Source organism: Mesorhizobium sp. P3_B5 (genome assembly GCF_056402815.1).
Genome location: NZ_JBFUGR010000002.1, coordinates 846,061 through 961,403, shown reverse-complemented (window position 1 = coordinate 961,403; position 115,343 = coordinate 846,061). Strand labels below are relative to the sequence as shown.

General features: G+C 61.5%; 95 protein-coding genes and 1 tRNA gene (2 of these 96 only partly in view). 28 read left to right on the top strand and 68 right to left on the bottom strand.

Annotated elements, in window-relative coordinates:
- The 20 genes from AC1DVW_RS09440 to hpaR form a co-directional block, all read right to left on the bottom strand.
- A protein-coding gene (locus tag AC1DVW_RS09440; protein WP_457152985.1) for a S26 family signal peptidase crosses the window boundary here: on the bottom strand, positions 1–475 show its 5' portion. 71 nt of this gene lie to the left of the window's left edge; the window shows 475 of its 546 coding nt (coding positions 1–475); it begins with the start codon at positions 473–475; its stop codon lies beyond the left edge, outside the window.
- On the bottom strand, positions 472–960 hold the full coding sequence (locus AC1DVW_RS09435; RefSeq protein ID WP_457152986.1) for a DUF2840 domain-containing protein: 489 nt from the start codon (positions 958–960) through the stop codon (positions 472–474). Before AC1DVW_RS09435 ends, AC1DVW_RS09440 begins: the two co-directional genes overlap by 4 nt.
- Positions 957–2,117 (bottom strand): replication initiator protein A, encoded by a 1,161-nt coding sequence (locus AC1DVW_RS09430; protein ID WP_477322564.1) that lies wholly within the window; start codon positions 2,115–2,117, stop codon positions 957–959. Before AC1DVW_RS09430 ends, AC1DVW_RS09435 begins: the two co-directional genes overlap by 4 nt.
- 18 nt (positions 2,118–2,135) lie before the next feature.
- On the bottom strand, positions 2,136–2,417 hold the full coding sequence (locus AC1DVW_RS09425; protein ID WP_023690466.1) for a helix-turn-helix transcriptional regulator: 282 nt from the start codon (positions 2,415–2,417) through the stop codon (positions 2,136–2,138).
- A 141-nt stretch (positions 2,418–2,558) separates the two neighbouring features.
- On the bottom strand, positions 2,559–3,104 hold the full coding sequence (locus AC1DVW_RS09420; RefSeq protein WP_477322562.1) for a DUF2285 domain-containing protein: 546 nt from the start codon (positions 3,102–3,104) through the stop codon (positions 2,559–2,561).
- Entirely contained in the window at positions 3,076–3,324 is a 249-nt protein-coding gene (locus AC1DVW_RS09415) for a transcriptional regulator domain-containing protein (RefSeq protein ID WP_477322560.1), read from the bottom strand. The genes AC1DVW_RS09420 and AC1DVW_RS09415 overlap by 29 nt, the downstream gene beginning before the upstream one ends.
- Positions 3,325–3,458: 134 nt before the next feature.
- A complete protein-coding gene (locus AC1DVW_RS09410; protein ID WP_477322558.1) occupies positions 3,459–3,719 on the bottom strand; it encodes a DNA -binding domain-containing protein in 261 nt (86 codons plus the stop codon).
- A 178-nt stretch (positions 3,720–3,897) separates the two neighbouring features.
- Entirely contained in the window at positions 3,898–4,224 is a 327-nt protein-coding gene (locus AC1DVW_RS09405; RefSeq protein WP_352547069.1) for a DUF736 domain-containing protein, read from the bottom strand.
- 609 nt (positions 4,225–4,833) lie between these two features.
- Complete coding sequence (locus AC1DVW_RS09400; protein ID WP_477322556.1) at positions 4,834–5,274, bottom strand: hypothetical protein; 441 nt, start codon at positions 5,272–5,274, stop codon at positions 4,834–4,836.
- Between the two features lie 133 nt (positions 5,275–5,407).
- Positions 5,408–5,575, bottom strand: a complete 168-nt coding sequence (locus tag AC1DVW_RS09395; RefSeq protein ID WP_352795338.1) for a hypothetical protein — start codon at positions 5,573–5,575, stop codon at positions 5,408–5,410.
- Positions 5,576–5,779: 204 nt separating this feature from the next.
- Positions 5,780–6,235, bottom strand: a complete 456-nt coding sequence (locus AC1DVW_RS09390) for a hypothetical protein (protein ID WP_477322554.1) — start codon at positions 6,233–6,235, stop codon at positions 5,780–5,782.
- A 59-nt stretch (positions 6,236–6,294) separates the two neighbouring features.
- A complete protein-coding gene (locus tag AC1DVW_RS09385; protein WP_477322552.1) occupies positions 6,295–7,221 on the bottom strand; it encodes a DUF2493 domain-containing protein in 927 nt (308 codons plus the stop codon).
- 341 nt (positions 7,222–7,562) lie between these two features.
- On the bottom strand, positions 7,563–8,600 hold the full coding sequence (locus AC1DVW_RS09380; RefSeq protein WP_477322550.1) for a DUF7146 domain-containing protein: 1,038 nt from the start codon (positions 8,598–8,600) through the stop codon (positions 7,563–7,565).
- Positions 8,597–12,925: a strawberry notch-like NTP hydrolase domain-containing protein gene (locus AC1DVW_RS09375; protein ID WP_477322549.1), complete on the bottom strand. Its 4,329-nt coding sequence runs from the start codon at positions 12,923–12,925 to the stop codon at positions 8,597–8,599. Before AC1DVW_RS09375 ends, AC1DVW_RS09380 begins: the two co-directional genes overlap by 4 nt.
- 204 nt (positions 12,926–13,129) lie before the next feature.
- Complete coding sequence (locus AC1DVW_RS09370) at positions 13,130–13,606, bottom strand: hypothetical protein (protein WP_477322547.1); 477 nt, start codon at positions 13,604–13,606, stop codon at positions 13,130–13,132.
- Positions 13,607–13,700: 94 nt separating this feature from the next.
- On the bottom strand, positions 13,701–15,833 hold the full coding sequence (locus AC1DVW_RS09365; protein WP_477322545.1) for a ParB/RepB/Spo0J family partition protein: 2,133 nt from the start codon (positions 15,831–15,833) through the stop codon (positions 13,701–13,703).
- 125 nt (positions 15,834–15,958) lie between these two features.
- Positions 15,959–16,930 carry an ArdC family protein gene (locus AC1DVW_RS09360; RefSeq protein ID WP_477322543.1) on the bottom strand — a complete coding sequence of 324 codons (972 nt, stop codon included), beginning with the start codon at positions 16,928–16,930 and terminating at the stop codon, positions 15,959–15,961.
- 174 nt (positions 16,931–17,104) lie between these two features.
- Entirely contained in the window at positions 17,105–19,102 is a 1,998-nt protein-coding gene (gene ligD / locus AC1DVW_RS09355; protein WP_477322541.1) for a DNA ligase D, read from the bottom strand.
- A gap of 372 nt (positions 19,103–19,474) precedes the next feature.
- Positions 19,475–19,936, bottom strand: coding sequence for a hypothetical protein (locus AC1DVW_RS09350; RefSeq protein WP_457152778.1), 462 nt, complete (start codon positions 19,934–19,936; stop codon positions 19,475–19,477).
- 217 nt (positions 19,937–20,153) lie between these two features.
- Complete coding sequence (gene hpaR / locus AC1DVW_RS09345) at positions 20,154–20,609, bottom strand: homoprotocatechuate degradation operon regulator HpaR (protein ID WP_126070414.1); 456 nt, start codon at positions 20,607–20,609, stop codon at positions 20,154–20,156.
- Positions 20,610–20,747: 138 nt separating this feature from the next.
- On the opposite strand from hpaR, the gene AC1DVW_RS09340 reads away from it, so the two are divergent.
- The 5 genes from AC1DVW_RS09340 to hpaH are packed head-to-tail and all read left to right on the top strand — an operon-like array spanning position 20,748 to position 25,408.
- On the top strand, positions 20,748–21,155 hold the full coding sequence (locus AC1DVW_RS09340; RefSeq protein WP_407067897.1) for a 5-carboxymethyl-2-hydroxymuconate Delta-isomerase: 408 nt from the start codon (positions 20,748–20,750) through the stop codon (positions 21,153–21,155).
- A 30-nt stretch (positions 21,156–21,185) separates the two neighbouring features.
- Entirely contained in the window at positions 21,186–22,700 is a 1,515-nt protein-coding gene (gene hpaE, locus AC1DVW_RS09335; protein ID WP_477322539.1) for a 5-carboxymethyl-2-hydroxymuconate semialdehyde dehydrogenase, read from the top strand.
- A 14-nt stretch (positions 22,701–22,714) separates the two neighbouring features.
- The gene (gene hpaD / locus AC1DVW_RS09330; RefSeq protein ID WP_135867209.1) at positions 22,715–23,695 is read left to right on the top strand and encodes a 3,4-dihydroxyphenylacetate 2,3-dioxygenase; all 981 of its coding nucleotides are present in this window, start codon (positions 22,715–22,717) and stop codon (positions 23,693–23,695) included.
- Positions 23,696–23,729: 34 nt separating this feature from the next.
- Positions 23,730–24,608 (top strand): fumarylacetoacetate hydrolase family protein, encoded by an 879-nt coding sequence (locus AC1DVW_RS09325; RefSeq protein ID WP_477322537.1) that lies wholly within the window; start codon positions 23,730–23,732, stop codon positions 24,606–24,608.
- Complete coding sequence (gene hpaH / locus AC1DVW_RS09320; RefSeq protein ID WP_477322535.1) at positions 24,605–25,408, top strand: 2-oxo-hept-4-ene-1,7-dioate hydratase; 804 nt, start codon at positions 24,605–24,607, stop codon at positions 25,406–25,408. The genes AC1DVW_RS09325 and hpaH overlap by 4 nt, the downstream gene beginning before the upstream one ends.
- Positions 25,409–26,074: 666 nt before the next feature.
- On the opposite strand, the gene AC1DVW_RS09315 is transcribed toward hpaH, so the two are convergent.
- Genes AC1DVW_RS09315 through AC1DVW_RS09275 form a run of 9 tightly spaced genes read right to left on the bottom strand, consistent with a single transcriptional unit; the run spans position 26,075 to position 38,142 of the window.
- Positions 26,075–27,193: an ABC transporter ATP-binding protein gene (locus tag AC1DVW_RS09315; protein ID WP_477322664.1), complete on the bottom strand. Its 1,119-nt coding sequence runs from the start codon at positions 27,191–27,193 to the stop codon at positions 26,075–26,077.
- Positions 27,193–28,659 carry an NAD-dependent succinate-semialdehyde dehydrogenase gene (locus tag AC1DVW_RS09310; RefSeq protein WP_477307776.1) on the bottom strand — a complete coding sequence of 489 codons (1,467 nt, stop codon included), beginning with the start codon at positions 28,657–28,659 and terminating at the stop codon, positions 27,193–27,195. The genes AC1DVW_RS09315 and AC1DVW_RS09310 overlap by 1 nt, the downstream gene beginning before the upstream one ends.
- Entirely contained in the window at positions 28,656–30,320 is a 1,665-nt protein-coding gene (locus tag AC1DVW_RS09305; RefSeq protein ID WP_457154753.1) for an FAD-dependent oxidoreductase, read from the bottom strand. The genes AC1DVW_RS09310 and AC1DVW_RS09305 overlap by 4 nt, the downstream gene beginning before the upstream one ends.
- Before the next feature lie 30 nt (positions 30,321–30,350).
- Positions 30,351–31,178: an ABC transporter permease gene (locus AC1DVW_RS09300; RefSeq protein WP_477322533.1), complete on the bottom strand. Its 828-nt coding sequence runs from the start codon at positions 31,176–31,178 to the stop codon at positions 30,351–30,353.
- Between the two features lie 2 nt (positions 31,179–31,180).
- Positions 31,181–32,392 (bottom strand): ABC transporter permease, encoded by a 1,212-nt coding sequence (locus tag AC1DVW_RS09295; protein WP_477322531.1) that lies wholly within the window; start codon positions 32,390–32,392, stop codon positions 31,181–31,183.
- Positions 32,393–32,452: 60 nt separating this feature from the next.
- Positions 32,453–33,502 (bottom strand): ABC transporter substrate-binding protein, encoded by a 1,050-nt coding sequence (locus tag AC1DVW_RS09290; protein ID WP_126070422.1) that lies wholly within the window; start codon positions 33,500–33,502, stop codon positions 32,453–32,455.
- 43 nt (positions 33,503–33,545) lie between these two features.
- On the bottom strand, positions 33,546–35,231 hold the full coding sequence (locus AC1DVW_RS09285; RefSeq protein WP_457154291.1) for a thiamine pyrophosphate-requiring protein: 1,686 nt from the start codon (positions 35,229–35,231) through the stop codon (positions 33,546–33,548).
- Positions 35,228–36,757, bottom strand: a complete 1,530-nt coding sequence (locus AC1DVW_RS09280; protein ID WP_477322529.1) for an aldehyde dehydrogenase family protein — start codon at positions 36,755–36,757, stop codon at positions 35,228–35,230. Before AC1DVW_RS09280 ends, AC1DVW_RS09285 begins: the two co-directional genes overlap by 4 nt.
- Entirely contained in the window at positions 36,757–38,142 is a 1,386-nt protein-coding gene (locus tag AC1DVW_RS09275) for an aminotransferase class III-fold pyridoxal phosphate-dependent enzyme (RefSeq protein ID WP_457154909.1), read from the bottom strand. The genes AC1DVW_RS09280 and AC1DVW_RS09275 overlap by 1 nt, the downstream gene beginning before the upstream one ends.
- A 424-nt stretch (positions 38,143–38,566) precedes the next feature.
- Between AC1DVW_RS09275 and AC1DVW_RS09270 the strand changes: the two genes are divergently transcribed.
- Positions 38,567–39,358 (top strand): SDR family NAD(P)-dependent oxidoreductase, encoded by a 792-nt coding sequence (locus AC1DVW_RS09270; protein WP_477322527.1) that lies wholly within the window; start codon positions 38,567–38,569, stop codon positions 39,356–39,358.
- A 10-nt stretch (positions 39,359–39,368) separates the two neighbouring features.
- Here the strand turns inward: AC1DVW_RS09270 and AC1DVW_RS09265 are convergent, their stop codons facing one another.
- The 5 genes from AC1DVW_RS09265 to AC1DVW_RS09245 all read right to left on the bottom strand — a co-directional run bounded on the left by AC1DVW_RS09265 (position 39,369) and on the right by AC1DVW_RS09245 (position 46,142).
- A complete protein-coding gene (locus AC1DVW_RS09265) occupies positions 39,369–40,148 on the bottom strand; it encodes an IclR family transcriptional regulator (protein ID WP_477322525.1) in 780 nt (259 codons plus the stop codon).
- 178 nt (positions 40,149–40,326) lie between these two features.
- Entirely contained in the window at positions 40,327–41,346 is a 1,020-nt protein-coding gene (locus AC1DVW_RS09260) for a phosphotransferase enzyme family protein (protein ID WP_477322523.1), read from the bottom strand.
- A complete protein-coding gene (locus AC1DVW_RS09255) occupies positions 41,346–42,632 on the bottom strand; it encodes an aminotransferase class III-fold pyridoxal phosphate-dependent enzyme (RefSeq protein WP_477322521.1) in 1,287 nt (428 codons plus the stop codon). Before AC1DVW_RS09255 ends, AC1DVW_RS09260 begins: the two co-directional genes overlap by 1 nt.
- 4 nt (positions 42,633–42,636) lie before the next feature.
- Positions 42,637–43,698, bottom strand: a complete 1,062-nt coding sequence (locus AC1DVW_RS09250; RefSeq protein ID WP_457154830.1) for an NAD(P)-dependent oxidoreductase — start codon at positions 43,696–43,698, stop codon at positions 42,637–42,639.
- Positions 43,695–46,142 (bottom strand): FAD-dependent oxidoreductase, encoded by a 2,448-nt coding sequence (locus AC1DVW_RS09245; RefSeq protein ID WP_477322519.1) that lies wholly within the window; start codon positions 46,140–46,142, stop codon positions 43,695–43,697. Before AC1DVW_RS09245 ends, AC1DVW_RS09250 begins: the two co-directional genes overlap by 4 nt.
- On the opposite strand from AC1DVW_RS09245, the gene AC1DVW_RS09240 reads away from it, so the two are divergent.
- Entirely contained in the window at positions 46,135–46,407 is a 273-nt protein-coding gene (locus AC1DVW_RS09240) for a hypothetical protein (RefSeq protein ID WP_477322517.1), read from the top strand. The two genes, AC1DVW_RS09245 and AC1DVW_RS09240, sit on opposite strands and share 8 nt — an antisense overlap.
- A 349-nt stretch (positions 46,408–46,756) precedes the next feature.
- Here AC1DVW_RS09240 and maiA read toward each other — a convergent pair whose 3' ends face one another.
- The 7 genes from maiA to AC1DVW_RS09205 all read right to left on the bottom strand — a co-directional run bounded on the left by maiA (position 46,757) and on the right by AC1DVW_RS09205 (position 54,274).
- A complete protein-coding gene (gene maiA / locus AC1DVW_RS09235; RefSeq protein ID WP_477322515.1) occupies positions 46,757–47,392 on the bottom strand; it encodes a maleylacetoacetate isomerase in 636 nt (211 codons plus the stop codon).
- Complete coding sequence (locus AC1DVW_RS09230) at positions 47,389–47,592, bottom strand: DUF2783 domain-containing protein (RefSeq protein WP_126070434.1); 204 nt, start codon at positions 47,590–47,592, stop codon at positions 47,389–47,391. Before AC1DVW_RS09230 ends, maiA begins: the two co-directional genes overlap by 4 nt.
- Positions 47,589–49,208, bottom strand: coding sequence for an FAD-dependent oxidoreductase (locus tag AC1DVW_RS09225; RefSeq protein ID WP_457154282.1), 1,620 nt, complete (start codon positions 49,206–49,208; stop codon positions 47,589–47,591). The genes AC1DVW_RS09230 and AC1DVW_RS09225 overlap by 4 nt, the downstream gene beginning before the upstream one ends.
- A 32-nt stretch (positions 49,209–49,240) precedes the next feature.
- Complete coding sequence (locus AC1DVW_RS09220) at positions 49,241–50,191, bottom strand: MBL fold metallo-hydrolase (RefSeq protein ID WP_126070435.1); 951 nt, start codon at positions 50,189–50,191, stop codon at positions 49,241–49,243.
- Between the two features lie 59 nt (positions 50,192–50,250).
- On the bottom strand, positions 50,251–51,267 hold the full coding sequence (locus AC1DVW_RS09215; protein ID WP_477307805.1) for a fumarylacetoacetate hydrolase family protein: 1,017 nt from the start codon (positions 51,265–51,267) through the stop codon (positions 50,251–50,253).
- 65 nt (positions 51,268–51,332) lie between these two features.
- Positions 51,333–52,673 (bottom strand): homogentisate 1,2-dioxygenase, encoded by a 1,341-nt coding sequence (gene hmgA, locus AC1DVW_RS09210; RefSeq protein WP_477322513.1) that lies wholly within the window; start codon positions 52,671–52,673, stop codon positions 51,333–51,335.
- Positions 52,674–52,834: 161 nt separating this feature from the next.
- The gene (locus AC1DVW_RS09205) at positions 52,835–54,274 is read right to left on the bottom strand and encodes an APC family permease (RefSeq protein ID WP_126070438.1); all 1,440 of its coding nucleotides are present in this window, start codon (positions 54,272–54,274) and stop codon (positions 52,835–52,837) included.
- Between the two features lie 212 nt (positions 54,275–54,486).
- Between AC1DVW_RS09205 and AC1DVW_RS09200 the strand changes: the two genes are divergently transcribed.
- From AC1DVW_RS09200 to AC1DVW_RS09190, 3 genes are read left to right on the top strand one after another with little or no spacing between them, the layout of a single operon-like run.
- Positions 54,487–55,770 carry an aspartate aminotransferase family protein gene (locus AC1DVW_RS09200; RefSeq protein WP_477322663.1) on the top strand — a complete coding sequence of 428 codons (1,284 nt, stop codon included), beginning with the start codon at positions 54,487–54,489 and terminating at the stop codon, positions 55,768–55,770.
- An 11-nt stretch (positions 55,771–55,781) separates the two neighbouring features.
- Positions 55,782–56,789: a phosphotransferase enzyme family protein gene (locus tag AC1DVW_RS09195; RefSeq protein ID WP_477322511.1), complete on the top strand. Its 1,008-nt coding sequence runs from the start codon at positions 55,782–55,784 to the stop codon at positions 56,787–56,789.
- 53 nt (positions 56,790–56,842) lie between these two features.
- The gene (locus tag AC1DVW_RS09190) at positions 56,843–57,634 is read left to right on the top strand and encodes an SDR family NAD(P)-dependent oxidoreductase (RefSeq protein WP_477322510.1); all 792 of its coding nucleotides are present in this window, start codon (positions 56,843–56,845) and stop codon (positions 57,632–57,634) included.
- A gap of 30 nt (positions 57,635–57,664) precedes the next feature.
- On the opposite strand, the gene folD (AC1DVW_RS09185) is transcribed toward AC1DVW_RS09190, so the two are convergent.
- The 7 genes from folD (AC1DVW_RS09185) to AC1DVW_RS09155 all read right to left on the bottom strand — a co-directional run bounded on the left by folD (AC1DVW_RS09185) (position 57,665) and on the right by AC1DVW_RS09155 (position 64,010).
- Complete coding sequence (gene folD / locus AC1DVW_RS09185) at positions 57,665–58,546, bottom strand: bifunctional methylenetetrahydrofolate dehydrogenase/methenyltetrahydrofolate cyclohydrolase FolD (RefSeq protein ID WP_477307813.1); 882 nt, start codon at positions 58,544–58,546, stop codon at positions 57,665–57,667.
- Positions 58,547–58,556: 10 nt separating this feature from the next.
- Positions 58,557–59,408 carry a formyltetrahydrofolate deformylase gene (gene purU / locus AC1DVW_RS09180; protein WP_135867232.1) on the bottom strand — a complete coding sequence of 284 codons (852 nt, stop codon included), beginning with the start codon at positions 59,406–59,408 and terminating at the stop codon, positions 58,557–58,559.
- A gap of 18 nt (positions 59,409–59,426) precedes the next feature.
- On the bottom strand, positions 59,427–60,353 hold the full coding sequence (locus AC1DVW_RS09175; RefSeq protein WP_457154366.1) for an electron transfer flavoprotein subunit alpha/FixB family protein: 927 nt from the start codon (positions 60,351–60,353) through the stop codon (positions 59,427–59,429).
- Positions 60,354–60,373: 20 nt separating this feature from the next.
- A complete protein-coding gene (locus tag AC1DVW_RS09170; RefSeq protein ID WP_457154367.1) occupies positions 60,374–61,123 on the bottom strand; it encodes an electron transfer flavoprotein subunit beta/FixA family protein in 750 nt (249 codons plus the stop codon).
- Positions 61,124–61,201: 78 nt separating this feature from the next.
- A complete protein-coding gene (locus AC1DVW_RS09165) occupies positions 61,202–62,557 on the bottom strand; it encodes an aspartate aminotransferase family protein (protein WP_126070445.1) in 1,356 nt (451 codons plus the stop codon).
- A 12-nt stretch (positions 62,558–62,569) separates the two neighbouring features.
- The gene (locus tag AC1DVW_RS09160) at positions 62,570–63,223 is read right to left on the bottom strand and encodes an HAD-IA family hydrolase (protein WP_477322509.1); all 654 of its coding nucleotides are present in this window, start codon (positions 63,221–63,223) and stop codon (positions 62,570–62,572) included.
- On the bottom strand, positions 63,216–64,010 hold the full coding sequence (locus AC1DVW_RS09155) for an IclR family transcriptional regulator (RefSeq protein ID WP_245512137.1): 795 nt from the start codon (positions 64,008–64,010) through the stop codon (positions 63,216–63,218). The genes AC1DVW_RS09160 and AC1DVW_RS09155 overlap by 8 nt, the downstream gene beginning before the upstream one ends.
- A gap of 275 nt (positions 64,011–64,285) precedes the next feature.
- On the opposite strand from AC1DVW_RS09155, the gene AC1DVW_RS09150 reads away from it, so the two are divergent.
- The 6 genes from AC1DVW_RS09150 (at position 64,286) to AC1DVW_RS09125 (ending at position 74,459) form a co-directional block, all read left to right on the top strand.
- Positions 64,286–65,770: an aldehyde dehydrogenase gene (locus tag AC1DVW_RS09150; protein WP_477322507.1), complete on the top strand. Its 1,485-nt coding sequence runs from the start codon at positions 64,286–64,288 to the stop codon at positions 65,768–65,770.
- A complete protein-coding gene (locus AC1DVW_RS09145; RefSeq protein WP_477322506.1) occupies positions 65,770–68,244 on the top strand; it encodes an FAD-dependent oxidoreductase in 2,475 nt (824 codons plus the stop codon). The genes AC1DVW_RS09150 and AC1DVW_RS09145 overlap by 1 nt, the downstream gene beginning before the upstream one ends.
- 37 nt (positions 68,245–68,281) lie before the next feature.
- The gene (locus tag AC1DVW_RS09140) at positions 68,282–69,532 is read left to right on the top strand and encodes a Tm-1-like ATP-binding domain-containing protein (protein WP_477322504.1); all 1,251 of its coding nucleotides are present in this window, start codon (positions 68,282–68,284) and stop codon (positions 69,530–69,532) included.
- Positions 69,529–71,586: an oxidoreductase gene (locus tag AC1DVW_RS09135; RefSeq protein WP_477322502.1), complete on the top strand. Its 2,058-nt coding sequence runs from the start codon at positions 69,529–69,531 to the stop codon at positions 71,584–71,586. Before AC1DVW_RS09140 ends, AC1DVW_RS09135 begins: the two co-directional genes overlap by 4 nt.
- A 165-nt stretch (positions 71,587–71,751) precedes the next feature.
- Positions 71,752–73,707: an acetoacetate--CoA ligase gene (locus tag AC1DVW_RS09130; RefSeq protein WP_477322501.1), complete on the top strand. Its 1,956-nt coding sequence runs from the start codon at positions 71,752–71,754 to the stop codon at positions 73,705–73,707.
- Positions 73,708–74,159: 452 nt separating this feature from the next.
- Positions 74,160–74,459, top strand: coding sequence for a hypothetical protein (locus tag AC1DVW_RS09125; protein ID WP_477322499.1), 300 nt, complete (start codon positions 74,160–74,162; stop codon positions 74,457–74,459).
- A gap of 371 nt (positions 74,460–74,830) precedes the next feature.
- Here the strand turns inward: AC1DVW_RS09125 and AC1DVW_RS09120 are convergent, their stop codons facing one another.
- From AC1DVW_RS09120 to AC1DVW_RS09110, 3 genes are all read right to left on the bottom strand, one after another.
- Positions 74,831–76,192 carry an integrase gene (locus AC1DVW_RS09120; RefSeq protein ID WP_477322497.1) on the bottom strand — a complete coding sequence of 454 codons (1,362 nt, stop codon included), beginning with the start codon at positions 76,190–76,192 and terminating at the stop codon, positions 74,831–74,833.
- 130 nt (positions 76,193–76,322) lie between these two features.
- Positions 76,323–76,399: transfer RNA gene (locus tag AC1DVW_RS09115), tRNA-His, on the bottom strand.
- 347 nt (positions 76,400–76,746) lie between these two features.
- Positions 76,747–77,202, bottom strand: coding sequence for a phasin (locus AC1DVW_RS09110; protein WP_477248862.1), 456 nt, complete (start codon positions 77,200–77,202; stop codon positions 76,747–76,749).
- Positions 77,203–77,445: 243 nt separating this feature from the next.
- On the opposite strand from AC1DVW_RS09110, the gene AC1DVW_RS09105 reads away from it, so the two are divergent.
- Both AC1DVW_RS09105 and AC1DVW_RS09100 read left to right on the top strand, forming a co-directional pair.
- Positions 77,446–81,297 carry a PAS domain S-box protein gene (locus AC1DVW_RS09105; protein ID WP_477322495.1) on the top strand — a complete coding sequence of 1,284 codons (3,852 nt, stop codon included), beginning with the start codon at positions 77,446–77,448 and terminating at the stop codon, positions 81,295–81,297.
- Positions 81,298–81,640: 343 nt separating this feature from the next.
- Positions 81,641–82,456: an SDR family NAD(P)-dependent oxidoreductase gene (locus AC1DVW_RS09100; RefSeq protein ID WP_477322493.1), complete on the top strand. Its 816-nt coding sequence runs from the start codon at positions 81,641–81,643 to the stop codon at positions 82,454–82,456.
- Between the two features lie 21 nt (positions 82,457–82,477).
- Here AC1DVW_RS09100 and AC1DVW_RS09095 read toward each other — a convergent pair whose 3' ends face one another.
- On the bottom strand, positions 82,478–84,436 hold the full coding sequence (locus AC1DVW_RS09095; RefSeq protein WP_477322491.1) for an acetoacetate--CoA ligase: 1,959 nt from the start codon (positions 84,434–84,436) through the stop codon (positions 82,478–82,480).
- A 308-nt stretch (positions 84,437–84,744) separates the two neighbouring features.
- Between AC1DVW_RS09095 and AC1DVW_RS09090 the strand changes: the two genes are divergently transcribed.
- Entirely contained in the window at positions 84,745–86,595 is a 1,851-nt protein-coding gene (locus tag AC1DVW_RS09090; RefSeq protein WP_477322489.1) for an AsmA family protein, read from the top strand.
- Between the two features lie 19 nt (positions 86,596–86,614).
- Here AC1DVW_RS09090 and AC1DVW_RS09085 read toward each other — a convergent pair whose 3' ends face one another.
- The 10 genes from AC1DVW_RS09085 to AC1DVW_RS09040 form a co-directional block, all read right to left on the bottom strand.
- A complete protein-coding gene (locus AC1DVW_RS09085) occupies positions 86,615–87,433 on the bottom strand; it encodes an ABC transporter permease (protein ID WP_477248928.1) in 819 nt (272 codons plus the stop codon).
- Between the two features lie 4 nt (positions 87,434–87,437).
- Positions 87,438–88,409 (bottom strand): ABC transporter permease subunit, encoded by a 972-nt coding sequence (locus tag AC1DVW_RS09080; protein ID WP_477322487.1) that lies wholly within the window; start codon positions 88,407–88,409, stop codon positions 87,438–87,440.
- A gap of 9 nt (positions 88,410–88,418) precedes the next feature.
- Complete coding sequence (locus tag AC1DVW_RS09075) at positions 88,419–89,558, bottom strand: ABC transporter ATP-binding protein (RefSeq protein WP_477274662.1); 1,140 nt, start codon at positions 89,556–89,558, stop codon at positions 88,419–88,421.
- A gap of 76 nt (positions 89,559–89,634) precedes the next feature.
- Complete coding sequence (locus tag AC1DVW_RS09070) at positions 89,635–90,732, bottom strand: polyamine ABC transporter substrate-binding protein (RefSeq protein ID WP_477248869.1); 1,098 nt, start codon at positions 90,730–90,732, stop codon at positions 89,635–89,637.
- 349 nt (positions 90,733–91,081) lie between these two features.
- A complete protein-coding gene (locus AC1DVW_RS09065) occupies positions 91,082–92,020 on the bottom strand; it encodes a DMT family transporter (RefSeq protein ID WP_477274664.1) in 939 nt (312 codons plus the stop codon).
- Positions 92,021–92,203: 183 nt separating this feature from the next.
- Positions 92,204–92,401 (bottom strand): hypothetical protein, encoded by a 198-nt coding sequence (locus AC1DVW_RS09060; RefSeq protein WP_477274666.1) that lies wholly within the window; start codon positions 92,399–92,401, stop codon positions 92,204–92,206.
- A 72-nt stretch (positions 92,402–92,473) separates the two neighbouring features.
- On the bottom strand, positions 92,474–92,761 hold the full coding sequence (locus AC1DVW_RS09055; RefSeq protein ID WP_477248872.1) for a DUF1360 domain-containing protein: 288 nt from the start codon (positions 92,759–92,761) through the stop codon (positions 92,474–92,476).
- A 60-nt stretch (positions 92,762–92,821) separates the two neighbouring features.
- Complete coding sequence (locus AC1DVW_RS09050) at positions 92,822–94,861, bottom strand: hypothetical protein (protein WP_477322486.1); 2,040 nt, start codon at positions 94,859–94,861, stop codon at positions 92,822–92,824.
- A gap of 374 nt (positions 94,862–95,235) precedes the next feature.
- Positions 95,236–96,135: a DUF2167 domain-containing protein gene (locus AC1DVW_RS09045; RefSeq protein ID WP_477322485.1), complete on the bottom strand. Its 900-nt coding sequence runs from the start codon at positions 96,133–96,135 to the stop codon at positions 95,236–95,238.
- Positions 96,136–96,287: 152 nt separating this feature from the next.
- On the bottom strand, positions 96,288–97,727 hold the full coding sequence (locus AC1DVW_RS09040; protein ID WP_477322484.1) for a helix-turn-helix domain-containing protein: 1,440 nt from the start codon (positions 97,725–97,727) through the stop codon (positions 96,288–96,290).
- Positions 97,728–97,974: 247 nt separating this feature from the next.
- Between AC1DVW_RS09040 and aceA the strand changes: the two genes are divergently transcribed.
- The 3 genes from aceA (at position 97,975) to AC1DVW_RS09025 (ending at position 100,300) form a co-directional block, all read left to right on the top strand.
- Entirely contained in the window at positions 97,975–99,264 is a 1,290-nt protein-coding gene (gene aceA, locus AC1DVW_RS09035; protein WP_477274674.1) for an isocitrate lyase, read from the top strand.
- A 63-nt stretch (positions 99,265–99,327) separates the two neighbouring features.
- Positions 99,328–99,570, top strand: a complete 243-nt coding sequence (locus AC1DVW_RS09030) for an SMc00767 family acetate metabolism repressor (protein ID WP_006202762.1) — start codon at positions 99,328–99,330, stop codon at positions 99,568–99,570.
- Positions 99,571–99,910: 340 nt separating this feature from the next.
- Complete coding sequence (locus tag AC1DVW_RS09025) at positions 99,911–100,300, top strand: response regulator (RefSeq protein WP_477322482.1); 390 nt, start codon at positions 99,911–99,913, stop codon at positions 100,298–100,300.
- Between the two features lie 50 nt (positions 100,301–100,350).
- Here the strand turns inward: AC1DVW_RS09025 and AC1DVW_RS09020 are convergent, their stop codons facing one another.
- A complete protein-coding gene (locus tag AC1DVW_RS09020) occupies positions 100,351–101,067 on the bottom strand; it encodes an HAD family hydrolase (protein WP_477248877.1) in 717 nt (238 codons plus the stop codon).
- A gap of 153 nt (positions 101,068–101,220) precedes the next feature.
- On the opposite strand from AC1DVW_RS09020, the gene AC1DVW_RS09015 reads away from it, so the two are divergent.
- The 3 genes from AC1DVW_RS09015 to AC1DVW_RS09005 all read left to right on the top strand — a co-directional run bounded on the left by AC1DVW_RS09015 (position 101,221) and on the right by AC1DVW_RS09005 (position 105,169).
- A complete protein-coding gene (locus tag AC1DVW_RS09015; RefSeq protein ID WP_477322480.1) occupies positions 101,221–102,657 on the top strand; it encodes a glutamine synthetase family protein in 1,437 nt (478 codons plus the stop codon).
- Positions 102,658–102,794: 137 nt separating this feature from the next.
- The gene (locus tag AC1DVW_RS09010; RefSeq protein WP_477322478.1) at positions 102,795–104,081 is read left to right on the top strand and encodes an NAD(P)/FAD-dependent oxidoreductase; all 1,287 of its coding nucleotides are present in this window, start codon (positions 102,795–102,797) and stop codon (positions 104,079–104,081) included.
- A gap of 248 nt (positions 104,082–104,329) precedes the next feature.
- A complete protein-coding gene (locus AC1DVW_RS09005; protein ID WP_477322476.1) occupies positions 104,330–105,169 on the top strand; it encodes an SH3 domain-containing protein in 840 nt (279 codons plus the stop codon).
- Positions 105,170–105,243: 74 nt separating this feature from the next.
- On the opposite strand, the gene AC1DVW_RS09000 is transcribed toward AC1DVW_RS09005, so the two are convergent.
- The gene (locus AC1DVW_RS09000) at positions 105,244–105,990 is read right to left on the bottom strand and encodes an SDR family oxidoreductase (protein WP_477248930.1); all 747 of its coding nucleotides are present in this window, start codon (positions 105,988–105,990) and stop codon (positions 105,244–105,246) included.
- 297 nt (positions 105,991–106,287) lie between these two features.
- On the opposite strand from AC1DVW_RS09000, the gene zwf reads away from it, so the two are divergent.
- The 3 genes from zwf to edd all read left to right on the top strand — a co-directional run bounded on the left by zwf (position 106,288) and on the right by edd (position 110,351).
- Positions 106,288–107,757, top strand: coding sequence for a glucose-6-phosphate dehydrogenase (gene zwf, locus AC1DVW_RS08995; protein ID WP_477322474.1), 1,470 nt, complete (start codon positions 106,288–106,290; stop codon positions 107,755–107,757).
- Positions 107,739–108,455, top strand: a complete 717-nt coding sequence (gene pgl / locus AC1DVW_RS08990) for a 6-phosphogluconolactonase (protein ID WP_477322472.1) — start codon at positions 107,739–107,741, stop codon at positions 108,453–108,455. The genes zwf and pgl overlap by 19 nt, the downstream gene beginning before the upstream one ends.
- A 72-nt stretch (positions 108,456–108,527) precedes the next feature.
- A complete protein-coding gene (gene edd / locus AC1DVW_RS08985) occupies positions 108,528–110,351 on the top strand; it encodes a phosphogluconate dehydratase (protein ID WP_477322470.1) in 1,824 nt (607 codons plus the stop codon).
- Positions 110,352–110,419: 68 nt separating this feature from the next.
- Here edd and AC1DVW_RS08980 read toward each other — a convergent pair whose 3' ends face one another.
- From AC1DVW_RS08980 to AC1DVW_RS08965, 4 genes are all read right to left on the bottom strand, one after another.
- Positions 110,420–112,084, bottom strand: coding sequence for a vWA domain-containing protein (locus tag AC1DVW_RS08980; protein WP_477322468.1), 1,665 nt, complete (start codon positions 112,082–112,084; stop codon positions 110,420–110,422).
- A gap of 122 nt (positions 112,085–112,206) precedes the next feature.
- Complete coding sequence (locus AC1DVW_RS08975) at positions 112,207–113,172, bottom strand: GlxA family transcriptional regulator (protein WP_477248885.1); 966 nt, start codon at positions 113,170–113,172, stop codon at positions 112,207–112,209.
- 53 nt (positions 113,173–113,225) lie between these two features.
- Positions 113,226–114,125 carry a bifunctional methylenetetrahydrofolate dehydrogenase/methenyltetrahydrofolate cyclohydrolase FolD gene (folD, locus tag AC1DVW_RS08970; protein ID WP_477248886.1) on the bottom strand — a complete coding sequence of 300 codons (900 nt, stop codon included), beginning with the start codon at positions 114,123–114,125 and terminating at the stop codon, positions 113,226–113,228.
- Positions 114,126–114,282: 157 nt separating this feature from the next.
- Positions 114,283–115,343, bottom strand: partial view of a GumC family protein gene (locus tag AC1DVW_RS08965; RefSeq protein WP_477322466.1) — the 3' end only. The gene runs 1,369 nt beyond the window's last position; only the last 1,061 of its 2,430 coding nucleotides appear in the window; the start codon falls outside the window, past its right edge; the stop codon is at positions 114,283–114,285.

The window sequence follows — 115,343 nt, the reverse complement described above, 5'->3', positions numbered from 1 at the left end:
CGATGATCTGGCTGGTGGAGAGGAGGCCGAAGTAACGGCCGTCGAGGCTGTCGCGGACCTGCCGGTTCATCAGGAAGACTTCGCCGGCGGGGATGCGGCGGCAGCCCTGCCAGACAGGCAGGTCACGGCCTGTCCGATCACGCTTGAGCGCCATGCCCGCCTCGACGCCATCGACGGTGATGGTGAGGTTCGAGCGACAGACATGTTGCCCGGCAACGCCAAGGATGCGCTTCATGAGTGGCACGCCCCTCGGCAGATAGCCGCGATCAGCGAGGAACGCGGCAAGTGGCTCGGGCGCGTCGACGGCCACAAGATCGGTGACCTCGAAAGGTCCGTCGACGTCGATCGCGTAGAAGCCGATCGGTGCGCTGGCTGACGCATTCCAGATGAGCTTCGTGGGCATCGAAGTGAGGCCGGGATAGCCGACGCCCATGGTTGCGAGAACGCTAGCGAGGATGATCCCGGCGCGCGTCACGGCTCGGTCCTCTTGCGCAGCAGGAAGGCGCGATGTTGGTCGAGTGTGTAGCTGCGCGGCGCGTGGCCGGCGGTTATCCGGTTGTGGATGTGCCGCCAATGATCGGGCGACACCAACTCAGGCTCGATGTCGAGGCGCTGGATGGCGTCGATCGCCTGCAGCACGCGTTCCACCTTGGGCCAGCTCTCGACCTTCAGAAGGATGTCGCCGCCGGGGCGCACGAAGGGCAGTGTCTGATAGGCTTCGCCACGCGCGACCGCACGCACGATATCGATGCGTGAGATGATCGTTCCGAAGTCGTTCGCCGCCCAGCGCACAAAGGCGAAGACCGCGCCGGGGCGATAGGACAGAATGCGCCGGCGACGATCAACGATCTGTTCCTGGGCGTGGGTGCCGAAGCGTATCCAGTTCTCTTGCCTCTTCTCAACCCAGGTCAGTTCGACATGGACGAGTTCGTCGCGAGCGTGGTGCGTGGCGGCGCTCATCGGGTGGCTCCCGAGCGCGGATCAAGAGGCGGATTCGGGACTTCGGAGACGCTGGTTGCCGTGCTGCTGCCGTCAGAGACCGATGGCGCATTCGAGGTCTTGTCTGTGTCTATGCTGAGTGCATCGCTGGTTCGCCGGATGAGCCTTTGCACATCACGAGCGCGCTCTTCAAAGTTAGACTCTGGGTTAGACTCTAAGTTAAGGGCGCGATTTCGGCTTTGCTTTCTGGAGGTTAGAGCCTGCTCGGGTTCCTGATAGCACGACCCCGCGGTTCCCGATGGCACGACAGGTCCGGTTCCAGATAGCACGATGCCGTCCACAGGCTTTCCACAGGAGGCGATCCGCTCGAAGGCCAGTAGCGTCCGGCCGCCCATCTCCACTTCGAGGAAGAGCGTGTAGCCGGGTAGCGGTTGGCGGCGGATGATGTCGCGCAGTTCGAAGGCAAAGCGCTTGTAGGGCGACAGGCTGCCGGATTTCTGGTGAAGGTGACGGAAGTCGAAGCGCCAGCCGTCGCGCTGGCGTCCGCCATGCTTGCGCACCAGCCGATAGAGCCAGCGCTCCAGCCCGCCAGTCAGGTCGAAATAGGCGCGATCGATCGTCAGCACGAGCGCGTCATCGAGGACTGCCTGGTAGAACCAGTCGGGGACGATCAACTCGATCCCCGCGGGTTTGCCATGGCGATCGATGCGCTCCTGCCACTCATTGATCCATGAGAAGCGGTGACGCCGGCCTTCGGCGGGCTGACGGATCGTCGTCGAGACGGTGGTCGACTGCAGCCGGTCAAGCCCCGCCTTCAGGCGCTGATAGTCGCGCAGGCTCTTGCCGCGGCCGACGAAGGTCAGAATCTCATAGGGCGTGGCGGCCATCAGGCGCGAAGTGCGAAGGCCGGTGTCGCGCGCCTGGACGATCTGGCTCGCGGCCCAGATCAGGATGTCGGCGTCCCAGATGGTCGCCATGCCATGATCGGGTACGGCTTCGACCCGGATCGTGACGTTACCCGCGGCAAAATCGATCGGGGTGATGCGATGGGTCTTGGAAAGGGAGAAGAACGGATAGGCCATGAGATCCTGCGCGTCTCGTGGGGCGAAGTCGCCAGGCAGCGCCCGGAACAGGTCGAGCTGCCCGCGCTCCGAAAGGGATTGGCTTCGCGCCACCATTTGGAAATCCGCGCGCGGTCAGCGTGCGTATCGTCCGCCGTGCGTCGGCGGCGTTGGCGTGTGACGCTTGGCCGGCAGGACCGACCCACGCGGATCGGATGTAGAGGTGACAGCGCCGCGTTCGGCCCAAGCCTGAAGATCGTCGACGGCATAGACGACACGGCCGCCGAGCTTGCGGTAGGAAGGACCAGTGCCATAGGTACGGTGCTTTTCGAGCGTGCGGGCGGACAGGCTGAGGAAATCCGCGGCTTCCTTGGTGCGCAGGAAGCGCGGCGGCAAAACGGCGATATCGGGTCGCATGGGTCGAACCTCCGTGGGGTTTTGGGCAGCCGCTGGCGTTCAGCGGTGGACGGAGACCACGGTGGCGGAGAGTAAGCTTCGTCAGGGATGGGGAAGTTGAGGGGGGGCGAAAACTCCACCCCTTTTGCGCGGCCAGACCCGCTAGGATCGACGGCGATGACGCAGGATTTGCAAATAGCCGCCGCCGATCATGGCGGTGGCGCCTTCGACGAGACCGATCACCGCATCGCGCAGTGCGGAGGTTTTCCAAGGATCGGCGGCGACGCGCTTAAACCCGTAAAGGGCGATCGCAATGTCGCGGTAGCTCGCGCCATTCGAGTGGCCGTCAGCGGCCTGTATCATCAGACGAAAGCGGCGTCGCTGCTGTGGTGTCATCCGCGTGTCCGAAGCTGTTGGGCGCTTTTGCCAGGAACGCCAGAAACGGGTGAGTGCTTCGATCCGTCCCAACGTTTCTGCATCCAAGGGGATCAGCGCCGCCAGAGGACCGTGCGGCTCACTACCGGGCAGAAGCAGAAGTTGAGTGGCGACACCTGCACTATGGACAGTGTGGCGCCCTTCCACGCTGTCGCGGCTTACACCCATGCCGGTCAACGGCGCCGATCGCAAGGACGACAGGAATTCCGGCGCCGGCACGAGAGAAACCACAGCTGGATCGACGTCAGGCGACCAGAAAACGTCTTGCGCCAAGGCGGACAAATCCGGCGTGGCCGGGAAATCGCAACCCCCACTGCCGCTGTGCCTCAGGGTGGAAGGGTGCTTTTTCGGATCTTGTGGTCAGGAGCGCTTGGTAGTGCCGTTGATAGGGTTCGTGACGCCGCAGACACTCCCAGGCGAGCCCTTCGATTGGTAATGTATCGAAATAGTCGTAGCTGTCATTGTCTCGCCAATGCGACGTATCCGGCCTCATCCAAGAGCTCCTCGCAAACAACCCGTAGACCCCGCCTCCAAACGATTCCGGGTTGTGGCGATTGGCGGAAGACCCTTGCCGGGCATCGGGTGATGCCACTTCGGCATCACCCGGGAACGACAGGAGCGGTGGTGCTAGCTGCCGGGTTGACGCAAGAGATGGCGGTAGCCAGCACGCGCCATCCAGCGCGCTCGCGCCAGATGGCTGTCGTGGATGCGCCGGGCGCGTTGTGGCTCCTTCGTCAGATCAATCCCGAAGAGAATTTCGACCACCTCGCGCCAGTCCGCGCCGTCGTCGGCGGCGTCGAGCAGGCGTACATAGAGCTTGATGTGCTCCCGATCGTATTCGGTGAGTTCGTCACCCGTCGGCGCGGTGTCGTCAAACGGCTCGATCATCGCTTGCCCTCCTCTTCACCAGACTGAAGCCTGCATTTTATAGAAACAACAGCGCCGACGGAGGACGGTTGATCAGCATCAGGCGATGCGGTTTCGGCATCGCTCTCGGCTTGAGTGAACCGAACCGGACGTCCCCGGAAGAAGGCCCCGGCCTTCCGGCCGGGGCCTGTGCGGGTCCTCAGTCACCCCGCCGCGCGTTCGGTCGGGACCAGATGAGCGAGAAACCCTCACCTTCCTCGTCGTCGAAGAGGTTGGCGTAGATCGGGGCGTTGAAGCTCGGATCGTCCAGCTTGAGACCCAGGTAGTCGCGGCCCTCGTTGGAGGTCTTCGACCATGCGGCGCCGATCTCGGCGCGGCCGACCAGCACCCGGTGGCTGGGAGCGTTCTCGCCAGTGGCGCGTGTGTCTGGAACGATGCGCACGTTCTTGGCCTGGACACTGAGGGTGACGATTTCTCCGGTGAACTCGTTCGCGGTGGTCTTCTTGAAGGTGCCGATGGTGGCCATTGTAAGTCTCCGTTTTCTGTTCCCGAGCCCGCACCATGCGGCCTCGATGGCGATCACTTGGCCGGAGGCGACCGACGACGCATCGCTTGCGACCGGAGCAACGCGGAGGACGGCGCAGGAACGACTTTCTTGTCTCGCGAGGAATGGCGGCGCTCGGGGTCCCCATGCGCTTGCGGCATGGGGTGGGAGCCGGCAGGGGAAGAAAGTGGAGACGCGCCGTTGCGGCCTAGGCGGTCGAGGCTTCAGCCGTCCTTCGGCCAGATCAGCCCATTGAAGAGGCCGTTTGGAGCGCTCTTGGGACAGATTGGCAACGGAGACGTTGGCGCTCAACGCGCCTCCAGCAGATCGCTACGAGCTTCACTGGTATCGCCCACACATCCAGGCACCAGATCCCGCACACCTCCAACGCCGCGGCCACCGGGCCGCGCTGCCGTCCTGCTACCGACTGGTCGGCCTGCCATGGGCATCGACCGAAGAAAGTCCAAGTCCACAGACGGGGCCGCGCCGGCACGTGGCCGTTGCTCGATCCTTGGCATGTAGCCCGATTGCTCCGATAAGGAGGAGGCTAGGCCTTCGTCGGTCTGGTCCATCCGCCTCGCCCGCGCGGGTCTAGGCTCGAACCACGTCCCTGCCGGATTGGTCGGCGGCTGTCATGCCCGCGACCCGGAGATATGCCGTGACGCCGACGGCGGTCGCGCCAATGACGGAAAAGACGATCTGCCAGGTTTCCGAAGGCATCATGTGCTTCGCGATGCCATGAGTGGCATGGTAGCCGGCAACGATCGCGGGAGCGACGAAGACCATCGCGATCACCAGCTTCGCCCACATAGGGCTGATAACGCCGAGGAGGATTTGGCCGACGCCAAGCGTCAACCCGGCTGCGAGGATGCCGGCAAGGATCGCGCCGAGCCAGCCGGCACCGGTGTTGAATGCCCACGTGCCTGCGCTGACCCCGACGAACAACGGAAGGGCGAAGATAGCAAACGTGAAGAGCAACCAGCACAGGATGCCGATGGCCGCGATACAAAGGAACATGCCGAGAATGATCATGGTGGTGTCTCCGAGAGAATAGCTCTGCGATTGCGCCTTCCACCACCACCTCGGCGCAGCGCAGAGCATAGCAACGAAAACCACGGGCGAAAACTGCCAAAGCTCTCTTTCGCCAGCGGCAATGTTCGCCCCGTCATGGGGCGAACGGGTCGATTTCGCCGATGATGGCGGTGTCGTCGCCGTCATACTCGTTCGCGGGCACGACCGAGAGAGTGCCGTCGCCGGCACGAAAGATGACGATGGCTACCATGAGGGTGGCGGCGAGGCTGAAGGCGAAGGCATGCGCGTCGGCGAGGGACATCGATCCGGCTCCTGTTTGAAGCGGAGGACCCTCCTCCGCTGACAGGCGCCCGATGTGTTCGACCGATGGCCGCAATCACCGCGAAGGCGAAGCCGCAGCGGCGGCACGCTTCGCGTAGTCCGACCCCTTGCGGGTTGATGGCGTCAGGCCGTCGGCTGGACCAAGGATCAGCGCAATGGATCGCGGGGTGCGGTCATCTTCAAGTCAGGAGCAGCGGGCGTCGTTGGCGCGACGCTCATGCTCCATGAGAGTCTGAGCAAGCCGCCGCGCGATGTGGCGGGCGTCGAGCGAGAAACCGGACGGCCATGAACGCGCTGGGTCCCGTTGGAAGCCGCCACGCTGAAAATGAGGATGAAGTTGGGCGATGACGCTGTGCAGTTCCGGTGGCAGGCCTAATCCAGCTCTCTCGGCGTAACGAGCCGCCTTGTCGAGATCGTGCCCGATATGGCGGCGGTTCCAGGGATCGCCGGTCGCGACTCTGAGAAGATGCGACTTCAGGAGCAGTTCAATGGCGATGGCAATGGCGTGAAGGGCCGCATTGTGCCTGCCTAGATCCGCCGCTCGGTCAGCGCCATCGAGGTGGGCGGCGGCATTGCGCAAGAAGGTGTCGGCAAGCGCGATGTCCGGCGTGAAGCTTTCGGGAAAGGATGCGAGCGACATGGCTTGAAGGATGCAGTACCTCCCGGGCATTTATAGGGGCGCTTAGGTTCCGGCGGCGCTTAGGCGCCGCCGTTGCCGAGCCGATAGACCGGGATGCCGAGCTTGCGGGCCTTGTCCACCAGGTTCTCCTGAATGCCGGTGCCCGGAAAGATGATGACGCCGATTGGCATGACCGCCAACATCTGGTCGTTGCGCTTGAAGGGAGCGGCCTTGGCATGTTTGCTCCAGTCGGGCTTGAAGGCGACCTGCGGCACCTTGCGATGATCGGCCCAGCGGGCGGCAATTTTTTCGGCGCCTTTCGGTGATCCGCCGTGCATCAGCACCATGTCGGGGTGCTTGGCGCGGATTTGATCGAGCTTTGCCCAGATCAGCTCGTGATCGGCGGTATCGCCGCCGGAGAAGGCGATCTTGGGACCGGCGGGTAACATGACCTCGGTTTCCGCGCGCCGCCTGGCCGCGAGGAAGTCGCGGCTATCGATCATTGCGGCGGTGAGATGGTGGTGGTTGACCATCGACCCCGTGCGCGGTCGCCAGGCCGAGGCGGTGTGCTGCTCGTAGCGGTCGGCGGCCTGGTCACGCATGAGCTCGAAGGCGTCGCGCCGTTCGATCATGGTCTGCCCCTGGGCGGTGAGTGTCTCGAGTTCGACCGCCTTGATCTCGCTGCCGTCCTGTTCGCGCTGCAGGCGGCGCTGGGCCTGCTCGTTGTCGTCCAGTTGCCGCTCGATCCGTTGTACAGCTCGGTGGAAGACATTGGTGACGGACCAGAGGAGGTCATCGAGGTCGGGTTCGAGGCGCGTGTCGGCCAGGGTGGCGATGAGGGCGTCAAAGATGTCGGCCACGGCTCCGGCCACGTGGTCGCCACCGGGGAGCGGTCGCGGATCTGGCTCGTCGGCATAGGGGCGCCAGCCATAGAGCTGGAGTTCGGTGAGGATGTGATCGGTCGTCGAAGCGGCGTGGTGGGGTTCGGTGTCGTCGTGCTCGCTCATGGGATGCTCCCGTCGGTTTGACCGCGACCCTCGCGGCCTTCATGGCGACGAGAGCGCACGGGCGGGACGGTTCGACACCCGCAGCGAAGCGGAGGGCCGGAGCGTAGCGGAGGATGGCGTCGGCCGGCTATTTTGCCTCGCGATGGAAAGGCGTCGCGCCCAATCGCTGCCATTCGCGAGTAGTCGCGCGCCGCCGGAAAATAGTCGGCCGCCGCCATTGCCTGACCGGCACGACTGTGGGCCCGATCGCCCTCTCGAAGGCCGGGTCGCGGTTCTCTGCCGGCGGGTCACGCATCCATGCGGCGCACCGTCACCGTGCGCCGCGCGCTTCCCCTCACGGCTCATGCCGCCTGTGTCAGATAGCGGATGCGGTCATTGCGCATGAGCTGGTCCGCAATCGAGGCCCGGAAGGCGGCAAGTCCGAAATGGCGGAGATCGTTGTTGAAGTCCTCCATCACCGGTGATAGCGCGATCACGTCGATCCCGACCTCCGTTGCTCGCCCGACCAATGCGTCGCGTGCACCGTCACCGGCCGGATCGTTGTCGCGGATGACATAGAGCCGCCGCAGGTTCGGAGGGAACAGGATGGCGGCAAGGTGGGCTGCCGAGAGTGCAGCAGCCATCGCCATGTCCGGCAAGGCGCATCTGAGCGATAGCGTCGTCTCGATGCCTTCGCCTGCCGCCATGACGCTCCCGGGTACTCCGAAGCGGACGGCGTGACCGAGAAGGTCACCCATTGCCCGACGCGGTGTGTCGACGAGTGCCTTGCCGGCGCCGTCCGGTGCGAGCCAGGTTCGGTGCGCGCCGGTCAGATGTCCATCCAGATCGGTAACGGCGGCAATCATCGCCGGCAAGGTCTCGGTCGGTCCATGATCGTCTGGCCGGTAGTAGCAGTGTGGATGGAACTGCAAGGCTGCGGTTCCGTGCAAAGTCGTAATGCCACGTCCACGCAAATACGTTTCCACGAGGGTGCCGATAATGGGCTTCGACATGGCGACCAGTCGGCGAGCCGCTTCCGGAGATCCAATGGGGACCTGCGTGATCGGCTCGACCGGTCGGGGCGGCATGGCATCTGGCATAGCGAGAAACACGCGCGCCTCGTCGGCGACGTCCCGGAAGTTGACCAGTCCGAGGGATTCGCGGATGACATCGAGCAGGTCGCCATGCTCGCCGGTAGCGGCGTCGGTCCATTTGCCTGGCGGTCCCTTCAGGGATGGCTGCAGACGCACGAACATCGAGCGGCCTGGCGCATTGCGGACGTCGCCGACGGTCCAATAGTTGCCCTGGCGACGGCCATTGGAGAGGTAGTGGCGGCACACCGCCTCGGCATGTTCGCCGAGGCGGTGTGCGAGATCGGATGCAGCGTGACGCGGAATCATGCAGCCTCCCGGTCACTGACCCGCTCGATTGGGAACCGGTCGAGCACGCGCTCCAGGACGGCGAGCCCATTGGCGTCGATCGGCACGAACATCCTGAGCTTCCACGAAATGATCTCGTGGAAGAGACCGTAGGCGGTGAGGCGCTCGCGCATCGTGTCGGTGAAGCCGGACAATTCGATACGCCATGCGCCCATGACGCGGCTGCGGCGAAGCTGGAGATCCTCGGCAAGATCGAGGATGGTCTGGCCGTCCATCAGAGCCGCAAACGCCTGCTCCGGCGACAGCGCAACCACGTTCGTCGCAGAGGCCTTGGCGGCCCATGCCGGCGAGACGCGGCGGCCGATTAGGCGCTCGCCCTCATCGGTCTGAAGTCGATAGACGCGGGTCGACTCGTTGGGCAGGCGCTTCCAGATCGGCAGCAGCAGGCCGGTGACCATGTGCAAGACCGAGTCCGAAAACTCCGGCACCCCGGCGATTTCGGCGGTCCAGGCAGTTGCGAACGCCTCGCGGTCGGCCTCGACCCAGCGTGTTTCTCCCATGGCCTTGAGCGGCATGTTCTGGCCTTCCATCGGCCGGATCAGGCGGACACGTCGCTCGACCTCGCCATCGTCGAGCATGACGCTGGGGGTCGGGATCTGTACGGCGGCGCGGCCCGATTGCTCGTTGATGAGCAGTAAGGCACGCGGATCGCGGAGATGATCGAGCGCCGCATTGAGCGTGACGGGCCGATTTCGCTTGCGTTCGGTGATCGTGAGCATGCGGCTTTCGGCGCCGGTTCGAGGATGGGTGTAGATCACCTGCCGATCGGTGACGACGAAGTTTTCGGCCTGCAGCGTCTCCAGCCCGGCGTCGTAGGTGCCTGACGCGACCGCGCCCTCGATGCGCGCCGCCAGCAGTTGCTCGAAGGCACCGAACAGCACGCCCTGCAGCGCAATGGTGAGTGCGAGCAGGCGATTGAGGAAGGTGGTGATCGGCGGCAACTCGTCCTTGATGCCATTGGCATCCATCAGCTTGAGACCCGTCGCCGCCTCGAAACGCTCGAGCGAACAGCCGTCGACCTTGCCGCGTACGATCAGCAGATAGAGTTGCCGTAGCGCATCGCGGGCATAGTGGCTTTCCAGATTGTCCTCTGGCCGGAACAGGCCCTGGCCGCCGGTCTGGCGCTGGCCGCGCGTGATTGCGCCCAGCGTGTCGAGCCTCCGCGCGATCGTCGAGAGGAAGCGCTTTTCCGCCTTCACATTGGTCGAGATCGGCCGGAAGAGCGGCGGCTGCGCCTGATTGGTGCGATGCGTGCGGCCCAGGCCCTGAATGGCGGTGTCGGCCTTCCAGCCGGCTTCGAGCAGGTAATGCACACGCAGCCGCGTGTTCCGGGCCGAAAGCTCGGCGTGGTAGCTCCTCCCCGTTCCGCCCGCATCCGAAAAAACCAGAACGCGCTTCTGGTCATCCATGAAGGCCTGCGTCTCGGCGAGGTTGGCCGAGCCCGCGCGATTTTCGACAACCAGGCGGTCGCCCTTGCGCACGATGCGGCGCGAGCGACCGGTGACCTCGGCCACGATGTCCGTGCCGAAATGCTGGACGATCTGATCGAGTGCGCCGGGCACGGGCGGCAGGCTGGCGAGCATAGCGATCAGGTCGTCGCGCCGGGCGACCGCCTCCCGGCTCTCGACCGGCTGGCCGTCGCGGTAGACCGGCCGCGACGACAGATTGCCGTCGCTGTCGGTAAACGGCTCGTAGAGCTGCACCGTGAAGGAATGGGCCAGGTAGTCAAGGACATATTCGCGCGGCGTGATGTCGACGCGAACGTCGTTCCATTCCTCGGTCGGCAGTTCGGCCAGCCGCCGTTCCATTAGCGCCTCGCCGGTCGAGACGATCTGGATGACAGCTGCATGGCCCTCCTCCAGATCGCGGGCGATCGAGCGGATCAGCGTCGGCGTCTTCATGCTGGTGAGGAGATGCCCGAAGAACCTCTGCTTGGCGCTTTCGAATGCGCTTCGAGCGGCCGACTTGGCTTGGGCATTGAGCGTGCCGGTAGTGCCGGTGATGTTGGCCGCCTGCATGGCCGCATCGAGATTGTTATGAATGATGCCGAAGGCGCCGGCATAGGCATCGTAGATGCGGACCTGTTCCGGCGTCAGCTCATGCTCGATCAGCTCGTATTCGACGCCGTTGAACGAGAGCGAGCGAGCCGTGTAGAGGCCGAGCGCCCTGAGGTCGCGGGCCAGCACCTCCATCGCCGCGACGCCGCCCGCCTCAATCGCCTCGACAAACTCGGCGCGGGTGGAGAACGGGAAATGCTCGCCACCCCAGAGGCCGAGCCGCTGGGCATAGGCGAGATTGTGGACGGTGGTGGCGCCAGTCGCCGACACATAGACAATGCGGGCATTCGGCAGGGCGTGCTGGAGTCGCAGGCCGGCACGGCCCTGCTGCGAGGGAGAGGCGTCGCCCCGCTCGCCCTTGGCGCTGACGGCATTCTGCATGGCATGCGCTTCGTCGAAGATGATGGCTCCATCAAAATCCGGACCCAACCATTCGACGATCTGCTTGACCCGCGAAACCTTCTCGCCACGGTCGTCGCTGCGCAGCGTGGCATAGGTGGTGAATAGGATGCCTTTCGGCAGCGTGATCGGCTTGCCCTGCGGAAAACGCGACAGCGGCGTGATCAGCAGGCGCTCCATTCCGAGCGCCGACCAATCGCGTTGCGCATCCTCGATCAGTTTGTCGGACTTCGAAATCCACACCGCCTTGCGACGGCCCTGCATCCAGTTGTCGAGGATCACGGCCGAGGATTCCCGCCCCTTGCCGACGCCGGTGCCGTCACCGATCATGAAGCCTTGGCGGAAGCGAACGGCGCCGGCGGCGTCATCGGCCGCGGCGCTGACGACGTCGAAGGTGTTGTCGAGGGTCCAGGCGCCGGCGAGATATTCGGCATGGGCCTCGCCGGCATAGATGACGGTCTCGATCTGCGCATCCGACAGCAGGTCGAGAACGTTCCGTGGCAGGCGCGGTCGATAGCTCGGCTTGGGCGGAGCGACCGAGGCCATCGCCGCCGACTGCACAAGTTGGGTCGGGTGCGCCTGCGCGCCGGGAATACGGATCGCCTGAAGCCCGTAATCTTCATAGATCGCATCGCTGATGTGGCCGCCCTCGGCGGCCTGCCAGTCGATCACTTCATAGGCGAGTTCGACGGCCTCGGGATCGGCGATCGAGGGGCGCGGTGTCGCCCTCGTCGTGCGCGCAAGATAGCCGCGTACGGTGCGAGGTACGGCCGAAGACGGTGTGCCAGTGACGCCCCTGGGCATAATGACCGGCAACCGTGCCGGCAGATGCTCGCTGACCCATTCGAGGAGCGTGGCGGCATCGCGGGCGACGCCGGGAGCGGCCGGGAAGACGCCCAGATCGTCGGCGGGCGCACGGTCGAACACGGTGAGACGCGTCGAAAAGGTCGTGCCATGCTTGGCATAGGCGGCGCCGTCGATGGCGGCGGAGAAGACGACACGACTACGCTCCTGCAGGCGGGTGAAGGCGGCGGTCCAAGCCGGATTGTCGGGTGCGAAACTCGCGCCGGTGATGGTCACCAGCCGCCCGCCGGGGGCCAGGCGCGCCAGCGCCGAGGCGATGTGACGCCAGGCTGCGTCAGCGACCCGGCCCTCGACATTGGCCATGACCGAGAATGGCGGGTTCATCAGCACCACGCTCGGAACGGCGCTGGCGTCGAGATGGTCATCGATCTGGGCGGCATCGAAGTGGGTGACGAGGACAGCCGGAAAGAGGGAGGAGAGGAGTGCCGCGCGCGTCTCGGCAAGCTCGTTGAGGACGAGCGAGGCGCCGGCGATTTCGGCCAGGATGGCGAGCAGCCCGGTGCCGGCCGAAGGCTCCAGCACACGGTCGGCCGGCGTAATGGCGGCGGCGGTGGCCGCGACGAGGCCGAGCGGGATCGGCGTCGAGAACTGCTGGAAGGCCTGCGCCTCTTCGGATCGGCGGGTATGCGTCGGCATGAGCCCGGCGATCTTCGACAGTGCGGAAAGCCGGAGAGCCGGAGAGCCGGCTTTGCGGAACAACGCCTTTCCGTACTTGCGGAGGAAAAGGACCGTCGCGGCCTCGCAGGCATCGTAGGCCTGCTTCCAGTCCCAGGCGCCGGTGGCGTCGGAGGCGCCGAATGCGGCTTCCATCGCAGAGCGCAGCTTTGGCGCGTCGATGCTCTCACCGCGTTCGAGATGGGGAAGCAGCAGGCCGGCGGCGGCGAAGATCGCGCCGGCTGCACCGGCTTGGGCGAGCGGGAGCGACGTGGCAGCGGGAACCGCCACAGAGGGCGAGATCATGTACATGGTGTGAACCTCGGGAGAGCGGGGACAGGATCGAGCCGCGCGGCGCTCTCTCTGGACCGCGCGGATTCAAACCCATCCCGGCCCGCCTCTCCCTCTCAGGGCTCCGCCGAAGCCAAAATGAAACAAGCGCCCCGCCATGAGGTGGAGCGCTTGCCGGTATCAACCGATCTCGATCATATTCCGCCGTCAGCTGACGCCGCGCGGTCAGGCCGCCGCCCGTCCTTCGACGACATCGGCGCCGACCTCGTCGGCGGTGATGTCTTCAAGACGCGCATTGCGGTATCCGGTCTTGGCCGTCCAGAGTTCGGCCGCATCGCGGCTCTCGGCGAGGTGCAGCAGCTCGTCGTGGTCGCCGATCTGCTGCAGGACCCGGACCATGCCGATCGCGGGTCGCTCGACGATCTCGAAGCTGAGCGAGCTGTCGACCGAGTGGGTGCGCATAACGGTCACCAGGATGATGCCGCCGGAGGAAAAATTCCCTTCGTTGAGCGTGATCGAGGCCGGGGCGCTGTAGGTCGGACGGTCGCGCGGGGGTGACTTGCGAACCAGCCGGCCGAGACCGTTGCGGCGCTCCCAGTCCGCGAGCTTGCGGGTGAAGCACGCGGGCGGTTTCGGCGTGCCGTCCGAGTAGCGGATCAGCGAGCCAAGCGGGGCGTTGTCGTAGACGATGTGGGCTGACATGGACCTATCTCCTGAAACGAAAATGGCCCGGCGGGGAGCCGGGCCGTGAGGTGAAGGCGGAACGTGGCGACGAGAGCCGCGCTGTCGATGGGTGCTATTCGGCGGCGACCGCGTGTCGGGTGACGTCGTTGGCCGCAGGCGAGTCCTCCTCATCGCCACCGGCGAGGAATTCGGGCAGGTCAGCTTCCTCGCCCTCATCCGGCTGCGTGGCTGGCGCGTCATCGCCGCTGAGGCGGAGCGGTTCCGGCAGCCACCCACTATCGGCAAGGAGGCGCTCCGCCTCCTTGGCCATGTCGCCCTTCTTGAGGTGGTCGATGAGCTGGGCGGCCTGCTCGCCGGCACCTTCGCGCACGGCTTCGAGAATGCGGGACTTGGTGACGCGGCCGAGATAGTTATCGACCGTCGGGCGCCAGCCAGCATCCACCATGTCGAGGCCGGTGGCACGGGACAGCCGATCGGCTTCGCGCAGGCGCTGATCCAGCCCGTGCTGGGAAACGCCGCTGCCGTGGGGATTGGGTCGTTCGAACAGGGCGTTGATCCCATAGCTGACGCAATGCGCCAGCAGCGCCTGCCGGCTGGCGTCGTCGAGACCGTCAAGCCAGCCCCATAGAGTCTGGTCGTCACCGAGCGGGATGTCTCCCTTCCATGTCGCATGGCGCTCATCAACCGCCCTGGCCGCTGGGCTGTCTTTGAGGTCGGCGTCCTGCGCCGGCAGGTGGACATGCCGGACGAACGCCTCAACGCAGCCGGTCGCGGAACGCTGACCGAATGTGTCAAGAACGAGCCTATGCAAGAGCGCCGTGATGGCAACATGCTGGTTCTCGGCCACGGCATTGCGCAACGCCAGCGTACGATGGGCGGTGAGTTCGATCACCAGGCGCTCGGGCAGCGGCTTGATGATGTCGCCCTCATCCTCCTCGGGCTCGGACGCCTGCACGCCGATGGTGATGGTGGCGCGGCGAACGGAAAGATCGTCGCTGCCATCCCCGCTCCCGGTCGCACCGTCGGGCTCCGCGGAGTCGCCGCCGACCGTCTGTGTCGCTTCATCCTCGGGGCGCACATGGCCCCGATCGATGACGAGATCGCCATCACGATCGATGCTGATGAACACTCCGGCGCGAGCGATCTCGGCCGCATCGTAGTTCATCGGCCGGCTCTCGAAGGCATCGAGCGCAGACTCGATCTCGCCGAGGTGCTGATCGACCTCGTCGGGGAGTTCGTCGACTTCGCCATACTCGGCTTCCAGCCGATCGTATTCCTTGCGCAGCGCTTCACGTTGTGCCCGCTCCGCGTTGGTCAGATCGGTGGGGGTGCCGGCGAGCGCTCTCAGGCCGTGAGTGTGGCCATAGGGCAGATCGACATCGACCACGATCCACTTCCAGCCCTCTGCGGCGATATCGTCGGCGATCGACTTCAGCTTGTCGCAGACCAGGCGGTCGAGCAGCACAGGGTCCTGCAGCCAGCCGCCATTGTCGGCCTCGAACAGGTCACGCAGAACAATGCCGCCGGCTGCGAGATAGGCCTCGACGCCGACGAATAGCGTTCGGCGATCGCTTGCCAGAACCGTGGTTTCGGTCAGCATGCGCCGGATTTGATGCGGCTCCTTCGACCACGAATGTTCGAGCGCCTCCCAGACCTGTTCCTGACGGGCGTGATCGTCGGTCACGGTGAAGGCCATGAGTTGATCGAGCTTCATGCCGTCCTGCTCGTAGATATCGTGCAGCTTGGGCGACACCTTCGCGAGCCGCAGGCGTTGCTGGACAAAGGTCGCGGACACGAAGAAGCGTGCCGCAATCTCCTCGTGGCTCGCGCCCTGATCGTGCAGGGTCTGGAAGGCACGGAACATGTCGAGAGGATGCAGGTCCTCGCGCTGGAAGTTCTCGGCCAGCGAATCTTCCTCGATCGGCACCTCGCTATGTGCGTCGGTGACGACGCAAGGCACAGGCTCGGTTTTGACCATGCGCTTCTGCTTGATCAGCAGCTCAAGGGCGCGATAGCGGCGGCCACCAGCCGGCACCTCAAACATGCCGGTCTCGTTGCCCTCACCATCCAGCACTGGCCGGACGTTGAGACTCTGGAGCAGGCCGCGCCGTCCAATCGAGGCGGCGAGGTCCTCGATCGTTTCCCCGCGCTTGATGCGCCGGACGTTGGACTGGCTCAGCATCAGCTTGTTGAACGGGATGTCGCGCGAAGCGTTGAGGGTGATCTTCTGCTTGACCGTAGCCATCTTGATTATCTCCGCGACGGGCGGCCGAGACTCTCTCGACCTCCAAACCCGTCACAAAGACCGGCGCAGCCCTCTCACTCTACGTACCGCGCCGCACACGGAAGATCCGAGGTACGTGAGGAGGATCATGCCGCCCTCCTGTCGATGTCGGTCTCATCGACCTCGCCTGTGCCCGTCCTGGAAGCGCCGTCAGGTTGCGGTAGGAAGGCAAGCAGCCAGTCGGCCGCCTTGCTGGCCCGGGAGGCGGCACGCACGATGGCGCGGTTGTCTTCGCGCAGAACCTCAAGCCAGGAGGCCAGGTAGTCGGCGTGGCGCACGGTCGGCACGATGCCAAGCGAGGCGCAGCAGAAGGCTGCGTTCATCTCGGCGACCAGTTCCTCGAACGCATATTTCTTGGTGCCGAAGGCGCCGCCGAGGTCACGGCCGACGCGGGAGGGATGGCCGGTCGCATGGCCAAGTTCGTGCAGGGCGGTGCGGTGCCAGTCGATGGTCTCGAAATAGGCCTGCGGGGGCGGCACCCGCACGTAGTCGTGCGCCGGCACATAATAGGCGTTGTTGCCACCGATGCGGAAATCGATCCCGGTCGCCTTGATCATCGCCTCGACCGTAGGCTCGATCAGTCCGGGTTCTGGTGCAGGCGGAGCCGCGGCCAGATCGTCGGGCAGATTTTCGCATTGCGCCACGTTGAACACGATGAAGCGCTTCAGGAACGGTATCACCTGTGCTGCCTCGCCGGTTTCCCGCGCGCGATTCTTCTCGTCGTCAGGGATGAAGCGGTCAGCATAGACGACGGTGGTCCCGTGTTCGCCCTTGCGGACATGACCGCCCAGCGATAGCGCCTGGCGGAAAGTCAGCCATCCCTGGACGGGAAAGCCATGCTCGACGACCGCACCCCACAGGATCAGTACGTTGATCCCGGAATAGGCGCGGCCTGTCGCGGCATTGGCCGGCATGGCGAGAGGAGCTTTCGTCGCCGTCGTGCCCCAGGGCTGCACCCAGGGAAAGCGCCCAGCCTCCATCTCGGCGATAATCTTGTTGGTGATATCGTCATAGAGGCTTGCCCGGTCGGTGCTGGCGCGAGCGTAATGTCTGGACATCGCGGTTCTCCGCGACGGGCGCCGGAGGCCTCTCCTCCAGCTCTCAACCCGTCACGGCAAACCGGTCCGTACTCTCACTCTAGACGGCGTTGCGGGGGAGGACGCTCTCGAATTTGGGCAAAGGCGGTCCGCGCCAAATCGGCAAATGTCGCTGACCATCTAGTATGGTTATTGCTACCGGACTGCGTGGCGGATGCGGTCGGTAAGCGTTTGTTCGACGTCGAAATAACCCTCCCAGGCTTCGGGTAGCTGAGCCCGCGCGGCGGCGGCGAAAACATCGAAACCGTTGGCGCTTTCGCAGGTGGGCAACTCCTCCCAACTGACGGGCACCGCGCACGACGCTCCCGCGCGTGCCCGCGTCGACCAGGGACAGATTGCAGTGGAGCCCTGGCCGTTGCGCAGGTAATCGAGAAACATTCGGCCCTTGCGCTTCGCCTTGCTCATGTTGGCGACGAAGCGCGACGGATCTGTACGGGCCAGCAGTTCGGCGAAGTCTTGGCAGAAGCTCTTGACCTCGTCCCAGTCTGCCTCCGGGACGAGCGGCACGACCACATGAACGCCCTTGCCGCCGGACAGCAACGGCCACGACTGCAGTCCAAGCGCTTCCAGAAGGCCCCGAACGTCGAGGGCTGCCTGCTTGACGGCAGTGAAGCCGAGGCCCTCGTCGGGGTCGATGTCGAAGATCATGCGGTGCGGCAGATCCGGCTGCTGGCGCAGGCTCCCCCAGATGTGGAATTCGAGCACGTTCATCTGGACACCTGCGATCAGCCCTGCCAGGTCATCGACCCACAAGATGCGGCTTTCCTTACCGGACATCTTCTCCAACTGGCCGTCATGGATGGCCTTGGGCATGCCTGGCAGTCTGTGCTTCTGAAAAAAGGTCTGTTGCAGGTCGCCGTCGGTATCGCGCACCAGCGACAGCGGCCGATCCTGTATGTGCGGCAGCATCTTCTCGGCGACCACGGCGTAGTAGGCGGCAAGCGTGGCCTTGGTCACCTTGGTCCCGGGATACATGACCTTGTCCGGATGCGTCAGCTTGACGCCGACAGCAACTGCGATCTCCTTGCCGATTCCCGGATCGAGATTGGCGGAGCCAAGAGTTGCCGGCGCCTTCGGCATTTCCATCACTACCTGGTCGGCTCGCTTGTCTTCGCGCATGCCCTGAAAGCTTGGATGTCGCAAGCTGCCGTCCGGTGTGACTTCGGCATAGGTGACTTCGGCGACAAGCTCGGGCTTCACCCACCGGGCACGACGGGCAATGTCTCTCGGAACAGAAGCGAACGCCGGTTTCTCAATACGGCGTTTCTCGAGCTTCGCCAGGATGTCCTTGCGCATCGCTGCGGTGAACCCAGTGCCGACGCGACCGCGATAGATGAGCTTGCCATTGTCGTAAGTGCCGAGGATCAGCGAGGCCATGCCATGTCCTGTGTCACTTGGGCGATAGCCGCCGACAACGAATTCCTGTCGCTTCGTGCACTTGATCTTGAGCCAACTCCCGGTGCGGTCGCCGACGTAGGAGCTGTCGGCGCGCTTGGCGATAACGCCTTCGTGGCCGCCCGCGCACATGGCGTCAAACACCCTTTTGCCCTGGTCGAGGATGTGGCTGGAGAATTGCAGGCTGTCTTCAGGGCGGCGCGAGCCTAGCAGGGACTCAAGTCGCTCCTTGCGCTCAAGGAGCGGCTGGTTCGACAGATCTTCGCCATCGAATTCAAGCAGATCAAAGGCATAGAATTTGAGCGGCATACCCGCGGCAATGCCGGTTTTCAGCATGGAGAAGTTCGTGCGGCCCTGGCTGTCGATGGCGACGATCTCACCGTCGATCAGCACCGCGCCCTTGGTCAGTCTCCGAAGCGGCGGCAGGATGACCTTGAACTGTCGGGTCCAGTCGTGGCCATTGCGGGTATAGACGACGACGTTCGAGCCGGAGATGGCGACTTGGGCACGATAGCCGTCGAACTTCATCTCGAAGAGCCAATCCCCGCCGACCGGTATGTGGTCTGTCAATGTGCAGAGCTGGAAGGACCGAAATCCCGGCAGCGGATATCTAGGGATAGATTCCAAGTCTCGGCGCCGTGTGCGCCTTTTGCTGATGCCGAGGGTGCCATCTACAGCCGACATGCGGAACTCGGATACACAGTCCGATTCAATACCCTGCCTGGGATTCGGTTCCATGTCCAAGCATCTCCGCGCCGGCGACCGTCGGCGCTCTAAGGAAGAACGGCGTATAAGCCGCAGTCCTGCGCGCGTCCGCAACCGCGGATCATTGTCGCGCGTAGGACGGAGGAAATTCGCCCCCGCCGCGGGCGGTGAACGGGACAGCCGTAGGAGCGTCAGCATAGCGCCGGCCGCAGGACGGGATGCGGGACCGACTGTCCCCGTCCGCGGTGGTCCGCATGTTTTGCGTCGAAGCCGACCGGCGGAGATCGCTCGCATTCCCGGTTCTCGACAGTCCGGCCGCTGATCGGCGACGATGCGATAGGATTGTCCAACCAGTGCCGAGTGGGCCTGGACGAATTTCGATGAGGTCTTGCATCCGTTCGCCCCTCAATTGCGTGGCAGCTTGTGAATTTCCAGCCTGACAGGCCCTCCCCTGTTACAACTCGTGCAGAAGAGCGCTCGCTCGACCGAACTGAACAGAGCGCCTTTTCCATAGCGTTCGATGAGCCCGGCAGGCTTTACCGTCGCATGGTGCGAACAGGATCTGCACCAGGCCCGCAACACATGCCATTCGCGAAGATCGCCGAGCGCCACATCGAGGCCCGCATGAACGCTGCCATCAATGATGGCCTGCGGTGGGATCTTGACCTCGCCTGGTGTCAGGATTTTCTCCATCACATGCCGACTGTTGTAGTGGATCAGCAACATGCCTGGCCGGCGCCGGATGGCAGCTTGCCAGGCTGCCTGACTCACCGTTGAATCGGGGGAACGCGAAATGGTTTCGGATAGGGCCTGCTCCTCTCGATCCCATACCTCGATCCGAAAATTGTCTTCCGCTGTTTTTGCCATAGCTTCGCCGGCCAGCGCGATTGACGCCGAGCCATGGTCCTTTTCTGCTTCAGATCACGCTGAAATAAGGAACATATTCCTCCCCCGTCAAGGGCAGGCTTGACTCTTTGTTCTCTTTTTGTTCACTATTGGCGGAAATGGCCATAGGAGGCAGAGGCGGCATTGCTCTATGTCGGTCGCAACTGCTTGCTGCCGACTGCACTGGTAGCTTCGGTGGTTAAGAGGATTCCGATTGGATCAGGCTTTCTAGCAGATCAAGCAGCCGGTCCTGCTGCTGGGCACCGTAGCGTTGCTCGATCGCCTCATAGATCGCGGCACGCTCAGGCGACAGGTCCTCGATCAGTGCCAGCCCGGCCGGACTGATGGCGATCAGTGCCCGGCGCCCATCATCCTTTACCCTGTTGCGGGTGATGAACTGCCGCTCCTCCATCGCCTTGATGATGCGGGTCAAGCTAGGCGGCAAGATCGAGGCTCGATTGGCGAGTTCGGTTGCTTCGAGCGGCCCGGTTTCGGCAAGCACCCGCAGCACGCGCCATTGCTGCTCGGTGATGTCGTGTCGGGCAAGCATCGGTCGAAAGTGCGCCATGATCACTTCACGGGCACGAAGCAGGGCCATTGGCAGGGAGCGTTTGGTTTCCGTTATTCGCAAGGAAGACTCCACGAAGGCGCGCATGAGCCCATTGGCAATCACCCGCGAACTCACAGCCAAGTTAGGATGTCGAGCGCACGGGAAAGGATGTTGACCCAACTGCAAAGCAATTGACAATACATCAACAAAATGTAATACGCACGTTAATTAAAGACAGCGTATATGTCCGACTGGAGCGACAGCTTGCCGCACATGGTGATCGACTATTCGGCGAATCTCGACGCCAGGGTAGACATGACGGAGCTCTGCGCTTTGGTCTCGCGGACAATCCTCGAAACCGGCCTGTTCGAGCCGGGCGCGGTCAGGGTGCGCGCCTTCCGCGCTGATGCTTATGCCATCGCCGACCGTCTGCCCGAGAACGGTTTCATCGACCTGAACTTCCGCATTGGCAAGGGCCGCACTGACGAAGAGAAGAAACGCACCGGCGAAGCGATCTTCGCGGCAGTGTCCGAGCATCTCGCTTCATTGTTCACGACGCCGCATTTCGCGCTCTCCCTGGAGATCCGCGAGATCGACGCCGAACTGAGCTGGAAGAAAAATGCCATCCACCCGCGCCTGCGTGGCAAGTGACAGGGCGTGGCAAGTGACAGGAAAGACCTCATGGCTCTAGACGACAATCTGAAGAAGGCCGAGGCCTATCTCGAACGCTTCAAAAAGGGCGGTGTGCTCAACCAGATCGGTGGCGAGGCCGTGCCGGCCGCCGACGGCTCGACATATGAGACGATCTCGCCGATCGATCTGAAGCCGATCGCCACCGTGGCGCGCGGCAAGGCTGAAGACATCGACCGCGCCGCCAAGGCGGCGAAGGCGGCCTTTCGCGACTGGGCGGCGCTTGCCGGCGACGCCCGCAAGAAGCTGCTGCACAAAATAGCCGACGCGATCGTGGCGCGGGCCGAGGAAATTGCCTTCGTCGAATGCATGGACACCGGCCAATCGCTGAAGTTCATGGCCAAGGCAGCATTGCGCGGCGCCGAGAATTTCCGCTTCTACGCCGACCGTGCACCGGAAGCCCGCGATGGCCGCACGATCCGCGCGCCGAACCAGGTCAACATGACCACTCGTGTACCGATCGGCCCGGTCGGCGTCATCACGCCGTGGAACACGCCCTTCATGCTGTCGACCTGGAAGATCGCGCCGGCGCTCGCCGCCGGTTGCACCATCGTCCACAAGCCGGCGGAGCTGTCGCCGCTGACGGCGCGGCTGCTGGTCGAGATCGCCGAGGCGGCCGGCCTGCCCAAGGGCGTCTGGAACCTCGTCAACGGTTTTGGCGAGGATGCCGGCAAGGCGCTGACCGAGCACCCCGATATCAAGGCGATCGGTTTCGTCGGCGAAAGCCGCACCGGCTCGATGATCATGAAGCAAGGCGCCGACACGCTGAAGCGCGTGCATTTCGAGCTCGGCGGCAAGAACCCGGTCATCGTCTTTGCCGACGCCGATCTGGAGCGCGCCGCCGACGCCGCCGTCTTCATGATCTACTCGCTCAACGGCGAGCGCTGCACCTCGTCCTCGCGCCTGCTGGTCGAGGCCTCGGTCTACGACAAGTTCACCGCGCTGGTGGCGGAGAAGGCCAAGCGCATCAAGATAGGCCACCCGCTTGACCCCGAAACCGTGGTCGGTCCGCTGATCCATCCGGTGCATGAGGAGAAGGTTCTCTCCTACATCGAGATCGGCAAGTCGGAAGGCGCCACGGTCGCTGCYGGCGGCGGCAAATTCGCAGGTCCGGGCGGCGGCTGCTATGTCAGCCCGACGCTGTTTACCGGCGCCAACAACCGCATGCGCATCGCCCAGGAGGAAATTTTTGGACCGGTGCTGACCGCCATCCCGTTCAAGGACGAGGCCGAGGCGCTGGCGCTGGCCAACGACACCCAGTACGGCCTGACCGGCTATCTCTGGACTTCGGACGTCACCCGCGCCTTCCGCTTCACCGATGCGCTCGATGCCGGCATGATCTGGGTCAACTCGGAAAATGTGCGCCATCTGCCAACGCCGTTCGGTGGCGTCAAAAGTTCGGGCATTGGCCGCGACGGTGGCGACTGGTCGTTCGATTTCTACATGGAAACCAAGAACATCGCGTTCGCGACCGCGCCACACTCGATCCAGAAGCTCGGCGGCTGACCGGAGACATCAAGATGCCCTTGCCCACACCCAACCTCTACCCGGCCTTCAACATCGTGCGGCTGAGCCATGTCGAACTGGCAGTGACCGACCTCGCAAAATCACGCGCCTTCTATGTCGACACGCTCGGCCTGCAGGTGACCGACGAGAGCAAGGACGCGATCTATCTGCGCGCGCTGGAAGAGCGCGGCCACCATTGCATCGTGCTGCGGAAGGCTGCCAAGCCGGAAGCCCGCGACCTCGGCTTCAAGCTGTTCTCCGACGAGGATCTCGACAAGGCCGAGCACTTCTTCAGAGGCAAAGGCCTGCCGGTGGAATGGGTCGAGCGGCCGTACCAGTCACGGACCTTCCGCACCCGCGACCCGCACGGCATTCCGCTGGAGTTCTACTCGAAGATGGAGCGGCTGCCGCCGATTCACCAGAAATACGCGCTCTACAAGGGCGTCAAGCCGTTGCGCATCGACCACTTCAACTGCTTCTCGCCCAACGTCGATGAATCGGTGGCGTTCTACAACGAGCTCGGCTTTCGTGTCACCGAGTACACCGAGGATGCCAGCAGTGGAAAGCTCTGGGCGGCGTGGACGCACCGCAAGGGTGGCGTCCACGACATCGCCTTCACCAACGGTGTCGGACCGCGCCTGCACCACCTCGCCTTCTGGGTGCCGACCCCGCTCAACATCATCGATCTGCTCGACCTGATGGCGACGACCGGCTACCTCGCAAACATCGAGCGCGGTCCCGGCCGGCACGGCATTTCCAACGCCTTCTTCCTCTATATCCGCGATCCCGACAATCACCGCATCGAGATCTACTGTTCGGACTACCAGACGGTCGATCCCGATCTGGAGCCGATCAAGTGGGACCTGAAGGACCCGCAGCGGCAGACGCTGTGGGGCGCGCCGGCGCCAAAAAGCTGGTTCGAGGAAGGCAGCGTCTTTGCCGGCATCGAGCCGCGCCAGCCCGATCTCTCGGCCTCACCGATCATCGCGCCGTGATGATGGCTACGACAGGCGTGATGGGGAAATCAGCATGACGGCACAGGCACGGCTCGCCACCTTCACCATCGGCGGCAAGAAGCGCTACGGCGCGATCACCGGCAAGGGCGTCGTCGACCTGTCGGCGCGCCACAGCCAGTGGCCGACGCTGCGCGAAGTGATAGAGGCCGGCGCCTTGCAACATCTGGCGGAAGAGGCGGATGCCTTTGCCGCCGATTTTTCCCTCGACGACATCGCCTACGACATTCCGGTCCCCTCCCCGGAAAAGATCATCTGCGTCGGCGTCAACTTTCCCGACCGCAACGAGGAGTACAAGGACGGCCAGGCAGCCCCCTCCAACCCGTCGCTGTTCATCCGCTTCCCGCGCTCCTTCGTCGGCCATGGCGCGCCGCTGGTACGGCCGCCGGAATCGCCGCAGCTCGACTATGAGGGTGAGATCGTCATCGTCATCGGCAAGGCCGGCCGGCGGATCGCCGAGAAGGATGCGCTCGACCACATCGCAGCACTTTCGCTCTGCAACGAAGGCACCATCCGCGACTGGGTCCGCCACGCCAAGTTCAACGTCACCCAGGGCAAAAATTTCGACCGCACCGGCGCCATCGGCCCATGGCTGGTGCCCTACACCAGCGAGGCGCAGATCGCCGACATCGCGCTGACCACCCGCGTCAATGGCGAGCTGCGGCAACAGGACCGCACCAGCCGCATGATCTTTTCCTTCCGCAAGATCATCAACTATGTCTCGACCTTCACCACGCTGGTGCCCGGCGACGTCATCGTCACCGGCACGCCGACCGGCGCCGGCGCCCGTTTCGACCCGCCGATCTGGCTGAAGCCGGGCGATGTCATCGAGATCGAGGCCGATGGCATTGGCCTGCTGCGCAACGGCGTCGTCGACGAGGGGACAGCGCAATGACCCCCGAGCAAGTCGAGGACGCCGCAGCGCGGCTGTTCGAAGCCGAACGCAACCGCCGGCAGATCAGGCTGCTCAGCCTCGATTTTCCCGATGCGACGATGGACGACGCCTACCTGGTGCAGGCAGCACTGGTGAAGCGCAAGGTCGAGTCGGGCCTGACGATCAAGGGCTGGAAGATCGGCCTGACTTCCAAGGCCATGCAATCGGCGCTCGCCATCGACATTCCCGATTCCGGCGTGCTGTTCGACGACATGTTCTTCGACGACGGCGGCATCGTTCCCGCCAACCGCTTCATCCAGCCGCGCATCGAGGCCGAGATCGCCTTCGTCATGAAGGCGCCGCTGTCGGGGCCGGACGTATCGATCGACGATGTGCTCGACGCCACCGATTACATCACCCCTGCCCTTGAAATCCTCGACACCCGCATCGAGCGCGTCAACAAAGAGACCGGCAAGATCAGGACCTTCTTCGACACCATCTCCGACAATGCCGCCAATGCCGGCATCGTCATCGGTGGTCGCGCGTCTGGGCCGCGCGAGGCCGACCTGCGCTGGATCGGCGCCATCCTGTCTCGCAATGGCGAGGTCGAGGAAACCGGCCTTGGCGCCGGCGTGCTCGACCATCCGGCCAAGGGCATCGTCTGGCTGGCCAACCGGCTGCATCAATACGGCATGCAGATCGCCGCCGGACAGGTTGTGCTGTCAGGCTCGTTCGTGCGCCCGGTGGAGGCGCGCCACGGCGACAGCATCGTTGCCGATTTCGGCCCTCATGGAACAATCCGCATCGCGTTCGCCCGCTAGAGCGGCGCTTGAAACAGACTCGCTGTGCCTCGTCACTTCAGCCTATGAGCAAGCTTCAGTCGGTCGAACTCGTCCGCACCGGCCGCATTAGCAAGGCCAAAGCCGAGATGGTGCGGACCGCCCTCACCTTAAGAAGTGGCAAACGACATATGAGCCGTATGGTCAATGGTCCGCGCGTCTGGGCCGTGAGGCCGCCAATCGGCAGGCTCCGAAAAAAGCCAAGATCGCACTCGCCCGAAAGCTCGCGGTCATCCTTCGTCGCATCTGGGCGACAGCACCGAGTCCCGCCGGACCGATAGAGGTGAATCGGCTGCATAGGGGCACTGCTCTCACCTGTAGCGAGCCTAGATCCTTGACGGGACGCTGGGTCGAGTGGAAACCACCATCGGTGGAATGGTCCACGTCAGGCAGAATGGCTCCGAATGACGCGTATTTGCCGCCAATCGCCGCATGAACGGACGGAGATCGTTCGGAGTCCCAGCACCTGGACTTGAATATGGCCGATCGTTAACGAGCGAGAGAAATTGAAGCCCGGACAAAGTGCGGACTTCCTGGGCGCACGCCTTGCTTCCGATACGCGTGCCTCTACCCGTGCTTTGATTAAATGCTGGGGAGACATTGCTGTTAGTCGAAGCGAAGAACGACGGTGGCTTGCTGACAGAGACCTCACCGAAAGGCGCGGCAGTCTTTTGGGTCCCAGCCTATCTTCACATCAACGCCAGGCCGCAGTGGCAGGTCGGATCTTGCGTTGACTGTCTTAATGATGAAGTTCTCCGAGCCCGCCGCGTGAACTTTCACCCGAATATGGTCGCCGTGATAAATCGTATCGAGCACCTTGCCATCGAATTGGTTCATCGGGTCTGGAAAGTCATGGCCCAATAGACAGCGTTCCGGGCGGACCGAAATTATCACGCTATCGCCTGGCGCGAGAGACTCATCGGCGACTGCACGCACAACGCCACCGCCTGACAAGGCAACATCGTACAGTCCGTCCTTGCCGGACTTGGCGACCTTCCCTATCAGCGTATTGTTCTCACCAATGAACCGGGCGACGAACGCGTTGGCGGGACGTTCATAGAGGTCCTGCGGTGTCGAAAGCTGCTGGATGATGCCATCGTTGAACACGGCTATCCGGTCCGACATGGTCAGGGCTTCGGATTGGTCGTGGGTCACGTAGATCATTGTGATGCCGAGACGATCATGCAGCGCCTTGATTTCGTATTGCATCTGCTCTCGCAAATGCTTGTCCAACGCGCCCAGCGGTTCATCCATCAGAACCACTGTCGGCTCGAAGATGAGTGCCCGCGCCAGCGCGACGCGCTGCTGCTGGCCGCCGGAAAGCTGCGAGGGGCGTCGCCCTGCGAAATTGGGCAGCTCAACCATCTCGAGCGCGCGTTTGACCCGGTTGGCGATGTCGGCCTTGGCGACGCGGCGCACCTCAAGGGGAAAGGCGAGATTCTGTGCCACGGTCATGTGCGGGAACAGTGCATAGCTCTGGAACACCATGCCGATGCCGCGCTCATGCGGCGGCGTCTGGGTCACTGGCCGTCCGTCCAGCAGGATTTCGCCTGAGGTGGCATCCTGAAAGCCAGCAAGCATCATCAGAGTGGTCGTCTTGCCGGAGCCCGACGGGCCGAGCAAGGTGAGGAATTCGCCCCTGAGTACGTCGAGGTTGAGGTTTTTGACGACGAGGCCAAGGCCTCCATACGATTTCTGTACATTGATGAACCGGACCAGTGCGGTCTCGTCATGGGCTCGCGCGGGATTTGCCGACAAGTCGCTCATCATATCTGGCTCACGAATTTGCTGACGAGACAGGTCTCAAGGCCTTCGACACCGTTTTCGGCCCCGTGTCCGCTGTCCTTAATGCCCAGAAACGGCGTCTCGGGAAAGGAAATGGTAAAGCTGTTGATCCCGACCATCCCCGTTTCGAGCCCGCTGGAAAATGCCTTCGCCGCGTCTGCGGTCGCGCCGAAACCATAGCTGGCCAGACCGTAGGGAAGCCGATTGGCCTGCTTGATTCCACTTTCGATCGAGTCGATCGGATTGATCAGAGCCACGGGGCCAAACGGTTCCTCATTCATGACACGCGCATGTTCTGATACATCGCACAACACCGTCGGTGAAAAGAAGTAACCGGGGCTGTTACGCCGATGGCCGCCGGCACGCAGGTTAGCCCCGTGCTTTTCGGCATCGGCCACGAGTTCATCCAGCGCAGACCCGCGTCTCGAATGGGCAAGAGGTCCCATGGCCGTATCTTCCAGGAAGCCATCGCCGACCACAACGCCATCCGCAATGGCAGCGAAGCGTTCGACAAACTCAACATAGATCGCCTTGTGGACATAAAAGCGGGTCGGCGACACGCACACTTGGCCGGCATTGCGATATTTCGCCATCGCTGAAAGCCGCACGACGGCATCGATGTCGACATCACGGTCGACAATGACCGAACCGTGGCCGCCGAGTTCCATCGTTGTCCGCTTCATGCCTGCGGCGCAGAGCGCCATCAGATGTTTTCCGACGGGCACCGAACCGGTGAACGATACCTTGCGTATGATCGGGGAGGCGATCAGATACGATGAAATCTCGGCAGGTATACCGAACAGCATGGATATCACGCCCTTGGGAATCCCTGCATCGTCCAGCGCCTGGACGATCGACATGGCACTGGCTGGCGCTTCTTCGGGTGGTTTGAGAATGCACGAGCAACCCGCGGCCAATGCCGCGCCCAGCTTTCTGGCCGGATTGACGGCTGGAAAATTCCAGGGCGCGATCGCCAGCACCGGGCCGACTGGTTCCTTGACCACGAATTGCTGCATCCCTTCGATGCGCGAGGGTATGATCCTGCCGTAAGCCCGGCGCCCCTCCTCGGCAAACCATTCCAGAGTCTGCGCAGCGGCTTCCGCCTCGATACGGGCCTCGGCCAGAGGTTTGCCTTCTTCGAGCGTGATCAGACGCGCGATGCTCTCACCCCTTTCCCGAACGATTGCGGCCGCGCGGCGGATGATATCGGAACGGTCAAGGGGCGAACGTCTCCGCCATAGCTCGAAGCCGGTTGCCGCCGCCGCTAGAGCGGCATCCATGTCGGCCTGAGTTGCCACGGGCAGGTTGCCAAGAACGGCCTCGGTCGCGGGATTGAAGACCGGTATTGACTCACGATCGCCTCGCTCATGCCATTCGCCGCCGATCAGCAAGCGCAGATCGGGATAGGATTGAACCGCTGAAACGGTCCTCTGAGGGTTGTTGGTCATGCTGCCTCGTGCTGTATGGCCATTCCGCAAATAAGCTGGATAAGACCGAGCGGATCAGTCGGTGCGGTATCACCCCGCCAGGCGACATGCTGGTCGGGCCGCGAGAGGACCAAGGCCTTGTCGTAGACGCCAGCAGCGTCCTCCGCCGTGACATCGAGCAACCGGACAGGAACAGCGATCGCGTTCGCTGCGGCCAAGAATGTGGTCACGTCAATCGAAGGATCAAAGCGAAGCAGCGTGTAATCGGGACCCATCGCGTCGTAGAGCGAGCGGCCATCGTCGAGCCAGACGTGAGGGGTCCGGCAGCCCGGAACCGTGGACGGTGTGAAGTCGGCCATGCCGTAGGCAGGTGGTTTTTCTCCGTCATAGGCGATGATGGGGGATTGGTCATAAAAATAGCCAAAGTTCAGCCCGCCGCAGCAATATTGCTGAACGTTGAGGTCATAGGCGAGTTTGCCAAGCGCGGCTCTTGCTCGCTGGCCCTCGGCGTCGTCATCATCGATGTTGTCAGGAACGTCGCCGCGTTGCTTCGACAACGCCAGCGCATGGTTCATCGCAAAATGCGACACCTGCTCGGTGATGGGCAGCCGCTCTTTCTCATGGGCGTCGACAATGGATGCCGGCGCCCAGCCGTTCAGGTGAGCGGCGAGCAGCCAGGCGAGGTTTGCAGCGTCGGCGATGCCGGCATTCATGCCGTACCCGGCCATCGGCACCCATAGATGGGCCGCGTCGCCGCAGATGAAGACGCGCCTGTCGCGGAACTTGTCGGCTACCAGGCGCCGACCGATCCAGTCTTCCTTGCTAAGAATTTCGTACGCGAAATCAGGACCGACGCCGAGGATGGTTCGCAACGCCCAGTCGCGGTCGATGGCTTCAAAGTCTTCCTCGCCCGGCCTGAGATAGTTGTGAACCAGCCACTTCTCCTTGCCGTCGATCGCATAGACATTGCCGGAACGCTGCGGGTTGAGGGAGAATGTCGCCCAAGCGGGCTTCAGGTTGCTGAGCGACAGCAGCGACGGCGCTCTGATATAAGTGGACTGGACGCGCTGCACGACCGCCGTACCGGAAAGCTTGGCGCCAATCGCCTTACGCACGCCCGAACGCGAGCCATCGCAGCCAACCATATAGCGAGCGCGAATGGAGATGGTCTCGCCCGTATCGAGCAGCCGCCCCGTTGCCTGAACGCCATCGTCATCCTGGGTGAAATCATTGATCTGGACACGGTTGAGCAAGGAGAGATTCGGCATCGCCGCGGCATGGGCGAACAGCACCGGTTCGATATAGATTTGGTTGATCCGGTGCGGCGGCTCCGGCGTCGGCCACCATGTGTCAGGGCCGCCGGTCGCCGTATAGCGGTCCTTCCGGCACGGAATTTCGATGCGCGACAATTCCTTGCCGGTGAAGCTCACTCGGTAGGAAATGTCGTTGGAATAGTCGGCCGGCAAGCCGGTTTGCCGCAGCTTTCCGGCAACGCCCAAGCGGCGGAAAATCTCCATCGAACGAGCTGCTATGTGATTGCATTTGACACTCGGCGGCTCCCCCTCATGCCGCATTTCCACCACCAGCGTCTCCACGCCGCGCGACGCGAGATCCATGCCGAGGGTGAGGCCGACCGGGCCGCCCCCGACGACAAGCACCTGTGTTTCTATCGTTCGTGTCATTGCGAATGAATACCTATGGGATTGAAGTGATCAGGCGATCGTCGCCGCCAGACGCCGGCTGCGACGCTGCAGCATCAGGATCACAGCCATTAAAGCGACCGAAATCAGGATCATCAGCGAGGCAGCCGCCGTGATCGTAAGGCGAAAGCCGTCGACACTGGCGGTGAGCATCTGGCGCGGCAGGGTGCGCTGTTCGGGTCCGGCCATGAACAGCGCGATGACGACGTCATCGAACGAAGCGGAAAATGCAAACAGTGCGCCGCTGACCACGCCCGGAAGAATGAGTGGCAAGGTGATCCTGCGGAAGATGAGCAAGGGCGGCGCGCCGAGGCTGGCACCGGCACGCAGATAATCCGGATTGAATCCAGAAAGACTGGCCGAGACCGTCACGATGACGAAGGGCACCGCGATCGCCGTATGCGCCAGAATGAGTCCGATATAGGTGTTGTTGAGCAGGAACGGTGCCGACGCGTAGTAGACAGAAACGCCGGTGATGATGACGGGCACCATCATGGGCGAGATCAGCAGTCCGACCAGCAGGCTCTTGCCGCGGAACGTCGCTTTCCACAGGCCGAAGGCCGCTGGCACGCCCAGAGCCATGGCAAGCGCCGTCGCACACGCGCCGACCAGCAATGAGTTGACAAGAGAGCGGATCCAGAAGGGTGAGGTGAACAGATCCTGATACCAGCGCAAGCTCAACCCATCGAGGGGGAAGCGAAAGAAGCTGCCGGAGTTGAAGGACAGCGGCAGGAAAATCAGGATCGGGGCGACAAGAAATATGCAGGCGAGCGTGGCTACGACAGGAACTCCCCATCGGCAGGCAATCTGCAGTGGCGTGGCCCGGATGCCGTGTGCCATGGTCAGACCACCCCGACTGTTTTGCCGCCAGCAATCGAGCGATAGACGCTGGACAGCAGCACGATTGCTACAAGGAGTATCAGCGAGAGAGCTGCAGCCAGCCCCCAATTGGAACTCTTCGTCACGTAAAAGGCGATGATCGGCGCGATCGTCTGGTCGTTCGGATTGCCGAGCAGCACCGGCGTAATATAGGCGCCGAGAGCCTGGATGAAGACGAGAAGGCAGCCGGACACCACGCCAGGCATAACCAGGGGCAGGTAGACGCGGCGAAACACCGTGAACGGCTTGGCACCCAGCGAGGATGCCGCCCTCAGATAGCCGTCGGGGAACGCTTTCATGACGCTGAAGATGGCAAGGACCATGAACGGCAGCAGAATGTGCGTCATTCCGACATAGACTGCCATACGGTTAAACATGAGGTCGAACGGCGCGCCACCTGCACCGAGCCCCGCAAGCACGGCGTTGACGATGCCCTCGCGTTGCAGGAGGACGGTCCAGGACAGGGTTCGCACGAGTATGGATGTCCACAGCGGCAGGAGAATAAAGATCATCAGAAATCCGGCCCGCCGTGGCGGTGAGCTGGCTATGAAATAGGCGAGCGGGAAGCCGACGATCAGGCAGATGAGTGTCACCCAGGCGGCCATGACCACCGTACGGACAAGCATGCCGACGAAAAGCGCCTTGTCAGGCGCCACCTTGGCGATAGCGCCCTGATCGGTGCGCTTCAAGTCGAGCGCGGCAAGTAGGTTGGCGTCCGTCAGCGGACCGCCGGCGCGCTTGATTGCCGCCCACGTCGCGATCTGGCCCCATCGCGCGTCGATGGCGACGAAGTCCGGCCCCGTCAGCGTAGCGGGCTCGGCCGACACGGCGGTGACCGTCTTGAACAGAAGTGACCGGAAACCCGGCAGATCCGAATTGATGCGGACGGCTGCCTTGGCCAGTGTTTCCGGAGCGGTGGTTTTTAGGTCGTGCTGCAAGCCGGCGAATGCTGGGCTGTCCGGCAGCGAACTTCCGTCGAACTCGCCAAGAGCGGCAATCGTGCGCGGAAGTGCCTGGCGGGCCAGCGGATCCGAAACGCTCTGCCACAGCGTCGCCGCTATCGGCACGAAGAACGTGACGAGCAGGAAAAGGAACAGCGGCGCGACCAGGATAAGGGCCTGCGCGTTCCCGAGCCGCCTGAGAGGGGCCGCTATCTTTGCGAGGTTGGTAAACATGAAACCGAACATGCACACAGTATGGGCACCCTGTGGAGGCGCCCATACTGTGTCATTCTATCATTGGCCGATGAGGGTCGTCATGCGCTGGTTCAGCGCATCGTAATTGTCCAGCCAGAAGCTTGCATTGGACTGGATCGCCGTCTTGATGTTGTCAGGATTGGCCGACAACAACGGCAGCACTTCCGGCTTGACCAAGGGCAGAGCATCGGTGTTCGGAACCGAGATCCCCATCTTGGATGCCAGTTGCGCCTGTCTCTCCGCTTCGGTCGCGAAATTCAGGAAGCTATAGGCCGTATCGAGATTCTTCGCCCCCTTCGGGATCGCCCAGTAGTCGATGTGGCGGATCGAATTGTTGTTGACGACCTTGTTCTTAAGCCCTTCGCCGAGATTGGTGGCGTTGATACCGCTGTCGTAGGTGGCAATGAACACCGCCTCGCCGCTTGCCAGAAACTGCCGCGACTGTCCCGGATTGGTCCACCAGATGATGTTGGGCATCAGTTCCTTGACCTTGGCGAAGGCGCGATCTTGGCCTTCCGGCGTGGCGAGCGTCTTGTAGACGTCGGCCGGCGCAACTCCATCGGCAAGCAGCGCTGCCTCCAGCGTATCGCGTGGGTCGCGATAGAGAGATCTCTTGCCAGGCCATTTTTTGACGTTCCAGAAGTCGGCCCAATTTTGAGGTGCTTCTGAGGTCTTGGCGGGATCGTAGGCGATCGACATGTTGTAGAGGACCTCACCAAGGCCGCAATCGAGCTTGGCATCCGGGATCAGCTTGGCGGCTTCCTTGATCTTGCTGTAGTCGATTTTTTCGAAGAGCCCTTCCTGGCATCCCTGGATCACCTCGACATCTTCCGCGGCAACAACGTCCCACGTGTTGTTGCCCCCTTCGATGCGGGTGCGGATGACGCCGATGCCATAGTCACGGCTGTCTTCCACCAGCTTCACGCCAGTGGCCGCGAAGGGGCTGAAATAGAGCTCCCGGACCATGTCCTGAACGAGACCGCCGAAGTTGGCGACGGTGATCTGCTTTTCTTGAGCACTGACACTTAGGGCGGTGGCTGTGACCAGAGCGGCGCCGAGACACAGTGCCTTGATGTGAGATTTGAACATTTTTTTAGTCCTCCGTTTTGTTGAGTATTCCCCGGTTTTATGTTCAGGCAACCAACACGTTGAGGACGGCCTGACGTCCCTCCTGCTCTACGGCATGCAGGGCACGGCGAAGCGCTGCCGGCAGGTCTTTCGCCTGCTCGACCCGCTCGCCGTAGCCGCCGGATGCTTCGACGATCTTTTCATATTCGGGACTTGGCTCGAGATACGTGAAGACCGCATTTCTGTTCGATCTGGTTTCGCTGTCCGGGTAGACGGACAGCGTGGCGCGCCGAACGGCTGCCCACATGCTGTTGTTCATTATGATGGTCAGCGTCGGCAATTGATTTGCCCGGGAAACGAAATGGGCAGGGGTCGGGTTGCCGAACATGTAGGCGCCGTCGCCAACCAGGCTGATGACGCGTCTTTCCGGCGCGGTCAGTTTTATTCCCAGAGCCGCGCCGAGTGCCCAGCCAAGACCGCCGGAGCTTGGCGCGCCAAAATAGCCGCCACCGCCATCGAGTGCGAGAAGCTCAGTCGGGAATGCCGTCTCGGCGAGAATGGTGTCGCCTTCGCCCGACACGTCGGCCAGGCAACGTGCCACTTGAGCATAGCTTGGCAGTTCGACGTCGGCTACGGCTCGTTCTCTCAGGGTCCTGAACGCAGTCCGCTTGGTATCGAGCCAGGCAATCCTTTCCTCGACCACATCTGCTTCGGCGTGGCTTGCGGCCTGGATCAAACGCATGGCTGTGGCGACATCGCCATCGATCGCCAGGTCAGCCTGAAATCCACGCACGGGATACCGCGAGAAGTTCGGATCGAAGGCCAGGTGGATCACGCGCGTCCTGGCACCAGGACTGTGATGCAGGGGAATCCACGGCACGTCGCAGGACGCAACGATGATCAGGTCGGCTTCCTCAACCAAGGGCCCGGGTTCGAAACCAACGAAGCTTGCATTATCAATATCAAGCGGCATGAAGCGCGGGCGGTGCGCCGCCACCGCAATCGAGTGGGCTCCGGCAAAGGCCGCCAATGCTTGGCGTTCGCGCGCCTCACGACCAAGCGCGCCGGTCACGATGAGTGGACGCCTCGCTTCAGCCAGCCATTTTGCAGCAATGTTGATGGCGTTCTCGTCAGGAGCGGGCGGCGCCACCTGTGGTGAAGTCCGTCCCGGTTCAACAGACACGGGTTCGCCAAAGGTCTCGCGCGGCAAGGTGAGATAGACCGGACCACGTGGATGGGCCGTGGCAATGCTTATCGCCCGGTCGACGACAAGGTCGGTTTGATCTGCCCGACGTAGCTCATAGTCCCATTTGACGACCTCGCGAACCATGGCGCCCTGGTCGAACATCTCCTGAGCCCAGTGGATGAAAGCGTTGCGCGAAGCCAGGGAACCCGTTTCGGTGATCGGGTTGCGGCCGGCACAAAGGATGAGCGGCACCTGTTCGCGAGAGGCGTTGATGAGCCCGCAGATTGCGTTAGCCGTCCCGACATTGACGTGCACCATGACCGCTTGCGGATTGCCAGTGGCAAGATAGGCGCCGTGCGCCATGGCCACCGCAAGATTTTCGTGCGGCACGGTGATCGGTCGAGGAAGGGCGGATGGCTGGGGATGCGTCGCATAGGCCTCGATGATCGCGGCAAAATCCGTTCCTGCATTGCCGAACAGGTAGTCGACTCCACGCCGCTTCAATGCTTCGAGAAAGGCCGTGGCTGCAGTCGTCGCTTTCACCGGTTGCGTGGCGACGATCATACGACGGCTCCGACAGCGCGGGCAGAACGGCGAATGAGCGTCGCCTTGATATCCGTGAACTTGTCGAAGGCGTGCAGCGAGCGATCGCGACCGAAGCCGGACTCCTTGAAGCCACCGAACGGCATTTCGATGTTCACGCCTCCGGCGGCGTTGACGAAGACGCTGCCGGCATGCAGGCGCTCGCTGGCGTGGAGTGCCTTGTCTATGTCACGTGTCCAGACAGCGGCACCAAGGCCGTAGCGTGTGCCATTGGCGATCGCGATGGCTTCATCGAGCGACGTGAAAGACATTACGGCGAGCACCGGCCCGAACACTTCCTCCTGCGCCAGCTTCGAGGCGGGTTCGACACCGACGGCGATCGTCGGTCCAATAAAGCAGCCCTCGGAAGGCCGTTGCGCCTTGCGTCCATCAAGCATCAGGCTCACGCCCTCCTGTCCCTCGGCAACAGCGATTGCCCGGGTAATGCCATCGAGCTGCCGAGCGTTGACCACCGGGCCGAGATCATTGCCTAGATGAAGCGGGGACCCGGTCTTCAGCGTTGCGGCGATTTCCGTGATGCGCTTGACGAAGTCATCGTGAATGGCGGCATCAACCAGGAGGCGGGACGGTGCATTGCAGATTTGTCCCTGGTTGCGAAAGATAGCGCGAGCGGCGGTCTGGGCGGCCTCTTCCAGATCCGGTGCGTCGGCCAGCACGATGTTGGCGGTCTTGCCGCCACATTCGAGACTGACCCGCTTGAGATTGCTTTCGCCTGCGTAGCGTAGAATCCGTCCGCCCACCCGGCCCGACCCGGTGAAAGCGATCGCGTCGACGTCGGGATGGAGTGCAAGCGCGCGACCTGCTTTTTCGCCGCGCCCGGTCACGACATTGAAAACGCCGTCCGGTACCCCTGCTTCACTGGCAAGTTCGGCGAGCCGGATGATCGCCAGCGAGGCGTCTTCGGCTGGTTTCAGGACTACGGAATTGCCACTGGCCAGCGCCGGACCCAACTTCCAGGCTGCGATCATCAACGGGAAGTTCCATGGAACGATGACGCCGACGACTCCGAGCGCGATCTTGGCGACGAGCCCGGTCTCGCGATCCGAGATCGGCAGCATCTCATCGCTGAGCTTGTCGAGCGCCTCGGCATACCAGCGGATGGTGCCGGCAGCTTCGCCGGCATCCATATTGATGGCCATCCCGACCGGCATGCCCATGTCTCTGGATTGCAGAACACCCAGTTCGAACTGATGCTGGGCGATCAGATCGGCGAACCCCAGGAGGATTTTCTTGCGTTCGCGCCGACCGAGCCCGACCCAGCGCCGGCCCGCGAAGGCCCGCCGCGCCGACTCAACCGCGACATCGATATCGGCCGCGTCGCCTTCGGGAAAATCGGTAAGTCTCAGCCCGTCGATTGGCGAAATGCTGTCCATGCGCTGGCCGCTAATGGCCTCACAGGACTTTCCGTCCACGAATGACATGGCCGGCGAAAGGGACTTGGCGGCTTCCGCATTGATGCGTTGTTGAAAATCGGGGTTCGTGTTCATCAAGCGGCTTTCTGGACCCGCTCTACGGCGGCAACTGCCTGACCGATCGTCTCGACGATGGTCGTGACCTGCTCGGCGTTGATCGTCAGCGGCGGCGACAGTATAACCTTGCTGGCCATGACCCGAACGATGACGCCCTTGGTGAGGCAGGTCTCGGCAAAAACCCTCATCTCTGGATCAGCAGGCCCGAAAGACTTCTTGGTATCCTTGTCGCGCACCAGTTCCACGCCCACCATCAACCCGCGGCCGCGCACATCACCGATGATCGTCGACTGCTCTGCAACGGCGTTGAGCCCGTCCATGAGCTCAACTCCCCGCGCGGCTGCGTTTTCAGAAAGCTTTTCACGCACCACGATGTCCAGCACCGCGGTCGCCGTCGCACAGGCCAGCGCGTGGCCAGAATAGGTATAGCCATGCATGATCGGTGCGGGATTGGCCGGGTTGTCCCACGCCGCCGCGACTTTGGCGCTGACCATTGTTGCGCCCAGGGGAATGTAGCCTGCCGTGATGCCCTTGGCGAAACACATGATGTCGGGCTTTACGCCCCAGAGCCGACATCCGAACATCTCGCCGGTGCGACCGAAGCCGGTGACGATCTCGTCGGCGATCAAAAGCACACCATGACGATCGCAGATCTCGCGCAGCAATGGCCAGTAGTTCTCTGGGGGGACAATTACGCCCCCAGCACCTTGGATCGGTTCGGCGATCACGGCCGCCACGGTATGGGCGCCCTGATAGACGATTTCACGCTCCAGCTGCTCTGCACAGATCCGTCCCAGTTCCTGCGGGTCGGTCGTCCACTGGTTGCGGTACAGGAATGGACTGTCGACCTGAAAGAAACCTGGCATCAGCGGCTCGAAAGCCTGCCGGAACGGCGGATTGCCGCCGGCCGACAATCCGCCGAAATGGACGCCGTGATAGCCGTATTTCAACGAGAAGAACTTGGTGCGTTCCGGCTGCCCGGTCAGCTTGTGATATTGGCGCGCGAGCTTGAGCGCGGTCTCGACTGCGTCCGAGCCGCCGGATGAAAATAACACCTTGGCCATCTGCTCGGCCGCAAGCATTTCACTCAGACGCGTCGACAGTTCGATCTGCGGCGGGTTCGAGGTCTTGCCGAAGGTTGTGTAGTAGGCGATGCGGTCGAGTTGCTCGACGATTGCGTGTTTCACTTCCTCACGCCCATGGCCGATGTTGACGTTCCAGAGACCGCCGACCGCATCGAGATAGGACCGTCCGTCGATGTCCTCGACGAACACGCCCTTGCCCTTGCTGATGATCAACGGCGCCGACCTGGCCGTCTCCTGAGGCGAAATCATCGGATGCAGGATGTGCCGCGCGTTGTTGGCCTTGATGAAGGCAGCATAGTTTTTGAATTCCGGGCTCATCGCATCATGTCTCGTTTCAAATAAATCAACACTGGTGTCGATATCGATACGCTATGGTCAAAAGCAGTTCATGTCAACAAAGCTGGCGGGGGATCGAACCCACTTTGTCGGGCGAGTTGCCACGGGCTCGGCTTAGGGGCTGCGCTGCTATCTGGCGAAATCCCAAACCGTCATGCGAACGGCGTTCATGCCGGCTGAACGCCTGAAGTTTTCCCTAAACAATTGCATGATTTACATTCTGCGCGCGTGACGTCATTGATAATAAGTCAACGCCGTATCAACAGGAGTTCACACCATCACCGGCGTAGTGCGCCAACGCATCGGCTGCCGCGAGCATTCTCTCGCGAAATCAACGCCAGGAGTGCCGCACCAGCAAAGCTGGTTCGGGTGGTTCGAGCGACAGAACCAAAATAGGAGGAACTCTTTGGGATATCTCAATCCACCGCCACTTGAGACTTGCTACACGCGACTGCAAGGCAAGGTCATTTTCATAACGGGCGCTTCGAGCGGCATTGGCGCAGCAGCGGCTGAGCTCTTCGCTCGGGAAGGCGCCAAAGTCGTAGCAGCGGCCCGACGTACCGAACGTGTTGAAGACGCTATGTCCAAATTGCGTGCCGAGGGATTGCAGGCTGCCGCGGTCGCCTGTGACGTATGTAATGAAGTGTCCGTGGAGAACGCCGTACGCTTCGCATTAGAACGTTTCGGTCGTCTGGATGGCGCTTTCAACTGTGCAGGAGTGAGCGGCGCGCGGATGCCAATTCACATGGCACAAGTGGAGGAATTCGATCGGGTCATGCAAACCAACCTGCGTGGCGTGTTCCTTTGCTTGAAACACGAGGCCGCAGCTATGCTTCAATCAGGAGGTGGGTCGATCGTCAATGCCTCGTCCATTGCTGGCATGATCAGCGCCGCCGGCAACAGCATCTACGCTACCAGCAAGTGGGGCTTGACCGCGCTAACGCGTTGCGCCGCGCTTGACTATGCCCGTGATGGAATTCGCGTCAACGCCATCGCACCTGGCCCGACGCGGTCGGAAATGTTCGATGCTTGGAAGCCATCTGAAGAGGATCGCGAGCAACTCGCAGAGGCATTCCCGATGAATTATGTCGCGCACCCTCAGGACATGGCTCGCGCAGCGCTATTCCTGTTGTCGGATGAATCGCGCTGGACGACGGGCGCTATTTTACCTTGCGAAGGCGGTAGAAGCGCTGTCTAGAAAGCCTTAACTAGGACGTCTGCACCGCGTTCGCCGCCAACACCTCCATTCCGACTGGAATTTTACGACCAATTCTCCGGGCCGTTTCAGTTAACACTGATCGGTGCTTGAGCAGTTCCACTGTCGAGAGCCGGCTGGCCGGTGCAAGTATGCTAAGCGTGGCAACCAGCGAACCATCCCCATCGCGAATAGGAACCGCAATTCCCCGCACGCCTTTCTGGTAACTTTGGTCGGCAACTGACAGCTGCTCTTGCCGTACCTTGGCCAGCTTCTCCGAAAAATCGTTGATGTCTGGCGCGGGAAATGCCGGATATGCGCGGGCTGCCTCCTCGACCACGCTCGCCGAATCTTGCGCCGACATCTCCGCGAGACTGATGAGCCCTGTCGCCGTGACGTGGACCGGTGATCGCTCACCCAAAGTGAAACGAACAGTCAGCGGGTGTGACGCTTCGTTATAGTGTACGCAAACCATATCGCGGCCATCTCGTACATGTAGGCCAACGCTTTCACCAACCTCTTCGCGAAGGCTGCGCATCTCGCCTGCGGCGAGCTCAACAAAGCCAAGAGCCTGAAGACGCGAAGCCGCCAAATCCAAAATCGCCAACCCTAGGCGGTACCTCTTGGTCGCCAAATTCTGCTCAATAATGCCTTCTTCCCACAGCGATCGCAGGAGTCGATGTATTGTCGCCTTGTCGAGCACCAGCCGGCGAGCGAGTTCGCTGACCCCGAGTTCGGGATGCTGAACACTAAATTCTCGAAGCAATCGGATCGTAAGCTTTGCCGTTTTCATAGCGCCCTGACTTAAATGCTCCTCGTGACTAGTCCCCTCGCAACCTCTCGGTCAAGTAGCTGCAATGGTGCGATGGGACCAGGAGCGCGCGGTTGGAAATAGCAGGCTTTGAAAAAGGCACGGTGCGGACGGAGCCGCACAAACCAATATGACCGCGATGCGAACCAACCTGTCGTTTCTATTCATGATCCAAATACCAAGTTGCCGTTTCGGCCGCTTTCTTTGACATTCTGGCTCCGGTCTCACGCGCCGCATCGCTGTCGGCTCGACTTTGCATCCACCCTATCATTGCAAAAGCGCGTAAGGCGGTGAACAATGGCAATGCCTTGATGTCACGCGCTGTCAACGTCCTTTCCGAGGCATACCCCTCCAGCAATGCGGATTCGATGACGTCAAAGAGCGGATCCTCTCGATTCTGATAGAGGCTCACCGCAACGTCGTACATACGCCACCCGAAGCCGCAATCATCGAAATCGATGACTTGGGCCGAGTGGTCCTCGCTCATCAAAATATTTTCGCGCACAAGGTCTGCATGTATCAATCCGAAAGTCCTGGCGCTTTTTTCGAAACCCACTAAAGCACCCATCGCCTTTTCGCGAGATTTCCATACGAGGTCACGCAAGGCATGATCGAGCAGAGGCGAGTTGGTAAAAGGCCCCCACAATGGATTTTCGGAGAAGAAAGCTCCGAAGTCCCATGCGTGCCTTTCAAAATCACGGGGAAGAGGCCACGCCTCAGTCAGATTGTGCATCCGCGCGATCGTGCGTCCCAAGGCTGAGAAAGAACGCTTCGCTTCGTCACCTGACATGTTTAGCGGGACGCCACTCTGGCCAAGCGGCCGCCCCTCCACCCAGGACATGCAGTCAACTTGTCGCGACTGAGAGGAAGCCTCCGTCCGAGCATGCACGAACAACTCACCCGACAAAGCTGCAATCGGCCGGGGCGTCGGGATGCCACTGGCTTGCAGGTAGTTCATCCACTGCAACTCCGATCGCAACGCGGCGTCGGAATGGTAGCCAAACCGGTGGATACGCAATGCCGCAGGCAGGCCACTTGGCATGACGACACGAAAAACCACGTTCTCCCGGTATTTGAGCAATACTGGATCGCAGTCTTCGACCCCCCAGGCTATCAGCGCCTGACGAGCCAGATCCTTCATCGCGACGGCTTCATCGGCGTTGTTCTGATGCCCGGTCATCAGAGCGCCTCGCAGGCAAGGTCGGCAAGAACCTCATCAAGGATACCAACGAGGAATGTCGCATTCTCAATGCCAAAAGGCATTGGTGGTCTTATTTTTAGAACGTTGCCGTGAATGCCGGTCTTGCCTATCAGAACTCCACGTTCGCGCATTTCATCGACGACGGCGGTCGCCAAGTCAGGCGCTGGGTCGCGGATAGCGCGGTTACGGACCAACTCCAGCCCGAAAAACAGCCCCGTACCTCGGATATCGCCGACGCACTTATGACTTTCGGTCAAGGGGCGCATCAGTGCCAGCGACGCTTCACCTACTCGCTGTGCGTTGTCGATGAGGTTCTCGCCCTCTAGCACGTCCAGCACCGCGTTGGCTGCCGCACACGACACTGGATTGCCGCCGAAAGTGTTGAAGTAGCGGAAGGCCTCGCGAAACGATGCCAAAATCGCTTCAGATGTCGCAACGCCGGCAACGGGGTGGCCATTACCCATCGGCTTGCCCATGGTTACGATATCAGGCAGGAAGCCGACGCGCTGGTGGCCCCAGAAATGCGTGCCTGTGCGACCAAATCCAGGTTGCACCTCGTCGGCGATCACCAATCCACCAGCCAAGCGCACGGCTTCGATGGCGCCATCGAAGAAGCCGTTGACCAAACTTGGAAATCCCTCATTGGCCAGCATCGGACACACGATCAAGGCCGACATGCCTATTCCAGCGGCCTGCAGCGACGCGATGGCTTCGCGGACGTCGGCAGCGAACCGCTCACCTTCCTGCCCATCCCCTGGCCTAAGGCTATCCGGTGCCGGTACGAGCCGAATATGTTGAGCATGGCCGCCGATCGGCGGCATGCGCGTGCTTAGCTGTGAGACCGCGGCGGTGTTTCCATGATACGTCGCGTCCGTAGCGATAACGCCCAGGCGCCCGGTAACAGCTTGCGCCATTCGTAGCGCGATATCATTCGCCTCGCTGCCGGTACACGCAAGAACCGCTGTCGAAATCGGCGGAGCGAACGTCGCTGTCAAACGTTCGACATAGTCGAGAATGGTCGTGTGTAGATAGCGAGTGTGGGTGTTGAGCAGCGACGCCTGTCGATGCATCGCCTCTACCACATGCGGATGACAATGGCCGACATGGGCCACATTGTTATAAGCGTCAAGATAGCGCCTGCCGTCCGAGTCGAAAAGCCAAACACCCTCCCCGCGCACGAGGTGGATCGGATTGGCGTAAAAGAGCTGAGACTTGGCCCCCAAAAGTTTGGCGCGCCGCGCCACCAGATCGGATTGCTGGACCATGTTCTTATCTGTCAACGGTTGTATGCAGTTTGGGCGCTGCAGAGCCGAAGCGCCCTTGCCAATTGGCAGCGACTTCTTGATTGTACATATGGCGCGGAGGGTTACCGGCCAGCAATTCGTGCAGATTGTCGATCAAGGACTCCGTAAGTGCGCGCATCAGTTCAACGGTGTGACCCGCATTATGCGGCGTGAGGATTGCGTTGGCGCAATGACGCAGCCGGCTTTCGGCTGGCAGGGGTTCGATTGCGAAGACGTCAACTGCCGCCCCGCCGAGGCGACCTGCCTGCAGCGCGTCTGCCAGCGCATCTTCGTCGATCAATGCGCCTCGTGACGTGTTGACGATCACGGCGCCTGGTTTCATCAGAGCAAGTTCATCTCTCCCAATCAAGCTACGACTGGCACCGGTCAACGTCATGTGGAGTGATACGACATCGCTCTCACGAAGGAGATTTGTTAGAGGCACTGCGGTCGCGTCCAGGTTGGCATCCGTCACTGCGGGGTCGGCGACAAGGATTCTCACCTGCCACGGCGCCAAAAGTTCAGCCACCGCTCGACCGATGCGGCCAAATCCGACCAGCCCTACTGTCTTTCCTCGTAGCATACGGCCAAGCACCAACGGCTCGCGCCAACTTCCATTCATCAACACCGTTTGCTTTTCTGCAACACGGTGCATCAAGCTCGCAATGAGCATCACCGTTGCTTCCGCCATGCTGTAGACACTCTCAGCCGGTGCTCCATGGCCGACCGCTATGCCGGCGAGCGTTGCCGCCTTGACGTCGAGTGGATCGACGCCGATCGTCGGAAAAACAATGCTTCTTAACCTCGCTGCCTTCTTCATCAAGGCGACCGGGAAACGACCGCGCGGCGTCAGCACCAGAATGTCGACGCGGGCGGTGAGGTCTCCCCACTCTTCCGGCGGCGATCGTGGTGAAACCACTTCGTGGCCAGCGGATTTCACCATCGCTCGAGCATGATCGAGTGCATCGCGCAGAATCGCGCTCTCCGGCACTGCGACCACAAATCGCGACGGTTCTATCTTACTCGAACGTGGCATCTGGGGGTTCACATACGTGTCCGTTCGCCAGTCGGATCGTAGAATGGAGCCAATTGAGCCACGGCAGGAAACTTCGCACCTGCCACCTCGATCTCGAAGCTTCCCTGTTTCAGCCAATCAGCAGAAGCACCGCCGGGGGCGAATACGTAACCCATGCCGAGCGATCGGTCGATGCGAAAGCCCCAGCCACCAGAGGTGATGGTGCCCACCCGATCGCCGTTGCGCCAGATGATCTCGTTGCCGATCAGGATCGGTGCGTCGTCGCCTTCCAAGGCGAACTGAACGAGCCGAGATTCTGGGGGGCGTCCCCGCTGCGCCTCGACCCTTTCCCGGCCGATAAAGTCGCCCACCTTGTGCCAGCCCACCGCGAAGCCGAGACCGGCCTCAACCGGTGTTTCGTCGGCAGTGATGTCCAAGCCCATCAGGCGATATCCGCGCTCCAGGCGACACGCCGCTACCGCATAGAGTCCGGCATAGCGCAATCCGAAGCCGGCACCTGCTCCAACGATCAGGTCGTGGAGATAGCCACACATCTCGGTAGGCACCAGGATTTCATAGCCGAGTTCGCCTACAAAGGTCACGCGAGAAGCGCGAACTGTTACATGTCCCAGGTTGATTTCGTCGGAATACCCAAAATTGAGGGCTTCGTTCGAAAGGTCAGAATCGCTCAGACTCTGTAGCAACTGCCGGCTCTTGGGGCCCATTATAGCCAAGAGACCAAAAGAATTCGTAACATCCTGAACGACAGTCGCCGCGCCTTTCGGCAAATTAGCATCCAACCACGCGAGATCGATCCTCTGATCGGCGAAACCAGAAATGACCAGGAAGCGATCCTCGGCCAATCTTGTGACCGTGAGATCCGCCTCGAACCCACCCTTCTCGTTCAACCAAGCTGTGTAAACCACTTTTCCGACCGGTGCGTCGATTTCGTTTGCGCAGAGCCTGTTGAGATCGCGGAGTGCATCCGGACCGGAGATGAGGAATTTGGCATAGGCCGATTGGTCAATCAGCGCGACATTGTCGCGGACAGCCAGGCTTTCTTCGCGCGCAAACGGATACCAATCCTGACGTCCCAATCTGTATCGGAACTCGCTGGAATCCCTGGGTGCGTACCAAAGCGGAATTTCCCAGCCGACGCGCTCACCAAAGCGCGCACCAGCCGCTTTCAGTTCATGGTACAATGGCATCCGACGCACATCGCGAGCGCTCTTCATTTGCTTGCCGGGCCAAGGCATGTTTGACCAGATGCCAATCGACTCGGTCACTCGTTCGGCCATAAAGTGCCGATTGGCTTGGAATGGCATTGTGCGGGTAAGGGCGAACGCATGCATATCGACCGGGCTGTTGCCTGAGGCAACCCATTCCGCCACGACCTTGCCCATGCCGCCTGATGACATAATGCCGCTGGAATTGAAGCCAGCTGATACAAATAATCCGCTGACCTCGGGGGCCGGCCCTATGAGATAGCGGCCGTCTGCGGTAAAACTCTCCGGCCCGACGAAAAGGGTCTGCACACCAGCGCTTTCTAGACGCGGCACGCGCTTTGTTGCCATGGCAAGTTCGTTTTCGTAGTGCTCGTAGTTCCCCGGCAGACTATCGAACTCGAATTCCTCCGGAATGCCGTGCGTGGCCCATGCCTTGCCACGCTCCTCGAAAATTCCGACAAGCAGCTTGCCTGCGTCCTCCTTGTAGTAAGATCGTTCTTCCGAAATCACCAGAACGGGCGTTTTTGAGTCGAGCTGGGCGATCGGTTCCGTAACCATGTAGAAGTGTTCGGCCGCGTGAAGCGGCACAGCCACGCCGACCTTGCGCGCCAGTTCCCTAGTCCACATGCCGCAGGCCAGAACAACCGTGTTCGCCTCGATCTGCCCGTCTTCAGTCTCGACGCCGACGATCCTATCGCCGCGTTTGAGGAGTCCAGTGACATTTGTATCCTCGAAGATGCTGACGCCACCTTGGCGAGCGCCCTTGGCCAGGGCCATGGTATAGTCCACAGGATTGACCTGACCATTTTCGGGAATATGAAGCGCCCCTAGGATGCCATCAATGTTCAGAAGCGGCCACGCCTCTTGAAGTTCTTCTGGCGTCACCATGGGGGCCAGAACGCCAATATATTGGGCATAGGAAGAGGAGCGCCTCAGGAGTTCCAGCCGATTTTCGTCGAGGGCGATCATAAAGCCGCCATTCTGCTTGAATCCTGTGGACTGCCCGGTTTCTTCTTCGAGGCGGCGCAGAAGATCTATCGAATATTTCGCTAAATCAGCCATTGATCGCGATGGCCTCAGTCGACCGACAATGCCGGCCGCGTGCCACGTCGTTCCGGATGTCAGTTTCTTGCGCTCCAGCAAGACGACGTCACGTTTTCCGAACTTCGGCAGATGGTAGGCAATCGAGGTTCCGACGATTCCACCCCCGACAATTACGACATCGGCGCGTGCGGGAATTTGCTTGGACACTGACTTTCTCCCCTCAAAAAGCGGCTTCCAAGCCGATCTGGATAAGCTCGAACAAGATGTAAAAGTGATCGCCTTCAGGCATCAGCCCTCCGCGTTTGTCTTGCCGCCTATCGGTCCATACGAGACGCTTGTTCGATACGATCGTAGATCGTTGATTATATCGCAACGCCGTTTCACTACTATTTCCGGCGCAAACGCGAGTGTCAATGCCCGTCCAGCAGTGAAGGAGCCGATTGAAGGCTGGACCGTCGTGCAAAGCCGTTGACCCAGAGTGCCTCTGCACGGCCTCGGCTATCAGGCTCGTCAGCCTGCGGCCGGCGGTGACGTCCGATAGAACTCGGCGCAAGCGAAGTCAGACCAGCAATGCGATGTCAGTTCGGTGTTTACGCGAAGAATTGCAAAGCGCTGGATTGCCAACGCCGAAACCGGCGAAGCAGGCCAAATCGGACGCACCGGTCCGGAGAAGTTTTTGGTGAGGCTCAGTTCTGGCCCTGTGACAGCGCGCCCGCGACCGACGCGGCACCGGCCTTCATGGGAAGGCTATCGGGCTGCTTTTTATGTCGTGAGCTGGCGTTCAAGTGGTCGCCCTAGGTGCACGGGGCGAACTTTCGCAATCATGTCTTTACCGCTTCCGGATGGGCCGCGCGAAAGGCTGGCAGTTGCGCACAAGTGGAATCGATGGCCCGAATGCGGGGCATGTCCTTGAGATCGACACCCCATCGCTCAGCATTGTAGACCTGCGGCACAAGGCAGAAATCTGCCATAGTCGGGCTGTCTCCATGACAGAATCTGCCAGTTGACGGATGCGTGAGCAGGGTTTCAAACGCGCGAAGCCCCTCCCCGATGAACTTACGCATCCAAGCAGTGCGGACTGCGTCGCCGCCTCCAGTGAGTTCCACGACATGGGCGCAGACGCCCATGTTACACACAGGATGAATATCCATGGCGATCGCGTGGGAGAGAGCCCTAACGCGCTGGCGGCCGGGCGCATCTTTCGGCAGCAACGTGGCCTCGCGGGTTTCGCAGAGATATTCGATGATCGACAGCGACTGGGTCAGCATCACGCCGTCGATGTCGAGCACGGGTACGAGACCTTGCGGATTGCGTGCCAGATGGTCCCGCGATTTATGGGTCTTGTCCAGGAGGTTTACGGGGACTGCTCGATAAGCGAGGCCGATGCTGTTAAGCGCGATGCGCACACGGTAGCTCGCAGACGAGCGCCAGTAGTCGTAGAGAACGATGTCGCTCACGTCGGTTTGCCGCAGTGTAACGCAGTTTTGAGCGCTTCACTCAGCACCATTCGGTTACCGATATGGTTGGCGAGCAGCAGAATAAGACGGGCGTTCAAAGCATCGCTTTCAGCCTTGCTCAACCCCTCATGAGCGTCGAGCAGTTCCGCATAGAAATCGTCGGGTCGAGCTATGTTGGGCATGGTTGTTAGTGCCGTCATCGCAATCTCCCGATGGCTTTCAGCAACGCACTCCGAACCGCTGTCTCGTCGAATGCGTGCCAGCGGGCAGCGACGTGCTGATCTGGACGAAGCAGGTAAACGGCGCTCGTGGCGGTCCCGAGCCAACGTGCGCGAAAAGCCTCGGTGTCGTCGCCGGTCGCGGCCACGACGACGCGTTCGATCGGAATGCCGTCGATGTCCAGCATCTCAGGCGCTCCGGCATTGATGGTAAGAAGCTGGAAGCCGCCACCAAGGCGGTCGAGTAGCCAGCCTCCGCCCACAGGCGCATCCACAGCCGGCGAACCTGGCCGGGTTTGCATCGGCAAACCGTCACAATCGGGCCCGTTCAGCGGAGAGCCGTCATAGGTCGATGGAACCGAAAGGCGGCCTGAGTTGACCATGGGGCGCGTGGCTGGAAGGTGCTCTGAAAGATCGAGCACGGCGTCGCGGAAGAGGCGGCTGGTCTCGGACTTCGGCGTGATGAAGTCTGTCGAGCGCGACGAATTGAGGATATTTTCATCAGCTGCCTGCACCCGCTCGGCGTCATAGCTGTCCAGCAGGCTCGCAGGCGCTTTGCCGTCGATCACCAGCTTGAGCTTCCAGGCAAGATTGTCAGTGTCTTGCAGGCCCGAATTGGCGCCGCGGGCGCCGAAGGGCGAGACCTGATGCGCGCTGTCGCCGGCAAAGATCACCGGACCATGGCGGAATTTTTCCATGCGCCGGCATTGGAACGTGTAGATCGAGACCCAGTCGAGTTCGAACTGCGCGTGCTCGCCGAGAAACGCCTTTAACCGCGGGACCACCTTTGCCGGCGTCGATTCCGCTTGCTTGTCGATGTTCCAGCCAAGCTGCAGGTCGACCCGCCAGACATTGTCAGGCTGCTTGTGCAAAAGCGCGGACTGGCCGCGGTTGAAGGGCGGATCAAACCAGAAGCGGCGCTCAACCGGAAAAGCAGGACTGTCTTCCATAACGATGTCGGCGATCAGGAAGTTGTCCTCGAAGATCCTGCCGATGAAATCGAGGCCGAGTGCCTTGCGCACGGGGGAACCTGCGCCATCGCAGGCGATCAACCAGTCGGCGATCAGATCATACGGGCCATCCGGCGTATCGACGGAGACACGGACACCGTTTCCGGTATCATTGACGCCTGTCACGCGATTCTTGCCGCGCAGCTCGATCGGTCGCCCTTCCGCCTCCAGCGTGCAGGCACGGTCAACGAGATACTGCTCGAGGTAGTATTGTTGGAGATTGATGAAAGCCGGCTGTTTGTGACCGCCCTCGGGCAACAGGTTGAATTCGAAGACCTGTCGTTCGTCGAAATACACCTTGCCTACGCTCCACTGCACACCCTTCTCCACCATCGAAGCCGCACAGCCGAGCCGATCCAGGATTTCCAGCGAGCGCTTGGCAAAGCAGATGGCGCGCGAACCGAAGCTCACCTTGTCATTGTCGTCGAGTACAACGACGGCAATGCCCTGACTGGCCAGGTCGATCGCCAAAGCAAGGCCCACAGGCCCCGCCCCGACGATGGCGACAGGGCGGCGCACGGGTCTCTCGGCGTCCTGGTCAGACGATCGCCGGTAGGGATAGAGCGGTGTTTCGAAGATCTTGGTGATGTGTGCCTCCCAATCGAACCTTTCGACAGCATTTATCGCTGCAGGGCGTCCCACATCTGGCGGTCGCGTTCGGCGGTCCAGATCCGTGGAGTGTCGATGCCGAGCGCTTCGTCGTAGGCGCGTGCGACGTTGAATGGCAGGCAGTGTTCGTAGATCGCGTAGGCGGCAAATTTCGGGTCGCACTCGGCTCGGCAGGCGTCCCACGCTTCCTTCAGCGTGCCGCCGCCCTGGGCAACGCGGGCGATCGGTCGATAGGTCGAGCGCACGAAGTCGACAGTGTTGTCGAGAGCCTTTTTCACCAGCTCCTTACTGGTCAGCGCGTCGCCGCGCCCCGGCGCGATCGCGTCGACGTCAAATGCACGGATCGCCTCGATCGTTGCCGGCCAGTCGCTGAAGTGACCATCGCCGCAGTAGCAAGCAGAGTGATATTCGATGATGTCACCCGTGAACATGACGTTCTGGTCGGGGACATAGGCTACGATGTCACCCGCGGTGTGAGCGCGACCAAGATGCATCAGGTCGACCCGGCGCTTGCCCATATAGACCGTCATGCGCTCCTTGAAGGTCATGGTTGGCCAGGTCAGGCCCGGAATGCTTTCGTGTCCCTGGAATAGGCGCGGGAAGCGCTGGAACTCCGAATCCCAATCTTCCTTGCCGCGCTCGGCGACCATCCCGCGCGCCTTTTCCGACATGAATATCTGCTCCGCATTGTAGGCGGAGGCACCGAGAACCCGGACAGCATGATAGTGCGAGAGCACGACATATTTGATCGGCTTGTCGGTGACGCGGCGGATATTCTCGACAACCTTGCCGGCGAGCCGTGGGGTGGCCTGCGCATCGACGATCATCACGGCGTCGTCGCCGATAATCACACCGGTGTTCGGATCGCCCTCGGCCGTAAACGCCCAGAGGTCCTTACCGACTTCGGTGAAGGAAATCTTCTTTTCCGCAAGGTCGCCCTGCGAAGCAAATGCTTTTGCCATAGTCAAAATTCCTTGTTTTTGCTCGTAGAGAGCTGGTGGAGGAAGGCGGTAACCTCGCCTCAGGTTTGAACTCGTTTCTGAACGCTCTGCTCGATCGCACCGAAGATCGACTGTCCTGCCATGTCCTTCATCTCGATACGCACCGTGTCGCCAAACTTCATGAAGGGGGTTTTCGGGGCGCCACTCTGAATAGTCTCGATAGTGCGGATCTCTGCGATGCAGGAATACCCCATGCCGCCCTCGGACACAGGTTTGCCGGGGCCGCCGTCCAGCTTGTTGGACACGGTCCCCGAGCCGATGATCGTTCCTGCGGCGAGCGGCCGGGTCTTGGCGGCATGGGCGATCAGTTGAGGAAAGTCGAAGGTCATGTCGATGCCCGCGTTGGCTTTGCCGAACGGTTCGCCATTCAAGGCAACAAGCAAGGGGAGGTGTAGTTTCCCATCCCTCCAGGCGCTCCCGAGTTCGTCGAGCGTCACGGCCACTGGCGAGAAAGCGGACGAGGGTTTTGAGTGGAAAAAGCCGAAGCCCTTGGCCAACTCCGCGGGAATGAGACCACGCAAAGAGACGTCATTGACCAGCATTACAAGGCGGATGGCTTCACCGGCCTGATCGACGGACACGCCCATTGGGACGTCATCCACAATCACGGCCACCTCACCTTCCATGTCGATCCCGTAAGCTTCGTCGGCCATGACGATGGGATCGCGAGGGCCAAGAAAGCTGTCAGAGCCACCCTGATACATCAGAGGATCGCTCCAGAAGCTCTCCGGCATCTCGGCGTTGCGGGCCTTTCGCACCAACTCGACGTGATTGACGTAAGCCGAGCCGTCAGCCCATTGGTAAGCACGCGGAAGTGGCGAGCAGACGTCACCTTCATAAAACGGCGTAGAGGGTTGCGAACCTGCCTCGAGGCCCTCGGCGATCTCTCGAAGTCGGGGAGCAGCATTTCGCCAGTCATCGAGGGCTGCCTGAACAGTGCGCGCGATATGACCGACTTCGCAACAGCGGCTTAGATCCCTTGAGACGACGACAAGCCTTCCGTCCCTGGTTGTGTCTTTGATCGTTGCGAGTTTCATTCCGCCAAACCGTCCTTCTTCACCACGTGGCATCAGGATTCATGAATTGATGCGTAGTTGAGGCATCATTTGACGCCCGGGGTTCCGTCAAATTTCCGGTCCAGGTGATCCCAGCATTCAAGGTAGTCATCCTGCAGAGTCTCGAGCTCGGCGGCGTAGCGCGTCAGCTGCTGCGGATACCGGGTCTCGAACATGAAGGCCAAGGTGTGGTCTAGCTTCACCGGCTTCAGTTCCACGCTGGATGCCTTCTCGAAGCCCATGGCATCCGGGCCATGCGGCAGCATCATATTGTGCAGACTCATGCCGCCCGGTACGAAGCCTTCTTCCTTGGCGTCGTATTGGCCCTCGATGAGGCCCATGAATTCGCTCATGATATTGCGATGGTACCAAGGTGGGCGGAACGTGTGCTCGGCCACCAACCAGCGAGGCGGGAAGATGACGAAATCGACATTCGCGGTTCCCGATTCCTCGGTTGGCGCCGTGAGCACCGTGAAGATCGATGGATCGGGATGGTCGAACAGGATCGCGCCGACCGGCGAGAAGGTGCGCAGGTCGTATTTGAACGGCGCGTAGTTACCATGCCAGGCAACAACGTCGAGCGGCGAATGCCCGATTTCGCTGACATAGAATTTGCCGCACCATTTCACATTCACGCGGCATGGCGTTTCCTTGTCCTCATAGGCAGCGACCGGCGTCTTGAAGTCGCGCGGGTTTGCGAGGCAGTTTGCCCCGATAGGGCCGCGATCCGGCAGGGTGAACTTGGCACCGTAGTTTTCGCAGATATAGCCGCGCCAATCGGATCCCTCGCCGAGCCGTGAGACCTTGAACATCATGCCTCGCGGGATCAGGCAGATCTCGGAAGGCTCAACATCAATGATGCCCATTTCGGTGAAAACCCGGATGGCGCCGAGTTGCGGCACAACCAACAGTTCGGCGTCGGCATTGAAAAAATAATCGTCGACCATGTCGTCATTGAAAACATAGGCATGCGCCGCCATGCCGACCTGGGTCATCACGTCGCCGGCCGTCGTCATGGTGCGAATGCCGGCAAGAAAGTTGAGTTTTTCCGTTGGGGCCGGGATCGGGTCCCAGCGCAATTGGCCGAGCGGCAGGGAATGATCATCGAGGCACGGCGCCGATTTCCAGAACGGGTAGCTGGCGTTGGAAAACCGGCGCGTGTGCCGCACGCTGGGGCGGATGCGGTAGAGCCAGGATCGCTCATTCGTGCCACGGGGGGCGGTAAAGGGCGAGCCTGACAACTGCTCGGCATAGAGTCCGAAGTTGCACTTCTGCGGACTGTTCTGGCCCTGCGGCAGCGCGCCCGGAAGAGACTCCGTCTCGAAGTCGTTACCGAAGCCCGGCATGTATTTTGGAGTGTTTGCGCGGTGTATCGGTGCCTGGGCCATTTTCGAAACCTCCGTTCCGCGAAAATTCTAATCTGGTAGCGTTGCCAACCGTCACGTTTGGAACCAATCAGGGCTCGGTCGCACCTGGGCTGGCAGGCGGCGCGATTGAGGTCGAAAGGGCCAGCCGATTAGGCGAGCCCTCTCGTCTTGTCTTGAAGTTGTTACACTCTGTCGGCGTTTAACCGTGCGACGGCTCCAGGCCGCATCATTGCCCTCACCGCCCCGATGACGGCAGCCACCAGGATCGTGGACGGCAGCGCGACAGCCAACGGGCCCGGAGTGCCCGTGAGGATGTCGAAACCGCTAATGCCGAAGTATGCCACGGCAGCAAAGCCTACAGCAGCAAGAGCAGGCATGATCTTCGTCTTGATCGGCTGGTTCGGTTCCAGTTCCGGGTTCTTGTTGAAGAATGCTATGACTGCGAGGCAGACCGCGAGCATCAGAAGGATGATGCATATGACGGCCACGTTCGCGATCCATGCGAACAGGGTAAGTAGCGGATCGAGGCCTGCGATGGCGAAGACCGAGATCACCGCGAGTGCGATAACCGTCTGCACGATCGTGGCGCGATGAGGACTCTGATAGGTGTCATGAGTGCGGCCGAGCCAGGCCGGCACAAGACCTTCTTTGCCGAGGAAGTAGAAATACCGGGCGACATGATTGTGGAAGGCCAGCAGGCAAGCGAAAACACTGGTCACGAACAACACGCGCATCAACACAGCCAGCCAGTTGCCGACATATTGATTTGCGATGTTGAACACGAACTGGATCGGGTCGCCGATGTTCTGCAGCTGGGTGACAATCGTTGACGTGCCCGCAGCCTCGACGATCCAGATGGTCGAGATGGAATAGAAAACGCCGATCAGGAGGACTGCCGCGTATGTGGCGAGCGGAATGGTCCGCTTCGGATCTTTCGCCTCATCACTGTAGAGGGTTGTGGCTTCAATGCCGATGTAGCAGCCGAAGGCAAACACGAATGTGACACCCAGTGCGGACGTGCTTGGCATACCCGACAGCGAAAGCGGGGCGAGATTGAACCCACCAGGAACGCCTTTGTAGACGATCATCAGGTCAAGGATCAAAACCACCGCGAATTCGGCGATGACGAGAATACCGAGCACCTTCGCGGAAAGGTCTATGCGTCGATAGGCAAGGATCCCGATCAAAGCCGACGCGCAAAGACTGAATGCCCACCACGGCACCGTGACACCGGTGAATGTCTTGACCAGATCGGTGCAGACAGGGCCGAACATCCCCGACATGCCGATCTGCATGCAATTGTAGCCGAGAAGCGCCACAATGGCGGCCGCTCCGCCGGCGGTCTTTCCTAGTCCTCTTGTAATCAGGGTGTAGAACGAAGCCGCATTGTGCACATGGCGGGCCATCGTCACGTAGCCCACCGAGAAAATCAGTACCAGTATCATCATCAGCATGAAGGCCGGGACGATCGCCGTGCCGTTGCCGAAGAGAATGGCGACGGGCAAGACGCCCGCCATATTTGTGAGCGGGGCCACGGCAGACACCACCATCAACGTGATGGCCGCTGCTCCCAGTGTCCCTGCCCGCAGCCCACGATCAGCCGAGGTTTGTTCCTTTGACATCCAACTTCCCCTTCTAGAGTTCATCGGCGTCATTGGTTCATTATTATCACCGATGGTTCTTTATCATGTGATTTTTTTTGGAAATGTCAACCGGCCTGCAGCGACGCTATTTTGCGACGGCATACTTGACATCGATCAAGCCTCGGACCGATAATCTATCTGATGGATACAATAATGAACCGATGGTCGAACAAACCACAACAGGCTGGATGATGGACGACACGCAGACTCTGCTCGCCAGGCGCGAGAAATTGCTCGGAAAGAACACCTCGATCTTCTACGAGAATCCTGTGCATCTCGTCCGCGGAGAGGGTGTCTGGCTGTGGGACGCGGACGGCAAGCGTTATCTAGACTGCTACAACAACGTGCCCCATGTCGGCCATTGCCACCCGTATGTAGTGGATGCGATCTGCCGACAAGCTTCAACGCTGAACACACACACCCGGTATATCCACGAAGGCATCCTGAACTACGTAGAACGACTTTTGGGTTACTTCGACGATTCGCTGGATGCCGCAATCCTGACCTGTACCGGTAGCGAGGCAAACGACATCGCTCTTCGGATGGCACAAGCCGTCACAGGAAAGACGGGGGTGATCGCAACAGACTTCACCTACCACGGAAACACGACCGCCGTTTCCCAGCTGTCGACACGTATGCCACCTGTCGGAGGCTATGGCGGCCATGTCCGTCATGTATCAGCACCCGACAGTTACCGGCCACTGGGTGGGGTTGCGGGCGAACCGTTTGCAGCTGCTTTCACCGCTGAGGTAGAGAAGGCGATCCGTTCGCTTGACGAGAGCGGACACGGGTTCTCGGCTTTGATCGTCGACCCGTTCTTCGCGAACGAGGGCTTCCCCGATTTGCCCAAGGGATTCTTGACGGGAGCGGCCGAAGCGGTGCGAAAGGCTGGCGGTCTTCTAATTGCCGACGAAGTCCAACCTGGGTTTGGCAGGACTGGCGACAACATGTGGGGACATCAGCACGCCGGCATCGTTCCCGATGTCGTCACGCTGGGCAAGCCGATGGGAAACGGACATCCCATTGCTGGCGTCGTGGCGGGATCGGAGACCCTGAACGCATTCCGCAAGGCGTTTCGATATTTCAACACCTTTGGCGGCAATCCGGTTTCCTGTGCTGCGGGCATGGCCGTACTCGAGGTGCTGGAAACCGAGAAACTGGTCGAAAACGCAAAAAACGTCGGCAAATATGCCAAGGACGGCCTCGTGCGGTTGGCGCAAAAGCATTCCGTCATCGGCGACGTGCGTGGCAGCGGACTGTTTTTCGGGGCGGAACTTGTGCTCGACAGGGCGGAGAAGACGCCCGCGCCTGAACTCGCAACGCGGCTCATCAACGAAATGCGCAAGCGCGGGGTTTTGATGGGCAAGCTCGGCATCCACCAGTGCGCGACGAAAATCCGCCCGCCGATGCCCTTCACTACGGAAAATGCCGACCTGTTGATCGGCACCCTCGATGACGTGCTGACAGCGCTCTAGGGAGATTTGTCGTGGGAGACATTTCCGAGGCGCTATCTGCACGTCTTTCACTCAGAGCCAAGGAAGCACTCGCTCACTGGGGACTCTCGCCCCAGCAGCCGGAGCTTCTGAAGTACCGTGAGAATGCAGTCTTCAGGATTGCACTTTCGGACGGGCGCCCCGCGGTCCTGAGGCTCCACCGTCCTGGATACCACAGCGCCGCGGCCCTTGGTTCGGAGCTGCAGTGGATGAAGGTGCTGAGGCAAGGCGGAATCGAGGTCCCGACGCCCCTCCCCACTCTCAACGGCGGCGACTATATAGCGCTGCCGTCGAGCGTGGACTTTCCCGAACAGAACGCCGACATCGTGTCTTGGCTCTCCGGAGCGCCGCTGGGCCAATCGGGCGTGATGCTTGAGCACGAACCGCAAGATCTCGTTCGTTTGTTCAGCGCCCTCGGCAACAAGATGGCCGATCTCCACAACATCAGCGACGCCTGGGTATGTGGCGATGCTTTCGACCGTCCATCCTGGGACAAGGACGGTTTGCTCGGGGAGACCCCTCTATGGGGACGTTTCTGGGATTTCGACGCTCTGTCGGTGGCAGACCAAAACAAACTCGGTAGGCTTCGCGGTATCTTGTCGTCCAAACTCGAGCGCGTCCAGAACCTTGATTTCGGCCTGATCCATGCAGACCTCGTCAGGGAGAACGTCCTGGTGACGCCAAGCTCCGTCCAATTCATAGATTTCGATGACTCCGGTTACGGGTGGCGTGTCTTCGATATCGCAACGACGCTATTGCGCAACCGCAAGGAGCCCCACTACCCGGCAATCAAGAAGGCGGTTCTCGATGGCTATAGGCAAAGCAGGGAACTGTCTGAACGTTCCGAATCGCTGCTGCCGCTCTTCCTGCTTCTGCGTAGTCTTACGTACATTGGATGGATCGGAGAACGCCCGGAATTGGCCGACAATGGCGCACGCTTGTCACGCTACCTCGACGATTCATACGGTCTTGCGGACGACTATCTTGGCACAGGCTGGTGATCTTGAACGCGGTTCCTTCTGCAATTTGGTGGCTTAGGAAAGGGTAATCGGAGATGCCTTCGGCAGTCGACGAAAGCAGGCCTGTAGCCCTGATAACAGGCGGAGGCACAGGGATCGGTGCGGCCATCGCGTTGAAATTGGCGTCCACGCATTTCGTCGCAATCTGCGGGCGAAGAGAGGCAATCCTGCAAACCGTCGCCAACCAGACGGGCGGACTGGCGATTGCGGCTGATATAAGCGTGCCCGCTGACGCGGCAGCCGTAGTTGAAAAGGTCGTTGCCCATTTCGGTCGCCTGGATTCGCTGGTCCTGAACGCAGGCACTGTCATCGCCGCATCCGTTTCGGAGATGTCCATTGTCGACTGGCAAACCCAAATCGACGTCAATCTGACCGCGCCGTTTGTAATGGCGAAAGCTGCAATTCCGCATCTGCTGCGGACAAAAGGAGCGATCGTCACCATCTCGTCCGTTGCGGGCGCAACGGCCGGTGCCGGGCTGGCCGCCTACAGTGCGTCGAAAGCCGGTGTGACGCTCCTAACCCAGACGATAGCCCTTGAATACGCTCGCCATGGTCTTCGCGCCAACGTGATTGCCCCGGGCTGGGTGCGAACGGAGATGGCCGATATGGAAATGGGCATGCTGACCGAAGGCGGGGACCCAGAGCCGGGATATCGCCGTGTCACGCGGCTCGTGCCGCAACGGCGGGCAGCTGACGCGAGCGAGATTGCAAATGTCGCCGCGTTCCTACTCTCGCCCGAAGCCTCGTATGTCAACGGCGCCCTGATCAACGTCGACGGAGGCAGCAGCGTGGTCAATCAAGGACTCGTGGAATTCGACCAAGGCTGAGGCAATGATTGGTCGCTGCTAGAGTCTTCTTCACCGAGCGCTGCGCTGGGCGGCCTTAAGGGTGTTGGCCATGAGCATCGCGATCGTCATCGGCCCGACGCCGCCGGGCACGGGAGTGATTGCCCCGGCAATTCGACAAGCGTCCTCGAAATCAACGTCGCCGACTAAACGTCCCTTTCCGGTGCCATCGGCTGCGGGTAGTCGGTTAATACCGACGTCGATAACCGTGGCACCCGGTTTGATCCAGTCTCCCTTCACGAAGTCCGGCTTGCCGACAGCGGCGACCAGGATGTCGGCCCCTCGGCAGATCTGTTCGATTTCCGCTGTTCGGCTGTGCGCGATCGTTACGGTCGCGTTCGACGCGAGCAGCAGATTGGCCATCGGTTTGCCGACGATGTTGGACCGCCCGATGACCACCGCCGTCAAACCTGACAGGTCCTTGCCCCGGACCGACTCAATCAGCAGCATCGCCCCTGCTGGCGTACACGGGACGAGCGCGCCCTCGAGTTCGCCAGTTCCCAGCATACCCACATTGACATAATGGAACCCATCAACGTCCTTGTCAGGCGATATCGCCTGAATAATCTTTCCTGCATCCAGATGTTTTGGCAAAGGCAACTGCAGAAGGAGTCCATGAATTTTCGGGTCTTCGTTCAATGTGTGCACCAGGCCAAGAAGTTCTTTCTCGGACGTGATTTCGGGCAATTCATACTTTCGTGAGAGGAAGCCGCACTCTTCGGCCTTCCGCCCCTTCGAGGAGACGTAAACCTGGCTGGCTGGATCACTTCCGACGATAACCACGGCAAGACCAGGATTGATGCCGGAACTCTTCAAGGCCTCAGTTTCGAGTTTTACTCGTTCGAGTATTGAAGCCGCCACGATTGCTCCAGAGATGATGACTGGTTCTCTCATCTGGCCCTGGTCACGCGAAAACGATTGTCTTGTGGCCATTGAGCATGACCCGACGCTCCAGGTGCATCTTCACCGCCCTGGCCAGCACCCTGCTTTCTATATCCCGGCCCGTGGCGACGAAATCGTCGGCGGTCATCGTATGCGTCACACGCTCCGTTTCCTGCTCGATGATCGGCCCTTCGTCGAGATCAGGCGTCACATAGTGGGCTGTCGCGCCAATCAGCTTCACGCCGCGTTCGAAGGCCTGATGATAAGGCTTTGCTCCCTTGAACGACGGAAGGAACGAGTGATGGATGTTGATGACTTTTCCGAACAGCCGGGTGGAGAGGTTGTCCGAGAGCACCTGCATGTATCGGGCTAACACCACGAGATCTGCCTCCGTCTCCCGGACGAGATCGAGCAGCACCTTCTCCTTTTCCGCCTTGTTGTCCTTGGTGATGTTGAAGACGTGATAGGGGATACCCTCTATCTCTGCGGTTCGGCGGCTGTCCTCGTGGTTCGACACGATAGCTACAACCTCGACCTGCAGCCATCCCACACGGATTTGGTAGAGCAGATGCAACATTGCGTGGTCGAACCTGGAAACCATGATGATGATCTTCAGCTTGCGGCCGGCGTCGACGACATCGGCCTTCATGCCGAAGCGGTCCAACACGGGCTTCACGGCGTGTTCGACCTGTTCCTTGGTTGTGGGCTGCCTGAATTCGACGGCGATGCGCATGAAGAAGCGGTTGGAAAGGCGGTCCCAGAACTGGTTGCTCTCGGTGATATTGGCGCCCAGGGCGGAAAGTTCCGTCGCGACCGCCGCGACGATGCCGGGTTGGTCGTCGCAGGACAGGGTAATCGTGTAGGATTGCGGCACGTTTTCATTCCCCTCGTGTCAAATTTTGGCCAGTTCGGGAAGGACATCAAAAAGGTCGGCGACGAGACCGTAGTCGGCAACCTGGAAGATCGGCGCCTCCTCGTCCTTGTTGATGGCGACGATGACCTTGGAATCCTTCATGCCGGCAAGGTGCTGGATGGCGCCGGAGATGCCGACAGCGATGTAGAGATCAGGCGCCACGACCTTGCCGGTCTGGCCGACCTGCCAGTCGTTCGGCGCATAGCCGGCATCGACGGCGGCGCGGGAAGCGCCGACGGCGGCACCGAGCTTGTCGGCGACCGGCAGGATGACCTCCTTGAATCTTTCCGCCGAACCCAGCGCGCGGCCGCCCGAGATGATGATCTTGGCCGAGGTCAGTTCCGGACGGTCGGTGTCGGAAAGCTTGTTCTCAATGAAAATGGAGAGCCTCGGGTCGGCTGCCGGCGAGACAAGCTCGACGGCAGCCGCATTGCCTTGGGAGGCGCTCGAATATGATGCGGTGCGCACGGTGATCACTTTCTTGGCGTCGGTTGACTGCACCGTCTGGATGGCATTGCCGGCATAGATCGGACGCTTGAAGGTATCGGGCGAAACCACTTCGATGATCTCAGACACCTGCGCGACATCGAGCAGGGCGGCGACGCGCGGGGCGACGTTCTTGCCCGACGACGTCGCAGGCGCAATGATGGTGTCGTAAGCGCCGGCCAGCGAAACAACCAGGGCTGCCGTCGGTTCGGCGAGGCGCTCGGCCAGTTCGTCGGCTTCGGCGAGCAGCACCTTACTTACGCCCTTCAGCTTGGCGGCAGCATCGGCAGCCGGCTTGGCGCCCTTGCCGGCCACCAGCACATGCACGTCCGAGCCGATCTGCAGCGCCGCCGACAGCGCCTTGGCGGTCTGGTCGGAAAGGGTTGCGTTGTCGTGTTCTGCGATGAGGAGAATGGTCATGTTTTTATCCCTTCCCAGCCTTACAACACGCCGGCTTCATTCTTGAGCTTGTCGACCAGTTCGGCGACGCTCTTGACCTTGACGCCTGCCTTGCGGCCGCTCGGCTCTTCGGTCTTGAGGACCTTCAGGCGCGGCTTGACGTCGGCGCCGTAGTCGGCCGGGCTCTTTTCGTCGAGCGGCTTCTTCTTGGCATTCATGATGTTGGGCAGCGAGGCATAGCGCGGCTGATTGAGGCGAAGATCGGCGGTGATGATCGCCGGCATTTTCAGCTCCACCGTCTGCAGGCCGCCATCGACTTCGCGCGTCACCTTGGCCTTGTCGCCATCGATGACAACCTTGGAGGCGAAAGTGCCCTGCGCCCAGCCGAGAAGGGCTGCCAGCATCTGGCCGGTCTGGTTGGAATCGTCGTCGATCGCCTGCTTGCCGAGGATGACGAGGCCAGGCTGTTCAGCGTCGACGACGCCCTTCAGCACCTTGGCGACACCGAGCGGCTCGGTCTGCTCATCGGTCTTGACCAGGATGGCGCGGTCGGCGCCCATGGCGAGCGCGGTGCGCAAGGTTTCCTGCGCCTGCTGCGGTCCGATAGAGACGACGATGATCTCTTCCGCCTTGCCGGCTTCCTTCAGCCGGAGCGCCTCTTCGACCGCGATCTCGTCAAACGGGTTCATCGCCATCTTAACGTTGGCGAGTTCTACAGCCGAACCGTCAGCCTTGACGCGAACCTTGACGTTCGCATCCACAACTCGCTTCACGGGTACAAGGATTTTCACTTGATTGTGCCCTTATTTTCGGGGTGAGTTTCCCTATTCCGGGACCACATGGCCCAGGCAATATTCCATCTCAATCAATTATCGCCCGGCTTGCGCGAGGCCCACATCGAGTGCGGCGACGATCCGCTTCACATCTGCCGCCGTGATGACGAGCGGGGGTGAGATGATGACGTTGGCACCGGAAGTGCGGACCATTACGCTTTCTTCGTATGCGGTGTCGAAAACCTTCTGCACGACGTCTTTGGCCGCCGCCGATTTCGTCTTGCGGTCCGACACCAGTTCAAGCGCGCACATCAGACCGAGACCCCGCACGTCCCCTACCAGCTCATGCTTCTCCTTGAGGCCTTCAAGGCCCACAAGCAACTCCGCTCCCCGGGCCTTTGCATTCGCGGCGACGTTGAGACGTTTTGTTTCGGCGAGCGTCGCGAGCGCTGCGGCGGCTCCAACTGGGTGACCTGAATAGGTGTAGCCGTGGCCGATCGAGCCAATGGCGCCCTTGGAGGCCTCAAATACCGTTGCCACCTTTTGGCAGATCATCACCGCGCCGAACGGAAAGTATCCGTTGCTGATTGCCTTGGCCGTGCACATGAAGTCCGGTTTGACACCCCAGCCACGCGAGCCGGTCCAGGCGCCCGTGCGTCCAAACGCTGTGATCACCTCGTCGGCGATCAGCAAAATGCCGTGCTTGTCGCAAATGGCACGCATCAATGGCATGAAGGTTTCATGCGGCACGATAACGCCACCCGACCCCAGCACCGGTTCCATGATCATGGCAGCGATCGTATCGGCCCCCTGGAAGGCGATCTCATCCTCGAACTGGCGAGCGATCGCCTGGGCAATCTCCGCCGGATCAGAGGTGCCGAAGGGATTGCGGTAGGCATAAGGTGCGGCGAGATGAAAAACCCCAGGTAGCAACGGCTCGTAGTTGCGGCGGAAGTTGGCATTGCCATTGACCGATGCGCCACCGAAATGCGTGCCATGGTAGCCCTTCTTGAGGGCAACAAACTTGGTGCGCTCGGGTTGGCCATTGATCTTGTGATACTGACGCGCCAGACGCAAAGCGGTCTCGACCGAATCCGAACCGCCCGACGTGAAGAACGCACGCACGAGGCCGTCTTCCTTGAACCATTCCGCCAGCTCGTATGAGAGCTCGATCGCCGGCGACGGCGATGTGCCGCGGAACGCGGAATAATAGGGAAGCTGGTCCAGTTGATCGCGGATCGCCTTTTTCACCGGCTCGCAAGAATAGCCGAGGTTGACATTCCAAAGGCCGCCGACGGCATCGAGCAGCTTCCTGCCGTGGATATCGGTGACCTCAACCCCCTCGGCCGCATTGATGATGTGCGGCGGGTTCGCTTGCATCTCGGCGGGATGCGCCATGGGATGCCACATGTGGCGGGCGTTGTTCTCAACAAGGAAATTCGTCTCTCGCACCCTCTGTTCCTCTCAAATTCCCAGCATCTTGATTGCCTGGGCATAGCTTTCGCCTGGCCGGGTAACATCGAAGTGCACGATGTGCATCCCGACGTCCGACGCTCCTTTGACGTTCTTGGCCTGGTCGTCCACGAACACGCAATCCGAAGGGGCAAGGCCAAGCCCGTCGAAGACGAACCCGTAAGCGCGCGGGTCGGGTTTCAGGATTTTTGTGTACGTCGCGTCGACGATCAGGTCGAACATCTGAAGGAATGGAAGCTTGGACCGAAATCCCGCGCCATAGAACAGATCGAGCTCATTCGACAGGATGGCAAGCTTCTTACCCGCGTCCTTGGCAACCTCAATCGCGCGCAACGCCTCTGGTCTGATCATCAGCTGCGGATCATCACCCCGGATGCGCTGGAGGAACACGGGGAGTTCATCCCAGGTCTCGCCGAGGAGCTTGCCGGTCTCGCGTGCCCGCGTGTACCAGTAGTCCCGTTCGGTGATTGCCCCGGACTGCATCTGTTGCCACAACGCGTCGCCATCGGTGTCGAAGGGGCCCATCCAGTCAAGGGTGCCTGCAGGCAGTCCCAAGGCGGCCTCGTTCAGGCGCTGGGTTTCAAAGACCGTTTTCGAGATCACACCGCCGAAATCGAGGACAAGCGCACTACGGCGTTCAGGCATCAAGAAGATCCTTCGTTGCACGCAGGATGCTCGGATGAGGTTCAGCGCCGATTGCGCGAGATATTTCCACCGAAGCCCCGACTACGAGCCGTGCGGCTTTCAACTGCCTGTCCTTCGTCATTCGAGATGCGACACCGGCGATCGCCACCGATCCAAAAGCGTCGCCACTGCTGGAAAAGATCGGCGCGGCCACACCGCTCGATTCCACTTCAAAAGACCCAGGCGCAAAGGCGAAGCCGCGATTCCTGATTTGGTCCAATTGCGCCCGCAATTCCTCTTCGTCGACCACGGTATTTTTCGTGTACCTGACCAATTCTCCCTCGGCAAAAACCCCGTCGCGGACCTCAGGCGCGGCGAACGCCAGAAACGCCAGACCAGATGCGGTCGCGTGAAAAGGCAGCAATTGCGAGGGGTTCACCCAGACACGGGTCGACCTCTTCGGCTCCGTCACCGCAACCGTGATCATTGCGGTCTCGGCCGCCAGTGTGGCGTGCGCGGTTTCTTCCATCTCCTCGGCAAGCCTGTCGAGCACGGGATTGATGAATGACAGGAGCGGGAAACTAGCTTCTCTAACCCGAGCCAGCCTGAGTACGGCAATCCCCAGGCGGTATTTCTTGGTTTCCGCATGCTGTTCCACAAAGCCGTTGCGAATAAGCGCAACAAGGATCCGAAGAGTCGTTGCTTTGTCGACTTTGGACTTTCGGGCGAGGTCGCTCAGGCCCCATTCCGGTTCCTGCACGGTAAAATATGAAAGTAGATAAAGCGCCCTATCGACGCTTTTCATCATTGGAACTGTTTCCCCAGGTCCGGATTTCGGCACGATTTCCTCTCCTCGATGAGTGCTACTTGACAGAACTTCAAACCTAATGCAAGCTTTTTAAACTGATGGTGACAATAATGAACCGCGAAACGACGGTCAAGCCATAATGGGAAATCCGAATGAATTTGCCTCAAAACGCTCGTCCCGCTGGCTCGGTCTATCTGACCGCTGAAGGCAGCCCGCGACACCATTCCGATTTAGCGTGACTGAGAACGACTCGGAACCGACCGTAAGGACAACCAATGGATCAAATCCAGATCGACCAGCTTCGGGGGCTTTCAGTTCCGGAGCAAGGGCTTTTCATCGACGGAAAAGCGCGCAAGGCCCTGAAAGGCGGGACGCGCGAGGTGATATCGCCGCTTGATGGGTCAATCCTTACGCGCCTCGCTGAAGCCGAAGAAGGCGATATCGACCTGGCGGTGGCGAGTGCCAGGGCGAGTTTCGACCGTGGATTATGGTCGAGGGCTGCGCCGGCCGAACGCAAGAAGGTGATGCACCGCATCGCCGAACTCATCGAAAAGAATGCGCTGGAACTGGCCGTGCTCGGAGTCCGCGACAACGGCACCGAAATCTCGATGGCGATAAAGGCGGAGCCTGGAAGCGCGGCCAACACGTTCCGCTACTACGGCGAGTTGATCGACAAGGTCTACGGCGAGATCGCACCGACGGCCGCTTCGGTTCTCGGCCTGATTCATCATGACCCCGTCGGCGTTGTTGGCGTGATTGTTCCGTGGAACTTCCCGATGATGATCGGAGCATGGAAAATCGCTCCCGCGCTGGCGGCCGGAAATTCGGTTGTCGTAAAACCGGCGGAGGTCGCATCACTTACCTTGCTGCGTTTGGCGGAGATCTGTTCGGAGGCTGGCCTGCCGGCCGGCGTCTTCAATGTGGTCACCGGGCAGGGTTCCGTCGTCGGTGCCGCACTCGGACTCCACAATGACGTCGATGTGCTGGCTTTCACGGGCTCCGGTCCCGTAGGGCGGAGGCTTCTCGAATATTCCGCCCGATCTAATCTCAAGCGCGTCTATCTCGAACTCGGAGGTAAGTCGCCGAACGTAGTGTTCGCGGACGCACCGGATCTCGATCAGGCAGCCAAGGTCGCGGCCTATGGCATATTCCGCAACTCCGGTCAGGTTTGCGTAGCCGGCTCCCGGCTCTTGGTAGAGCGCTCGATTCACGCTGATTTTGCGCAAAAAGTGGCCGAATTTGCTTCACAGATGCGGTTGGGCGATCCCCTTGATGTCAGAACCGAGGCTGGCGCGATTGCAAGCGCCGACCAACTTTTCAAGAACCTGGAATTTGTGGCCCGGGCCACAGCCGATGGCGCCTCGCTGCTTACCGGCGGTACCCGAATCCGCGAGGAAACAGGGGGATTCTTCATGGCGCCGACGGTGTTTGACCAAGTCGCTCCAGACGCCGCCCTTGCCCAGGAAGAAGTGTTCGGCCCGGTGCTTGCGATCACGCCCTTTGACGACGAGGCCGCCGCGGTTCGGATCGCAAACTCGACGATTTACGGGCTGGCATCCGGCGTCTGGACGTCCAACCTCTCGCGCGCCCATCGCATGGTAAGGGCGATCAGGGCCGGCGTCGTCCACGTCAACACATATGGAGGGCCGGACATCACCGTGCCGCTCGGTGGCGTCGGACAGTCTGGCAACGGTCACGACAAGTCGCCGCATGCCCTCGATAAATTCCTCAATCTCAAGACAGCGTGGATTCAACTCTGATGACCGAAAACAGATCCCCAAGGTCACTCCCAGAACGGGCTCCTGCAGTCGTCATCGGCGGCGGCATCATCGGCATATCGTCCCTCTACCATCTTGCGAAACGCGGAATGGCGGGTGCGGTGCTCTTGGAGCGTAAACAGCTTGCAAGTGGGACGACATGGCACGCGGCAGGAATCGTCGGGCAACTGCGTGAGTCTGGCTCGCAGACAGCGCTCTCGAAATACACCGCACGGCTCTTTATGGAACTCGAAAGTGAGACGGGACAGGCAACGGGCTACAAGCAGAACGGCACGCTGCATCTCGCATTGTCGGATATCCGGATGGACCAGTTGCTGCGCAACCATGACCATGCCGGACGAATGGAAATCGAAAGCCACATACTCTCGATCCCGGAGCTGAAAGAAATCTGGCCCCTGGTGGACTATGGGGGCGTCCAAGGCGGCTTCTTCGTTCCCTCCAACGGTCAGGTCAATCCCCTGGACGTCACCCAGGCGATGGCCCGCGGCGCTCGCAACAACGGGGCGCTGATTTTTGAGAACACTTCGGCCACAAGAATTCTGACGAAGAACGGCCGGGTGATTGGTGTCGAAACCGATCAGGGTGTGATCGCCACCGAAAAAGTCATTCTCGCCGGCGGGATGTGGACAAGCCGCTTTGCCAAGGCACATGGGGTGACTGTGCCCCTTCATGCAGCGGAGCATTTCTACATCGTCACCGAAGCGATTGCCGGTCTCCCGCGCACCCTGCCCTGCCTTGTCGTCGGCGAAGAACGGACCTACTGGAAGGAGGACGCGGGCAAGCTGTTGATCGGTGGTTTCGAAGCCTTGGGCAAGGCTTGGGGCAAAGAGGGCATTCCAGACGGTTTCGAGTTCGACGAACTTCCATTCGACATGGAACATACCGAACCGATGCTTGAGACGATCTTCGCCCGCATGCCAGCGCTTGCCGAGATGGGGATCAAGACGTTTTTCAACGGCCCCGAGAGTTTCACACCGGACGGTCGGCCCTACCTCGGCCCCGCGCCGGAAATGCCAGGCCTGTTCATTGCCGCCGGCATGAATTCCAACGGCATCCTGAACTCCGGCGGCGTCGGCTTAACGATGGCGGAGTGGCTGATCGACGGATATCCGAGCCGCAGCATGAACTCCATGCTGGCTTCTCGCGCCCATCCCTTTCAATCCAACTCGACATACAATGCCGACAGGGTCGGTGAGTCCGTCGGATTCCATTACGGCATCCACTGGGCGGGCCGCCAGATCGAAACGGCACGCGGGGTACGTCGGGTACCACTGCACGACAGGCTGAAATCGCAAAACGCTGTTTTCGCCGAGCGCATCGGCTGGGAAATTCCAATGTACTACGACCCGTCCGGCTTGGGATGGCAGGACAAACCTTCGGTCGGCGAGCAATACTGGTCTTCCCTGGTGGCCGACGAATGTGCCGCCGCCCGGGATGCGGCGGTGCTCCTTGACCAGTCCATGTACGCCAAACTCCTGGTGCAGGGACCGGATGCCGTCGAAATGTTGAACAGGGTCTGCGGTGCCCAGATGGACGTGGCGGTCGGAACCTCCGTCTACACCCAATTCCTCAATCAACGCGGCGGCATCGAGGCCGACGTGACGGTCACGCGGATCGGCCCACAGAAATTCCTCGTGGTTACGGGGCACCCCAGCCAGGTTCGCGACCGCGCCTGGCTTGAAATGCATGCGGACCCGGAGTGGCGGTTCGAAATCTTCGACGCCACGTCGTCCTACGCGCTGCTGACGATCCATGGGCCGAAGTCTCGCGAGATACTTTCCGCCCTGACGACAGACGACCTCAACAACGAGAAATTTCCGTTCGGTGCCGCGCGGGAAATCGACCTTGCCCATGCACGGGTCTGGGCCATCAGAAGATCGTTCGTAGGCGAACTTGGCTACGAGCTGCTGATTTCGACGGAGTTCACGCACGGTGTCTACGAGAACATCCTGGCGGTCGGAACGCCACTCGGCCTGCGGCATATGGGAATGTTTGCCATGGGAAGTTGCCGCCTTGAAAAGGCTTTCAGGCACTTCGGGCATGACATCACCGAGGAGGACACACCTTACGAAACCGGCCTAGGATTTGCTGTTGATCTCAACAAGAGCGAGTTCATCGGCAAAGACCCTCTCGCAAGGCAGAAGGCAGGCGGTGCAGCCACGCGCTTCAGGACGGTATCGGTCTCCGTCAACGGCCTCGGAAGAACAGGTCCTTATCTCGCGCACAATGAACCGATCTGGAAAGGCGATGACCTTGTGGGCCACGTCACCTCCGGAGGATGGGGCTACCGCGTTGGCAAAATGCTGGGGCTTGCAAGCCTGCATCGTGAGGATGGCGTCTCGAAGGCATGGCTCGAAGAGGGTGATTTCGAGGTCCAGATCGCCGGCAAACGCTATCCGATCCAGGTCCAGCTTCAGCCCTTCTACGACCCGCAGGGAGAGCGGATGCGTAGCTGAGACCGACTAACCAAAAAACAAAAAATGAGTGGGAACCATGACAACGAAAGAAACGAAGACGATCCTTGTTATCGGTACATTCGATACGAAGTCGGACGAACTGATCTATCTCGCTGACAGGATTGTCGCACAGGGCGGCCGAGCGCTCACGATGGACGTAAGCGTTCTCGGTGGTCCCATGCGGCCGACCGACATCAGCAAGCACGATGTCGCCGAGGCTGGCGGGTCGTCGATCCAGACGGCGATCGCGTCCGGCGACGAGAACACCGCGATGCAGATCATGGCGCGCGGCGCGTCAATCCTGACAGCGAGGCTGCACGCGGAAGGCAAGATCGACGGCATGATTGCCATGGGCGGCACCATGGGCACGGACCTGGCTCTCGACTGCGCTCGTGCCTTGCCACTCGGCGTGCCGAAATATGTGATTTCTACAGTCGCGTATTCCCCCCTCGTCCCCGCGGACAGACTAGCGCCCGACATCCAGATGATCCTGTGGGCGGGAGGCCTCTTCGGATTGAACTCCATATGCAAGTCGTCTTTAAGCCAGGCTGCGGGCGCGGTTTTGGGGTCCGCGCAAGCGGTCGAAACGCCGAAGCGGGATCGTCCCATCATTGGCATGATGAGCCTTGGCAGCTCGTGCCTTTCCTACATGAGACTACTCAAGGGCCCCTTGGAAGAGCGAGGGTTCGAACTTGCGGTGTTTCATGCGACTGGCATGGGCGGAATGGCTTTTGAAAATCTGGCCGCGCAAGGATATTTCTGCGCCGTCATGGATTTCGCGCTTCCCGAGCTCGGGAACCTTCTGGTTGGCTCTATCGTCAACGGTGGCAAGGACCGACTTGTGTCAGCCGGACAGAACAAGGTCCCACAACTCGTCGCTCCGGGCTGCGTCGACTTGATAGACTTTCCCAGTTGGCAAGATATCCCCGCCCGCTTCGCCGGCAGACCCTGCCACGCGCACAATCGTTTGATCTCCTCCGCCGCGTTGAACGCGCAAGAGCGGCGCGAGACCGCCCGCGAGATCGGCCATCGGTTGGCCAAAGCCTTGGCTCCCGTGCATGTGATCCTGCCTATTCAAGGTATCGAGGAATGGGACCGGGAGGGGCAACCTGCCCATGACCCGGCAGGACTAGCAGCGTTCCTCGATGAAATGCGCTCAGCGATACGGCATCCGGTGGAATTGACCGAGATCGACGCGCACATAAACGACGCGCTGTTTGCTGAAACGGTGCTTGGAATATTCGACGATTGGGTCGATCGAGGCATCGTCAAGAAGGCACTACAATGACGATACACGCCACCCCGATCGACGCTCGCTATGCGGTTCTGTTTGAACCCGTCAAGATCGGGCCGAAGGTGGCGCCAAATCGATTCTTCGCTGTGCCGCACGCGACGGGCCACTCTCCCCTCATGCCCAACGGCTCCATCGGCATGAGGGCGATGAAGGCGGAAGGCGGTTGGGGCACCGTCTGTATGCAGCTTTCCGAGATCGATCCGTCATCCGATATCTCCAACCTGCCGATCGAGAAATTTTGGGATGAGGTCGACGTCAGGAGCCATGCACGGCTGACCGAGAAGATCCGCGAGCATGGCGCGCTTTCGGCCATCGAGATCGGCCACAGCGGCATGCGTTCGCGGGGCCTGGCAAATGGCTATCCGGTTCTCGGCCCATCCAGTCTCCCCGTTCTCAAGCCTGAGGTCCCGGTCCAAAGCAAAGCCATGGACAAAAGCGACATCAAGTTGCTACGCGAGAACTATCGCGCCGCGGTTCGACGGGCGAAACAGGCGAACTACGACATCGTCTATGTCTACGCCGCTCACGACGCGTCGATCCTGTGGCACTTCCTGACCCCGGCCTATAATCACCGAACGGATGAATATGGCGGCAGCTTCGCCAACCGGGTTCGGCTGCTACGCGAGGTCCTGGAGGAGGCCAAGGAAGAGGCCAGCGACGATGTAGCCGTAGCCATTCGATTTGCGGTGCATGAACTCACCGGGCCCAAAGCTATATCGAGTAGCGGCGAAGGGCGCGACGTGGTCGAGCTCCTGGCGGAAATCCCGGATCTTTGGGACGTCAATGTCTCGGGTTGGAGCCGCGACTCCGGAACCTCCCGCTTTGACCCCGAGGGCGCGCAGGAAGAATTTACAAGCTTCGTGAAAACAGTGACGACAAAGCCGGTCGTCGGGGTCGGCCGCTTCACATCCCCCGACGCAATGGTGAGCCAGATCCGCCGTGGCGTCCTCGATCTGATCGGTGGCGCGCGGCCGTCTATCGCCGATCCGTTCCTGCCCCAAAAAATCCGCGAAGGACGGGTGGACGAGATCAGGGAGTGCATAGGCTGCAACATCTGCGTGGCCTCCGACGCGTACTCGATCCCGCTGCGCTGCACACAAAACCCGACGATGAGTGAAGAATGGCGGCGCGGCTGGCATCCTGAACGCGTTCCCAAAGCTCAGACCAACAAGAACCTCCTTGTCGTCGGCGGCGGTCCTGCCGGGCTGGACTGCGCCCTCACCCTGGCGCGGGCAGGCCACCAGGTGACAATCGCCGAAAAGTCGGAAGTGATGGGTGGACGCGTCACCAAGGAAAGCAGGCTGAAGGGCTTGTCAGCCTGGAACCGGGTCCGCGACTACCGTCTCTACCAGATGCAGCAGATGCCGAATGTCGAGCTTTTCCTAGGCAGCGAAATCACACCCGAGATTGCCTGCGAGTTTGGCGCCGACCACATATTCGTGGCCACTGGATCGCGCTGGAGGGATGACGGACTTGGCCGCACCCGGTACACGCCGATCGTAGGTTTCTCCGGTTGCGCTTTCACGCCCGACAGCATCCTGGACGGCGAGAGCCTGTCCGGTCCGATCGTGATCTATGACGACGATCACTACTACATGGCTAATGTCCTTGCAGAACATCTCGCGGCGAAAGGCCACGAGGTTCACCTCGTCTGTCCTCAGCCCGCGATTGCGGGCTGGATGGGCTACACGCTGGAACAGCCTCGTGTCCTCAGCGCCCTGATGGCGGCCGGCGTCAAGATGTATCCGAACACGACGGCCGTGGAGTGGAAGGACGGTGCGCTGCATATCAATCGGTCGGACACTTACGAACCGTTGCCGGCTATCCCCGCAGCGGCCTTGCTGAGTGTTACGTCAAGACTTCCACAAGACGATCTGTCCTCCTGGCTTTGCGAGGCCGGTGTTCCGCACACAACAATCGGCGACGCGGTCGCGCCGGGGATCATTCAAGCGGCGGTGTTTTCTGGACACAAGGCTGCCAGGGAGTATTTGGGAACCGAGCCGGCAGACCGCATCTTCAAGCGCGAGGTCCCGACCTTGTTCATCTGAATCGAAGCCTCCAGTAGCAAAACAAGGAGCGTCGGCCTGGCTGGGCCCTCTTCTCTCGTCTCAAGTCCGACGCGGGCCCGCCAGCAGGAGCACCGACTATGAGATCTCGCGCGCAGTCGACATGAACCAGCTGCCCTGATCGCGACAGTTTTGGGAGGAACAATTATGGCCGCAGACACACCCTTGTGGACCGCGACGCGGGACCGGATCGACGCCGCGCCGATGACGGCTTTTCTGAAAGCCGCTGCGGCGCAGGCGGACGCATCCTTCGCCTCCTATGCCGAACTTCACCGCTGGTCGGTCGAGGATCGCGAGAGCTTCTGGAGCCTCGTCTGGGACTTCTGCGGCATCGTTGGCGACAAGGGCGAGCGCGTACTCGTCGATGGCGACAAGATGCCCGGCGCCTCATTCTTTCCCGACGCCACCCTGAATTTCGCCGAGAACCTGCTGAAGAAGACCGGCTCGGGCGACGCAATCGTCTTTCATGGCGAAGACAAGGTCGAGCGTCGGCTGTCCTGGAACGAACTGCATGCGCTGACGTCGCGCCTGCAGCAGCTTTTCCTGTCGCTCGGCGTCAAAAAGGGCGACCGCATCGCCGCCATGATACCCAACATGCCGGAAGCCATCGCCGCCATGCTGGCGACCGCTTCGATCGGCGCCGTCTGGTCGTCATGCTCTCCCGATTTTGGCGAGCAGGGCGTTCTCGACCGCTTTGGCCAGATCGAACCGGTCGTCTTCATTGCGCCGGACGGCTACTGGTACAATGGCAAGGCCATCGAAGTCGCCGACAAGATCGCCGCGGTCGCGACGAAACTTGCCACCGTCCGCAAGATCCTGATCGTGGACTATCTCGGCACCTCTGCCGACGTAGCCGAAACCGTCGACAAGGCTGCGGCGCTCGAAGACGCGCTGGCGCCCTTCGCTGCAAAACCCGTGACCTTCGAACGATTGCCGTTCGCGCACCCGCTCTACATTCTGTTCTCGTCAGGCACGACCGGCATTCCCAAATGCATCGTCCATTCGGCCGGTGGAACGCTGATCCAGCATATCAAGGAACACCGGCTGCATGCTGGATTGCTCGATAGCGACCGCTTCTTCTACTTCACCACGTGCGGCTGGATGATGTGGAACTGGCTGGTCTCGGGCCTGGCTTCAGGTGCGACACTGCTGCTCTATGACGGCTCGCCCTTCTACCCCGACGGCAATGTGCTGTTCAGTTTCGCCGATGCCGAGAAGATGACGTTCTTCGGTACTTCGGCCAAATTCATCGATTCCGTGCGCAAAGCTGGTCTCAAGCCGATCCGCACGCATGATCTTTCGAGTGTGCGGGCGATTTCCTCCACAGGCTCGCCACTGTCGCCCGAGGATTTCCGCTTCGTCTATGACGGCATCAAGCAGGATGTGCACCTGGCCTCGGTCTCCGGCGGCACCGACATCGTCTCCTGTTTCGTGCTCGGCGTGCCGATTGAACCGGTGTGGACCGGCGAAATTCAGGGACCGGGCCTTGGCCTTGCCGTCGATGTCTGGGACGATGACGGCAAGCCGGTCAAGCGAGAGAAGGGCGAGCTGGTCTGCGCAAAGGCGTTTCCGGCGATGCCGATCGGCTTCTGGAACGATCCCGAGGGCAAGAAATACAAGGCGGCCTATTTCGAGCGCTTCGACAATGTCTGGTGCCATGGCGACTTCGCCGAATGGACCGCCCATGGCGGCCTGATCATTCATGGCCGCTCCGACGCGACGCTCAATCCGGGCGGCGTGCGCATCGGTACGGCGGAGATCTACAACCAGGTCGAACAGATGCCCGAGATTCTGGAAGCGCTGTGCATCGGCCAGGATTTCGACAATGACGTCCGTGTCGTGCTGTTCGTGCGGCTGGCCGCCGGCGTGACGCTCGACGAGGATCTGGAAAAGCGCATCCGGTCGAAAATACGCACCGGGGCGAGCCCCCGCCACGTGCCGGCAAAGATCGTCGCCGTGTCAGACATTCCACGCACCAAATCGGGCAAGATCACCGAACTCGCGGTGCGCGACGTCGTGCACGGCCGCGCCATCAAGAACAAGGAAGCGCTCGCCAATCCAGAAGCGCTGGAGTTGTTCAGGAACCTGCCGCAGTTAGGTTGATCGACTCGGCAAACAACCTCCCAGCATGGATCATCGGGCGCAAACGTGAGCGCCGACACATGGTGTGGCGCCAGGGGATCTCGTGGACATCGGGAGATAGAGAGGCGTGACGGAGGAGAGCGACATGAGCCATGGCGGCCAGCAGTCGGACATAATCTTTCTCACGAATGGCGCGTCGGTCGTGGGTCAAGGGATGAGCCGATTGCAGAGGATTGAGCCCTCAGCGGGCGCGGTGAGTGGAGGCTCTCTTCGCTCAGCCGTAAGCGAAGCTTAAACTGGCAGTTCGATGCGCGGGGGGAAAGACGGTAGCGCAATACCGACTCGAACCCCACAGTGGTTGAATCAAGGTTGCATCACAGCGATCCAGGGACCCTAACCTCCTTCAGAAGCGCGCATTTCGACTGGAGGCGCAAGACAGCAAGTTCGAAAAGCTTCCAGGAACCCCAGGCAACTTGGACGCCGTATCGAACAACAAAGGGCACGGATATCGCAGCGAACGTCCGCAATGGAACGGTCAATATCGTCGGCAAAAAGAGCGTCCAAATAGGGCTGTCGGCGGCTTCGTCGTGGGAACGAAAATAGAAGAGAAGCAGAACTTTCGTGTGCATTTTTTGCACATGAACCTCTATAACCATTTGATTTTATTTACCTATCGTCCCCATCCATCATTGCCACGAGTCAGTTCTTTCACCTCTTGGGCGATCTCGATTAGCTGCGGTGCCGACGATAGCAAAAGAATGCCTGCTCAATAGTGGGTCTTGCGATGTAGCGGTCTCCCGCTACTAACCCCCGCCGGGCAGAGAGCCTTTCCCATTTGCCCGCCGCAGCCGCCGATTAAAGCCCGAGCCGAACGCAGGCCTTCCCTGCACCAGGGAAGTCCGCCTACGCATAGGGCATGCTACATTCTTGGCCCTGCAGACAGGCGAAGCCGTGAGGCGATATTCGCCCACGCTTCGACCAATGACTGCGCAGCGGATTGAGCGAGCGCTCGACCGCGTCGCCGAGATTATCGTGGCGAGAGGCGACGATGGAGAGGCATGGCTCCCGCTATACGAGCTTTTGGAGCGCGCCCTGCAGGATCATCGAGCGAAGGAGGAACGCCTCGCCGCAGTGCGCCAGCGTGTCAAACGATCGCTGGATCGAACGGCAGAACGATCTTCATAAGTTCCTCTTGCCACATCTTCATGTCGCCGCCCTCGCCGTATTTCGGACGGTCGATCGTGTGGCCCATCAGCATGCGCCGAAGCTCCTCGTCCAGCCTACCGTTCTTCATGCGGTCTTCGAATGAATGGCGCAGGGAATAGACGGTGTGATTATCGGTCGGGAACAAGTTGTGGCTCTTGAAGTGCTTGTTGAGCAGGGCTGACAGCGACGCCTCGCGATCCTTGTACCGCGGGAAGCCTCTGGGATGCTTCTTGAACACCTCAAGCGCCACGCCGACCAACGGCACCTTGCGCACCGACGACGCGGTCTTGATCTCTCGTGGATCGTCGGGATCGTCGCGCGGCTCGACTGAAATGTGCGGCACCTCATGATCAACATGGATGACACCGGCATGCAGGTTCGCGAGTTCACTCGGTCGGGCTCCCGTCTCAGCGAAGGCAAGCACGATTCCCCGCGCCTCCTCATTGAGTGCTGCAAGCGCGCCAGGCGCAAATATCTTGTCCCGAATCCAGTCGGTCGGGAACGGCGGCCGACTGCGCTTCGACCTATCCGTGAATGACAGATCGGCGAATGGGTTTTTCTGTTCGGGGAAACCGAGATGGCGAAAGTAGCCGGCGTAGAGGGTTCGAAGGTTGCCCATGTTTCGGTTGCCTGTCGATGCCGAACGGTCCGCTCGCCCTTTTTCGGGTGCAACTCGGTCTAGCCAATATTTGTGCACCGCTCGCGCGTCGTCGCGCGAGATCTCGCTCATCGGCTTATCGGCGATCAGACCAATGAAGACATCGACGCTCATTTCGCGCTTTGCCTTCCAGCGCTTCTTTTGGTCAGGGCTTTTGGTGCGGATTTCGTCGCGAGCAATCTCGTTGAAATACAGCTTCAGCGCTTCCGATATCTTATCGTCAGGGCGGGCGACCGCGCCGCCGACGGCGTCGACAAAGGGTGATTTGGCAGGCTCCCCTATTGTGCTCTCGACCCGCTGCAGGATCGTATCGAGCGGCTCGGCGACCAGGATCTCGGCGAGTGGCCGATAGACGAATCCCAGCGACTCGGCTCGCTTGATGGCTTGGCGGTATCGGACACGCGCCGCCTGTGGATTTTCACCCAGCATCAACGAAGCCCACAAAGCATTGTCAGCAGCCTCGTGGAGATCTCGGGCGGTGCGCGCCTTTATGCGGTCAGTAGTGTCGAGGGCGCGACGCACGAACACGCCACGCTCATCCAGGTCCCCGACCTCTCTGGGCACCCGCCGGTAGTAATGGAAATGATCGCCCCTCAGTTGCAGGAAGCGGTCAGGATCATGCTCTTCGCGCCGCCTTCCCACGTCTCCAAGACCACCATTTGTATCACAATAGGTAACACAATAGGTAACACAAAATGGAAAACTGTCGCAAGGCCGATCATCGGCGGCGGAAAATTCTATAATAAATTCAATTACTTAGCGAGAAGACCGATGGTACCGTTGGCTGGGATCGAACCAGCGACCTCCGGATCCACAATCCGGCGCTCTAACCATCTGAGCTACAACGGCACGTTTGCCTGAGCGAGATCGAGGTTAAAAACTTCATTCTCCGGGATCCGCTCTGTCGTTCGGCGATGCGTCCATACGGGCTATCGGAGTTTAATTCAAGGCTTTTGGCAAGGCAAAAGGTCGCTTCCCCACCGGCGTTCATTTCGCCGGACAAAGAAAAAGGCCGGCGGGAGGAGGTGCCGGCCTTTTCCTGTTACGAGCCAGCGGGAGGAGGTGCTGGCTGGTCACCCCGGGGAGCAGAGGGAGGAGGTTCCACTCGCCGGGTATTCACTTGACCAAATTAATTGCACATCTATTTGTCTGACGAAATGCGACCTTTTGTTGCATCGTCAGACCATGCGCAATTATTAGGCGGCCTTGATTTCCTTCAGCGCCTTCTCGAAGGCGGTCTTGATCGGCTTGGACACGTCTTCGGCCGCCTTGGAGGCAACAGCCTGCAAGTCCTTGGCCTGCTCGACGGTGGCCTCGACGCGCTTGCGCAGGAACGCGGTCTGCAGCTCGACGACTTCCGACAGCGACTTGGCGCCGATCAGGGCTTCGAGATGCGAGAAGCCGGCTTCGGCGTTGGCGCGGAAAGCAGCGATGGTCTTGAGCGACAGGTCGCTGGAAACGGTCTTGGCGGTTTCGAAGGTCGACTCCAGAGCCTTCTGGGTCTCCTCGGCGCCGGTCTTCAGCTTGGCGTAGGCTTCCTTCGACTGCTCGACGCCCTTTTCGGCGAAAGCGCGCATCTGGTCGGTGGCCTTGGAAGCGTCAAAGCTCGGGAATTCAACGTTTTCGATCGTGTCAGTTTTGGTCCTGGACATTTTTCCATCCTTTTCCGGCGGCTTTGACAGAAAGCCGTCTCGTTCATGTATGATGGCAATATATAGGTTTTTTTGTGCATTGCAATATCTTTGTTGCAGTGCACCATAAAATTCTTCAGGGCGTTAACCAAACGTCCAGATTCCGGTCGCTGCACGTTATGGCTTGTGGACCTTCCCGCCGCCGGCTTTTATTAATAAAGCGTTAACTGCAAATTGCCCGCTCTGTAAGGGTCCGCCAAGCACATGCCGTCCGAAAACTACTCCTTCCTCGACGTCGCGGTGCTCGACGCGGTGCGCCAGCGCTTTGCCGCCGGCGACGCGATCGCCATATTGTCGGCCGACCTCGAACAGGTGATCTGGGCCAATGGACCGGGCGCTGCGGTGTTCGGCTATCCCGACATCGAAGCCATCATCGGCGCCTCGGCGCGCCTGCCGCTGATTGCCCGGCGCCAGATCATGGCGACCAGCGGTTTTCCGGAGATCGGCCACGATCGTTCGATCACGGTCCGGCTGGCGACCGGCATGACCAGCAACGCCGTCGGGTTCCTGGCCAGTGCGGTGACGATGCCGGATGGCGAAAGCGCGATCATGCTGGTGGTGCCGGCGGCGCAGACCGGCTCACGCAGCGCGGCCGAGACTGCCGCGCGCGCCATCAGCGGCTTTACCGAACACGGACACTTTATCGCTTTTGTCGATGCTTCGGGCGCCGTCGAGGCCGCTTCGGATGGGTTTTCGGCACTCGGGATCCTGCCGCAGACGCTGGCCGCGCTTGTCGCGGACGTGACCGCTGAGAACGACCGCATCGTCAAGCGCCTGGTTCCAGGCGGCGCCGCCTCCTATCCAGCCGGCTTCGCCAAGCTGACCGATACGCGGCACCTTCTGGTGGTGATCGACGAAGACCAGCTTGATGACGAAAGCCCTGCCGAGCCCATCAGCGAGGCGGAAGCCATCACCGGTGAGGTGGCGGACGATGTCGTTGGCCAGCCGGAAGCAGCTCAGAACAACGAGCCGACGGCCGCGACGGCGGAGGTGACAACAGAGCCTGTCCCTGAAGTCGCCGAACTGATCCCGGCATCGTCGGAACCCGCCGAATCGACCGGACCGCAAGCGGCGGCAAGTGACCCGGTGGCCAGCCCGGCGCAGCATGATCATTGGTATTTCAATACCGGCGAGGACGACGCGAAGCAGCCGGACCAATCCGAACCTGTTGAAACTGCGGCTGCGTCGGATGTTGCGCCGGAAAGCGCGAAACAGGACGCCCCTCAGGCCACCACCCCGGTAGAGCGTTCCGCTCGGCCGATTGACCGTTCGGCGCCGCCGCTGCGCTTCGTCTGGCGTACCGATGCCGAAGGCAAGTTCAGCACGCTGTCGCCCGAATTCGCCGACATCGTCGGCAAGCCGGCCGCCGACGTGATCGGCCGCCGCTTCAAGGATGTGGCGGCGACCTTCGGCCTCGATGCCTCCGGCGAGATCGCCGGCCTGCTCGAACGGCGCGACACCTGGTCCGGGCGCTCGGTGCTGTGGCCGGTTGCCGGCACCGATCTGAAGATACCGGTCGATCTGGCGGCGCTGCCCGTCTACGGCCGCAGCCGCGCCTTCGAAGGTTTTCGCGGTTTCGGCGTTGCCCGCGCCAGTGACGCGGTGGTCGATCCGGAAGCCATCGGCATGGCGCTGGTCCCCAATGGTGAGATGCCAGCGGCGACAGAGCCTGCGGTCGAAGAGACCGTGGCCGAGGCGCCTAAGCCGGACGACCCGTTCAAGGGCGAGGTGCCGGCGCTGACCATCGTGCCGAAACAGGAACGCCGCTTCGCCGACAAGGTGATCCGGTTGGCCGAGCATCGGCAACCGGCCAACGACAAGCAGCCGGCAAGTGAGAGGGGCCTGTCGACGCTGGAACGCAGCGCGTTCCGTGAGATCGGCGAGCGGCTTAGGAAAGACAGTTCAGCGGCGGCCGAGCAGCCAATGGCTGAACAGCCAGACGCCGGGAGGCCTGATGCCGAAACGCCGGTGGAAGCGGCTGGCGAAGATTTGGCTACCGCAACCGCACAGGCCGACGAGCCAGTGTTGAAAGATGCCGTTGGGTCCGATACCGGCGCCGAGCCGCCTGAAACCGATGCCGAAGACGAGAAGGATCTGGCGCGGCTCGACGGCGAGCGGCCGGACGAGGTCGTTCAAGAGAGTCCAGTCGAGCAACCCATTGTGCCTGCAGTCTCGGGTTCCCTGCTCAACTACGCCGACCGGACAGACGAAGCCGCCAAAGATGACGACCAGGCGCCGGTTTCCGAACCGGATGAAGAGGCGGCGACGCAAGCGAGTGCCGACCCCACCAAGGCTGCCGCGCAGCCCGCAGCGGAGACATCCGCGACAGCCGATGCGGGGCAAACAGCCGGCGCTGCCGCAGACGACGACAGCATGACGGCTGCCGACTTCCGCGACGCCGAAGATGACGAGGATTGGGCACAGCCCAACGACGAAGCCGCTTCAGGCGCTACGGCTGGGGCTATGGAAACTGCTCCGGTCGAGCGACCGCGCCTCAAAGTGCCGCCGCTCAGGCTTGAAGGGTTCGTGCCCTCGGCGTTTTCGGCCGGAGACGAAACCAAGGCCCCGGATACGTCGATCCTCGGCAAATTGCCCGTCCCCTTGCTCATCCATTCCGGCGACGAGCTGCATTATGCGAATGAGGAGTTTCTCAGCCTGACCGAGTACGACACGCTGGAGGATCTCAGCGATGCCGGTGGCCTCGGCGCCTTGTTTGCCGATCCCTACACTGACGACAGCAGCGCCGACGGAGCCGATCGCGCACTGCGGCTGAAGACACGCGACGGGCAGGAGTTCCCGATCGAGGCTATTCTGCGCTCGGTTCCGTGGCGCGACGGCAAGGCGCTGATGCTGGTGGTGCGCCGCACCGGCGACGACGAGGCTCCGGCAGCTCTGCATAGCGCGCCCAACGAACAGACACAGCCGGACATTTCCGAACTCAAGAGCCGCATTGCCGAAATGCGCACCATCATCGACACCGCCACTGACGGCGTCGTGCTGATCGGCCGCGACGGAGCGATCCGCTCGATCAGCCGCCCGGCGGAAGCGCTGTTCGGCTTCGACAGCGACGAGGTGACCGGCAAGCCCTTCGCCTCGCTGTTTGCCATCGAAAGCCAGCGCGCGGCGCGCGACTATCTCAGCGGGCTTTCCGAACCCGGCGTGGCGAGTGTGATGAATGACGGCCGCGAAGTGATCGGACGCGAGGCGCAGGGGCGCTTCATTCCGCTGTTCATGACCATCGGCAGGCTGCCCAACGACAGCGGCTTCTGCGCCGTGGTGCGCGACATCACGCAGTGGAAGCGAGCCGAAGAGGATCTAACCCAGGCGCGCGCGGTGGCCGAACGCGCCTCGTCGCAGAAGACCGATTTTCTGGCGCGCATCAGCCACGAGATCCGCACGCCGCTCAACGCCATCATCGGCTTTTCCGAACTGATGGTGGACGAGAAATTCGGACCGGTGGCCAATGACCGCTACCGCGACTATCTGCGCGACATCAACCGCTCGGGCAACCATGTGCTCGACCTCGTCAACGACCTGCTCGACATCTCGAAGATCGAGGCCGGCCAGCAGGAGATGGACTACGAAGCGGTGTCGCTCAACGACACGCTGGGCGAAACGGTGGCGATGATGCAGCCGCAGGCCAACCGCGAACGTGTCATCATCCGCTCCAGCTTCGCGTCGCGGTTGCCGGAAGTGGTGGCCGACCTGCGCAGCGTGCGCCAGATCGCCCTCAACATCCTGTCCAACGCCATCCGCTACACGCAAGCCGGCGGCCAGGTGATCGTCTCGACTGCCTATGAAACCTCCGGCGATGTCGTCATGCGCGTGCGCGACACCGGCATCGGCATGAGCCAGGCCGAGATCGAGCAGGCGCTGAAGCCGTTCAAGCAGATCAATGCGCTGAAGCGCGGACGCGGCGACGGCACGGGGCTGGGGCTGCCGTTGACCAAGGCGATGGTCGAGGCGAACCGGGCCCGCTTCACCATCACCTCGACACCCGGCGAAGGAACCCTGGTTGAAGTCGGCTTTCCGTCGACCCGCGTGCTCGCCGATTAGGCCTGGGCTTGCGAAACCCGGTCCAGACAAAGAAAAGGCGTCCAAGAGGACGCCTTAAGTAATTGGATTGCTGTCACAACGGGGGCTTGAGCGAATTCAGATCCTCAGGGGACTTCGAGGAACGGGATTTCTCCGTCAAGTTACGTGCGACTATCGACGCCGGCCCTTAACAAGTCCTTACCAGCGCGATTGAAAATTTACGAAAGTGTACCACTCGTGAAATCTAGGTAAATTCCACCGACATATTTTGTTAACCATACCCATGCTGTATTCGGCCTGGTGCCGCTGCCCGTGCAGTTCCTGCTGTTTCAGCGAAAAATGGCATCACCGCACGAGCTGTGAAGTGTCCACGCAATCACTTTCCAGCAAGATCATCGTCGTTACCGGCGCTGGTTCGGGTATCGGCCTCGGCATCGCGCGGGCCTGTGTCGAAGCCGGCGCCACCGTGGTCGGAGCGACCCTGCTCGCCGAGCACCGCGACGCTGTCGAACGCGCCGGCGCCGAATTCCTGCAAGTCGATGTCGCGTCGCCGGAGAGCATCGCGGCGATGGCGGAGGCGATCGCGCAACGATACGGCTCTCCGGACGGGCTGGTGAACAATGCGGGCGTCACCTTGCAGACGCCATTTCTCGACATGCCGCTTGGCGACCTGGACCAGCTCTGGCAGGTCAACCAGCGCTCAGTCTTCCTTGTCTCGCAGCACATCGCCCGGCTGATGATCGAGGCACGGCGCGGCGGATCGATCGTCAAAATCGCCTCGAACCACGCAGGCGCCACGCTTGCCGGCTATGAGATGTATGCCGCGACCAAAGGCGCGGTCGTTTCGATGACAAGAGCCATGGCGTGGAGCCTTGGCAAGCACCAGATCCGCGTCAATGCGCTCTGTCCCGGCCTGACCCGGACCGAAGCCCTTGCCGAGATGTCGGCGAAGGATGCCGCGGCGGAACGCTATTTCAACGCAGGGCACGCGACCGGGACATACAACACCGTGCCGCAGGTCGCGGCGACTGCTGTTTTCCTGCTTTCGGATCAAAGTGCGGCGTTCAGTGGAGCCGAACTCGTCGCCGACCAGGGGATGTCGGCGCGCTTGGGTTTTGGCCATGATCCCGAACCGAAGGCCGGTACGGCAAAGCGCGGTATCAGGTCCTGGCTGCGCTGATCTTCGGATCGGGATGCCTGCTCAGTCGGCAAGCTGCGGCAGGTTCTTGAACAGCTCCAGCGCTTCGGGATTGGCGAGCGCTTCCTTGTTCTTGATGGCGCGGCCATGCACGACATCGCGCACCGCAAGCTCGGTGATCTTGCCCGATTTGGTGCGTGGAATGTCTGACACGGCGACGATCTTTGCCGGCACGTGACGGGGGCTCGCCCCGGTACGGATTTTCGCGCGGATGCGTTTTTCCAGGTCAGCGTCCAGCTGCACGCCGGCGGCCAGCCGCACAAACAGCACAACCCGCACGTCATTGTCGAAATCCTGGCCGATGCACAGCGCCTCCAGAATCTCGGGCATCTGTTCGACCTGGTTGTAGATCTCCGCCGTGCCAATGCGCACGCCGCCGGGATTGAGCGTCGCGTCGGAGCGACCGTGGATGATCATGCCGCCATGCGCCGTCCATTCGGCGAAATCGCCGTGACACCAGACATTGTCGAAGCGCTCGAAATAGGCCGCGCTGTACTTCTTGCCTTCGGGGTCGTTCCAGAAGCCGATCGGCATGGCCGGAAACGCCTTTGCGCAGACCAGTTCGCCTTTCTCCTGCCTGACCGGCTTGCCGTCATCGTCCCAGACATCGACGGCAAGGCCAAGGCCCGGCCCCTGGATCTCGCCGGTCCACACCGGCTCAATTGGCACGCCGAGCACGAAGCAGGAGACGATATCGGTGCCGCCGGAGACCGAGGCCAGGTGGACGTCCTGTTTGATGCCGTCATAGACGAAGCGGAAATCCTCCGGCGACAGCGGCGAGCCAGTGGAGGAAATCGCCCGCACGCTCGACAGATCATGCGTCCTGATCGGCTTGAGGCCGGCCTTGCGCACGGAATCGATGAATTTGGCCGAGGTGCCGAAGAAATTCATCTTCTCGGCATCGGCGAAGTCGAACAGCACATTGCCATCGGGGTAGAAGGGCGAACCGTCATAGAGCAGCAGCGTCGCTCCGGAGGCGAGCCCCGACACCAGCCAGTTCCACATCATCCAGCCGCAAGTGGTGAAGTAGAAGAAGCGGTCGCCGTCGGTGAGACCGGCATGCAGCCGGTGTTCCTTGACATGCTGGATCAGCGTGCCGCCGGCTGAGTGGACGATGCATTTGGGAATGCCGGTCGTGCCTGACGAAAACAGGATGTAGAGCGGCTGCGCGAACGGCAATCGCTCGAAGGCGACGGGCTTGGCTGCAAAAGGTGCCAACGCGTCTTCGAGCGCCGCAGCCTTGTCGACGGTCACTGCCACATCGGCCGAGGTGCCGAGATAGTCGACGATCAGGATCTTGCGGACGGTGGTGAGCTTCGCCGCCACGGCAGCAATCTTGTCAGCCACCTCGATCGCCTTGCCATTGTACCAGTAGCCGTCCGGCGCAATGAAGACGACCGGCTCGATCTGACCAAAACGGTCGAGCACGCCCTGCTCGCCGAAATCGGGAGAGCAGGATGACCAGACCGCGCCGATCGAGGCAGCCGCCAGCATAGCGGCGACGGCTTCCGGCATGTTGGGTATCATGGCGGCGACGCGGTCGCCCTTTTTGACGCCGAGCGACAGGAAAAGCTGCTGCAGGCGCGACGTCAGCGCATGCAGTTCGTTCCAGGACAGCCGGCGCTCGACCTTGTCCTCGCCATGAAAGACGATTGCGTCGCCCGAGCCGGTCTTCTTCAGCAGGTTCTCGGCGAAGTTCAGCGTCGCTTGGGGGAAGAACGAGGCGCCGGGCATCTTGTCGCCATCGACGAGCACGGTCTCGCCCTTGTCGCCGACAATGCCGCAGAAGTCCCAGACCAGGCTCCAGAAACCCTCGCGGTCCTCGATCGACCAGTTGTGGAGTTCGGCATAGGAGGCGAAGGATGTGTCGGCTTTTGCCGCAGCGGCCTTCATGAAGGCGGTCAATGGCGCCGCATCAATCCGGTCTTGTGTCGGGGTCCAGAGGGGGGCGTCGGCAGCCATGATCGTTCCTCCTTAAAGCACGTCGCGTTTGAAGGGATTTATGCCACGCGCTTTAAACTCTGCTTCATGCAAATCGCTGTCCCAAAACCGTCGCGCACCCTCGTATCAGGTCTGAGATGAAGACTTTTTGACATGCATTGGGCTACCTCGCTTATGCATATCGCACCGCAGCAGAGCAAGATTTTGTTCGGGTCGACCGCGCTGGGTGTGCGCAAATGCCATCGCCGGGCCATAAAGACTTGAAATGCCTAAGTCTTGGGTTACACCCGTTGGGCGATTTTTGTTGGAATGGAAGCATACGGGGCGATATGCCATCACCTTTGATCCGGCGCGGAGTATGGGCGATCGGCGTTGCCGTGCTCGTCATCGCGCTGGTCGTCGCCGCGCTGCCGCTGATTGCCTCCACCCGTATCGTGCGCGACCGCATCGCCTGGGAGATGAGCGCGTGGAGCGGTTTCAGGGTTACCATCGATGGCGCGCCGCGCATTGAGGTGTGGCCGAAATTCCGGGCCATCCTGACCGACGTGACGCTTTCGCAATGGACGGAGACCGATGCGCCACCGGTGATCGAGGCCGAGCGGGTCGAGGTCGACCTTTCCGCCATGGCGGCGCTGCGCGGCGACGTGGTGTTTTCGACGGCGCGGCTGGTGCGGCCGACGATCAGGGTTCAGCGCATGGCAAACGGGTTCTTCCTGCCTGCCATACCGTCCGGCGGACGCATCACGCGCTCGATCGACACCGCCCGCGGCGTGGTCAACGCCAATCCGGCGACGCCGGATCTGAGCAAGCTGCCGACCGATCCATTCGGCACCGTGGAATTCAGGGACGGCCGCATGGTCGCCTCCGTTGGCGGCAAGGACGATGAAATCCTGAGCAGCCTGACCGGCCAGGCAAGCTGGGCGGCGATGAACAGCAATGCGACGCTGACGGCAACCGGAATCTGGCGCGGCGAAAGCGTCGCCGTCGATGTCGCCTCGCCCAAGCCGCTGGTGTTGTTTGCTGGGGGCGCCGCGCCGATCACGCTTTCCTTCAAGGCAGCACCTGCCAGCTTTTCATTCGATGGCGTCGCCGGCATGTCCGAAAATGCCTATTTCGATGGCCAGGCCAAATTTTCGGCCCCGTCGCTCAGGCGTGTGCTGGAATGGTCGCAGGCCGGCATCGCGCCGGGTGCCGCCATCGGTTCCGTCTCGATCTCGAGCAAGGTAACGGCGACAGCCGGCCGCATAAAATTCGAAAACACCGCAGTGGCCCTGGACAACAATCCGGGCATGGGCGCGCTGGATTTCTCCTTCGGTGAAGCGCTGCCGGTGATCTCCGGCACGCTCGCTTTCGATACGCTGGATCTCCGGTCGTTTCTCTCCGCCWTCACGCCGCTGGCCCCCGCCGGCGAGACCGGGCCTGGCGAAATCGACAGCAGCTTTGCCGACCGGATCAATCTCGATCTCAGACTGTCGGCAGCGCACGCCACGGCGGGTGCGATCCAGCTTGCCGACGTTGCCGCCACCGCCCAGGTCAAGAACGGCCTCGCAGTCTTCGACATTTCCGATGCGTCGGCTTTCGGCGGCAACATTCAGAGCAGCCTTCGTTTCGACCGCAAGCCTGAGGGCACACAGGTCGAGATCCGGCTTTTGGCTTCCGATATAGATGGCGGCGCCTTCGGCACCGCGGCGGGGATGACGCGGCTGGTGCCAGCCAGCACCGGAACCGTCTCGGTCATCCTCAAGGGGCCGGGTAAATCCTGGAGCTCCATCTTCGAAAACGCCGACGGCTCTGTCTCGGCGACGTTCGGTCCGGGCGCCCTCAGCGGCCTCAACCTGCAGGCGTTTCTCAAGCACTCGGAGCAGGGCGGGTTCTTCGCGCTCGACGATGTCGCCGACGGAACGCTGCCGATCGACGGCGCCGAGCTCAAGGCCAGCATCTCCAAGGGCGTCGCCAGGCTCGACAAGGCCGAAGCCAATTCGGCGAAGTACAAGATCTGGCTTTCCGGCATCGCCTCCTACGCCGGTCGCGGACTGGCGCTGTCCGGCGGCATCATTCAGCCCGAGCAGGCCGCGACGCCGACAAATGCTCAAGGCCCTAACCAGTCCTCGTTCTTCGTCGGGGGCACCTGGAGCACGCCGTTCATCTCGCCGATCAGCCGTGGCGTTTCAGGCGAGTAGGCCGCCGGCTCTCAACCCGTCAGCCACGCTGAGCGGCCTGTTCGTCGAGTTGACGCTGAACCTCACGACGCTTGTTGGCGAGCGAGGCGATGATGACGCCGACAGCAACAACGGCGATCAGAATGGTGCAGGCGGCGTTGATCTCCGGCGTCACGCCGAGGCGAACCTGGCTGTAGATCTTCATCGGCAAGGTGGTGGCGCCCGGCCCGGAGGTGAAACTGGCAATGACCAGATCGTCGAGGGACAGCGTGAAGGCCAGCATCCAGCCTGACACGATCGCCGGCATGATGACCGGCAGCGTGATCTGGAAGAAGGTCTTGACCGGCGTTGCGCCCAGATCCATCGCGGCTTCTTCCAGCGAACGGTCGAAGGTGATGAGGCGCGACTGCACGACGACGGCGACGAAGCACATGGTCAGCGTGATGTGGGCAAGCGTCACGGTGAGGAAGCCGCGATCGAGACCGACGGCAACGAAAAGCAGCAGCAGCGACAGGCCGGTGATGACTTCCGGCATGACCAGCGGCGCAAACACCATGCCGGAAAACAGCACCCTGCCCCTGAAGCGCGTGTAGCGGGTCAAGGTAAGTGCCGCCAGCGTGCCGAGCACGGTTGCCACGGTGGCCGAAATCAGGCCAACGCGCGCCGTAACCCAGGTCGCATCCATGAGGCCCTGGTTGTGAAACAGCGAGACGTACCATTTGGTCGAGAAGCCGCCCCAGACGGTAACCAGTTTCGACTCGTTGAAAGAGAAGACGATGAGCAGGACGATCGGCAGGTAAAGAAAGGCAAAACCGAGCACGATCGAGGTGATGTTGAAGCGGCTCCAGGTGGTGTTCATGATGTCACCGATCCATTTCCTGAGCGCGCGCCTGCGCTCGCTGGAAGAGCATGATCGGCACGATCAGCAGCAAGAGCAGGATGACGGCGACGGCGGACGACACCGGCCAGTCGCGATTGGCGAAGAACTCGTTCCACAGCGTCTTGCCGATCATCAGCGTCTGCGAGCCGCCGAGCAGGTCGGGAATGACGAACTCGCCGACCGCCGGGATGAACACCAGCAGACAGCCGGCGATGACGCCAGGTAGCGACAGCGGGAAGGTGATTTTCCAGAAGGCTGATGTCGGTGGGCAGCCGAGATCCTTTGCCGCCTCGATCAGCGAATAATCCATCTTCTCGAGGGCGGAATAGAGCGGCAGCACCATGAACGGCAGGTAGGAATAGACGATGCCGATGAAGATCGCCGTGTAGGTGTTGAGGATAATCAGCGGCTCGTGGATGACGCCGGTGGCGAGCAGCAACTGGTTGAGCAATCCCTCTGGCTTGAGGATGCCGATCCAGGCGTAGACGCGGATCAGGAACGAGGTCCAGAATGGCAGGATCACCAGCATCAGCAAGGTGGGGCGGATCGTTGCCGGCGCCCGCGCCATGCCGTAGGCGATCGGGTATCCGACGATCAATGTCAGCACCGTCGAGATTGCGGCGATGATGACGCTGGTCACATAGGCGTTGAAGTAGAGCGCGTCCTGCGTCAGCCATGTGTAGTTATCCACACCGAGCTGTTTCAGCTGCGCAAAAAACCCGGAAATGCCAGCGCTGAAATCGAGTGCCGGCGTATAGGGCGGAATGGCGATCGCCGTCTGTGACAGCGAGATCTTGAAGACGATGACGAACGGAATGAGGAAGAAGAACAGGAGCCAGACATAAGGAATGATGATGACCAGGCGGCCGACGAAGGCGGCTCCCAACCGGGCCGGGAAAGGCTTGCTGGTGGTGTCTGAAGAGGGTGGTGCGACGGTAACAGCGGCATTCGACATGACCGCCCCCTACCGCGTCAGCACAACGCCGGCATCGGGCCGGAAAGACACCCAAGCCCGATCGTTCCAGCTCAGCGGGTCCTCGGCGATGCGTGCCGCGTTCATCGTGCTGGCCCGTACCATCTGCCCGTCATCCAGCCTGACATGATAAACGGTCATGTCGCCGAGATAGGCGATGTCGTAGACTTCGCCTTCGAGCGCATTGACCGCATCGGCGGGCTTTCTCGACGAAATCCTGATCTTCTCAGGCCTGATGGCGAAGACGATGTCGGCGCCTGCGGCGGTGTCGACGGAATTGTCTACGACGATCTGGGCTCCAGTCGCACCGGCGATGCGGGTTGTCTTGGCCGTGTGCTCGGCAACCTTGCCTTCGAACATATTCACGTTGCCGACGAAGTGGGCGACAAAGCGCGAGCTCGGGGCTTCATAGACTTCGGCCGGCGTCGCCACCTGCATCACCTCGCCCTTGTCGATGATGGCGATGCGGTCAGCCATAGTCATCGCCTCTTCCTGGTCGTGGGTGACGACGACGAAGGTGAGGCCGAGATTTTGCTGCAGGTCCATCAGTTCGAACTGGGTTTCCTCGCGCAGCTTCTTGTCGAGCGCGCCAAGCGGCTCGTCGAGCAGCAGCACCTTCGGCCGCTTGGCGACCGAGCGGGCAAGGGCGACGCGCTGGCGCTGGCCGCCGGACAATTGGTGCGGCTTGCGCTTGGCGAACTGCTCGAGCTTGACCAGCTTCAGCATCTCGGCGACGCGCTTTTCGATATCGGCAGCGGGCATGCCTTCCTGCTTGAGGCCGAAGGCGATGTTTTTCTCCACGGTCATATGCGGAAACAACGCATAGGACTGGAACATCATGTTGACGGGCCGCCGGTAGGGCGGGATGCCACGCAGATCCTGGCCATCGAGCAGGATACGACCGGCGGTCGGCTCCTCGAAGCCGGCGAGCATTCTGAGCAGAGTCGACTTGCCGCAACCGGAGGCGCCGAGCAGCGCGAAGAACTCGCGCTCGAAGATGGTCAGCGACAGATTGTTGACGGCGGTAAAGTCGCCGAACTTCTTGGTGACATTGTCGAATTGAATATACGGCTTGGCGTTCGGATCATTCCATGGCGCGAAATCCCTGCGGATGCTGCCAAGCGATTTCATGTCCCACTCCGTCCTGCTTTTTGCCCCGAAAGGAAACCGACCCCGGCAGAGGATTGCCGGGGTCGTGTCAGATTGCTTATTGGCCGGTGACGATCTTGGTCCAGGTGCGCGTGATGACACGCTGGGTCTTGGGATCGTAAGGCTGGACGGTGTAGAGCTTCTCCAAGGTCGCGGCATCCGGATAGATCGCCGGATCGTCCAGGATCGCCTTGTCTACGAACTGCTGCGAAGCCTTGTTGCCGTTGGCGTACAGCACATAATTGGAGGACTTGGCGATGACTTCCGGCTTCATCATGTAGTTGAGGAATTCATGCGCCTCGGCGACATGCGTTGCGTCGGCAGGGATCGCCATCTGATCGAACCACATCTGGGCGCCTTCCTTGGGCACCGAATAGCCGATTTCGACCCCCTGCTTGGCCTCGACCGCGCGGTTGCGGGCCTGGAACACGTCACCCGACCAGCCGACCGCCAGGCAGATATCGCCATTGGCGAGCGCGTTGATGTATTCGGAAGAGTGGAACTTGCGGATAAAGGGCCGGATCTTCAGCAACGTGTCCTGGGCCTTGGCGATATCGTCGGCAGAGGTGCTGTTCGGATCGAGACCGAGATATTTCAGCGCCGCCGGTATGATATCGGCCGGCGAGTCCAGCACATAGACACCGCAATCCTTCAGCTTGGCCAGGCTGTCGGGATTGAAGAACACGTCCCAGCTGTCGATCTTGTCGGTGCCAAGTGCTGCCTGCACCTTCTTGAGGTTGTAGCCGATACCGACCGTGCCCCACATGTAGTTGATCGAATATTCGTTGCCGGGGTCGTATTTGGCGGTTCGCTCCGAAACGGTGTCCCACATGTTAGAAATGTTGGGCAGCTTGGACTTGTCGAGCTTCTGGAACACGCCGGCCTGGATCTGGCGTGCAAGGAAGTTGCCGCTGGGCACGACGACGTCGTAGCCGCTGCCGCCGGCAAGCAGTTTGGTTTCCAGGATTTCGTTGGAATCAAAGGTGTCGTAGACGACCTTGATGCCGGTTTCCTTGGTGAAGTCGTCGATGATCGAGGCGTCGATATAATCCGACCAGTTGAAGACGTTGACGACGCGATCCTCGGCGTGACCGCCGACGGCGAAAAGCGTCAGAAATGCCGAGGTCGCCGAAAGCCAGAGCGCTTTGCGGATCATGCTATTCTCCTTTGGTGAGTGTTCCGTCGCCGGCTCGTCGCGGCGTAGCGCGGCCGGGCATTTGCTTCAGACTATTGAGCTTTCCAGGACGCGACAAGCACGAACTGGCGACACCATGGGAGTGGTTCGATGTGCTGATGTCGCGAGCGTTGTGCGCTTGTCGTGGCCTGGATGGCACTGCTGCGCCGTCAGCGGCTCTCGCCATGGCGCGGGCAGGGATACGACGATTTGGTCCGGTCTCGATTGGACCGGCGGGGAGACTTGGCAAGATACGCCTGTCTTGTTGTTGCCGTAGCCCCAGCCTGCCCGCCCGGTAGCGACGTTGTCAATGGCAAACCCGTGCACTGCATTAATTAGGGGATGGCACGCCGGCGACCCCCGGTCGCGCCGGCCGGGCCTGGCGTTTGAATTCGAGCCCGATATGGACAAGCAGCGCCGTGACCACGACCGCGCCGCCGACGATGGTGCGCACCGAGGGCACTTCGGAATGAACAAGCCAGACCCAGATGGGCCCTAGGATCGGTTCAAAAGTGCCAATCAACGCCGCGACCGCCGCCGGAACAAGTCGGGCGCCGGTGGTGAAGAAGGCCAGGCCGAGGCCTAGATTGACGACGCCGAAGGCGAAGAGAAAACCCATATCGTGGCCGGAAACGGCAAGCTCCGATGCCTGGGACGCCGCGAATGTGGCAGCGAGCATCGCGCCAAGGCAAGTGGCCGGCGTCATGCGTACATGAGCGAAACGCCGGGTGACGACAGTTGCGATCGAGAACATGACGGCAATCAGCAGCGCCAGGCCGTCGCCGATCGGAGAGACGGCGCCGTCGAGCGATTCCGAGACCATGATGGCAACGCCGACGATGACCGCAGCGATAGCCATCCAAGTCGCGACAGTCACCCGTTCGCGAAACAACGCCCAGGCAAGCAGCGCCGCCAGCAATGGCACGCCGGCCTGCATCAACAGGATGTTGGCGACGGTGGTGTAGGAGAGCGCGACGACGAACGAGGTCGAAGCGGTGGCAAAGCAAATGGCCACGGCAAGGCCGGGCAGGCCCATGTCGCGAAACAATTTCGGCGTGCCGCGCCAGCCGTCGCGCCAGACCATGAAGCCAAGCAGAAAGGCGACGGCCCAGAGCGAGCGCCAGAAGATCACCGCCCAGTTGTCACCGGTATCGATGAAACGGGCGATGGTACCGCCAAAGCTCCAAACCAGCGCCGACAGGAATATCAGGAGATAGCCGACGCGCTCCTCGCGCGGCGAGACGACACTTGGTGATGCGATATCGGTCATGAGTGCGACTGTCGGCGATTTCCGGGCGGCACGATGCGCAGTGGACGACAGAAACGTGCTTCATTCGCGTAACGCAAAGTTGGTGGCTGGGCGTGGTCCAGCACAATGTTCCGCTTAGGGCACCTTGAACCTGTTGAGCATGATCTTTTCCGAAAACCGGATTCCACTTTTCGGGATCATGCTCTAGCCGCCGGCAACGGCAAAGTCGCCCAGGGAAAGAAGCCAGGCGACGTCGCGGCCATCGACCTCGAGATGTTCCCCGGCTTTCGGGAAGACGTAGGTAAAGCCCGATGCCGGCGCGGCGACGACGATCGAGGTGTCGCCGCGATACTCGATCGCGACAGCGCCGGTCAGCGCCGGCGGCTGCGGTGTCCCGGACATCTGGGTTCGGCGTGGTGGCGACTGCCATACCTGGCGATTTTGACCACAGCATCCCATCATCGTCTCCTGTTGTTATGTCGTCTTCGACCCGGTCGCCTGCTCGAACAGGCAGGCAGCACCGGAGGCGCCGAGCCAGACCAGCACGAACTCAATCCAGCCGTGGCTGACGAGCGGCGCGAACACGGCCGATGGCCACAGGCTCAGGCAATAGAAACAGTCCATCAGATGCCCCAGCATATGATCGCCGGCCCTGGCCCTGACCTTGACGACGATGTTGAAGGGTCCGTCCTCGGCGGCGACGAAATGTGCGATCCGCCAGGTGGCGAGGCTGATGAGGATGAAAACAAGTTCGCTCGACATCTGACATCCATCAGAAATTCCCGCGCGGCGGAAAAGATGCCGCCGCGCGGAAGACAGGGTTCATCCGTTGATGACGGCGATATCCACGTCGGGATCCACCCGGATGTCGACCGGGTCATAGTTCCAGTCGAACAGATGCCCATTGTCGGCGCCGGCAGGGTTCATTGCACGGCTGAACGCGCTGCAGCCGAGGCCATAGGAGCCCTCGAGCGAAGTCGCTGCCACCAGACGATAGGTGCCTGATAGAAGGCATGAGTTGTCGCTGGTTGTTTCATGCCAGTGAGACGTATCGGCCAGTGATGTCTGCAGCGAGAAGGATCCGCTGCCGCAGCCATGCGACGTCAGCACGGCATTGCGCAGATGATGCGCGGTGACGGAGACGACGATGCGCACGTCGATGTCTTGCGGCACGACGCCACGCCGGATGGTCGGGCATGGCACCAGCAGGTTGCGACCGGGCAGAGCGAACGCGCTGTCGGATTCCGACGCGAACTTCCAGGCCAGCGTGTCGAAATGCACCGTTGGCGCGGTGTTGTCCGTCTGGATGGCGACGACGCCGGAATATTGCAGGTGGTTCTTCGCCGCCCCTCCGACCTCGATCTTGAGCAGCGTTCTCTGCAGCGTCGGCGTCGGCCATTCGAGCACGAGGTTGTCCGGATGGAACGCCGTCGGATTGGGCAGCACCGGATACCAGCCATCGGCGTCGGGCGTGACAAGGTGCGGCGATCCCGACGGTATCGGATAGATGTTCCAGGACAGCCCGGTGATAGCGTTGAAGGTCACGCCATTGTCGGTGCTGGCGAGCACACGGTAGAATTGCGCCTTCGGCACGTTGACGCAGCCGTAGAGCTGCAGCGTGCCGTGGAACGGTGTCCGCGCCAGCGGGCGAGGCCCTATGGGCGGTATCGGACGGTTCGGACGCACGGCATAGCCGGTGACGGCATTGAAGTAGGACGCATTGTTGAGCGGCATCAGGCCGGCGAACAGGATTTCCGGCACGTCCTTGCAGGGCACGACGGGCGTTTCGCAGACACGCGATTCACGCGCCTGGCTGGAAGCGACGAGCGTGACCGGAGGAATGACGCCGGCGTTCCAGCGCACGTCGAAATAGCCTTCGGAATAGATGACTTCCTCGATGCCGTCGCCATTGGTGTCCTGGGTGACCCGGAAGGTGATGTCGGGCACATCCACAATGCGCTGCCACTGCGGCAGGTAAATATCGAAGCAGCGGTGGAACGGGCCGATGTAGCGGTTGAGGTCGAAGCCATCGATTTCCGAGTGATGCACGCCCAGTTGCCTGGCGACCGCGGCGCGGATGGCCTCGCTTGGGTCGGCCGGCTTCTTGCCGACGATGTCGTCATCGCCGCTCAGCAGCTTCTGGAATTCCGGGGGAATAGGCGCCTGCATCTCCATCGGGAAAGCGCGTGCTCCCTCAAGCTCGGCGGACAATGTTTCCCGCCCGCTTTGCGAGTTCGCTTCGAGGCTCAGGCTTGCCGCCTGAGACACGGCGCCGAGCGCGGCCTCGAGATGGCGCTTCAACCCGGGCAGTTTCTCGACCGGGCCTGGACGCGGCGGCACCGGCAGATCCAGTTCCGGTAAAGCCACCAGATCCTTGATCGAAGGCCTGATGAAAATGTAGGGAAAACAGATCCGGCGATGGCGCCAGCGCAGGATCCAGTCGATATCGAAGCGCGGGACGTAGACGCAGAAGCGGCCGCATTCGTCGGTCTTGACGGTGGCAATGACTTCGCGCCGGCAATGGAAGGGATAGAACCATCCCCAGCGCCAGTTGGCAGGGAAATAGCTGACCAGACTGCAATCGGTGTCCTGGACCTCGACGGTGGCGAACGGAACGGGATATTCGACGCCGGTGACCGGATCCTTCTTGACGACGCGTCCGCAAATGCGCCGGAAGAAGAACAGTTCGGGATCGATACGCCACTTCAGCCTTTCGGCAAGGTCGGCAATGCTGTGGCCGATCAGTTCCTTGGCGTCGATCTTGGCCAGCGACGCAAGGCGTTCGGCCTGAATCGTGGTGATGATGCGCTTGTCAGGGGCGTGTTCGGCCGCATGTGCGGCCGGCTTTTCAGGCGACTTCATGGCTGTGGCCTCCTCTGGGCTTGGCTGCGGGATTGCAAAATTCATCCGCAGGCCAGCATCGATACCAGCAACCACCGAAGCGTTATGTAAGAAGCATCACATATTTCCAAATACAACTCGAAATTTAACTTATCGATAATTAAAGTAAATTACATTACTACTGTAAATATTTTATTATCTACGTTCTATATATCAATAATTTTATGTGATATGCTTCATAGACATGTCGGTATTTCGATTATTTTCAAAAATCGACCCACCCCTCTCTGGCGGGACTATCAGGCCGATATACAGAGTTCTGCAGTTCGGCCAATAGCCGTCAGGCGCGCCGCCAGCAGCGGTACGCCTGATAGCATCGGAGGATGTCGGCTACTCTATGAACTGGCCTTGTTGCCGCGAATGAAGCGCCAGAGGCCCGCCAGAGGGACCAGCAGGATCAGGCCGAATTTTTTCAACGCGATGAGCGCCACGACCAGGAAACCCGCCTTTGCCGCCAATTTTCCGGCAATGAGGCCGCCAATGCCAACCGCGGCAACTGTGTCGGTGCCAGGCAGGAAGTCGGTGTATTTGCTGCCGGTGTTGAAGTCCGCCACGCCGAGCACTTCGTCCAGGCTCTGCTTGATCTCCGGCAATTGTTCCACCGTGGCGATGTAGCTCATCACGAAGACGCCTTCCCTGCCGAGGAAACGGACATCGTAATTGAGCGTATGGATGGTATCGTCTCCGAACTGCAGCTCCTTGGCCCAGTGCAACCGCTTGTGGACGAAATCATAGACCGGCGGCGAGGCCCAGCCGATCAGCTTGATCGGCTGATAACCGTCCTTCACTCGCTGATCATTGCCCGACAAAGTGTCCGCCTGCATGCTGCTCAGCAGTTCGGTGTAGTCGATGGACGCGGCGTCGCCGTCATCGACATGGCCGATCTTTTCATAGCGTAACTCGATGCCCCAACCGTTGCCGGCGATCGGTTCATACTTGATCGGAAAGATCATGCCGATCGCTTCGGAGGCGGTATCAGGCGGGTTTCCCCAGGCCTCAGTCAGGACGGACGTGGCGTCCTTCCTGTCGAGAAAATAGAACTTGTCCTTCAGGTTGAGATGGATGCCTTCAGGAAGGTCGATCGCGCCGGTCTTCGGATCGATCTTATCCAGGAATGCCTTGCCGTCGTCGCTATACTGTTGATAGCCCTTGAAGAATTCCGAGGATTTTTCTGCCAATGCGGGGCTGGCCGAAAGGGCAAGCGCCAAACCAAGCCAGAAAGCCGTCCTGCCCATCGCTGATCCCCCGACCGTTGCGCTGCTCGTCTTTCGATATCGCACCGCCGATGCTTAATCAATATTTCCATCGGCTATGATCCAGGCGACTACTTGTTATCACCCGCAAGACGTGGGTGGCCTTTTTGGGGAAACCGACTTCGCCGGCAACCTCACTGAAAGTCGAACGCACTCAAGCCGGTGACCATCTCGTCGAGGCCGAGCGGGCGCGTCACCGGCGGTTCGGCGCGCGCCAGGCAGCCGACGCGTTCGCACAGCCGGCAGGCAGGACCGACCGACGTGGCTGGAGCGGCGCCGTGCCCAGTCTTTGCCGCCGCCGGCAGTGCCGCGCCATAGACGATCTCGTCGCGAAAGCCGATATCGCAGCCCAAAAGCAGCGCCGTGCGGCGCGGACGCTCCGAGAACGAACCTTGCGGCCCTTCGAGCGTGCGGGCGACGCAGAGGAACTCGGCGCCATCGGGCATCTCCACCGCCTCGACAAAAATCTGGCCGGGCTGCGTGAAGGCGGCATGAACCGGCAGCTTCGGACAGCCGCCGCCGAAGCGGCTGTGCGGAAAGCCCAGGCTGCCCGCCCTGCGGAAACGGTTGCCGGCATTGTCGACCTCGAGCATGAAGAACGGCACGCCCAACATGCCGGGCCGCTGCAACGTGGTCAGCCGGTTCGCCGCCTGCTCGAAGGAGACGTTGAAGCGCGAACGCAGCACGTCGATGTCGTAACGGGCGCGAATGGCGGCCGCGTGAAAGGCCTGGTAGGGCATCATCAGCGCGTGTGCCGCATAGCGGCCGAGTTCGAAGCGGGCCAGACGGCGGGCTTCGTCAGTGGTCAGCTTCAGGCCTTGTATCTCGCCGGCCACCGCAACCGTCATGCGGATCAGGCAGGCTTCCATCGCCACTTCGCGCAACTGGTCGAATGGCGACAGGCGCTCGGATAAAAACAGACGCTGCGAGTGGCGGTCATAGCGGCGGCGCCAGTTCGGCATGGTGGCCACCGGCAACACCTTGACCACAATGCCGTATTCGCGCTTCAGCCAGGCCTTCAGCGCGGCGAACAGATCATCGCCAGGATCGAGCACCGAGGTGAACGCCTCGGCCTCTTCCTCAAGCGCGGTAAAATGGTTCGGCCGGCGCTCGAAAATCTCGTGCACCTCATCGATCGGCAGCCGCGCGCCGGCAAGTGCCGTGCCCTTGCCTTCGCGCGCCAGAAGTTCGTTGAGATCGGAAAGCCGTTCGGCCTGCTCGCGATAGGCACGAAACAGTTTTATCATCGCGGCCGACGCATTGGGGGCAGCCTCGGCGAGCTCGATCAGCTCCTGGTCGCCCGGCAATTCGCCGACAAGCAGCGGATCGGCAAACACTTCCTTCAAGGCTGATATCGACCCCCTCGCCTCGCCCTGCAGCTCGTGCGGATCGACCTTGTAGACGGATGCCAGTTTCAGGATCAGCTGCACCGTCAGCGGCCGCTGGTTGCGCTCGATCAGGTTGAGATAGGACGGCGAGATGCCGAGCCCCTCGGCCATCGCCGTCTGGGTCAGGCCCTTGGCGTTGCGGATGCGGCGGATGCGCGGTCCGGCGAAGATCTTCTGATCAGCCAATCGACTATCCTTGACAGAAATTTACACGACCTCGGCGTGGTTGCGCGCCATCGGTCTTTTACAATCGTGACAAATTTACAGCGCTTATCAGTCAAACACAACACAGGTTTTCTCTTATTTTCGGCTGAATCTCACGGTTTTTCTCGCTCTCTTCGCGCTGCAATGTAAATGATGTCACACACAAGTGGAGCTAAACCCTCCCGGCAACAGCGCTTTGAACCCGGCATCGAATTTTCTGGAGTGACCCATGACCGATTTTTACAACCTCGTTCCCTCGGCGCCGGAAGGCCGCTTCGACGGCATCGAACGGCCCTATTCGCCGGCGGACGTGAAGCGGCTGCGCGGGTCGGTCCAGATCCGGCAGAGCCTCGCCGAAATGGGCGCGAACCGGCTGTGGAAGCTCATCCACGAGGAGGATTTCGTCAACGCGCTCGGCGCCATGTCGGGCAACCAGGCCATGCAGCAGGTCCGCGCCGGGCTGAAGGCGATCTATCTGTCGGGATGGCAGGTCGCGGCGGACGCCAACACAGCGTCATCAATGTATCCGGACCAGTCGCTTTATCCCGCCAATGCGGCGCCCGAACTGGTCAAGCGTATCAACCGCACCTTGCAGCGCGCCGACCAGATCGAGACCTCCGAGGGCAACGGCCTTTCGGTCGACACCTGGTTCGCGCCGATCGTCGCCGACGCGGAAGCCGGCTTCGGCGGCCCGCTCAACGCCTTCGAGATCATGAAGGCGTTCATCGAGGCGGGGGCCGCCGGCGTCCATTATGAAGACCAGCTGGCATCGGAGAAGAAGTGCGGCCATCTCGGCGGCAAGGTGCTGATCCCGACCGCGGCGCATATCCGCAACCTCAACGCCGCGCGTCTGGCGGCTGACGTGATGGGCACGCCGACCTTGGTCGTGGCGCGCACCGACGCGGAAGCGGCAAAGCTGTTGACCTCCGACATCGACGAGCGCGACCAGCCCTTCGTCGACTATGACGCCGGCCGCACGGTGGAAGGCTTCTACCAGGTCCGCAACGGCATCGAGCCCTGCATCGCGCGCGCCATCGCCTACGCGCCATACGCCGACCTGATCTGGTGCGAGACCTCGAAGCCCGATCTGGCGCAGGCCAAGAAATTCGCCGAGGGCGTGCGCAAGCATCACCCGGGCAAGCTGCTCGCCTACAATTGCTCGCCGTCGTTCAACTGGAAGAAGAACCTCGACGACGCGACGATCGCGAAATTCCAGAGGGAACTTGGCGCCATGGGCTACAAGTTCCAGTTCATCACCCTGGCCGGTTTCCACCAGCTCAATTTCGGCATGTTCGAACTCGCGCGCGGCTACAAGGCGCGCCAGATGACGGCCTATTCCGAATTGCAGGAAGCCGAATTCGCGGCGGAAGCCCACGGCTACACCGCGACCAAACACCAGCGTGAGGTCGGCACCGGCTATTTCGACGCCGTGTCGATGGCGATCACCGGCGGCCGGTCTTCGACCACCGCAATGCATGAATCGACCGAGCACGCCCAGTTCAAGCCGGCGGCCGAATAGCCGGAACGAGAATACGCAACCAAACAGAGGAAACGCCCAAAGGGCACAAAAGGGAGAAGACCAATGGCTTCGATAAGCCGCGTCAAGGAACGAGCCGAAGAGCAATCCACCACGATGAGCGTCGACCAGCAGGCGACCATCCGCATGCTGGCCAACGATCTGCACAGGCTCAACCAGTCGGTGATGAAGGCGGTCGAGGCGGGCGTCTCGGTGGAGCTCGTGCGCTCGGCACGCCACCATGGCGGCGACGGCAATTGGGGCGACCTTTTGATCCCGGTGATCGTCACCCAACAGAGCCACGGCTGACCGCGCCTGCAGCGCCACGCTTTTGCTGCGTGTTTTGCGCATGGCAAAATCTGGGTTCACCCGCGCGGGTTTCGCGCGGGTGACTTTGTTTTGCGCCACCAATTCACTACTGCCAAGAACAAAACTTGCCTTAAATTGTAATGCTTCCGGCTATATTTCGGATGACTGCCATTTCAGCTTGACATGAGTGACGATCTCACGCCAATTGGCTCTCGGATTTCAACCCTGCATTGAAACAGAGACGAGCGGCCAGCCCCTGCCCATGTGTCCAGTAGATCGCGAGACAGAGACCGCAACCGTCCCGAATTTGATGGGCCGGAAGGCGAACGCCGAGATGATCATGGATCTCTCCCAAGTGCTCGTTGTCGGGAAGTCGCCGATCAGTCGGGTTGTGGTGTCGAAGATCGTCGAAAGATCCGGACTGAAGCCGATATCGGAGACGCCTGAAATGGCGGCGAAGACGCTGAGAACCCTTGTTCCCGGCGCGGTTGTTCTTGATGGCGGAGCCGACAACAAGGACTGCGATGCGCTGATGTCCGGCATCGATGCGATGCGGCGGGCGTCGGGCAGATCGCTGCCCTCGGTGATCCTGCTTTCAACCAAGATTGGCACACCGGAGAGCTTGGGCCTGTCGAGCGTCGTCGATGTGGTGGTGACCAAGCCGATCACCACTGAAAGGCTGCAACCGGTCATCGATCGGCTGATCGGACTCGGGCGCGACTGTTCCTAGTCCGGCTCCAGCCGGTGCAACGCCAGGACGCGCCTAACACCGGGACGCGATCAGCCGATTTTGCCTATGCTTTCGATCAGCCCGGGCAGTTCGCCAAGGTCGGCAATCTGGCGGAAACGCGGCGCTGCCACCGGCGGCTCGACATGTTCCAGCACCCAGGTAAGCTCATGCGGCACGTGGACGCCCCAGCTGCCGGCCTCGATGGCCGGCACCACGTCGGACTTGAGCGAATTGCCGACCATCATGCTTTTCTCCGGCCCGTCGCCGTGGCGGCTGAAGATCCTGTCATAGGTGGCGGCACTCTTGTCGCTGACGATCTCGACGGCATCGAACAGGTCGCCCAGACCGGACCCGGCCAGCTTGCGCTCCTGGTCGAAGAGGTCGCCCTTGGTGATCAGCAGCAGGCGATAGTCCCCGGCGAGCTTTTCGACGGTTTGCCGTGCATGCGGCAGCGCCTCGATCGGATGGGCAAGCATGTCGCGACCGGCGGCAAGGATTTCAGCGATGGCCGAGGCCGGCACCCGGCCCTCGGTGACCTCGATCGCTGTCTCGATCATTGACAGGGTGAACCCCTTGATGCCGAAACCATAGATTGCCAGGTTGCGCTTCTCGGCCTCGAGCAGTCGTGCCGAAATATGTTCCTCGTCGGCATGATCGGTGAGCAGCGCGGTAAAGCGCTTCTCAGTCATGCGGAAGAACTGCTCGTTCTGCCAGAGCGTGTCATCGGCGTCGAAGCCGATCGTCGTCAATTTGCGACTGTCTTGCATGCGACGTCTTCATTCCGGTGACTGCGTTTGCGGAAATTTGAACCTAAGCTGGCTACAGCAAATTTCAACCGTGGCGGTGAAGCCAGCCGGCTTGCCCTTCCCTTCCATCACCGCGCACGGCTATACTCCAAAATCCGCAACCCAATCTGGTGAATGATGCCGCCTGCAAAAAAGGAAGTCCGTCCGTCGACCCGCGGAGGACGTGTCCGCACGCCTGCTTTCGTGAAAAATCAACGCGGCGTGAAAAACTGGAAGGAAGTCAGCGCCTGGCTGGAATGGCGCGGCATCGAGGATATCGAATGCATCACGCCGGATCAGGCGGGCGTTGCGCGCGGCAAGATGATGCCGTCGAAGAAATTCACCTCCAACACCTCGCTGGCGCTGCCTTCGGCGGTGTTCATGACGACGATCTCGGGCGGCTATCCGGAAGACGGCAACGGCTTCCACTACCCTGAGGACGATGGCGATCTCAAGCTGATGCCCGACCTTTCCACCCTGACCGTGGTGCCGTGGGAAGAGGATCCGACGGCCGCCGTCATATGCGATCTCGTCCACCAGGACGGCCGCTCGGTCGAGTTTACGCCGCGCAATGTGCTCAAGCGCGTGGTTGCAGCGTACGACAAGCGCGGGCTGAAGCCGGTGGTGGCGCCCGAGATCGAATTCTACCTCGTGCGCAAAAACCCCGATCCGGACTATCCGCTGACCCCGCCGGTCGGGCGTTCGGGGCGCGCCATCGGCGGCGGCGCCGGTTATTCGATCGCCGGCGTCAACGAGTTCGACGAACTGATCGACGACATCTACCACTTCTCCGAGAGCCAGGGCCTCGAGATCGACACGCTGATCCACGAGGAAGGCGCCGGCCAGCTCGAGATCAATTTGCGCCACGGCGACCCGATCGAACTCGCCGACCAGGTGTTCATGTTCAAGCGCACCATTCGCGAGGCGGCGCTGAAGCACGAGATCTATGCCACCTTCATGGCCAAGCCGATCCAGGGTCAGCCAGGTTCGGCGATGCACATCCACCAGTCGATCATCGACAAGAAGACCGGGCGGAATATCTTTTCGGCCGAGGACGGTTCGGAAACCGACGACTTCTTCCATTTCATCGGCGGCATGCAGAAGCATGTGCCGAACGCGCTGGTGATGTTTGCGCCCTATGTCAATTCCTACCGCCGGTTGACGCAGGCGGCCTCCGCGCCGGTCAACAACAAATGGGGCTATGACAACCGCACCACGGCGTTCCGGGTGCCGCGCTCGGATCCGGCGGCCAGGCGGGTCGAAAACCGCATCCCGTCCTCCGATGCCAATCCCTATCTGGCACTGGCCGCGTCGCTCGCCTGCGGGCTGATCGGCATGACCAACAAGATCAAGGCCGAGCCTCCTGTGCTGACCACAGCCAACGCCGACGAGATCGACCTGCCGCGCGGCCTGCTCGAAGCCGTCGATCTGTTCGAGGGCGACGAGGAGCTGTGCGCGCTGCTCGGCAAATCCTTCGCCGCGACCTACGCGGCAATCAAGCGGGCGGAATTCGAGACCTTCATGGAAGTGATCAGCCCGTGGGAGCGGGAGTATCTGCTGCTGAATGTCTGAAAAATAGCGAATAGCGAATAGCGAATAGCGAATAGCGAATAGCGAATAGAAGCAACATCAGTCGCCTCCCTATTCGCTACTCCCTACTCCCCATTCGCTGTTTCACCCCTTCCAAAACCCTGAGTCTTTGCCGCATCATGCCTTACCAATCTCCGATTTCTCCCGGCCGTTCCTGGTATGAGGACACCGCCGGTGTACGGCCTGAATATCCGGCGCTCGACGGCGACCGAAAATGCGACGTCGTCATCGTTGGCGGTGGCTTCACCGGCCTGTCGGCGGCAGCACACCTGGCCAAGGCAGGTACGAACGTCGTGTTGATCGAAGCGCATCGCTTTGGCGATGGCGCATCGGGCCGCAATGGCGGCCAACTCGGCACCGGCCAGCGCGCCTGGGCTGAAGAGCTGGAAGCGGAATACGGATTCTCGCGCGCCAAGGCGCTGTTTGACCTGGCCGAAGAGGCCAAGGCGCATTTGCTTGAATTCGCCGCCGTCAACAACATCGAGATCGACTATATGCCAGGGCAGATGTCGGTGGCGCACAAGCAGCGCTATGTCGACGACTACAAGGCGCATGCCGAGATCATGGCGAACCGGTTCGGCTATCCGCACATCTCTTTCATGGACGCCATGGAAACGGCGGAGCGGTTGGGCTCGACGCATTATTTCGGCGGCACCCGCGACACCGGCACCGGCCATATCCAGCCGCTGAAGCTGGTGATCGGCACGGCAAAGGTGGCGGCGCAGGCAGGCGCGCAGCTGTTCGAGCAAACACCGTCGACCGGTATCACCTCCAGCGCCGGCAAGGTCAGGGTGACCACGCCGAAAGGCGTCATTACAGCCGAAAAATGCCTGATCGGCGTCAACGCCTATGGCGGCACGCTCGAGCCGGTGAGTGCCGCGCACATCATGCCGATCGGCTCCTTCATCGGCGCGACAGTGCCGCTGGGCGCCGAGTCCAAAGTGCTGCCGGGCGGCGAGGCGGTCGACGATTCCCGCTTTGTAGTGCGCTATTTCCGCAAATCGAAAGACGGCCGCCTGCTGTTCGGCGGGCGTGAGATCTATGGTGTCAACGATCCCAAGGACATCCACATCCATATCCGCCGGCAGATCTCCGAGATTTATCCCGACTTGAAGGATGTCGAGATCACCCATGGCTGGGGCGGCTACGTCGGCATCACCGTGCCGCGAAAACCATTCGTGCGCGAGGTGATGCCCAATGTGATCTCGGCCGGCGGCTATTCCGGTCACGGCGTCATGCTGTCGAACTTCTTCGGCAAGCTCTATGCCGAGACCGTCGCCGGCAACCGCGATCGGCTCAAGCTGATCGAGGATTTGAACATCCCGGCCTTCCCTGGCGGCCGACGTTTTCGCACGCCGCTGCTGTTCCTGGCGCTCAACTGGTTTGCGCTTCGCGACAGAATCTAGAGCACAAAGCGATTCCGACTGAAATATTCGGTGCTTAAGCCGCACATTGCAGAATCCTTAACGAGGGTGCAGAATCCTGGGTTAGGGCGCACTGATGCCACAATCGCGGGTAAAAGGTGCCGGTTCTGGGCGATTGAACGGTGACTTTTGCGGGCTTGCCCGCTTTGTTTTGGGACCGATGCCGATCGAATGCCGGCCTTCCGGCACTGATCGAAAGAACATCGGCCCGCATATTGGAGGTGGCAAACGTGAACGAGCCCTTCAGTTTCGGCGCGCCGGAACGACGGCGCTTTGCCATGCAGTTCGGGTACGACATGCGGCCCACTTTCTGGCAGGGAGTCCGGTCGAACTCGCATCTGGTGATTGCCGCGGTCGGTACCGCAGCGCTGCTCGGCGTGGCGGCCGTGGCGTTGTGGCTGGCTTTGCCAGCGAATGACAGGCAAGCGAGCGCGAACCCGCAGCAGACCGTTCCGGCCATTCCGGTGAAAACGACGAAAGTTGCTCCCCCCGCCGCGAAGGTCGCCGCAGTCGTGCCGCCACCAGCGGCGCGCAAGGGCGACGCGGTTTCACGGACGGCGGCTGCCAACGCGGCGGCTGTATCAGCGCTGGCGCCCAACGATCCGCGGTGGACAGCGCCCGACTCGAAGACCGCGTCCGGCCCTGAAGCGACGTCGCCCGATCAGGCGGCGAGCCAGCCGGCGCAAGACCAGAAACCATCTTCGGCATTCGCCGAAGGGGCGGCGCAAACCGACGCCACGACAGAGCTTGCCAAGGTCGCCGCTCCCGGCGATCCGGCAGCGAACGCCAATCCCGACGGCGCGCAAACCGCGGCCATTCCCACCCCGAAACCGGAACTGCCGCAGCCCGCCCAGGCCAACGCCAAGCCCCAGAAGGTTGCTGCCGCCGGCAACGGACGCACCTTGAGGGCCGTGACCATGCGAAGCGGCCCGAAGAAAAATGCAGCCGCTATCGCCACCGTGCCCGCCAAGACATCGGTGCAAGTGATGAGCTGCAAGCAATGGTGCCAGATCGTCTACAACGGCAAACGCGGCTGGATCTACAAGAGTTACATCAAGACCGGCGCCTAGAGCTTGTTCCATCCCTGTAGATCTGGGATGGGCTCCATCTCGGTTTGAGCAAGATCGTCGGCAAGGCCGACGGCTCAGATGCAGCGCCCGCCGTCCACCTCTAGCGCCACGCCTGTGATGAAGGCGGCCTCGTCGGAAGCAAGCCAGAGCGCTGCATTGGCGATGTCGAGCGGCGTCGACAGCCGGCCGAGCGGGATCGAGGCGCGGAACTTGTCGCGGATTTCGGGCGTATCGGCGCCCATGAATTTCTCCAGCATGCCGGTCTCGCCGGCGACCGGGCAGAGGCAATTGACGCGGATGTTCTTCGGCGCCAGTTCCACCGCCATCGACTTGGTCGCAGTGATCGCCCAGCCCTTCGAGGCATTGTACCAGGTGAGGCCGGGCCGCGGCCTCAGGCCGGCCGTGGAGGCCGTGGTCAGGATGACGCCGCCGCCTTGCCGCTCCATGATCGGCACCACGGCGCGTGCGGCGTGGTAGATCGCCTTCATGTTGACTGATGTGATCAGGTCGAAGGTCTCCTCGCTGACATCGAGCATATCGCCGTTGCGATGGGTGTAGCCGGCATTGTTGACCATGATGTCGATGCGGCCGAAGGCGCTCTTGGCGGCATAGACCATCTCGTCGAATTCGGAGCGTAACGAGACGTCCGTCTGGGTCCAGATCGCCGCCTCGCCGATCTCGTTGGCGACACGTTCGGCGCCCTTGGCGTTGAGGTCGGCGACCACGACCCTGGCGCCCTCCTCGGCAAAACGTCTGGCCATGCCCTCGCCGAAGCCCGACGCGGCACCGGTGATGATAGCCACCTTGTTTTCCAGGCGCATGCTTTTCTCACCCATGATTGAAGATCATTGTCCCGCAAGCCGGCGTATCAAAGCGGCCACGGCCGTCGAAAGATGTGCATCCATCCTCGATTTCTCCTTTGGCTTTCGCTTCAATCCCGCTCTATGCTGCATCTGCGAAGGCTTCCCGGAACCATCGCCCGCCGACAAGCCTCCGGGTTGTGCCAGTGTCAAGGGTCAGGTTCCGACACTTAGATGTGACACCGTGGCACTGGAAAATTTAAATCGATTAGATTATATCAGCCGCGTACTCGTGAGCGGCGTCAAAGCGGACAGACCATGACCAGCCAGATCATTCCCGTCGATCCTTTCGACTTCATCATTTTCGGCGGCACCGGCGATCTGTCGGAACGCAAGCTCCTGCCGTCGCTCTATCATCGCCAGCGCGACCATCAGTTTTCCGAGCCGACGCGGATCATCGGCACGTCGCGTTCGAAGATGACCGACGAGGAGTTCCAGGCTTTCGCCAGGCAGGCGATTTCCGACCATGTCAAACCGGCCGATATCGACCCAAAGGAATTAAAGACGTTCCTGGCCCGGCTTTCCTATGTCTCGGCCGACGCCACCACTGGCGCCGGTTTCGACAAACTGAAAAAGGCGATTGGCGACAGCGATCGCATTCGCGCCTTCTATCTGGCGGTGGCGCCGGCGCTGTTCGGCGACATCTCGCACAAGCTCAAAGAGCACAAGCTGATCACGCCGAACTCCCGCATCGTGCTGGAGAAGCCGATCGGGCGCGACCTTGCCTCGGCGCGCGCGCTCAACGATCTGGTCGGCGATGATTTCCATGAAAGCCAGATTTTCCGCATCGACCACTATCTCGGCAAGGAAACGGTGCAGAACCTGATGGCGCTGCGCTTTGCCAATGCGCTCTACGAGCCGCTATGGAACTCCGCCAATGTCGACCATGTGCAGATCACGGTCGCCGAGACAGTCGGCCTGGAAGACCGCGTCACCTACTATGACAAGGCCGGTGCACTGCGCGACATGGTGCAGAACCACATGCTGCAGCTCCTGTGCCTCGTCGCCATGGAGGCGCCGTCGTCGATGGACGCCGATGCCGTGCGCGACGAAAAGCTGAAGGTGCTCAGGGCGCTGAAGCGCATTAACGGCAACGAGGCACCCAAGCACACGGTGCGAGGCCAGTATCGCGCCGGCGCCTCGGCCGGCGGGCCGGTGAAAGGCTATGTCGAGGAACTCGGCAAGGAGAGCAACACCGAGACTTTCGTTGCCATCAAGGCCGAGATCGGCAACTGGCGCTGGTCGGGTGTGCCGTTCTATCTCAGGACGGGCAAGCGGCTGGCGACCCGTGTTTCGGAAATCGTCATCGAGTTCAGGCCGATCCCGCATTCGATCTTCGGCGACAGTGCCGGGCCGATTTTTGCCAATCAGCTGGTCATCCGGCTGCAGCCCGACGAGGGCGTCAAGCAGTTCATCATGATCAAGGATCCGGGTCCGGGCGGCATGCGGCTGCGCCAGATTCCGCTCGACATGAGCTTCGCGCAATCCTTCGACGGCCGCGCGCCCGACGCGTATGAGCGGCTGATCATGGATGTCATCCGTGGCAACCAGACGCTGTTCATGCGCCGCGACGAAGTCGAGGCGGCGTGGAAATGGATCGACCCGATCCAGCACGCCTGGGAAAGCGCAAGGCAGGAAGCGCAGGGTTACACCGCCGGCACATGGGGCCCCTCGGCTTCCATAGCGCTGATCGAACGCGACGGGCGGACATGGCACGAGAGCAACTAAACGGCGTCGCCTACAACTGGCACGCCTTTTCCGCACGCCCGGATCTGGCGGCAACCCTTGCCGGCCGCGTTGCCGGCCGCCTGACCGAGGCGATCGAAGAGCGCGGCACGGCGCTGCTTGCCGTTTCCGGCGGCACGACGCCGGCAAAATTCTTCGCAGCACTTTCGAACATCCCGATCGCCTGGAGTAAGGTCACGGTGACGCTGGTCGACGAGCGTTTCGTGCCGGCCTCCTCGCCGCGCTCGAACGCTGGACTGGTTGCCGCCAATCTGTTGCAGAACGCGGCCAGCGCCGCACGTTTCGTGCCGCTCTATCACGAGGCCGCAAGCATCGAGGATGCGGCGGTCTCCGACACAAGGGTATTGCGCGCACTGCCCTGGCCGCTCGATGCCGTCGTGCTCGGCATGGGAGCCGACGGCCACACCGCCTCGTTCTTTCCCGACGCCGACGAGCTGGAACAACTGCTCGACCCGTCTTCGCAAAGGATCGTGCTGCCGGTTCATGCGACAAGCGCCGGCGAGCCGCGCCTGACATTGTCGCTGGCGCGGATCGTCAGCGCCGGTTTCATCGCACTGCACATCGAAAGCGAGGACAAGCGCACCGCATTCGAGGCCGCGATGGGGCCGGGAAAACAAAAACCTATTCGCGCCGTGCTCGACGCAGCCGAGAGACCCGTAGAGGTCTTCTGGGCACCCTGATTTCAACGTGCTGAGGGTCCCGGCGGACAGCCGGAGGGTGTTTCCGGGACCTCGCCTGAAAGGACCTGTACCATGACCGCCAGACGCGACATCGAAGCCATCACCGAGCGCATCCGCCAGCGCTCCAAACCAGGCCGCGAGCGCTATCTGAGCCGCATCGCCGAGGCGTCGAACCGCACCGCCAACCGGGCCGTGCTGTCCTGCGGCAACCTTGCCCACGGCTTCGCCGTCTGCAGCCCGTCTGAGAAGGTGGCGCTGGGCGGCGACAGGGTGCCGAACCTCGGCATCATCACCTCCTACAACGACATGCTGTCGGCACACCAGCCGTTCGAGACTTATCCGGCACTGATCAAAGAAGCCGCGCGCGAGGCCGGCGGCATCGCCCAGGTGGCCGGAGGCGTGCCGGCGATGTGCGACGGCGTCACGCAAGGCCAGCCCGGCATGGAGCTGTCGCTGTTTTCGCGCGACGTGATCGCAATGGCCGCGGCAATCGGCCTGTCGCACAACATGTTCGACGCCGCCGTCTATCTCGGCGTCTGCGACAAGATCGTGCCGGGACTGGTGATCGCCGCACTCACTTTCGGCCACCTGCCGGCGGTGTTCATCCCGGCCGGGCCGATGACGACCGGACTGCCCAATGACGAGAAGGCCAAGGTCCGCCAGCTCTATGCCGAGGGCAAGGCGGGACGGGCCGAACTGCTCGAGGCCGAGTCCAAATCCTATCACGGGCCGGGCACCTGCACCTTCTACGGCACGGCCAACTCCAACCAGATGCTGATGGAGATCATGGGCCTGCACACGCCGGGTGGCTCCTTCGTCAATCCCGGCACGCCGCTGCGCGAAGCGCTCACCCGCGAGGCGACGAAGCGGGCGCTGGCGATCACCGCGCTCGGCAACGCCTACACGCCGGCCGGCCGGATGATCGACGAGCGTTCGATCGTCAACGGCGTCGTCGGCCTGCATGCCACCGGTGGCTCGACCAACCACACCATCCACTTGATCGCCATGGCGGCCGCGGCCGGCATTGCCATCACCTGGCAGGATATTTCGGACCTGTCGGAAGCCGTGCCGCTGCTGGCGCGGGTCTATCCGAACGGCCTTGCCGACGTGAACCATTTCAATGCCGCCGGCGGGCTCGGCTTCCTGATCCGCGAACTGCTCGACGAGGGCATCCTGCATGAGGACGTGCAGACGGTGTGGGGCGAAGGCCTGCGGCCCTATGCGGTCGAGGCCAAGCTCGGCGCCGACGGCAGCGTGGTGCGCGAGGCCTCGCCCCGCGTGAGTGGCGACGAGAAGGTGCTGGCGCCGTTCAGCAAGGCGTTCCAGCCGACAGGCGGGTTGAAAGTGCTGTCAGGCAATCTCGGCCACGCCGTCATCAAGACTTCGGCGGTGAAGCCGGAGCGGCGCATCGTCGAAGCGCCGGCCAAGGTTTTCGACAGCCAGCAAGGGTTGAATGAGGCGTTCAAGGCGGGCACGCTGACCGGCGACTTTATCGCCGTCATCCGCTTCCAGGGACCGAAGGCCAACGGCATGCCGGAGCTGCACAAGCTGACCACCGTGCTCGGCATCCTGCAGGATCGCGGCCAGCATGTGGCGCTGGTCACAGACGGGCGTATGTCGGGCGCATCCGGCAAGGTGCCGGCGGCGATCCATGTGACGCCGGAAGCGGTCGAGGATGGGCCGATCGCCCGGATTCACGAGGGCGACATCATCAGGCTCGACGCCGACGCCGGCACGCTGGAAGTGCTGGTACCGGCTGGGGATTTTGCCTTGCGCCGGACGGCGGAAGCCGATTTGATCGGCAATGAATTCGGTTTCGGCCGCGAGCTTTTCGCCGGTTTCCGGCAATTGGTCGGCCGCGCCGATCATGGCGCCAGCGCCTTCGGAACGGCCTGAGCGATTGTTGTCTCGTTCATGAAAAAGGGCGGCCCGTGGCCGCCCTTTTTGCGTTGGTCCATACGGCGCTATTGCACCGTTAGCTCGACCCGCTCGCCGGCCTTGACTGTCACGGTGCCTTCCTTCGAGCTGTTGTCCGACTTCTCCGAGACGACCACATAGTCACCGGCCACTATCGCGGCCTGATACTTCTGGTCGTAGGCGTAGCCAAGCGACTTGCGATTGCCGTTGATGTCCTTCTTCGCTTCGAAAATCTCGATCTTCGAGGCGCCGGGCGCCGTGATTGCCAGTACACCGGCATTCATGGCGACTTTCACATCCTGAGACTCGCCGGCCTTCACCGTGAACGGCTGCTCTACCTCTGCCAGCTCGACCGTCGCGATCAACACATAATCGTCCGGCGGCAGATCGAACTTGCTGTCGGGACCATAGGCGTAGGTCACCTCCTCCCTGGTCCCGTCGATCTTCTTTTTCGCCTTGAACACCTTGAAGCCGACGCCCGAACCGTCGGCCTTGTCGCCGCCGGCGGTGTAGTAGGCGTTGGCAACCACATGGCCGACCCCGACGATGATGTCCTTTTCGACCGTCTTGCCGGCGGCAAGCGGGATCGTCTCCGTAGCGACGCCCTGGCCGATCGTGACAGTCACTTTCTCGTCGCCGGCCGGCAACACGGTCTTGGTGGTGCCATAGTAGGTCGCCGGATTGTCGGCACCTGGGAAGTCGATCACGACAGCCGCGCCATCGACAACATCCGCCCCCGCGCTTGGCCGCGGATGCATGATGAGGGTGCCGGCATTCAAGGTGAACAGCGGCTTGTAGACCTGGCCTGCCTCGATCTTCAGCTTTTGTTCGGTCTTGGCCTCACCGTCGCGCGCGACGATGACGTAGTCGCCCGGCTCCAGATTGCCCTTGTAGGCGCCGTATTCGGTGGTGACGTTGTCACCACGCGTGCCGTCGGACTTTGCCTTGTAGATTTCCCAGGCATTGCCGTCGGTGACGGGATCGCCGCCCTCGGCAAGCACCAAGGTCGGCAGCAGATTGAATTCGGGCTTTTCCGGCTCGGGCGCCGGAGCTGGAGCCGGTGCCGGCGCTGGTTCGGGCGCAGGCGCAGGTGCCGCGACGGTTTCGACCAAAGCTTCCTGCAGTGCTTTCTCGTCAGACGCCTGGATGTATTTGCCGCCGGTGTTGTCGGCGAGACAGGCGATCTGCTTGCCTTCGTCGGCGGTCAGGCCAAAGCCGACGACATCGGCGGTAAAGTCGATGCCGGACGCCTCCAGTTCCTTGCCGAGCGCGCATGGGTCGCCGCCGCAGGTTTCCAGCCCGTCGGTGATGAGCACGACTGTGGCCTTGTCCTCGGTGTATTTCAATGCCTCGGCCGCCTGCTTGACGGCAGCCGTCAGCGGCGTCTTGCCGAGGAATTTCAAACTGTCGGCGGCTGCGGAGATCGCGCTGGCCGAACCGGCCTGCGGCGGCACGATCAGCTCGATGTCGTCGCAACTGCCCTTCTCGCGATGACCATAGGCCATGAAGCCGATCTCGTCGTCGGCGGGGACCGACTGCAGCACGGTCCTGAGCGATTCACGGGCGATTTCGAGCTTGGGCTTGCCGTCGATCTGCGCCCACATGGAGCCGGATGCGTCGAGAATGATGATGACCTTGTTTGCCGCAAAGCCGAACGTCGTCATCGACAAAAGGAGAATCGCCGCAGCGACGCTCCGTGCCAGTCCCGCCATGAAAATCTCCTCAAGTCCGCCGTGCTCCGGGCCGGAAAGCTATTTGACGCGGCGTCAGGACACAAGCCCGAACGCAGGTGTGAGGCGGGCGAATACCGAACTTTTGAGGGAAGCGAATCCGCTCAGTAGGTCGTGCGCCGCTCCTCGGAAGGCGGCCGGCCGAACTGCAGCCGGTAGCTCTGAGCGAAATACGAGTGCGAGGTGAAGCCGGTGGCGATGGCCACGTCGAGGATCGGCATGTTGGTCTGGCGCAGCAATTCACGCGCCCGCTCGAGCCGCAGCCGCATGTAGTAGCGGCCGGGGGTGACAGTGAGGTGGCGCAGGAAAAGGCGCTCGACCTGGCGCACCGACAAGCCCGCCGACTTGGCCAGCTGTACCGCCGACAGCGGCTCGTCGAGATGGTCGGCCATCAGTTCGACGATGCGCCGCAGTTTTTCCGACTTTCCGGTCAGGTCGCGTTCCGGTCCGACGCGCTGGCGGTCGCCGGCGGAGCGGATGCGCTCGTGCTGGAACTGGTTGGCGACGCCGTTGGCGAGGTTGGAGCCGAAATCGCCGCGCACGATCTCCAGCATCAGGTCGATCGAGGTGGTGCCGCCGGCGCAGGTGTAGCGCTTGCGGTCGATCTCGAAGACGTTGCCGGTGCAGTTGATGTCGGGAAAGCGCTCGACGAAGCCGGCGCGGTTTTCCCAATGGATGGTGCAGCGATAGCCTTCGAGCTGGCCGGCCTCGGCGAGCAGATAGGAGCCGACCGACAGAGCGCCGAGCGCGTTGCCGCGCCGGCCCCAGCTGCGCAGCGCCGCCAGCACCTTGCTCTTGCCGGGGAATTCGGTGGTCAAGCCGACCGAGACGAACAGGATGTCGACCGGCGGCAGGTCGGCAACGGCGTAGTCGATCTTGAGCGGCAGGCCGTTGGAGGCCATGACGGAATCGCCGTCGGCCGATACCGTCGTCCAGCCATAGAAATCGCGACCGAGCAGCCGGTTCGCCGAGCGGAACGTATCGATTGCCGCCGCCAGCGAAAACATCGAAAACTTGTCGACCAGCAGGAACGCGAACTGCCTGCCGCCACCTTGAACGGGGTCAGTCATGACCGGCCGTTCCGAGGGAATAGTGAGGTTCGGCAAAGCTGGCGGCTTTCTGTTCAGAAGGAGGGCCGTTTCAATCCGGCCGCAAGATAGGCGGAGGCTACTGTGTTGGCCATCAGCATGGCAATGGTCATCGGCCCGACGCCGCCCGGTACCGGGGTGATGGCGCCGGCCGCCTTCGCTGCCTCGGCATAGGCGACGTCGCCGACGAGGCGGGTCTTGCCCTCGCCCTTCTCAGGCGCGGCAATACGGTTGATGCCGACATCGATGACGGTGGCGCCGGGTTTTACCCAGTCGCCCTTGACCATTTCGGGCCGGCCGACGGCGGCGACCAGAATGTCGGCGGTGCGGGCCAGCGCCGGCAGATCCTTGGTGCGGCTGTGGGCGATGGTGACCGTGCAGTTGGCAGCGAGCAAAAGGTTCGCCATCGGCTTGCCGACAATGTTGGAGCGGCCGACGACAACCGCATTGAGACCGGACAGGTCCTTGCCGCGCACGCGTTCGATCAAAAGCATCGAGCCGGCCGGCGTACAGGGAACGAAGGCGGTTTCGAGTTCGCCGGTGCCGAGCTTGCCGACATTGATGAAATGAAAGCCGTCGACATCCTTTTCCGGTGCGATGGTCTGGATGACCTTGCCGGCGTCGATGTGGCTGGGAAGCGGAAGTTGCACCAGGATGCCGTTGATGGCCGGATCGGCGTTGAGGGCGCCGATGATGTCGAGCAGTTCCTGTTCGGAGGTCTGCGCCGACAATGTATGCTGGACCGAATGGAAACCGCATTCCTTGGCGGTGCGCGACTTGGAGGCGACGTAGACCTGGCTCGCCGGATCCTCGCCGACGATGACCACCGCAAGACCAGGCTGCCTGGCGCCCTTGGCCGTCAGTTCGGCGGTCAACCCCTTGACCGTGCGCACCACGTCTTCGGCGACGCTTTTTCCGTCAATCAACTCGGCCATGAACTATCCTTCGACACCGTTCCACCCAAAGCACGGCACTGCGCCTTGGTTCTAGTTTGAGCGGCATTTTCACGAAAATTCGACCGGGCAATCCCGTCAGAGCGCCGTCATATGCCGTAAACTCGAAACCGGCATGTTTTATTCGCTGCTGGGCGTTTTAGAAATAGCGACGGCGCGAGCGGTTTTCGGTGAGTTCGCGGACCGCTTCGCGGAATTCGCGCAGGCTGTTGCGGATTTCCTCGACCTGGGTTTGCTGCTCGGCGGGATTGGCGACGGGCGGTGCCGCCACCACCGGAGGCTGCCGATATTGCGTCTGTCCCGCATAGGGCGCCATCGGCTGCGGGTAGCCAGTCGGCGGCTGCATCTGCCCGGCTTGCACCGGCGGGTAGCCCGGCTGCGTCCCATAGGCCTGGCCATGCGGGGCCGGGTACATCGGCGGTTGTGGCATCATGTGAGCCGGCAATGGCGGCTGTTGCGGATGGGCAGCATAGGCGTCTTGCCGGAAATCGGGCGGCGGATAGAAGGCAGTCCCTTGCCTCGGATAGACGCCTTCGACCATCGCGGGTGAGACGGCTTCAGCCGGGCGGGTATCAGTGGACTTTTGCGCCGAAATCTTGCCAGGCATGATCTTGCCCACTGCCGAGAACAGCCCACCGAACAGACCTGAGCGTTCAGTGCGAGCGCTCTCGACCGGAGGCGCAGGCGGCGGTGCCTGATATGCCTTGTCTTCGACAGCTATCCGCCGCTCGTCCGGCCTGCGGCGCGACCGGGCATTGGCGGTCTCGCGCAGGCTCTCATAGGCGCCGCGCATGGCGCCGAGGCCGATACCCGCAGCCATGCCCAGCAACAGGCCGGCAAGCGCGGTGACGGCACGCGAAGGGCCTTTCGCCTCGAGCGGTATGTAGGCTGGCGACATGACACTGATGTTGGCGGTGTCGATGTCCTTCTGCTCAGCGGTCTCCTTGGCGCGCAGAAGATATTGTTCGTAGACTGAACGCTTGGCGGTGGCCTCGCGCTCCAGTTCGCGCAAGCTGACGAGGTCGTCGTTGACATCGCCGCTGCGCACCTTCAGCTGCGCCAGCCGGGACGCAAGGCTCTGTTCGAGCTGGACCGCGCGCTTCAGGTCAACCTGCAGCGACGAGGCAATGCGGGTGAGCTCGCCGGCGATGCGTTGGCGTGAGCCGGCAAGCTGGGCACCGAGCGCCTGCAGTTCGGGGT

Excerpts from the sequence above, each read along its gene's own strand:
- AC1DVW_RS09015 (WP_477322480.1), top strand. The coding sequence starts at position 101,221 with ATGATGCCGCCTGCAAAAAAGGAAGTCCGTCCGTCGACCCGCGGAGGA.
- AC1DVW_RS09200 (WP_477322663.1), top strand. The coding sequence starts at position 54,487 with ATGGACGACACGCAGACTCTGCTCGCCAGGCGCGAGAAATTGCTCGGA.
- AC1DVW_RS09070 (WP_477248869.1), bottom strand. The coding sequence starts at position 90,732 with ATGATCCGCAAAGCGCTCTGGCTTTCGGCGACCTCGGCATTTCTGACG.
- hmgA (WP_477322513.1), bottom strand. The coding sequence starts at position 52,673 with ATGGCCCAGGCACCGATACACCGCGCAAACACTCCAAAATACATGCCG.
- AC1DVW_RS09295 (WP_477322531.1), bottom strand. The coding sequence starts at position 32,392 with ATGTTTACCAACCTCGCAAAGATAGCGGCCCCTCTCAGGCGGCTCGGG.
- zwf (WP_477322474.1), top strand. The coding sequence starts at position 106,288 with ATGACCAGCCAGATCATTCCCGTCGATCCTTTCGACTTCATCATTTTC.
- AC1DVW_RS09340 (WP_407067897.1), top strand. The coding sequence starts at position 20,748 with ATGTCCGACTGGAGCGACAGCTTGCCGCACATGGTGATCGACTATTCG.
- AC1DVW_RS09045 (WP_477322485.1), bottom strand. The coding sequence starts at position 96,135 with ATGGGCAGGACGGCTTTCTGGCTTGGTTTGGCGCTTGCCCTTTCGGCC.
- AC1DVW_RS09425 (WP_023690466.1), bottom strand. The coding sequence starts at position 2,417 with ATGCGACCCGATATCGCCGTTTTGCCGCCGCGCTTCCTGCGCACCAAG.
- AC1DVW_RS09130 (WP_477322501.1), top strand. The coding sequence starts at position 71,752 with ATGGCCGCAGACACACCCTTGTGGACCGCGACGCGGGACCGGATCGAC.
- AC1DVW_RS09310 (WP_477307776.1), bottom strand. The coding sequence starts at position 28,659 with ATGACCAACAACCCTCAGAGGACCGTTTCAGCGGTTCAATCCTATCCC.
- AC1DVW_RS09430 (WP_477322564.1), bottom strand. The coding sequence starts at position 2,117 with ATGGTGGCGCGAAGCCAATCCCTTTCGGAGCGCGGGCAGCTCGACCTG.
- AC1DVW_RS09050 (WP_477322486.1), bottom strand. The coding sequence starts at position 94,861 with ATGAAGTCGCCTGAAAAGCCGGCCGCACATGCGGCCGAACACGCCCCT.
- AC1DVW_RS09030 (WP_006202762.1), top strand. The coding sequence starts at position 99,328 with ATGGCTTCGATAAGCCGCGTCAAGGAACGAGCCGAAGAGCAATCCACC.
- AC1DVW_RS09095 (WP_477322491.1), bottom strand. The coding sequence starts at position 84,436 with ATGGCTGCCGACGCCCCCCTCTGGACCCCGACACAAGACCGGATTGAT.
- AC1DVW_RS09305 (WP_457154753.1), bottom strand. The coding sequence starts at position 30,320 with ATGACACGAACGATAGAAACACAGGTGCTTGTCGTCGGGGGCGGCCCG.
- AC1DVW_RS09065 (WP_477274664.1), bottom strand. The coding sequence starts at position 92,020 with ATGACCGATATCGCATCACCAAGTGTCGTCTCGCCGCGCGAGGAGCGC.
- AC1DVW_RS09390 (WP_477322554.1), bottom strand. The coding sequence starts at position 6,235 with ATGTCGCTCGCATCCTTTCCCGAAAGCTTCACGCCGGACATCGCGCTT.
- AC1DVW_RS09215 (WP_477307805.1), bottom strand. The coding sequence starts at position 51,267 with ATGAAACTCGCAACGATCAAAGACACAACCAGGGACGGAAGGCTTGTC.
- aceA (WP_477274674.1), top strand. The coding sequence starts at position 97,975 with ATGACCGATTTTTACAACCTCGTTCCCTCGGCGCCGGAAGGCCGCTTC.
- folD (WP_477307813.1), bottom strand. The coding sequence starts at position 58,546 with ATGAGAGAACCAGTCATCATCTCTGGAGCAATCGTGGCGGCTTCAATA.
- AC1DVW_RS09385 (WP_477322552.1), bottom strand. The coding sequence starts at position 7,221 with ATGAGCGAGCACGACGACACCGAACCCCACCACGCCGCTTCGACGACC.
- AC1DVW_RS09055 (WP_477248872.1), bottom strand. The coding sequence starts at position 92,761 with ATGTCGAGCGAACTTGTTTTCATCCTCATCAGCCTCGCCACCTGGCGG.
- AC1DVW_RS09410 (WP_477322558.1), bottom strand. The coding sequence starts at position 3,719 with ATGATCGAGCCGTTTGACGACACCGCGCCGACGGGTGACGAACTCACC.
- AC1DVW_RS09175 (WP_457154366.1), bottom strand. The coding sequence starts at position 60,353 with ATGACCATTCTCCTCATCGCAGAACACGACAACGCAACCCTTTCCGAC.
- pgl (WP_477322472.1), top strand. The coding sequence starts at position 107,739 with ATGGCACGAGAGCAACTAAACGGCGTCGCCTACAACTGGCACGCCTTT.
- AC1DVW_RS08980 (WP_477322468.1), bottom strand. The coding sequence starts at position 112,084 with ATGGCGGGACTGGCACGGAGCGTCGCTGCGGCGATTCTCCTTTTGTCG.
- hpaR (WP_126070414.1), bottom strand. The coding sequence starts at position 20,609 with ATGCGCGCCTTCGTGGAGTCTTCCTTGCGAATAACGGAAACCAAACGC.
- AC1DVW_RS09265 (WP_477322525.1), bottom strand. The coding sequence starts at position 40,148 with ATGAAAACGGCAAAGCTTACGATCCGATTGCTTCGAGAATTTAGTGTT.
- AC1DVW_RS09380 (WP_477322550.1), bottom strand. The coding sequence starts at position 8,600 with ATGATTCCGCGTCACGCTGCATCCGATCTCGCACACCGCCTCGGCGAA.
- AC1DVW_RS09025 (WP_477322482.1), top strand. The coding sequence starts at position 99,911 with ATGGATCTCTCCCAAGTGCTCGTTGTCGGGAAGTCGCCGATCAGTCGG.
- folD (WP_477248886.1), bottom strand. The coding sequence starts at position 114,125 with ATGGCCGAGTTGATTGACGGAAAAAGCGTCGCCGAAGACGTGGTGCGC.
- AC1DVW_RS09400 (WP_477322556.1), bottom strand. The coding sequence starts at position 5,274 with ATGATCATTCTCGGCATGTTCCTTTGTATCGCGGCCATCGGCATCCTG.
- AC1DVW_RS09105 (WP_477322495.1), top strand. The coding sequence starts at position 77,446 with ATGCCGTCCGAAAACTACTCCTTCCTCGACGTCGCGGTGCTCGACGCG.
- AC1DVW_RS09435 (WP_457152986.1), bottom strand. The coding sequence starts at position 960 with ATGAGCGCCGCCACGCACCACGCTCGCGACGAACTCGTCCATGTCGAA.
- AC1DVW_RS09325 (WP_477322537.1), top strand. The coding sequence starts at position 23,730 with ATGACGGCACAGGCACGGCTCGCCACCTTCACCATCGGCGGCAAGAAG.
- AC1DVW_RS09150 (WP_477322507.1), top strand. The coding sequence starts at position 64,286 with ATGGATCAAATCCAGATCGACCAGCTTCGGGGGCTTTCAGTTCCGGAG.
- AC1DVW_RS09285 (WP_457154291.1), bottom strand. The coding sequence starts at position 35,231 with ATGATCGTCGCCACGCAACCGGTGAAAGCGACGACTGCAGCCACGGCC.
- AC1DVW_RS09075 (WP_477274662.1), bottom strand. The coding sequence starts at position 89,558 with ATGAAATCGCTTGGCAGCATCCGCAGGGATTTCGCGCCATGGAATGAT.
- AC1DVW_RS09010 (WP_477322478.1), top strand. The coding sequence starts at position 102,795 with ATGCCTTACCAATCTCCGATTTCTCCCGGCCGTTCCTGGTATGAGGAC.
- AC1DVW_RS09145 (WP_477322506.1), top strand. The coding sequence starts at position 65,770 with ATGACCGAAAACAGATCCCCAAGGTCACTCCCAGAACGGGCTCCTGCA.
- AC1DVW_RS09350 (WP_457152778.1), bottom strand. The coding sequence starts at position 19,936 with ATGGCAAAAACAGCGGAAGACAATTTTCGGATCGAGGTATGGGATCGA.
- AC1DVW_RS09140 (WP_477322504.1), top strand. The coding sequence starts at position 68,282 with ATGACAACGAAAGAAACGAAGACGATCCTTGTTATCGGTACATTCGAT.
- AC1DVW_RS09365 (WP_477322545.1), bottom strand. The coding sequence starts at position 15,833 with ATGGCTACGGTCAAGCAGAAGATCACCCTCAACGCTTCGCGCGACATC.
- AC1DVW_RS09405 (WP_352547069.1), bottom strand. The coding sequence starts at position 4,224 with ATGGCCACCATCGGCACCTTCAAGAAGACCACCGCGAACGAGTTCACC.
- AC1DVW_RS09255 (WP_477322521.1), bottom strand. The coding sequence starts at position 42,632 with ATGGTCCAGCAATCCGATCTGGTGGCGCGGCGCGCCAAACTTTTGGGG.
- AC1DVW_RS09000 (WP_477248930.1), bottom strand. The coding sequence starts at position 105,990 with ATGCGCCTGGAAAACAAGGTGGCTATCATCACCGGTGCCGCGTCGGGC.
- AC1DVW_RS09230 (WP_126070434.1), bottom strand. The coding sequence starts at position 47,592 with ATGACGGCACTAACAACCATGCCCAACATAGCTCGACCCGACGATTTC.
- AC1DVW_RS09085 (WP_477248928.1), bottom strand. The coding sequence starts at position 87,433 with ATGAACACCACCTGGAGCCGCTTCAACATCACCTCGATCGTGCTCGGT.
- AC1DVW_RS09260 (WP_477322523.1), bottom strand. The coding sequence starts at position 41,346 with ATGACCGGGCATCAGAACAACGCCGATGAAGCCGTCGCGATGAAGGAT.
- edd (WP_477322470.1), top strand. The coding sequence starts at position 108,528 with ATGACCGCCAGACGCGACATCGAAGCCATCACCGAGCGCATCCGCCAG.
- AC1DVW_RS09370 (WP_477322547.1), bottom strand. The coding sequence starts at position 13,606 with ATGTCAGCCCACATCGTCTACGACAACGCCCCGCTTGGCTCGCTGATC.
- AC1DVW_RS09135 (WP_477322502.1), top strand. The coding sequence starts at position 69,529 with ATGACGATACACGCCACCCCGATCGACGCTCGCTATGCGGTTCTGTTT.
- AC1DVW_RS09080 (WP_477322487.1), bottom strand. The coding sequence starts at position 88,409 with ATGTCGAATGCCGCTGTTACCGTCGCACCACCCTCTTCAGACACCACC.
- hpaD (WP_135867209.1), top strand. The coding sequence starts at position 22,715 with ATGCCCTTGCCCACACCCAACCTCTACCCGGCCTTCAACATCGTGCGG.
- AC1DVW_RS09190 (WP_477322510.1), top strand. The coding sequence starts at position 56,843 with ATGCCTTCGGCAGTCGACGAAAGCAGGCCTGTAGCCCTGATAACAGGC.
- AC1DVW_RS09315 (WP_477322664.1), bottom strand. The coding sequence starts at position 27,193 with ATGAGCGACTTGTCGGCAAATCCCGCGCGAGCCCATGACGAGACCGCA.
- AC1DVW_RS09110 (WP_477248862.1), bottom strand. The coding sequence starts at position 77,202 with ATGTCCAGGACCAAAACTGACACGATCGAAAACGTTGAATTCCCGAGC.
- AC1DVW_RS09020 (WP_477248877.1), bottom strand. The coding sequence starts at position 101,067 with ATGCAAGACAGTCGCAAATTGACGACGATCGGCTTCGACGCCGATGAC.
- AC1DVW_RS09060 (WP_477274666.1), bottom strand. The coding sequence starts at position 92,401 with ATGTCCGGGACACCGCAGCCGCCGGCGCTGACCGGCGCTGTCGCGATC.
- hpaH (WP_477322535.1), top strand. The coding sequence starts at position 24,605 with ATGACCCCCGAGCAAGTCGAGGACGCCGCAGCGCGGCTGTTCGAAGCC.
- AC1DVW_RS09280 (WP_477322529.1), bottom strand. The coding sequence starts at position 36,757 with ATGAACACGAACCCCGATTTTCAACAACGCATCAATGCGGAAGCCGCC.
- AC1DVW_RS08975 (WP_477248885.1), bottom strand. The coding sequence starts at position 113,172 with ATGACTGACCCCGTTCAAGGTGGCGGCAGGCAGTTCGCGTTCCTGCTG.
- AC1DVW_RS09360 (WP_477322543.1), bottom strand. The coding sequence starts at position 16,930 with ATGTCCAGACATTACGCTCGCGCCAGCACCGACCGGGCAAGCCTCTAT.
- AC1DVW_RS09155 (WP_245512137.1), bottom strand. The coding sequence starts at position 64,010 with ATGATGAAAAGCGTCGATAGGGCGCTTTATCTACTTTCATATTTTACC.
- AC1DVW_RS09300 (WP_477322533.1), bottom strand. The coding sequence starts at position 31,178 with ATGGCACACGGCATCCGGGCCACGCCACTGCAGATTGCCTGCCGATGG.
- AC1DVW_RS09220 (WP_126070435.1), bottom strand. The coding sequence starts at position 50,191 with ATGGCAAAAGCATTTGCTTCGCAGGGCGACCTTGCGGAAAAGAAGATT.
- AC1DVW_RS09205 (WP_126070438.1), bottom strand. The coding sequence starts at position 54,274 with ATGTCAAAGGAACAAACCTCGGCTGATCGTGGGCTGCGGGCAGGGACA.
- AC1DVW_RS09375 (WP_477322549.1), bottom strand. The coding sequence starts at position 12,925 with ATGTACATGATCTCGCCCTCTGTGGCGGTTCCCGCTGCCACGTCGCTC.
- AC1DVW_RS09290 (WP_126070422.1), bottom strand. The coding sequence starts at position 33,502 with ATGTTCAAATCTCACATCAAGGCACTGTGTCTCGGCGCCGCTCTGGTC.
- ligD (WP_477322541.1), bottom strand. The coding sequence starts at position 19,102 with ATGGAACCGAATCCCAGGCAGGGTATTGAATCGGACTGTGTATCCGAG.
- AC1DVW_RS09415 (WP_477322560.1), bottom strand. The coding sequence starts at position 3,324 with ATGAGGCCGGATACGTCGCATTGGCGAGACAATGACAGCTACGACTAT.
- AC1DVW_RS09275 (WP_457154909.1), bottom strand. The coding sequence starts at position 38,142 with ATGAGCCCGGAATTCAAAAACTATGCTGCCTTCATCAAGGCCAACAAC.
- AC1DVW_RS09160 (WP_477322509.1), bottom strand. The coding sequence starts at position 63,223 with ATGCCTGAACGCCGTAGTGCGCTTGTCCTCGATTTCGGCGGTGTGATC.
- AC1DVW_RS09395 (WP_352795338.1), bottom strand. The coding sequence starts at position 5,575 with ATGTCCCTCGCCGACGCGCATGCCTTCGCCTTCAGCCTCGCCGCCACC.